The following is a 91,414-nucleotide window of genomic DNA, read 5'->3' on the forward strand; positions in this document are numbered from 1 at the left end:
ACAACAAGATGCGCTGAGCGCTTTGTCCGGCGGTGCGACTGACTTATTCGGTAAGCAGAAGTCCCGGGGCTTTGAAGCGTTCATGGAGAAAGTCACCGTGTTTTTAGGCGTGCTGTTCTTCGCCTTTGCTCTGGTGTTGGTGTATCTCTCATCGCATTAACGGCAAGTCTCCTGCAGCTAGTGGGGGACTTTTTTTGAAGCGCACCGCAGGCATCAGCAAGGATTCAAACGCTTGGCCATGTTGCTGAGTTGTTGACAAGGAGTGCAAATGTTTCGCGAACCACGACCATTCGAAGAACCAGGACAAGACATCGGGATCGTCTTGTTGCATGCATATACGGGCAGCCCAAACGATATGCGCCTGCTCGGGACCGCGTTGAACCAGGCCGGCTATGGCGTGTACGGGCCGACATTCACCGGCCACGGCCACGCCGATCTGCAACCAGTTTTGGCGGCGACGCCTGACCAGTGGTGGGCAGATACGCAAAAGGCGGTCGCGCACATGGCTGCCAAATACCCGGCGGTGGCAGTTTTTGGCCTCAGCCTCGGCGGGGTTTTTGCCATGAAGGCGTTAGAAGTTCTGCCCAGCGTCACTTTGGGTGGGGTATTATCGTCACCAATCGTTGCCGGAGAGCAACACATCGAACCGCAGTTTCTGGCGTATAACCGTTATCTGCGACGTTTAGCAGAGTTGCCGGACAACGCTGAAGCCGTGCGGCCGCAACTGCGCCAACAGCTGGCTGCGATCGCGGCGTTCACCGCGCCGGTGGCTGCGGCCTTGCCGGCGGTGACCAAGCCTGTGTTTATCGGCCAGGCCGGGGCCGATGAAATGATCGACCCCCAGCGTGCCAAGCAGCTGCGCACGCAGTTGACGCACGCGACGGTGGATTTTCACTGGTATGAAGATGCCAGTCACGTGATCACGGTGAACAACGCGCATCGCGTGCTTGAGACGGATATTATTAATTTTATGAAAACGAGGGACAATTAATGACCACAGTTGGCCACATGAGAAATGAATTACTCGCCGTATTTCGGCGTAACCAGCAGATCGCTTTTTCCACATCGAGTTTGAGCCGGGCCTTGCATGTTGAAGCCGCAGACGATTTCAAGGTGTTGGTGCAGGCGTTGACTGCGTTAGAAAATGATGACCTGATCCACGCTGAAGGCGACGCGATGTATAAGCTTGGTGGCAAGCCCGCCGGCCATCTCGAAGGCGTTTTCCACGGCAATGAAAAAGGTTTTGGCTTCGTCGCCGTTGAAGACGAAGACAACGACTTCTTCATCGCCCCACCAGCAACCAAGTATGCCTTAGACGGCGACACTGTCGAGATCAACGTCACCCGCCGTGCGCGGCCTGGCGATTCGCGCGGCTCTGAAGCCGAGGTCGTGAAGGTCTTGGACCGCAAGATCGCGCGCTTGGTCGGCGAATACACGCCGCTGTCTGATGGCGAAGCCCAACGTACCGGCTTCATCGGCACCGTGGTCAGCCACGAAAAGAAGCTCAAAGGCTATCCGGTCTTCGTCAAGAACACCGGCATGATCCCAGAAGTGGGCGATATGCTGATGGTCGAGATCACCGATTATCCAGACCGCGACCATCCTAAGGCGATGCAAGGGATTATTTCCGAAAACCTCGGGAACAAAAACACCCCAGGCGTCGACGTGCTGTCTTTGGCTTTGGCCAACGACATCCACACCGAATACCCGGAAGACGCGATGGCCCAGGCCAACGCGATCCCGGATCACGTCACCGACGAAGACCGGATCGGCCGCCGCGACATCACGGACCAGCCAGTTGTCACCATCGACGGCGACGATTCCAAAGACTTCGATGATGCCGTCGTTGCTTGGAAGCTACCCAACGGCAACTACCATCTTGGCGTGCACATCGCAGACGTGTCGTATTATGTCACCGAAGGCTCACCGCTGGACAAAGAGACTTTTGACCGCGGGACCTCGACTTACCTGACCGACCGCGTCATTCCGATGCTGCCGTTCCGCTTGAGTAACGGCATCTGCTCGCTGAACCCAGACGTCGACCGCTTGGCCATGTCGTGTGATATGGAAATCACCCCGCAAGGCAAAGTCGTCAACCACGACATCTATCAATCGATCATCCGCTCTCACGGGCGTTTGACTTACAACAACGTCAACAAGATGATCACCGACAAGGACCCGGTATTGCGTGAGCAGTACAAAGACCTCGTGCCGATGCTTGATCTGATGGGCGAGATGCATCAAGTGCTTTACAAGATGCGCCACGACCGCGGGGCGATCGACTTTGAAGAACACGAAGCCAAGATCATCGTGGACGAAAACGGGCACCCGACCGACATCGTATTGCGTGAACGCGGTTTGTCTGAACGCATGATCGAATCCTTCATGCTCCAGGCCAACGAAACCGTTGCGGAACACTACAACAAGCTCCACCTGCCATTCCTCTACCGGGTGCACGAAACCCCAGACGACGATCGCATCAAGGACTTCACCGAGTTCTTGGCGACGTTTGGCATCACCATCCCGATCAAAAAAGGCGCCAAGCTGACCCCGAAGATGTTGCAAGAAGTCAACACCTCTGTGGCCGGAACGCCAGAAGAGATGATGGTCAACGTGAAGATGCTGCGTAGTTTGAAACAAGCGCATTATTCCGAAGACCCACTCGGGCATTTTGGGATTGCCGCGGAATACTACACGCATTTTACCAGTCCGATCCGGCGTTATCCTGACTTGATCGTCCACCGTCTGATTCGCTCATACGCCACGCAAGGCGCCGGCGAAGACATCCAGGCGAAGTGGTCAGCCAAGTTGCCAGAAATCGCCGTGCAGGCTTCTGTCCGCGAACGGCACTCTGTCGATGCTGAACGTGCTGTTGATGACCTGAAGAAGGCCGAATTTATGGCCGACAAGGTCGGCGAAGACTTCGATGCCGTCGTATCCGGTGTTGCCGGCTTCGGGATGTTTGTGGCCTTGCCAAATACCGTCGAAGGCCTTGTCCACATTTCCCGGATGAAAGACGATTACTACGCCTTTGTTGAAAACCAGATGGCGTTGGTCGGCGAACGGTTCCACAAGATCTTCCGCATCGGCCAGACGTGCCGCGTGCACCTCGAAAACGTCGACGTCGAACAGCGTCAGATCGACTTCTCGCTGATCCCGACCGAGGACACGCCGAAGACCGACATCGTTGTGAAACGCGAAAGCCGCGGCCGTGGCCAAAACCACAGCGACGGCCCTCGCAACGGTGGCAACAACCGAGGCGGTAACAACCGTAACGGTCGTGGTGGCGAACGCCGCGGCGGCAACAACAACAGTAATCGTAGCCACAACAACGGTAACAACCGCGGCGGCAACCGCCCGTTCAATAAACTCGGCGATCAATTACGCAAGAGCTCCAGCAAAAAGAAGTAAGTTCTAGACGTCTCAAAGAAGGTGAGCAGATGGCTAAGAAGATGAAGCCAAAACCCGATAACCTGTTGGCACAAAACAAAAAGGCTAGGCATGACTTCAACATCTTGGAGACATACGAAGCCGGCATTGCGCTGACCGGCACAGAGATCAAGTCTGTGCGGGCAGGGAAAACGACGCTGCGTGACGGCTTTGCCCGGATCCGCAACGGCGAAGCCTGGTTGGAGAACGTCCACATCACCCCGTACAAGGAAGGCAATCAGTTCAACGTCGACCCGATGCGCAATCGCAAACTGCTGTTGCACAAAAAGGAGATCCGCAAACTGGAAGTCGCCTTGACGGAAAAAGGACTCACCATCGTGCCGTTGCGCATGTATCTCAAACATGGGTATGCCAAGGTGCTGATCGGCATCGCTCAAGGGAAGAAGAACTACGATAAGCGTGAAACCCTAAAGCGCAAAGATCAAGAGCGTGACATTCAACGGGCGATGAAAGAACGTTATTAACAACAAAGCAGCGACTGGTGGATAACCGGCCGTTGCTTTTTTGATTTGTGGATAAGCAAGTACGATGAGTTTATGCACAAGGGGATAACTCGCCGTGGTCGCGTACTTGTGCACAAAAGCAGAATGCGGGATCGTTGACCCATATTTCCCAGGAAATGTTATCGTCACCATTCCGGACTTGCGCAATAATGAATTTACGGATAAAGTGAGCGATGAGTGATTTTTTTAGGGGGAGGGGCTTATGCATAAGTTTTTAACACGCTGGTTTTCGGGAGAAAGCATGGATTACCGGTTCGTGTTTGCGCTCGTCGGCCCCGTCGTGGCGGATCAGTTCTTCTTGGTGAGCTTCAACTTTCTAAACACCGCCATGATCGCCAACTCCGGGCAGGCGGCGATTTCGGCGGTGAACTTGGTCGGATCCATCAACGTGCTGTTGATCCAGGTGTTTGTCGCCGTCGGTTTAGGCGGGACGGTGCTGATCTCCCAGTATTTTGGCGGCAAGGAGCTGAAGATGCTCGGCAGAGTCGTCAACGGCACGGTGTTCGGCACGGTGCTGATCGGGATCGTGTTGGGGATCATTTTTGCCGCCCTCCACGTGCCGATCTTGAAGCTGTTATTTGGCGCCGCAGAACCGGCCGTGATGGCCAACGCCAAGTTGTACATGTTGGGCGTCTTGGCCAGTTATCCGTTTGAAGCGACGGTAGAAGGCACCAACGGCTGTTTGCGCGGCATCGGGCGCACGAAAAATTCGCTGATGCTGTCATCGACCATGAACGGGTTGTACCTCGTGTTTAACCTGGTGTTTATCACGCTGCTACACCTGGGCGTGGTCGGGATGATCATCTCGTTGAACCTGTCCCGCTGGTTGGCGGCCGGTTTTTCGGTGTGGATGCTGGCGAGTCACCGCGACTTGTTCCGGCTGAAAATGTCGTCGATGCGGCGGATCGATTGGCAGATGATCGCCAAAGTCTTGTTGGTCGCGGTGCCTTTTGCCTCCGAGTCGTTCTTCTTCCAAGGCGGCAAGATCATCATCCAGATGATGATCGTCGGGCTGGGCACCAGTGTTATCGTCACCAACGCGATTGCTACGTCTTGGGTGCAGTTGTCCGAGATCATTCCAGCGGCCTTACAAACGGCGCTGGTCCCGATCGTCGGCCAGTGTATCGGACGGCGCAACGTGCATGACGCGCGCAAGCTCACTAAGTCCTTCATTGGGCTGGGCGCTGCGGCGTTCGTACTGGTCGATGGGATCTTGTTTCTTAGTTTCCACCGGGGCATCATGTTGTTCAGCCCGGCGCCAAGCATTATCCCCAACATTTTCCACATCTATCTGATCTTTGCAGTGATGCACATTCTGGTGTGGAGTTTCAGTTTCGTCTTACCTTCCGCGCTGCGGGCCGCAGGGGATGGCAAATTCACCACGATCGTCAGCCTGGTTTCCATGTGGTCGTTTCGGGTCGTTGGTGGTTACATCTTCGGGGTCCGCTTAGGTTATGGCCTGATCGGGATCACTGTGGTCATGACGCTTGAATGGGCGATCCGCGGCGCCATTTTCACTTGGCGCTTCCACGGCGTCCGGTGGTTGAAAAAGCGGCTGATCTAAATCAAAAAAGTGCCTGTTCATTTGAACAGACACTTTTTTAGGCTTTCGTGAAGTTGACGATGAAGCCCCCGGCGATGACCAACAGCACTGCCAACACGATAAACGTCGTGGTCGACCCGGTTGCCGTGGCGACAGCCAGCGGCTTGATCGCGGCCTGCGCCGCGGCGATGATGGTCGCGGCGATGCTGGTGCCAACCGCCGCGGCAAATTGCTGCATGGTGTTGAAGATCGCATTGCCATCGGCCTGATACTTACCGGCTAGCTGGTGCAAGCCATCAGTCATCAAGTTCCCATAAGCAAAGCCCATACCCATCATGCACAACAGATACAAGCCGATGATGAACCCGTCGGTCAAATGATGGCCAAACAACGCCATCCCAACCAAGCCGATCAACAGCAACAACGCACCTGTGCGCAACGGCATCCGTGCGCCGACGTGATCGTATAGTCGTCCAGATAAAGGCGCCATAATCGCACCAATGGCGGCGCCTGGCAACACGATCAAGCCGGCTTGTAAGGCCGACTGCTGGTTCACCAGCTGAATGTAGTTGGGCAACACGAATGACAATCCGAGCGCGGCGATCTGTAGCGCGGTGAAGGCGATCACGTATTGATAAAAGCCTTTGGTGCCCAAAAGGCGTAGGTTGATGATGGGCTTGCCAATGCGCAGGGAGCGCCAGGAAAAGCCTGCCAGCGCGATCACACCGACGAGTCCGCTGACGAGATTGAGTTGTGAGATGCCATAGATCAAGCCGCTGAAGGCGACGATGATCAAGATCACCGATAAGCCATCGACGGCCGCGGCTTCTGTGGCAGATTTTTGACGGATGCAGACCAGTCCCAAGATCAGCGCCAAAACCAGCACTGGCAACAGGAAAACGAAGATGTAGCGCCAGCTCATTGTGGACACGACCAGCCCGCCAAACGTCGGGCCGATAGCAGGGGCGACGCTAGTGATCAGCGTCCCCAGACCCATCATCATCCCAATTTTGCTACGTGGGACCTGTTCCAAGATGATGTTGAACATCAATGGCAACGCGATGCCGGTACCCAGGCCTTGAACCGCGCGCCCGAGCAGTAGCATCCAAAACTGGCTGGCGGCGCCGTCTAAAACGACCCCGGCGATAAACAAGCAGATCGCGACCAGAAACAGGTTGCGGGTTTTGAACCGCCGCTTGAGTGTGGCAGAAAGTGGCACGAGGCTTGCGACGACCAATAAGTATAGCGTCGTCATCCACTGTACAGTGTTGGTGGTGACGTGAAATTCCGTCATCAACGTCGGGAAGGTGATGTTCATCGCGGTTTCGACGATCACGCCGCAAAACGACATTAAGCCGGTGGCCAAAATGGCCCCGAGAACGCGTGGTTGAATACGATCATTCACGGTGCCCACCTCCGTTCAAGGTGATGAAGTAGTTGAGCATGTCGACAAAAGTCGCACATTCTTCTTCAGAAAAGGTGGTGTTCATGGCCGCTTGCTGTTTGGCGATGTAGTCGGTGACTTGCTGATTCAAGGCTTGAGCCTTGGTCGTCAAGGCGACCGTTTTTTGCCGGGCGTCTGTTGCGGCGGGTCGGCGAACCACCAACCCGCGGGCTTCCATGCGTTGCAAGGCGACCGTGGCCGTGGAACGCTGAATGTTGAATTCAGCTTCCAGATCACGTTGTAAGGCGCCGGGATGCTCACCGAGGTAATCGATGAACGACATCTGCATCCCAGTGATGTCGAACTGCTTGGCGTAGGCGTCCATCGCCTTGTTCATCTGATTGGTTGCTTTTTTTAAGAGTTTGCCATAATTTGCCATGAGAGGCTTCCTTTCGTTAGCTGACTAACGAATAACAGTGTAAAACTGAATCCAAGCAGATGCAAGCCAAAATCCGGAGAAACTATATTTGCACGCTGACGTTGTCCGGCAGCGTCAGTCTTCTTTGGGATGTGTTTGAGATAGTGGTAAAGGTCGGGTTTGGTGTGTTCCGGCCCTAGAGATGGCTGGAACGGTGCGAGGCGCTCAGGAGCTAACTCTCCGCTTCGCTACGAGTGGATCTCCTTCGACGCCTTTGTTGTAAGCGGCAAGCCGCTAACAACAATGCCGCGCCTGAGCCATCTCGGGCCTCCACACACCAAACCCTGACGTTAGCGTCCTACATCACCAGAAATGGCAATTTCTAAGAGAGTAGTAGCGGACTAGTGGCTGGCAATATGTCTAATGAAGAACGAATTAACCTGCTTGTCCATGGCATCAAACTATCCTGATACGCAGAATCTAGGGTGTGGGTGAAAGTGACGGAAGCAGGTCAATCTGACGTGGTGGCATCATTCTTGGCGACTTGTCGCCATAGAATGAGCGCAGATGGAGATCCACTCGAAGCGTAGCGGAGAGTTAGCTTCATCGAGCACCGCCTCCACGACAGATTGATCCTGCTGGAGTCGCTTTCGCCCACACCCGACCGCGATTGGTCTACAGCCGACTACACGCTTACGCTGCCGGACTGCGAGCGCATAAGAAAACCCTTCGGCCAATTTGGCCGAAGGGTTAGTTTTGTTATTCGTACATGTATTCGCGAGTCTGAGGTAAGCCGGTGCCAGACGGGCCCTTGGTGACCAAGAACTGGATGACATCGATGTTGCCGGACTTGAAGCTGGCGGAGCAGGCCTGCAAGTACAGATCCCACATGCGGGTGAACTCTAAGCCCATCATCTTGGTGACATCTTCGCGGACGTTGTTGAAGTTGTTACGCCACAACTCGGTCGTGCGTTGATAATGACGACGCAGTGGTTCCATATCGGAGATCTGCAGATCGGCATCGATGATGTGTTGAACGTTTTCGACCAGGCCAGGGACATAGCCACCTGGGAAGATGTAGGTGTTCAGCCAAGCGTTGTTGGCGCCGCCTTGTTGCCGGGTGATCCCGTGAATCAAGGCAGTGCCGTCGTCTTTCATCAGCTTGGCGACGTCTTTGAAGTACAGGCCAAGGTTTTCCTTGCCGACGTGTTCGAACATGCCAACGCTGGTGATGTAATCGAATGGTTCGTGGTCGAGTTCGCGGTAGTCGCACAACAGGACTTGGGCGTGGTCTTGCAGACCAAGCTCATCGATCCGGTTTTGGACGAATTTCAACTGTTCTTCTGACAGCGTGATGCCAACCACGTCGAGGTGGTATTCCTGCGCGGCGGTGAGCATCAAGGTGCCCCAGCCACAGCCGATATCCAAGAAGGTCCGGCCCGGTTGCGGGTTCAGCTTGCGCAAGATGTGTTCCACCTTGTTGCGCTGAGCGGTTTCCAGGTCATCATGCCAATCGTCGAAGTAGGCGCAAGAATAGGTCATCGTCTTGTCCAACCACAGCCGGTAGAAATCGTTGCCGATATCGTAATGGCTGTGAATGTCGGCCTTTGACTTGTTCTCCGAGTGGGATTGCTTAGGCATGAACTTACGCAGCATCGGGTTTTTCATGAAAGACTCGGCACTTTCGTAAGCCGCGGTGAGCAGCGTTTCAAGTGGCCGGTGGTGCATGGTGCTGGTGACCTCGATGACGCCTTTTTGATAGGCTTCACCCAGCGCCAGCGATGCGTTTTTCATCACTGACTTGATCGGGACTTCATCATGAAAAATGATGGTAAGCTCCGCTGGGCCGTCGCCGTATGTCTGCTCCGTGTGGTCCCAATACTCAACTTTGACTGGGATATTGAAGGAGTGGGCGAACATTTGATTATAGAATTGCTTGGTTAACATGGTTGCCTCCTCATGCGCGCTGATCAAAATATGCCAGCGTTAACAAATTACTATATAACCATACGCTTTTTACCGAGAAAGGGTAAGTAAAAAAGCAATATGAGAGCGGTTTTCTGCAAATTTGTCGCTTAATCGGCGTCAACGGTGTAAAAAAGTTCCGGCTCCGGCTGCAAGATCATGGCACGTGTCTGGGCGTCGAGCGTCTCACTCAGCGCTTCGGTTGGCGCCACCACGATTTCTGACGCCAGTGCGTTGCAGACGGCAACGGCGGTGTTGGCAGTCGTTGCCAGAAACAACATCTTCAGCTTCCGTCCGGCAAACTGTGTGGCCAACGCGGTCGCTTCTTCAGGCATCAAAGCGCTGGTGGCATAGCCGTAAAGGTGGTCGCCGTCATCGACCAATAGCGCGTTAAGCGCGGGGCTGATCGTGAGGTCGCCAAGCGCTACCGGCGTTTCTAGCGGGGTGTCTGGTTGGCCGTAAATTGGTACGTCTGGGTTCAAAGCAGGGATGGCTTCAATGTGGCCGGCGCGCCAAGCGGGGATGACGATCGCTGTGTTGGCATTGGACTTACTGGTGCCATCGAAAAGTTCCGGGAGGTTGGGTAGCGCCCCGGAAACCAGTCCGCAGTTGATCAAGACGCGGCTGGTCGTGGTGGTGATCTCGATGTTTTCAGCAGAATTGGTCAAGAATCTTACACTGGTCATGTTGTTCCTCCATGCTTTTGATTATACCGCGCAGATGCGTTTGACGACAGTTTGGTGGTAAACTGGAACTTGCGCCTGTGAGTAAAGTTTGGAGGTAGTGCTCGTCACTCACAGCTTAGTTGCGCCATTGACGAGTGCGCAATGATATGATTCGACCCGCAACCCCAGAAGACGCCGCGGCCTGTGTGCCGCTGATCGATATTGTTTTTGAAGAGATGGAGATCCCGGCGTTGATGCGCCTGCCAAAATCACAACTATATCCGGTTTTTGAACAAGCCTTCTTGCTCAAAGATTACCGTTACGGCTGGCCGCAGACGTTCGTGCACGAAACGCAAGGTCAAGTCGACGGGATCCTTGTCGGCTATCCGCACGCCAAAGAAGACCATATTGATGACGCGTTTCAGCCGCTGTTGCCCAAAGTCGGTTTGCCAGAAACGTCGGAACTGTTTCCTGATACTGAAACCTACACCGGTGAGTGGTACGTCGACACCTTGGCCGTCGCCGAAAGTGCCCAAGGCCACGGCGCCGGCACCGAGCTGTTACAAGGCATCGAGCCGCTGTTGCGCCAGCGTGGCGAGAAGCTGTTAAGCCTGAATGTCGATCAAGCCAACCCGCGCGCAGAGAAGCTGTACAAAAAGGTCGGCTACACCAAAAACGGCGAGCTCATGATCGGTTCGCACCGATACAACCACATGATCAAGGCCATCTAATCTTGATATTACTGTCCGGCAACGTAAGTCTTCGGTGTTGAGTAGACCAGTAAGCTGTCGGGTGCGGGCGAAAGCGACTCCAGCAGGATCAATCTGTCGTGGAGAGTGTGCTCGGCGGAGCTAACTTCGTCTGCGACGAAGTGGATCTCCACCTGTGCCTTGCTGTAAGCGACAAGTCGCTAACAGCAATCTCACCACGTCAGATTGACCCGCTTCCGTCACTTTCGCCCACACCCTGGATTCTGCGTATCAGGGTAATTTGATGTTATGGACAAACGGGCCAACTCGTTGATTATAACTAATCCGTTCTTGGTTAGATGTGCTGTCAGCCACTAGTCCATTTCTACTCTCTTGGAAATTGCCACTTCTGGTGACGCAGGACGCTAACGTCAGGGTTTGGTGTGTGGAGGCCCGAGATGGCTCAGGCGCGCCATTGTTGTTAGCGGCTTTCCGCTTACAACAAAGGCGTCGAGGAAGATCCACTCGTAGCGCAGCGGAGAGTTAGCTTCCGAGCGCCTCGCACCGTTCCAGCCATCTCTAGGGCCGGAACACACCAAACCCGACCTATACCACTATCTCAAACACTAACCTAAACACGCTTACGCTGCCGGACAGTGACGGCAAAAAAAACGGCACGAGCTTTCTTTTCAGGAAGGTCGTGCCGTTTTGTAGTTACATGCCGAAGCTGATGCCGACGTTGTCGTGGTGGGCGAGGGGATTGGCGTTGTGGACCTGGCGCCAGCGGTCGAGGATGGCCGCCAGCAAAAGGCCGGCGGGGACATCCGCCGCGTTTGGGATGTCGAGTTTAAACACCGTGTTGCTGGCGGTGCCGGCCTCGGCGATGGTGGTGATGGATTTGACGCCGTGGTAGATGTGATATTGGTTGGCCAAGAGGTTGCCGATAATCATCCAGTTCAGATCAGACACGAAGATAAATTCGCGCCAGACTCCGGCCATTTTCTTGATCGACCCGACTTTCTCACGGTTGACAAACAGGTCATACCGCGGGAAAAGGCCGACTGTTTTTTGCCGGATCTCGCCGAGTTCTTGGCCCGCGATCGTGTGTAAGTTGAACCCGTCGTTGGCGATGCCATGGCGCCCGTTCAAAATATAAACCGGCTTGAAGTCGCCGTCTTTGACAACACTCATGCCCGCATCCTTGAGGGATTGGGCATCGATATAATACAGCACATCGCCGCCTCCTTTGTTGCTTATTGGCGCGCTTGTTCATTGATCGCGATGGCACGATCGATTGCTTGGGCCACACCGTCGTCGGTGTTTTTGGCTGTCGTCCACCAGGCGATGTCTTTGATGTGCGGTACGGCGTTGCCCATGGCGACGCCGTATTTGGCCATCGTGATCATCGACTCGTCGTTGAGGTTGTCGCCGATCGCCATGCATTCGGCCAAGGTGAAGCCTTTTTCTTCGGCATAAGCCTTCAAGGCGTTGCCTTTTTGCGCTTCGATCGCGTTGATCTCGATGTTATTGACGGCACTGGAGGTGATGATCAAGCGCTTGGTGGCCTCGAGTTGCGCCCGTGCCGGGGCCAGCGCTTCTTGACCGTCGTGGTTGAAGGCGATCACCTTGTAAATCACCAGGCCCGGTGTCGCCAAAAGGGTGTGATAATCGTCGACATAGTTGATGTTCATCAGCTCAAGACGGGCCGCTGCCAAGGCCACCGCGATCTTGTAGCTCGTGTCGGGGTTCAGCCGTACCAACACGTCTGCGATCTGCTGGATGCGGCGGACCCGTGAGTCTGAGTAGATGCCTTGGTTGGTGACGAGCTCAAAATAATGCTGGTCGGCTTGCAGGACTGAAACGATCGTCGCCACCAAGTCAGGGGCGATCGCGGCTTCAACGGCCAAGTTGCCGTCGGTGTCGTAGACCTGCGCGCCGTTGACAGTGATGTAGGCGGTACGCAGATCGTGAACTGTCACCAGCGGCTGGGCTTCACTGAGGCCGCGGCCGGTGGCGACGAGAAATTCGATGCCGGCTTTTTGCGCCCGGTGGATCGCGGCGGCATTGCCGGCAGAAACCTCGAGCTTGTCGTTCAACAAGCTACCGTCCATATCAGAAGCAATCAAGCGAATCATGAGCATCCTCCTTTGGCGTCGCGTGCGAATGCAGATATAACTCTAGTTTAACATGTTTTCTCTCAGGCGGGCACCGTGTACAATGAGAGAGGAGGGTCGGCCAATGAAAACAATTATCCACAACGACTGGCAAACCGTGCTCGAGCCGGTGTTCGCCAGTCCAGAATATGCACAATTACATCAGTTCTTGAAGCAAGAATATGCGACGCAAACGATCTACCCGGAGATGCACCACATTTTCCAGGCGTTCGAGTGGACGCCGTTTGCAGACACTAAGGTCGTCATCTTGGGACAAGACCCGTATCACGGGCCCAACCAGGCGATCGGGTGTTCGTTTGCCGTCGCGCCAGGCGTCCAGCTGCCGCCGTCGTTGCAAAATATCTATAAGGAGTTGCAAAGCGACCTCGGCTATGCGCCGGTGCAACACGGGTATTTGAAGTCGTGGGCCCAACAAGGGGTGCTACTGCTCAACTCGGTGCTGACGGTGCGTGCCGGTAAGGCCTATTCTCATCAAAACCGCGGCTGGGAACAGCTGACCGATGCGGCGATCGCGGCGTTATCCGATCGTGGTGGGGTCGTCTTTATTTTGTGGGGGAGTGCTGCGCGCGCCAAGGCGAAGGTGATCGACACCAGCAAAAACGCGATCGTGGAATCGCCACATCCGAGTCCGCTGAGTGCTTATCGAGGTTTTTTTGGGAGTAAACCGTTTTCTCGAACCAACGCGGCTCTAAGCGCCATGGGCGAAAGCGCTATTAATTGGCAGCTACCTAGTACACCTGAGGGCTAGTCAAATCAATCATGTTGCGCTATGATTAGCACAGTAAAACGTTTTCTATGGAGGGACCATATCGTGGACTTATTTGAGAGCTTGAGCAACAAAATCAGTGGTAAAGATTTGCGGATCGTTTTCCCAGAAGGTACTGACCCGCGTATCATCGGCGCAGCAGTACGGCTGGCAGCTAACGGCTTGATCAAGCCGGTGCTGTTAGGCAACCAAAATGATGTGGCGAAAGTCGCTGCCGAAAAAGGCTTCGACATCACCAAAGTCACCGTGCGCGATCCGGCAACCGATGCGTTCCATGACGAAATGGCGAAGGCCTTCGTCGAACGCCGCAAGGGCAAGGCAACGCCAGAACAAGCCGACAAGATCGTGCGGGATCCGAACTACTTCGGAACCATGCTGGTTTATTTAGGCAAGGCCGACGGGATGGTCAGCGGGGCTGTGCACTCCACCGCCGACACCGTGCGTCCTGCTTTGCAGATCGTCAAGACCCGCCCAGATGCGACCCGGATCTCCGGTGCCTTCATCATGCAACGCGGCCGTGACGAGCGTTACCTGTTCGCTGACAACGCCATCAACATCGATCCTAACGCCCAAGAACTTGCCGAGATTGCCATTGAATCTGCACGGACGGCCAAGTTGTTCGACATCGATCCTAAGGTCGCCTTGCTGAGCTTCTCGACCAAGGGCAGTGCCAAGGCACCCCAAGTCGACAAAGTGGTTGAAGCAACCAAGATCGCGCATGAATTGAACCCGGATCTCGCCTTGGATGGTGAACTCCAATTCGATGCCGCCTTCGTTCCAACCGTTGCCCGGCTCAAGGCACCTGATTCCGACGTTGCCGGCCAAGCCAACGTCTTCATCTTCCCAGACCTGCAAGCCGGCAACATCGGCTACAAGATCGCCCAACGCTTCGGCAACTTCGAAGCCATCGGCCCGATCCTGCAAGGCCTCAACGCGCCAGTCGCAGACTTGTCTCGCGGCTGCAATGAAGAAGACGTTTATAAGTTAGCAATCATCACCGCCGCCCAAGCCATTCGCTAATCTGGCTGAGCGTTGCGGTTTCACCCCAACACCTCTGGGACCCGATCTGTATCAGATCGTGCCTGAGAGGTGTTTTTTCGGGGAGCGAACAGGTATGATAACAAGCAGGATAGCTTGTCGCGATAGCTGATAAAAGGAGATCAAATCACATGTTGACACTTGCCACCACCATTGCCGGACGCCGCTTTGACTCGTGTTTGATGAATGCCGCCGGGATCCGTTGCCAATCACAACGCGACTTAGACGCGCTGGTGCAGTCTGATGCCGGCGCTTACGTCACCAAAAGCGCCACGCCGCAAGCCCGTTCTGGCAACCCAGAACCGCGGATGACGACGATGCCCCACGGCAGCTTCAACTCGATGGGGCTGCCCAACAACGGGCTGGCTTATTATCTGAAGTACGTGCTGGCAGACGAGCAAAAGCGGCCGGGAACGACCAACTTTTTGTCGGTGGCCGGCACCAGCCTGGAAGACAATCTGGCGATGTTGCACCAGATCAATGATTCCGACTATCATGGCTTCGTGGAGTTGAACCTGTCTTGCCCCAATGTGCCCGGTCATCCGCAGACGGCTTATGATTTCGACCAGACGCAACGCACGCTGGAAGCCGTGTTTGCATTTTACAAGAAGCCGCTGGGCGTGAAGCTGCCGCCGTATTTTGACTTGGCGCATTTTGATCAGATCGCTTCGGTGTTGAACCAGTTCCCGCTGAGTTTCGTGACCACCATCAACAGCGTCGGCAATGGCTTGATCGTCAACTTTGAAACCGAAACTGTCGCCATCAAGCCAAAAGGCGGCTTTGGCGGCATCGGTGGTGCCAGCGTGAAGCCGACCGCCTTGGCCAACGTACGGGCGCTGTCACAGCGTTTGAAGCCGGAAATCGCCGTGATCGGCGTCGGCGGGATCATGAGCGGGCGCGACGCGTTTGAACACATCTTGTGTGGCGCATCGATGCTCCAGATCGGGACCCAGTTTGGTTATGAAGGCACGGCAATTTTTGCAAGGATCGCCAAAGAACTCAACGACATCATGATGCTGAAAGGCTATTCGACGATCGAAGATTTCCGTGGCAAGCTCAAGACGCTGGACTAGGTGGCATTTTGGCCAACCAGATGCGATAATGTAAGCAGAATCTGAGGAGTGAGGTGCGGCACAATGGAATTTACAAACGAGGCGGCTTTGCAGGCGTGGGCCAAAGAAATCGTGGCGCCACAGCTTGTTGCCGGGGATGTGTTGTTGCTAGATGGCGATCTTGGTGCCGGTAAGACCAGCTTTACCAAAGGCTTGGCGGCCGGGTTAGGCATTTCACGGCCGGTGAAGTCCCCAACATTTACGATTATTCGCGAGTATCAAGAAGGACGTTTGCCGCTGTATCACATGGATATCTATCGCTTAGAAGACGGCGGCGTCGAAGATCTCGGGCTGGAAGAATATTTTGAAGGCGACGGCGTGTCTGTTGTCGAATGGCCGCAGTTTCTCGGGGTCGTGCTGCCGGAAGCTTACCTGATGATTCAAATCGAAAAAGACGACCAAGACGATTCGCTTCGCCATGTGCATCTCAAAGCGCGCGGGACGCGTTTTGAAGACTTGGCCAAGCACTTGGACGCCTGACAAAAGGACGCGACTAGTATTGAAGATCCAAGAAGGCTACATGCCGTTTCACGAATTTAAGACTTATTACCGTATCGTCGGTGAACCCAGCGCCAAGGCACCGCTGTTGCTGATTCACGGCGGACCCGGGTCAAGCCATAATTATTTTGAGCTGATCGATGATTTTGCCCAAACCAGCGGGCGGCAGCTGATCATGTATGATCAAGTCGGCTGTGGCAAATCGAGCTTGCCAGAAGATGCCAAGTGGTATGTCAAAGAAACCTGGGCAGAAGAGCTGATCGCGTTGCGGCAATACTTGCATCTCGATGAGGTTCACATGCTCGGTCAGTCTTGGGGCGGGATGTTGGAGATGTATTATCTCACGCAGTTCGCCCATCAAGGCGTCAAAAGCGTGATGATCGATGGCTCACCGGCTTCGATCAAGCTGTGGACGCAAGAACAACATCGGCTGATCTCATATCTGGATCCCGTCGATCGCGACGCCATCGCCGAAGCTGAACGTACCGGTGATTTCACCGGCGTGAAGTATTTGGCCGCCAACGATCGCTACATGGAACGTTATTGCTGGAACGACCCGACGCCGGCGTCACCAGAGCCGTTGCGCCGTGCGACCAACGGTAAGCGGGCGAGCTTGATTGCTGAAGGGCCCAACGAATTCACGGAAAACGGCACGATCTCTGATTTTGAAGTGACTGACGATCTACACCGCATCGATGTGCCAACGCTGGTCACCAGCGGCACCGACGATCTCTGCACGCCGCTGATCGCCAAGTCGGTGGTCGACCACATTCCAGGCGCGCGGTGGCATCTTTTTGCCAACAGCCGGCACCTGGCGTTGCTCGATCAGCACGATGAATTCATTCGCGTGCTCGAGGATTGGTTGACGCAAAACGATTGATCGTGTACTAGTCTGGTACTTACAACAGGATGTAAATCAAAATAGCCTGGTCAAAACAACCCCTGTGGTTGTTTCGGACAGGCTTTTATTTTTGCGACGCGGCCAGGCTTTCGTGATAGAATAGATTTTGTCTATTTTCAGAAAGAAGGCCTGGTTGTGCCCACCACCAAGAAACTCTTCACCAAAGATACTGTGCTAATCCTCTTAGGCAGTTTCTGTTACATGTCCAACTCCATGCTCGTGAACCCGCTGATCGTCGGTTTTACGACCAGCTTGGGTGAGTCGGCGATGATCGCCGGCTTTATCGCCGCGGTGATGAATCTCACCAGTTTGCTGTTTCGGCCGTTTGCCGGGCAGCTCACCGATCGCGTCTCTAAGTTTCGCTTGGCGCTAATTGGCGGCTGCCTCTTGCTGATTGCCGGCATCGGTTACGCAACTGCCGTGTCAGGGTGGATGATTGCAATCGTCCGGATCATCAACGGCCTGGGCTTTGCCTTGTGCTCTGTGTGCATGGCGACTTGGTTGTCAGGCTTGTTGCCGCGTGATCGTATCGGCGCCGGCATGGGTTATTATGGCATGATGAACGCGCTGGGCATGGCAATCGCCCCAGCACTGGGCATCTGGGTGTACCAGACCTTCAATTATCGGCTGGCGTTCTTATGTGCGGCAATGTTGTCTTTGGCGTTGATCATCATGATCCAATTTATCGCTGATCGTGGTGAGCCCAGGCAACAGACCCAGGCCAAGTCTGGGAAAATGCGGATCGTTCAGCCCAAGGTCGTGCCAGTCGCGATCATCATCATGTTGCTGTCGATCCCGTATTTTGCCACTCAGTCGTATCTGGTGGAATACGTCGCCAGCAGGCACTTGCACGTGATGGTGGGGAGCTTCTTTTTGATCTATGCCGCGATCTTGTTGGCATTACGGTTGGGGTTGAAGGATTACTTTGACCGCCTACCGTTTCGCTACTTTCTGCTTGCCGGCGTGATCGCCAACGGCATCGGGATGCTGGGGATGTGGCATCTTGTGAATAACTGGATGATGCTCATAGCCGCGTTCGGGCTTGCCGGCGGTTACGGGGTCATGTATTCGGTTTGTCAGGCGACCAGCCTGCTGATCGCGCCGCTCAACGAACAAGGACTGGCGAACTCGACGTTTTATATCGGGATGGATGCCGGCATGGTGCTCGGGCCGATCATCGGTGGGGTGCTGTTTGGCAGTTTGCCACATATCTGGTTCTATCCGGCGCTACTGGTGACGTTGCCGCTAGTCGGCATCGTTTATCTGTTTTTTCACAAGCAACTGGCACAACAGTAGCCAAAAGGCGTTAGGCTGTGGTATCATAGATTCGTCTCATGAGGGAGGCACAGACAGCTTGCAGTCTGGCCGAGACACCAATTCCGTGGATGCGTCCGATTTTGCGTGTGAAACGGAAGGAGACAGGCATTTGCAATTGCTGCGGTGCCTGTTTTTTTGCGCTCAAATTGGCGTATGAATAAAGAAGACACACTAAAGTCGCGCTACGACTTTGCAACGCGACTCAAGTTTATGGGCAACTCAAATAAGCTGCTTGACGTTCATTTTTGCGCTTAGGTGAGTTTTGGAGGAAACGCACACTTAAAAAAGCATCTTGGTCTGGTCAGTTTTGACAGGTGTCCTATCAAAATCGGCCGTGTCTGTCTGTAACTGGCGTGTACGATCCTCCTTTCTAGGTGAGCTACGAGACGCACCGGCATCGTGTATAAGTCATCTCGGTCACGCACCGGCGTTGCCGGCACGAGCCCAAGTTGTCTTATACCTATCGTTAAATACGGGGGGGCTTCGCTCTGTGTACCTGCCACAAGCCATGACGCCGCGGATATTAATCGGCCGACCTCTTAGTCCTACGTTTGCGTTGCAACGCGGTTCGGATTGCGACTCACAGACAGGTTTCACTTGTCACCAAGTGGTTGGGCATCCGTTCACACCGAAATTGCCTGCGGTTACGCTAGCCTTCAAGTATAGCGGTATCATCTGGTGTTGGAGAGCCAGCCTCCTAGGATCGGAAGACTGTGAACGGTCGCACTGGTGCGCTGGGGAAACAAGAAATATCCAGAGGACAGGCCAACAGCTGCCCCTTCCCAACTCTTGAAGCCATTGCCTCACGGATTATAATCGATTGCAAAGAATTAGTTCTTGGAGATTTTGACGGCGTTGGTGTTTGGAAATTCCTAAAGTCCACAGGCAATTGATGGTGTTTTAACCGTTCTTTTGATACGTTAGACAAAAGGAGTGGACGCTTTGAAATTCTTTCGTAGGTTATTTTGGATAGGCATCATTTTGCTTGGTTTGTATGCCTGGCGTTATGCCGTCCTTCCGCAGTTGCCCACAATCACGGTCAACGCGCCGTCGGTCAGTGAATCCACTGCCAGGCGCTCGACGAGTAGTGCTAGTACGAGTTCACACGATGGTGAAGCGACGCCAACGGAATCAATCGTGCAAGGTAAGAAACTGGCCAACACTTATTATTATCATTTTGCTGGAAATGTCCCAAGTGCCCAACAAGCATTGTTCACCAAGGCGGTGGCAGTGTATAACCGTACCGGCATCGTCAAGTTGGTCGCTGGTGCTGGCAGTGATATGGCAAATACAATCACGTTTGGCGTCTACCGTAAGGCGATGCCAAACAACACCACGAGTTTTGAGCTTGGCAAAGGCGGCCCGCGGATCATCGAGCGATGGGGAAGTAGCGGTACTAGCACGAGCAATCATGCCAGTGCTGAGTTGAACCTCAGCTACGCTTCACAGCTATCAGAAGCAGTTGCGATCCATGAGATCGGTCACGCATTGGGCTTAGACCATTCCAGTTCAACAACTTCCATCATGTATCCCGTCGATCAAGGCGTCACGACGCTATCTGCAGCGGATATCGCAGGTTTAGCAGCCATTTATCCGAACCATTAAAACAATCGTTGTCCGGCAGCGTAAGTCTTCTTGGGGATGTGTTGGGGAAAGTGGTATAGGTCGGGTTTGGTGTGTTCCGGCCCTAGAGATGGCTGGAACGGTGCGAGGCGCTCGGAAGCTAACTCAGGCAAAGCCTGAGTTAGCTTCCTCGACGCCTTTGTTGTAAGCGGCAAGCCGCTAACAACAATGCCGCGCCTGAGCCATCTCGGGCCTCCACACACCAAACCCTGACGTTAGCGTCCGTCATCCCCAGAAGTGGCAATTTCTAAGAGAGTAGAAATGGATTAGTGGTGACCAACGAGTTGACCCGTTTGTCCATGACACCGAACTATCCTGATACGCATAATCCAGGGTGTGGGCGAAAGTGACGGAAGCAGGTCAATCTGACGTGGTGAGATGGCTGTTGGCGACTTGTCGCTTACAGCAAGGCGCAGGTGGAGATCCACTTCGTCGCAGACGAAGTTAGCTCCGCCGAGCACCCTCTCCACGACAGATTGAAGCCTGCTGGAGTCACTTTCACCCGCACCCAACCGCGATTGGTCTACAGCCAACTACACACTTACGCTGCCGGACGGTGAACGTGCAAAGCAAAACGCGAGACAACCGTGATGATGGTTGCCTCGCGTTTTTGTTAGTATTTAGGCGGATTTAAGCCAAGGATTCAGGCGCTCGACGCCAAAACGTTGCGCTTGGCCGAGGAGGATACGCGCGCAGGCGTAGCTGTCTGCCAACGCGTTGTGGTGGTGCTCCAGCGGGATCGCCATCGCAGAGCTGACTGTGTCGAGGCGGTAGTTTTGCAAACCAGGCAACAAGGCGCGAGAGGTTCTCACCGTATCGATGACCTGATAATGCGCCTCTGGAAGCTGGTAGCGCTCAAGGCTTTTGCGTAGCACCGAGACGTCGAACGGCGAGTTGTGTGCGGTGACGATGCGATCAGCTGTAAAAAAGTGTTTGATGTGCGGCCAAATCTCAGGAAACGTCGGGGCGTCTGCCACCATGTCAGGGGTGATATGGTGGACCTGGATGTTGCGCGAGGAAAAAGGCATCTCGGGATTGATCAGCGAGTAGAAGCTATCGACGATCAGGTCGTGTTCAACCACCACTAAAGCAATCGAGCATGCCGAGGCGCGCTGTGCGGCTGCAGTTTCGTAATCCATTGCGACAAAATCCATATTAATCTCCTAATAAATCGCTGGTGACAAGCTCGACGGGGCAATGGTCAGAGCCCATGATTTCGTTGTGGATCTTGGCGTCTTGCATGTAGGGCACGAAGCTGTCAGAACCGATGAAATAATCGATCCGCCAGCCGGCGTTGCGAGAACGCGCACCGAAGCGGTAGCTCCACCATGAGTAAATATCTGTTTGGTCGGGATAAAAATGACGGAAGGAGTCCACAAAACCAGCATCGAGTTGTTTGGTGAAATCGTTGCGTTCTTCATCGGTGAAGCCGGCGTTGTGATGGTTGCTGGTGGGGTTCTTCAAGTCGATCGGCTTGTGCGCCACGTTCAAGTCGCCACAGTAAACTAGCGGTTTTTTAGCGGCGAGTTCACTGGTGTAGGCCAAGAAGGCTTTATCCCAGGTTTGGCGATAGTCGAGCCGCTTCAGCTCACCGCCAGAGTTGGGTGTGTAAACAGTGATGAAGTAGAAATTCGGGTATTCCAACGTGATCACCCGGCCTTCGGTGTCGAGTTCGGGCACCCCGATGCCATAAGTTACGGCCAGCGGCTCGTGTTTGGTCAAGATTGCGGTGCCGGAGTATCCTTTGCGTTCAGCGTAGTTAAAATATTGGTGATAGCCGGGTAATTCGAGAGTTGCCTGACCGGCTTGCATCTTGGTTTCTTGCAGGCAGAACCAGTCAGCATCCAGCGTGTTAAAAGTGTCATAGAAATCTTTTTTCAAAACGGCACGTAAGCCGTTAACGTTCCAAGAAATCAGTTTCATCCTGTACTCACTCCAATCGCCTTTATTCTACTAGAGATTCAAGCCGGCGACAATTATGTTAGAATAAAGTCACTTCAATATCAGAGAGGATTTGATGATTTGCAAGCTGTTGCACTGGATGGCATCCGGCGATTAAATAACGAACCACTGAGCCATTATACGTTCACGAAAACCGGCGGCCCGGCTGACGAATTGGCGTTTCCAGAAAATGTCGGCGAGGTTCAACTTCTGCTCGCCTACGCCCGCGCCAAGAAGTTGCCGGTAACGATCATTGGTAATGCCTCTAATCTCATCGTCAAAGACGGTGGCATCCGCGGTTTGGTCATCATTTTGACGGCCATGAAGACGATCACAGCCGAAGGCACGCGCGTAACGGCGGAAGCTGGTGCGCGGCTGATCGATACCACCGAAGCGGCGTATGCCGCCGGCTTGAGCGGCCTGGAATTTGCCGCGGGCATCCCCGGGTCTGTCGGCGGGGCGGTATTCATGAACGCCGGCGCTTATGGCGGTGAGGTCTGCGACTGCTTGCAATCAGCGACAGTGGTGACTCCTGCTGGTGAGCTTAAGACGTATACCAACGACCAGCTTGATTTCAGTTACCGCCATTCGCTGGTGCAGACCAACGGGGATGTCGTAGTGGCGGCAACGTTTGCCTTGCAGCCAGGCGACAAGGCAGCCATCCGTGCGCAGATGGATGACCTCAACCAGCGTCGCGCAGCCAAGCAGCCGCTCGAATATCCGTCGTGCGGGTCGGTCTTCAAGCGGCCGACAGGTTATTTTGTCGGCCCCTTGATCCAAAAAGCCGGCTTGCAAGGCCGTCAGATCGGCGGCGCCCAAATTTCTGAAAAACATGCCGGCTTCATCGTCAACCGCGGTGGCGCCACGGCGACCGACTACCTGGCGGTGATCCACCTGGTGCAAAAAGTCGTCGCTGAAAAATTTGGCGTGCACTTACAACCCGAGGTCCGCATTATAGGGGAGGACTAGCATGCACCTACTAGAAGCCATCTTATTGTTGTTGACGCTTGTGATCGCCAGCAATGTCATCAGCCATTATATCGTCGCCGTTCCGGTTTCTTTGATCCAGGCGGCGTTGGGGCTGGTGGTGGCTTTGGTGTTCAAAGTCCAGATCGATCTGGCGACCGATTGGTTCATGTTGTTGTTTATCGCGCCGTTGTTGTTCAACGACGGTCGCCATTTTCCCAAGAAAGAATTGTGGGCGCTGCGCGGGCCAATCGTCGGCAACGCGATCTTTCTGGTGTTTGCCACGACGCTGGTCGGCGGCTTCTTTATTCACTGGTTGATCCCGACGCTGCCGTTGCCGGCGGCGTTGGCGCTAGCCGCGATCTTGAGTCCGACCGATCCGATCGCGGTGCAAAGCATCGCCCAGCGTGTGCATCTGCCGCGGGGGATTTTACACTTGGTTTCCGGGGAATCCTTGATCAACGACGCCAGCGGCTTGATCGGTTTCAAGTATGGAATTGCCGCGACAGTGACCGGCAGTTTTGTCGTGAGCCAGGCGGTCGGGGACTTTTTCTTTGTCGCCATCGTCGGCGCATTGGCCGGCGCGGTGTTGATGTTTGCCATCAACTTGTTGCGGATGTGGCTGTTGCAACAAGGCATCAACGATGTGATCTTGCACACGATCATGCAGCTGGTCACACCGCTGTTGATCTATTTGATCGTCGACGATTGGCTCCACGCTTCTGGCGTCATTGCAGTAGTGGTAGCGGGGTTGTTGAACAATGCGCGTGGCAACCACTACATTCAGGCCTTGCCGGAGTTACGGATCGTTTCGGAACGCACCTGGGATATCGTGGTGTATGTCCTTAACGGGATCATTTTTCTGATCTTAGGGATCGAGTTACCAGTCGCGATGCACGCCACCATCGTGTCGCGAGAAGTGAACACCTTCCAGGCGTTACTCGATGTCGTGTTAGTTTATCTGGTCGTGTTGGCGCTACGTGTCGCGTGGGTGTGGGGGTATCAGACTCTCGGCCACCTGCCGCAGGTCAGCTTCAAAACCGCCTTGCTGTCGGGTTTATCCGGCGTGCGCGGGGCGATCACGGTCGTCGGGGTCTTGGCGGTGCCGCTGACGCTGGCTGACGGGTCGGCGTTTCCAGAGCGGCACTTGATGTTGTTTATCGCCGCGGGGTTTGTGGTGTTGAGCCTGATCGTCGCGGTGGTTTGCTTGCCGCTGTTTACCAAGTCGCGCACACCGCTGACGTTGCGGGGGTCAACGGTGTCTGCAGACACCGACCAAGAAGATGTGCCGCAAGACACCCCTCGGCAGCTGACGCCAGCCCAGGCGCAGCGGTTCTTGTACCAGATGGCGGTGCGGCGGTTAGAATCTGAGCGTCGTGAAGCAAATCAGAAGCCGGCACTGGATCTAATCAGCGAGTATCAAGGCCTGATCCGTAGGCTGGACTTGGCCGCTGATGAATCTGAAGAAGACATTCCGCCGCTGGTGCAAGACGAGTTGACCCTGCGGCGGATCGGGTTGATGGGCGAGCTAGACAAACTCGAAGAGCTGAAGCCGCAGCTGGCCCAGCCGCTTTATGCGAAATTCGCCAAGCGCCTGCACCAGCGCGTCGCTGATATCGACACGATGCTCGCTCATCACGGCAAACCCACGTTGCGGATCTACCTGGCGCGCTTGCGGTTGTCGCTGATCCATAACGGTATGCGTCTCAGCACGCACCGCAGCGCGTCGAAGGCTGAACACGCCAAGTTGACCCTAGAAAAAGAATTGGCCAAAGGCGGCCTTAAACACCTGTCGGCTTACTTAAAACAACCAGAACAACGCCAGCACCATTACAACCGGCAGGCAATTTATGCACTGATCATCCAATATCGCAACCGCATCGCCAGTGTCAAGGCCTTGGCGGGACATAAGTCGACGCAGTACGAAACTGAACTCCAGCGCCTGCGTGCCGTCGCGTTAGCTGCCGAGCGGGCCGCGATCCATGACCTGCACGAACAAGGTTACGTCGATGCAGGCCTTGCCGCGCACCTCAGCCAAGGCGTCAACAACACCGAAAACGCCGCGGCCTTAACGTCAGAAGAACCGGTTTAACCCAAAACAGCGCTGTGCCACGATTCCTGAAATCGCGGTGCAGCGCTATTTTTGTACTTTCTTGGCATTGGGTCAGACACAGGCTTTGAGGCAGATGGCTTGCACCTGAGTTTGTCATCATTTTGCCATATATTTTTTGCCGATTTATGCTTGCAATTGTCATGACAGCCGTTATAATAGGTCCTTGGTATTAAACTTTTAGTTTAGTTTTAGCAAACTGAGGAGGTGGCGTATGGATATCGGCAGGAAAATTCGGGATCTGCGGATTCAGAAGAATCTGACACAAGAGGAATTAGGCGAACGGACGGATTTGACCAAAGGGTATATCTCTCAGATCGAGCATAACCAAAGTTCACCATCGATGGAGACGTTTTTCGACTTGGTGCATGTTCTCGGCCAGACGCCAGCACAGTTCTTTAGTGAAACGCCCAACCAACAGCTCGTGTATACCCAAGCGGACCAAGTCGAGTACAGCGACGACGAGCGTGGGTATCACTTGCGGTGGTTGGTGCCTGAATCCAATGAAAACGAAATGGAGCCGGTGCGCATCGAATTTGCCGCGCAAGGAGAGTTCAAGGAATTCGATCCCAGCCCCGCCGAGACGTTTGTCTACGTGGTGCGCGGACGCGTCGCGTTGGTGTTGGGAGAGACGACCTATACGGCGAAAAAAGGGGAAACAATTTATTTTCATGCGACCCAGCCACACAAGCTGATCAACGCTTCCAGTCGGGTCACAGAGATCTTGTTGGTCGCGACGGCATCGTATCTGTAGCTAGCTTTTAGGGGGAAACGGATTGAGCAAGACAATTATCGAATTACAACACGTGAGCAAGCGCTATGGCGACACGGTGGTGCTCAAAGACATCAACATCGAAATCGAAGAAGGCAAGTTCTACACGCTGCTAGGCCCGAGTGGTTCAGGGAAAACCACGATCTTGCGGGCGATCGCTGGCTTTTTGGACGTCAGCGAAGGCGACGTTTTGTTTGACGGCAAGCGCATCAACGAGATGCCTGCCAATCAGCGCCCGGTCAACACCGTGTTCCAAGACTACGCACTGTTCCCACACCTGAACGTTTTTGAAAACGTCGCGTACGGTCTGCGGATCCGCAAGACATCGAAAAAAGACGTCGCCACCCGCGTCGAGTCGGCGCTGAAAATGGTGCGGCTGGAAGGTTACGGTGACCGCGAGATCTCCGAGCTTTCCGGTGGCCAACAACAGCGTGTCGCCATCGCCCGGGCGATCGTGCTGGAACCGGCTGTGTTGCTACTGGACGAGCCGCTGTCGGCGCTGGACGCGAAGCTGCGCAAAGACATGCAATACGAACTGCGCGAGTTGCAACAACGGCTGGGTATCACCTTCTTGTTCGTCACCCATGACCAAGAAGAGGCGCTGGCGCTGTCCGATGAGATCTTTGTCATGAACGACGGCGAGGTCCAGCAATCCGGCACGCCGGTGGATATCTACGACGAACCGATCAACCATTTTGTCGCAGACTTCATCGGGGAATCCAACATCGTCGCCGGCCACATGGTCCAAGACTTCTTGGTCGAATTCAACGGCAAGCAGTTCGAGTGTGCCGACGCCGGCATGCGCGCCAACGAACCGGTCGAAGTCGTGTTGCGGCCGGAAGACCTCGACATCACCGCGCCTAACGCCGGCAAGGTCCAGGTAACCGTCGACACCCAGCTTTTCCGCGGTGACTATTACGAAATCGTCGCTTACGATCAGCTGCATAACGAGTGGCTGATCCACTCGACCAATCCCGCAGTCGACGGCGACACCGTCGGGCTGACCTTCGATGCCGAAGACATTCACGTTATGCGGATGAACGAATCTGAAGAAGATTTCGATGCCCGGCTAGAATCTTATGAAGGCACGGAGGAAGACGAATCGTGAAGAAATCAACGACAAGCGTTGCCTTCTATGTCCCGTATATGTTGTGGTTAGGGTTGTTCGTGATCGCGCCGGTGGTGCTGATCGTGTACCAAAGTTTTTTCGACATCAACCACCACTTCACGCTGGCGAATTATCAGAGTTATTTTAGTTCCGGCACTTATATCTTGATGACCTTCAATTCTGTTTGGTACGCGCTGATCATCACGGTGGTGACGCTTCTGATCGCGTATCCCACGGCGTATCTGTTGCATTACACCAAGCACAAGCAGCTGTGGTTGCTGTTGATTATTTTGCCCACTTGGATCAACTTGTTGCTGAAGGCCTACGCGTTCATCGGGATTTTCTCGCAAAACGGTGGGATCAACACCTTTTTGCGGATGGTCGGCATCGGTCCGCAACAGTTCTTGTTCACCGATGCGGCGTTTATCTTTGTTGCCAGTTATATCGAGATCCCGTTCATGATCTTGCCGATCTTCAACGCGATCGAAGAGCTCAACCCGTCGTTTGTCAACGCGTCGCGCGATCTCGGTGCGCGCGGCTGGCAGACGTTTACCAAGGTGATCTGGCCGCTGACGATTTCCGGGGTCAAAGCCGGTGTGCAGGCGGTGTTTATTCCCAGCCTCAGCTTGTTCATGTTGACGCGTCTGATCGGCGGGAACCGGGTGATTACGCTTGGGACTGCGATCGAAGAGCATTTCCTGGTGACGATGAACTGGGGGATGGGCTCGACGATCGGGGTCGTGTTGATCGTGGCGATGTTCATCATCATGTTCTTGACGGGTGAGCGCAAGAAGAAACGGGGGCGGCGCGCATGAAAAAGTTTAAGTGGTCTAACCTGTATCTGATCCTTGTGTTTATCGTGTTGTACGTTCCGATCGGATATCTCATCTTGTACTCGTTTTCCGAAGGCGACGCGATGAATCATTATCACGGCTTTACCTTCGCCCATTATATCGAGCTGTTTGCAGACACGCGCATGATCCAGATTGTCATCGACACCTTGTTGCTGGCGCTGTTGTCTAGTTTGTTGGCGACGGTGATCGGGACGCTGGGGGCCTTGTGGATCCACCGCACGACCAAGCCGCTGGTCAAAAACACCATCTTGAGTCTCAACAACATCTTGATGGTCAGCCCGGATGTCATCATCGGGGCGAGTTTCTTGATCTTCTTCACGGCGTTGAAGCTACCGTTAGGCTTTGGCTCGGTTTTGCTGGCGCACATTGCCTTTTCGATTCCGATCGTGGTGTTGATGGTGTTACCAAAACTCCAAGAAATGCGCCAATCGATGCTCGATGCCGCCCGCGACCTGGGCAGCAGCAACGCCCAGGTGCTCAGCCGGGTCATCATGCCGTTCATCGCCCCAGGGATTTTTTCCGGGTTCTTCATGGCGTTCACCTATTCGCTCGATGATTTTGCCGTGACCTTCTTCGTCACCGGTAACGGGTTTTCGACGCTGGCCGTCGAGATCTACGCCCGCGCGCGCCAAGGCATCAGCCTGGAGATCAACGCCTTGTCTGGCGTCATGTTCTTGTTTGCCTTGCTGCTAGTGGTGGGGTATTACTTCATTCAACAAGGTTCCGTGCGTCGCCAAGCCGTGCACAAAGCCAAGAAGGAGGCGCAGTTCAATGAAGAAGCTCATTAGCCTCGCCGTTGCTATCCTCGCCGTCGTGCTGGGGTTGGCCATGTTATCGACGCACTTGCAAAAATCGCAAGGGGCCACCGGCGACAACACCTTGAACCTGTACAACTGGGGGGATTATATCGACCCGGCGTTGATCAAGAAATTCGAGAAGGAAACCGGCTACCATGTGAACTACGAAACCTTCGACTCCAACGAAGCGATGTTCACCAAGATCCAGCAAGGCGGAACGTCGTATGACTTGACGGTGCCTTCCGAATATATGATCGAGAAGATGAAAAAGGCCCACATGTTGATTCCGCTGGATAAATCCAAGCTGCACGTACTCGACAACATGAGCCCTGACGTGATGAACCGCACCTTTGATCCCGGCAACAAATATTCCCTGCCATATTTCTGGGGTACCTTGGGGATCATCTACAACGACAAGTTTGTCAAAAAAGGTGAGATCCAGCACTGGGATGACCTCTGGCGCCCGCAGTATAAAGACAACATCATGTTGGTCGATTCCGCCCGGGATATCCTCGGCTTCTCGCTGGTTTCCTTGGGCAAGTCGATGAACACCACTGACGCGCCAACGCTGCAAGCCGCCAAAGGCAAGCTCGATGAGCTCGCCCCGAACGTCAAAGCGGTGGTGGCCGATGAGATCAAGATGTACATGGCAGACAACGAAGCCGCCATCGCTGTCGATTGGTCTGGCGAAGCCGCGGATATGATGGCAAACAATTCGCATTTGCACTATGTGGTGCCTTCAGAAGGGTCTAATCTTTGGTTCGACAACATCGTGATTCCAAAGACTGCCAAGCATTTCAAGGCGATCTACGCGTTTTTGAATTTCATCAACGAACCGAAAAACGCCGCGCAAAACGCGGAATACGTCGGTTACTCGACCCCGAACGAAGCGGCGCTGAAGCTGTTGCCGAAGTCGGTGCGAGACGACAAGCAGTTTTATCCAAGCGAAGCCGTCATCAAGCGCTCTGAAGTGTACAAAGATCTCGACCCTGACGTGGTGGGGATGTACAACGATTTGTTCCTCGAATTTAAGATGTACCGGCAGTAGCCGTTTCAAATGATAACAGCCCCCAACCACTGGCAGAGATTGCCGTGGTTGGGGGCTTTTTAGATTGCTAGTTAGTATCTGTTGTTGTCATTCAATAGTTGGTACATTTTTTCGTACCGCCTGGTCATGAATTTTTGGCTTCGTTGAACCCATTGAAGACGCTCAAGCTAGGGGCGAGTATAGTCGGCAGTCATTTGCAGATTCTTGTGTCCAAGGTAGCGCATAACCTCGATATCTGAGGCATTAGTGTTGATCGTTCGAGTTGCAAAATAATGGCGTAGCATGTGAGGACGAAAATACAGTCCTGTTGTTTTGTTAACCAGATCCATCTTATCTTTAAGATATTGTGCTGAGACCCCACGACCAACAGTGTTCATCCATAGCCATGGCTTAGCTTTGGTTTTGGAGCAGACAACGATGTTGTTTATCATGCGCCGATTGTTGCTTGTAAGGATAGCGCGATGTAGATGCTCGACTAGATCTCCTTCAACCCAGAGTGTGCGATAAGATGAATCATTCTTTAGCGGTCCTCCATTTTTGTAATCCTCAGTCCGCTGTAGATCTATCTTGAGTGATGCAATCTCATCGCCGATAACTTCGTTTTGTTGGAAATTGATTGAAGTTGTCCTAAGCCCCAAGACTTCACCACGACGCAATCCAATACTGGCAATGTTGATCATTGCGTAATCGTACCGATTAAACACCTTACTTGCCGCTGTGAACCACTCTTCAAGCTGAGCAGGGGAGATGTCAACCGGCTTTGGTTCCTTCCCGTATTCCATCCGGCCAAGGCGATTCTTCGTGATGACATCTTCGATCTCAGCTGAGTTAAGGCGCGTCATCATGACACGGTGAACAGATCGAATCGTGGTGAATCTGAGATGCTTGCAATCACCTAGGCTATCCAAAAATGCTTGACATTCTGACCGGGTAATTTCAGCCATGCGGCGAGCTCCAAAAACTGGCCTGATGTGGTGATTAAAAATGCTAATCTGAGTTTTATAGGTTACTGGTCGCCAAGCTTCATATTTTAGTTTGCGAGCGCTCATCATGTCGAAGTAATCGCCAAGTTTAACCTTGCGGCCAGACAAGGGATCTAGTGCTCGCTTGGCGAGAGAATCCTCGAACTCCTTTAAGACTTGATTCGCATCATACCAGCTTTTAAATCCCGACTTTGTAAATTCGTCCCTTAATCCTTGACTATCTTTAAATCCGCGGCGCACCCCATAGCGGGTACTTTTTTGTTTCGTAGCTGAATAGCCCGGCGTGACGGGGTACTGGTTTCCATTTTCTCAAAGTTTGTTACCTCCCAAATAGTCAACTTTGGCAGTGATTATTGATATTTTATAAAACATACGTTCGATTTAGTTGTGAAATAAAAGCCCCAAATTAGGGGCTAGAGTTTAATAAACTCGGAACTCTTTATAGTCGGTCAAATGTGATTGTACAACGGCAAGCTTTCCAGATTTAACATCCGTGAACAGGCCATTGGTGAGTGCTTCGTCACTAGCTTTGTTGAGTTCCGATAACGTTGCAAGTGCGAGGTTTTGAATGTGAAGTGCAAGGCCTTTCTTACTATCATCGGTTAGTGCATTTACTTTTGCACCGACTTGCCCTTGAACCTTGTAATCACTACCGCTTTTTGAAACTTTGATGCTGATTACATACGTTGACCAATCGAATGAAGCATTTGGAGTGCCATTTGTAGTTGGCTTCCCATTTGCATCAAGGGTGCCGGCAGCAAAGCCCTGGTCTTGTTTTAAGGATTTTGCGATAGCTGTGTTAATCGGTGCCAGTTTCTGTGCACTGGCTGCAGACTTCTTCTTGCTGGATTGCTTGGCCAAAGTTCCTACTGTGCCGCCTGAAACTTTGCCTTTTTTAAACTCTACCACACCTGATGATACTTTCATGTCAGTTGGCATATAAGTCCACAACGTTTTGGTTTTTGTCTGAGGTGCCCCAATCATTTTTTTGACTTTCTTTTTAGTCATTCCCAGCTTTAGCTTTTTGACATTCTTTTTTGTGTACTTCGTTTTTGCGGCCTGCACTTGTTGTGGTTCAGCAAATGACTGCACAACAGCAACCGATATTCCAATACTCAGTGCAGACGCCAAAGCAATTCCAAATTTCGCCCATTTTCGCATGATTGTTCCCCCTAAACCCCACAGCTTTTTACGTCGATCAGGGTTTGGACGTTGTTGCAGATTGTTTCAAAGGTTATTACGGCCAAATTGCGGCATGATTATCGTTTTCACATGTTGTGATAATATGATTAACTAATAGACAAACTTTCAGTCGACGCCGGTTTAATGTCTTCAATTTATTTCATAACTTGGAAACCCGAGCTATCGTTACTATCGAGAGGAACTGTTACATTCATTTTAGTTATCATCATGAGTTTTCGCAAATTATTTCGAACTATATTACTAAAAATATTCTGCATTACATCAGATATGATATTAATACATTGCTTAGGAATAGGTACACACGTTTGATGACCGAGCGTAAGAATACTGTTAGGTATAGATAAATATGGTAGAGCTTTTGGGTTGTCATGGCCTGAAGACCAAAGAACAAAATCTTGCGCGTTGGCGTCATTGCGACATCGATAAAGCCGATTCAATGCGTGAAAACACTGAGAATATCACAATTCAGGCTGTAATGAAATGAGTTTGCAAGCAATGTTTGACTGGATATTCAGAAATAGGGATGTAATCAGCAATGGTGATGTACTTTTTCAGGGACCTATTTGCAATATGGCCTATATCTACCTCGATGACTCAAAGCGACATGCCATATATGTACCGACAGTGGCTGTTTGGGCGTTATGAAAACGGCCTCGAACAGGATACAAAGGTTTTTCGGACCACAGTTACGACTTTTTGTGAAAGTAGCCGTTTTGGGCGACAGCAGAAGCCGGCAATGATACGGGTTTTCCCGCGTTGTTGCCGGTTTTTTAGGGAATTAGCGGGTTGAAGTCCGACCGTCTGACGATTGATTGGTTTGGTGGTGTGGGCGAATTTACGCATTTTGTAAACACGTCTGACAAAATATTTTTATATATCATGACTTATATCAGCTTTTCATCAATCTATAATTAAAGGGAAGATCATTATAGAAAGGTATGGGGAGAATGGCATTGATGCAGAAGCAACACGGTGACCTCTTTCTTTCTGCCTCGGCGATGGACCGCTTGAACCTTTATAAGACGATTCGCCAGCTTCGGCGCTCTCAGTCATCGGTTAGCGAACGGCTGAGTGCCAGGCAGAACGGTGAACCACTCGTCACAGAGGTGAATTTGCGCCAAATTGCGAGTGCGACGGGACGAAATTACGGCAGTATCTACAATATCTACAATGACTTATTAGTTGTCTTACAAACCATCGTCGGGGACCCACACGCGGAACTCTCGGTTTTGTTCAGCGTGCCAGAAGCTGATCTGCGGTTGCATATGATCGAGCAAACGGCGGTGTATCATTACTTACAAGCGGCCTTGAATGGCAACTATGAGCGCTTTGATGAGTTCGTTGCCACGGAAAAAGTTTCCCGTATGACGATGATGCGCCACCTGCGGCCGATGCGGGAGATGGCGGCGACCTTCGGCGTGCAGATGCAACCAGAAGCGCTGTCGTTTGCCGGCGAAGAGCGGCATCTGCGGCTGTTTGTAATGACGATGTTTTGGCACGCCACTGGTGGCACGGCTTGGCCGTTTACGCAATTGGATCATGACAGTGCCGGGCGGTTAGTTGATACGCTGTACACCGCGTTGGACTGCCAACCGAGCAATCCGGTCGCTCGTGAGCTGTCGATGTATTACTTGGCGGTGGCGACTTGGCGGATCAAAGACGGCCACTTGTTGAACTTCCGTCACGAAGACAATGTGATCGACTACCCGCTGCCTAATCTCGATTTGGCGCTGGGTCGTGGGCGCTTCAAAGATTTCGTGTTGCCACCGATGACGCGTCAGCAGCTGATGGGTGAAACCGAGTTTGGCTTTTTCTTGATGAATTTTGCACCGGTTTATCTGGTTGCTAATGACGAAGCGATGACGGCGACCATCGATCGTTATCGCCGGTATGCACCGGCGGTTTATCGGTTGGTGACGAATTTCGTGCAGATCTTTCCGGCATGGTCGCCGACGCTCAGTGATGACGACAGGCAGTTGTTGATGGTTAACCTGTTGGCGGTGACCTGCAGCGTTTTGACACTTGGCGAAGACTTCAACCAGCTCGTTGCGTACACCTTCAACCACGGCCTGCAACTGCAAGGCGACGACCCGCATTATGAGCGGATGGTGCGCCAGACGCTGACGCAAGTCGTGTTGTCGAAGCATCTCGAAGGATACATCGACTGGATCGATGTATTGACACACAACTATTATCGCAACCTTTATCAACTACGCGCGTTGTTTCATCCCCAGCGGACACTGCGCGTGGCGTTGGTGTTGGAACAGACGTCGCTGGAGTATGTTGATTTGATCGCGATGCTTCGCCAACAGGCATTCGTGGAGTTGTTACCAAGCGCCGATCAAATGCTCGATGCTGATCTGGTCATCCAAAGCGCGGCACTACCGCTGGAGTTGCCGGCAGGGGTCCCGGTGTTTCACTGGGAGCCGAATGCTTCTGCAGATCATTTTGGCGAACTGTTTGCGGTGTTGATCGCCTTGTGGCGGGAGAAGCGTGCCGGCAGTGAGGCCAAGCAGCGCCGCGCCTGAGTTAACCTACAAAAAAGCTCGATGTGCCCTGAATTCAAGGGACATCGAGCTTTTTGATGTTATGCCCGCCAGCGCAGGAACGTCTTGCGTGCTTCTTCGATCAAGAATACCGGGATCGGAATGGCGGCAAGTAAGAGCCAGTCGGTTGCTTTAAGCGTCGTGGTGTTGAACAGCCCTTGGAACAGCGGCACCGTCGTCAGTAGCACCAACAGCAAGATTTCAAAGACGATGCCATACCAGATACGCCGGTTTGAAAAGAGGCCCGCCTTGAAAACGGAGATGGTTTGCGTCCGGCAGTTCAGCGCGTTGGCGATCTGGAAGAACACGATCGCGCCGAGCACCATGGTGGTGGCGCGGGCATAGCCGGTGCCGCTAGCAAGCAGCGCGACGTGTGGCCAGCCGTGTTGCCAGTTGACGAAAAAGTATGCGCCGGTCGAGATCAGACTGGCGAGCAGGCCGTACCAGGCAAACGCCTTGATCGTGACGGCACGGTTGAGCAGGTGCGCGTTGCGCTTGCGCGGCGGCTGTTGCATGACGCCAGGTTCTGCGCGCTCGGCCCCGAGCCCCAGCGCCGGCAACATGTCGGTGCCCAGATCGACGGTGAGGATCTGCATGACGGTCATAGGCAGCGGAATGAGGCCGCGTGACAACAGGAACAAGACGCTTGGGATCGCCTCGGGCACGTTGGAGGTCAGGATGTAGGTCAAAAACTTCCGCAAGTTTGCGTACACGGTGCGGCCTTCTTCGATGGCGGCGACGATTGATGCGAAGTTGTCGTCGGTCAAGATCATATCCGCAGCGTCTTTGGCGACGTCGGTGCCGGTGACACCCATCGCGACGCCGATGTCGGCTTTCTTCAACGCCGGCGCGTCGTTGACGCCGTCGCCGGTAGACGCGACGATCTCACCGTTTTTCTGCAGGGTCGAGACGATCTTGTATTTTTGCTCTGGCGCGACTCTGGCAAAAATAATCTCGCCGCGCAGCGCGTCTTGCAGCTGGGCTTCGTTCATGGCGTCGAGTTCCGTACCGGTGACGACGCGCGCTTTATCGCTGGTCAGCCCGATCTTGACGGCGATGGACTTAGCGGTGATGGTCGAGTCGCCGGTCACCATGATGATCTTGATGTTGGCGTTGTGGCATTTTTGCACGGCGTCGTAAATTTCAGGCCGCGGCGGGTCGGACATGATCGCCAGTCCCACAAACACGAGCGAAACTTCGGTGTTGGCGATCGTCAACGCGTCGAGCTGCGCTTGCGGATCGGCTTCTTGCGGCAGTAGCCGGTAAGCGATCGCGAGGCTGCGCAGGCCGCTTGAGGCGTAGTCGCGATTGGCGGCGTTGATCTGGTCGATATCTTCTTGGGTGAGGGCACGGATCTCGCCGTTGACCTGGATCCGGTCACACTGCGGCAACAGGTCGGACAAGGAGCCTTTGACACAGGCGCTGATCGTCTCGGGGTTATGTTGGTGGAGCGTGCACATCCGCTTGCGTTCTGAATCAAAAGGAAAAGTCTTCAGCCGCGGGGTGGCTTGTTCGAGCTGGTTGGGATCGACGCCGGCTTTTTGCGCCATAATCACCAGCGCCGCTTCAGTCGGGGTGCCCAGCAGTTTAGGCTTGCCGGCCTCTGGGTCGGGTTGGATGCGCGTGTCGTTGTTTAGCGCCGCGATCTTGATCAGCGTATTTAAATCGGGCTGGGTCGCGAGGTCTGCCGGCTTGTTGTGACATTCGATGCGGCCGTTGTTGACATAGCCTTGGCCGGTGACGTCGAAGGTGTTGGCCAGCGTCCAGATGTGGTTGACCGTCATCTGGTTTTGCGTCAGCGTCCCGGTTTTATCCGAACAGATGACGGTGGTTTCACCCAGTGTTTCCACCGAGTTCAGGTCTTTGACCAGCGCGTGTTTTTTGGCCATGCGCTGCACGCCGTTGGCCAACGACAACGTTACCGTTGGCAGCAGGCCTTCGGGGATGAACGCGACAATCATCCCTAAAGCGAAGATGAAGGATTTGGCCGGTGGATAATGGACGAAGAAAATCGCCGCGATGAAAAAGGCGACCCCGATGCCGATGGCGATCAACGAGATCTGTTTAGTAAGGCGGTCGAGCTCTTTTTGTAGCGGGCTTTGCGCCTTGGTTTGTTGTTGAGTCAGCTTGGCGATCTTACCAAACTCGGTGTTCATGCCGGTGGCGTAACAAACCGCCAAGGCCGTGCCGGCGCCCACGGTGGTGCCGGCATACACGAGGTTGGATTCGGCAAACTCGCCTTCGCCAGGGGTGAATTTAACCGTTTTGGATTCTGGAACCGACTCGCCGGTCAAAGCGCTTTGGTCGACTTGGACGCTGGCGGCTTCGATCAGCCGAGCATCGACGGGAATGGCATTGCCGGCTTGCAACGCGAAGACGTCACCGGGAACCAACGCGTCGGCGTTGACTTGCTGGCGCTTGCCGTTGCGGTATACCTGCGTGTAAGTTGGCAGCATCGCCATTAAGGCATCGGTCGCTTTTTTTGCCTGGTGTTCTTGCCAGAAGGAGAAGCAGCCATTGATCACATTGACCAGCCAGATCGCGATGCCTAGTTCGACCGTACCAGAGAAAATGGCGACGAAGCCGGAAATCCACAGTAATATCGCCATCAGACTGATGAAATTCTTACCAAATACCCGCCACTGCGATTCTCCCTTGGCAGCGGTGATGGTGTTGGGACCATATTCGGTCAGTCTCGCGGCGGCTTCATGATCTGAAAGCCCGGCTTTGCTGGTTTTGAGTTGCTTCAGGACCTGCGCCGGGGTCGCCTGGGCGATCTGGGCGCGCTGATCAGCGGTTAATTTCACAATATCACGATCCTTTCTGTAATCCTTCCCATCCATAGTTTAACGCTTTGCCCCTTCGAGAAACCACTTTCATTCAAAACCTTTTTCCGGTAAATGAGGGGTGCTCGTGGGCGCCATAAGGGTGAACGAAAAAGAGATAACGCCAGCAATCTGTGCAGTCCAAAGCGGGCTGTTGCAGATGGTTGACGTTATCTCTTTAAGCATCGAAAGGCTTATTGCTGAGCGTGGATCAGGTCGCGGAGTTCACCAATCAAGTCGTTGGGATGCCGGGTGGCTTCAGCGACCACTTTGATGTTAAGTAGATCCATCGCGGTGAGGTTGTGGGAGATCGAGTTCTTCCCGTAAGAACCTGTGCCCAGGGTCAAAGACGGGGCGAGCTTGTTGAACAAGCCACCGATGCCACCGAGGCTGGCAGGTGTGTTGACGAGGATCCGGCAGGCCGGCATCGCGGCCCCGAAGGCATCTGCCACGGCGTCGTCTTGGGTGTGGATGGCTGCCGTGTGACCTAAGCCGCCGTAGTCGAGCAGCGCACGGCAAAGTGCAAAAGCACTGGTATGGTCGTTGGCGACGTACAGCGATAACACAGGGCAGAGTTTCTCGCCGCTGAGCAAGAAGTTCGGGCCGATGCCGTCGAGCTTGGCGATCAACAGTTGTGTGTTTTTGGGCACCTTGATGCCCGCCAGCTTGGCGATGTGTTGCGCAGATTGCCCGGCGATCGGGCCGGCGACGGTGTGGCGCTTCGGGTCGATGACAGTCTCGGCTAGTTTGGCCACGTCTTCATCAGGTACGAAGTAGGCGCCGTGGCGCTCGAAGCGATCACGGACGGCCTGATAGATCGCGCGATCGATCACGACACTGTTTTCAGACGCGCAGATCATCGAGTTATCAAACGATTTGCTGAGCATGATATCTTCAACTGCGGCTTCGACATCAGCGGTGGCTTCAATATAAGCCGGCGCGTTGCCGGGGCCGACGCCCAGTGCGGGTTTGCCAGTGGAGTAGGCCGCCTTGACCATACCGGGACCGCCGGTGGCGAGTACTAAGGCGACGTCTGGATGGTTCATCAAAGCGTCAGTGGCTTCGATGCTTGGTTGGTGAATGTATTGGATCAGACCTGCAGGGGCCCCGGCGGCAGTCGCGGCATCAGCCAAGACTTTGCAGGTGGCGGCGCCACATTGTTGCGCTTGCGGATGCAAGCCGAAGATGATGGCGTTGCGGGTCTTCAACGCCATCAGCGCTTTAAAAATAACCGTTGAGGTGGGGTTGGTGACCGGCGTGACGCCGGCAAGAATGCCTAAAGGTTCAGCGTATTTCTTCAAGTGGTTCGCGCGGTCTTCATGGATCAAGCCGACGGTGCGTTGATCTTTCATCGATTGCCAGATGTATTGGCTGGCGTAGATGTTTTTGATCGCCTTGTCTTCGGCTTTGCCGCGGCCGGTTTCTTTCCAGGCCAAGAAGGCGAGGGCTTTGGCGTGCTTGAGTGCAGCGGTGACGACGGCTTCGCAGACGGCATCGACTTGGGCTTGGTCGAATTGCTGATAGGCTGTAAACGCCGTTTGGGCGGTGGCGGTCAATTCGTTAATGGCGGCAGTGACTTGGATTTCGGGACGCATGACAGTGATTGATTGGGACATTTGCTCAGCTCCTAATTGGAATTTTAACGTTATCCTAAACGTCAATAACCGACTTGTAAATAGCATGAAAACGCGCCGTAACAGGACATCTGTGTTGTGATGGCAACCGGTATCCTAATTGGCAAAGGCCGCTACTTTCAACGAGTTTGTGACGTTAATCACGGATACGTACTGAAGGTGGTTGCGCTTACGAAAAACAGCCGTTAATACAGAACTTTTTTTGTACCATAACAGTGCGAATACTCGTGCCTTCGTGTGCATCGCAATCGTGGTATAATGGGTCGTAAAACTGAACTGGGGAGGACGTGTCATGCAGACATTTTTCGCACATCTGTTGACGTGGTCGACGGTGGCTAACGTCATCGATGTGGCTGTCGTATGGTATGCACTATATCGTCTGATCATGTTGATTCGCGGTACCAAAGCGGTACAACTGCTCAAAGGCGTATTTGTGATTGCGATCATCAAGATCGTGTCGTGGTACCTGCAACTCAAAACGGTCGGCTACGTTACCGACATGGTTATCACTTGGTCGGTGCCAGCGTTAGTCATCATCTTCCAACCTGAGATTCGGCGTGGCCTCGAACATATCGGACGTGGCTCGGTGGTGTCGTGGACCCACCAAAATCAACACGAAGAAGAACAACGGATGGTCAACCAACTCGATAAGGCCATTCAATATATGAGTAAGCGACGGATCGGGGCGTTGATCACGATTCAACAAAACACCGGTTTGGAAGACTACATCGAAACGGGGATTCCGATCGATGCTGATATTTCTGGGGAGTTGTTGATCAACATCTTCATTCCCAACACACCACTGCATGACGGTGCTGTCATCATCCGAGATAATCGGATCGCGGTGGCGGCGGCCTATTTGCCGCTTTCTGAATCCAGCGCCATTCCCAAGGAGCTGGGCACTCGCCATCGCGCGGCGGTGGGTATCAGTGAAGTGACCGATGCCCTGACAATCGTCATCTCCGAAGAAACTGGCGGTGTGACGGTCACCAACAACAACCATCTGATCCGCGACCTGTCGCGTGATGACTATCTGAAGTTGTTGACAGCCCAGCTGGTGCCAACCGAAGAAGCCCATCCGCAGAATCCGGTGGTAGCATGGGTGTCTCGCCTGCTGAATAAAAAGGGGGCGAAGCGATGAAGTTCAATGATTTTTGGGAGAGCAAGTGGGCTTATCGCCTGTTGGCCTTGCTGTTGGCTATCGGGTTATTTGCCTACGTGAACGTCGAAAACATCAACAACACGCGCCAAAATCCCAAAACAGACAATGCCATCACTGCCACGGCCAAACGGACGATGAATGTGCCCTTGCAACTCAATGTCGATTCGGATAAGTATTTCGTCACCGGCTATCCTGAAAAAGTCGATGTGACGATCGAAGGGGCTGCGAGTCTGGTGACAGTGACTGCTAATACCCAAAACTTCCGGGTCATCGCGGACCTCGACCAGCTTGGCGTCGGTAAACATACCGTCAAGTTGACCGAAAGTGGCATCAATAAAGAGCTGACGTATAAGATCAAGCCGGCAACGGTCACGGTCAACATCCAAAGGCGTAAGACACGGCGCCTACCGATCCAAGTCAAATATAATCATGACAGCCTCGCGCCTGGCTATTCTGTTGGTACCGAGAAGCTCAACAGTGAAACTGCTGAGATTACCGGTGCTCGAAGTGAAGTCGATCGGGTTTATCAAGTGGTTGCCAATGTGGTCTTGAAGCGCAACACGAAATCTGACGTTAGTCAAGAAGTCATCTTGCAAGCGCTCGACGAAGATGGTAATACTGTTAACGTTGTCGTTTCACCGGAAACGGTGCACGTGACCTTGCCGATCAGCATTCCCAGCAAGCAAGTCTCGCTGAAGGTGACCCCGACAGGTACGGCTCCGGCAGGTAAAACCGTCAGTGTCTCGACGAAAACCAATGCGGTGCGTATCTATGGCGCACGTTCTGCCGTTGATGCGATTGATACGCTCAGCGTGCCAGTCGACATCAGCTCGGTGACGAAAGATCAATCACAGACATTATCGTTGGCGAAGCTTTTCCCTAACCTGACCAGTGTCTCGCCCGCGACGATCAGCGTTGATTACAAGGTCACGACGGAAACTTCTGGCGCCACAAGCGTTTCATCAACTTCGAGTAGTAGTCGTGCAAGTAGCGACAAGTCTAGTAGTAAGAGTAGCAGTAGTGCCAGTTCCGCTAGCGATGCATCGAGCAATAGTAACGCCAGCAGCAATAATGACTAAAAGGAAATGAGGAATTTAACGATGACGAAGTATTTTGGGACCGATGGTGTTCGCGGGATCGCTAACCAAGAGTTGAGCCCGGAGCTTGCTTTTCGCCTAGGACGTTGCGGCGGGTATGTGCTGACGCAACACAACCAAGACACGAGTAAAAAGCCCAAGGTTTTGGTGGCAAGAGACACTCGTGCCAGTGGCGAAATGTTGGCTTCTGCATTGACGGCAGGCCTGTTGTCTGTGGGCATCGAGGTGCTGAATTTAGGTGTGATCACCACGCCGGCCGTGGCATATCTGATTCGGGTGCAAAGCGCCAGTGCTGGGATTCAGATCTCGGCTTCGCATAATCCTGCAGAAGACAACGGTATCAAGTTCTTCGGCCCAGACGGGTTCAAACTTTCTGATGAGACTGAAGAAGAGATCGAAGCCTTGCTGGATGCGCCAGAAGACACGCTGCCACGGCCTGCCGCTGAGGGACTTGGCAGTGTCGCTGATTATCCAGAAGGGGCCTTGAAGTACACGCAGTTTCTCGAACAGACTTTGTCTGAAGACCTGACTGGCATCCATGTCTGCCTTGACGCTGCCAACGGTGCTACAAGCGGTCTGGTATCACGGCTGTTTGCTGACCTGGACACCCAGTTCGACACGATGGCGACCAAGCCCGATGGCATCAACATCAACAAAGGTGTTGGTTCGACGCATCCTGAAGCACTCGCGAAGTTTGTGGTTGCTCAAGGTGCGCAAGTAGGGTTGGCATTTGACGGTGATGGTGATCGGTGTATTGCCGTGGACGAAAAAGGTCAAATTGTCGACGGTGATAAGATCATGTTCATCTTAGGTAGCTACATGAAGAGCCAAGGCCGGCTCAAACAAGATACTGTTGTGACGACGGTGATGTCTAATCTTGGGATGTACAAGGCGCTGGAAGCTAACGGGATGCGCTCTGTGCAAACCGCTGTCGGTGATCGTCATGTCTCAGAAGAGATGCGCGCACATAACTACAATATTGGTGGGGAACAAAGTGGCCATGTGATTTTGTCCGATTACCACAACACTGGAGATGGGATGTTGACAGGCATCCAGCTGTTGCACGTCATGAAGAAAACCGGCAAGACACTTTCTGAACTGGCTTCGCCGGTGACGACATATCCACAAAAATTGGTCAACGTTAAGGTAAAAGACAAGAACAACTGGGAACAATATCCTGAAATCAAAGACGCGATTGCTACTGTCGAAGCCAAGATGAGCGGCGACGGGCGCGTGCTCGTGCGACCTAGCGGGACGGAAGCTCTGCTGCGGGTGATGGCCGAAGCCAAGACCCAAGAATTGGTCAACGACTATGTGGATGAGATCGTGGCTGTGGTGGAACAACAAATGGGTGAATAATCCCGGAATCAGGATCGGCGCAAGCCGGTCCTTTTTTCGTACCGCGATTGTAAGCGGTTTAGCCAAAAATAGCCTATACCAATTTTATAAAGAATTCCTATACCAATTTCATAAACTATTGACATAAGTGCCTTGTGGCAGTATAGTTAGTCACATCATCAAGTTAACCAATATTGAAAAATGACCTATTCCAATTTTTGAAATAGGGGAAGATGAGGGATGTTGAACTATGTGTGGAATTGTTGGCGTTATCGGTAAAGAAGACACAACGCAGGTCTTGTTAGAAGGCCTAGACAGGCTTGAATATCGCGGCTATGATTCAGCGGGGATCTATGTCAATGACCAAAATGGCCATGACTATCTGGTAAAACGTGTCGGTCGCATTCAGGCGTTAAAAGACGCTATTGGCCCCGAAGTGCAAGGTACGATTGGAATCGGGCATACGCGCTGGGCAACTAACGGTGCGCCAACTGTTGCCAACGCGCATCCACATGTTTCCAACGATGGCCGGTTCTATCTTGTGCACAATGGTGTCATCACCAATGCCCAAGCCCTCCGGCAACAATATTTGAGTGACGTCGAGATGCACTCTGGCACCGACACCGAAGTCGTTGTGCAACTGATCGCGTTGTTTGCGCGTGAAGACGGGCTGACTGCCAAGGAAGCATTGCGCAAGACGTTGCGTTTGGTTGAAGGTTCCTACGCCTTTTCCCTTGTCGATCGTGACCATCCTGATGCTTTGTATGTCGCTAAAAACAAGAGTCCACTATTGATTGGCCGTGGTGACGGCTTTAACGTGGTGGCTTCTGATGCCTTGGCGATGATCAATCAAACTGATCAGTTCGTCGAACTCAAAGACGAAGAAATCGTTACTTTGACCAAAGATGCAATTGCCATCGAGACGCTGGCTGGTGTGGCGATCAGCCGCGATGCGTTCACCGTCAAGATCGATGACGCAGACATGGGCAAAGGTCCTTATCCGTTTTACATGCTCAAAGAAGTCAACGAACAGCCGGTCGTGATGCGCCGCTTGGTTCAAAAATACACCGACGGCCAAGGTCACGTTCAGATCGATGCCAACTTATTGACGACCTTGCAACAGGCGGATCGTCTGTATATCGTTGCCGCGGGCACGTCTTACCATGCCGGATTAGTCGGCAAACCGCTGTTCGAACAACTAGCAGGATTGCCGACTGAAGTTGCGTTGGCCAGCGAGTTTGGCTATCACATGCCCCTGTTGTCCAAGCACCCTGTGTTTGTTTTCTTGAGTCAAAGTGGGGAAACCGCCGACAGTCGGCAGGTATTAGTGAAAGTCAAGAAGCTTGGCTATCCGACAATCACAATCACTAACGTTGGGTCGTCAACCCTGGCTCGGGAATCTGACTTCGCCTTGGAGCTGTTTGCCGGCCCTGAAATCGCGGTGGCATCAACTAAGGCTTATACCGCCCAGATCGGGGTGGAGGCCTTGGTTGCCACGGCGCTTGGCCGCAAGCTGGCACTACCAGCTGCTGAAACCTTCGACGTCGCCCATCAGCTTGGTCTGGCCGCTACCGGTCAACAAGCGCTGATCGATCAAAAAGATCGGTTGCATGATCTCGCCACGTCAATGTTTGCCACGACCCGCAACGCCTTCTTCATTGGTCGCGGTACCGATTACTTCGTCAGCTTGGAAGCGGCACTGAAGCTCAAGGAAATCTCGTATGTTCAAGCTGAAGGCTTTGCTGCCGGTGAGTTGAAGCATGGCACAATCGCCTTGATCGAAGACAGCACGCCGGTCGTGGCGTTTATCACCGATCCCGTGACCGCCGACCACACTCGCAGCAACGCGGATGAAGTCGCCGCTCGCGGCGGCAAGGTGCTCCACATCGCCAGCCAGAGCCAGGCAAAGCCAGACGATGAACTTGTCGTGGCTGATGTTGACCCGCTATTGTCACCATTGTTGACAATCATCCCAGGGCAACTGTTGGCCTACTACACTAGTTTCGATCGCGGTTACGATGTCGACAAGCCGCGCAACCTTGCCAAGTCTGTCACTGTTGAATAACATCAATTCTAAGCATCTCGACTTTAACGCCGAGGTGCTTTTTTGCTGTTGAAAATAATGTCGAAGCTGTCCGGCAGCGTAAGTGGGTCGTTGGTAGTAGACTAATAAGCTGACGGTTGTGGGCGAAAGCGACTCCAGCAGGTTTCAATCTTTCGTGGAGAGGGTGCTCGGCAAGCTAACTTGGCCGTTTCGGCCAAGTGGATCTTCACCTGCGCCTTGCTGTAAGCGACAAGTCGCTAACAGTAATCTCACCACGTCAGATTGACCTGCTTCCGTCACTTTCGCCCATACCCTAGGAGTCTGCGTATCTGGATAGCTTGATGTCATGGCCAATCGGGTTAACTCGTTAGTCACCACTAAGCCATTTCTACTCTCATAGAAATTGCCACTTCTGGGGATGACGGACGCTAACGTCAGGGTTTGGTGGGTGGAGGCCCGAGATGGCTCCTGAGCGCCTCGCACCGTTCCAGCCATCTCAAGGGCCGGCACCCACCAAACCCGACCTATACCACCATCCAAAAGACATCCCAAAGAGGACTTACGCTGCCGGACAGTGGGCGTATGGCTTTTCGTGAAAGTGTGAGAAGCTTGTGGTATGCTGATAGCTTGAAAGGATGGGGGATAATGGTCAAAATAATTCGCCAGAATAAATGGCTTTTGTTGGCGTTGCTCGTCATCTTGACGTTGTTTGTGAGCTCAAGCATGACCTATAGAGAGCAAACCAGCATTCCTTTTTTACAACGGTATTTCCCTAACCAGCCTGGATTGCACCTGTTAAGCAAGATTCATTTTCAATATGCTGGCGAACCGGTCAGTGTAGCGACCAGCGGCTATTATGCTTTCGTGGAGTTTTTCATGCGCAAGGCAGCGCATGTGACGACTTATTTCCTCATCGGGGTGTTTGGGAGTTTAGGTTTGCGCGCGTATGTCAAGCCGACATGGTTACGGGCACTGTTGACCGTGTTGTCGACCTGCGGCTTAGCAGCGTTAGATGAATTTCATCAGATGCTGACGGGAGATCGCCAGCCGACCTTCGACGACGTGGCACTAGATACGATTGCGGCATTGATCGGGGTGGTTTTGGTGTTAGTAATTTCGGCGCTCTGGCACAGAAAATCCCATCGTGGCGTTGTTCGTCGGTGATTTTTTTGGTACACTGATAACGTTTATGAATTATCTACGACAATTAGGTCCAGATAACTCAGAAGTGCATATCAATTCAGAAAAGAGGGTTTAAATTATGTCAGGACATTCCAAATGGCATAACATTCAGGGACGTAAGAACGCCCAAGATGCTAAGCGCGGAAAAATTTTCCAAAAGATCTCCCGTGAACTTTTCATGGCAGCTAAGCAAGGTGGTTCTGACCCCGCGAACAACCCATCGCTACGTTTGGTCATGGATAAAGCCCGTGCGGCGAACATGCCTAAAGACAACGTTAAGCGTGCTTTAGATAAGGCTGACGGTGGCGACGCAACCAAGTACGACGAAGTCACTTATGAAGGTTACGGCCCGGCCGGCATTGCGGTGTTGGTCGAAGCGTTGACCGACAACAAGAACCGGACCAGTTCCTCTGTCCGTGTCGCGATTACGCGTCACGGCGGGACGATGGCCGGTGCCGGGGCGGTGTCGTACATGTTCGATCGCCGTGGGATGTTTGTGATCGATCGTGAAGACCTCGATGTCGATGAAGATCAGATGTTTGAAGCCGTCTTGGAAGCTGGTGCGGAAGATCTCCAGACGACGGATGATGAATTTACCATCTACACCGACCCGAAGGACTTCACGGCGGTGCGCGATTCCCTTGAAGCGCAAGGCTTTAAGTTTACCACCAGTGAATTGACCATGGTGCCACAAAACACTGTGCCGGTTCCTCCTGATAAGTTGGAAACGATGCAAAACATGATCGACGCCTTAGAAGACGACGATGATGTACAAAACGTTTATACCTCTGCTGAATGGCCAGATGAAGAAGAGGCGCAATAAGTTTTTTCAAATCCTGCGACTGAATTTTTGTCGCAGGATTTTTTTTGCCCTTTTTCACGAATATATGAGACGAGAGCGATATAAATCGCTCGGTGAAGGAGGTGAGGCGATGGAGGATCTGTTCGCGTGGTTGCAGCAGGCCGTTGCCCAGCATGTCAGTGATGTGTATCTACTGCCGCGAGGCGCGAAATACGGATTGTTTTTCCGGTTGCCGCCAGGTGTCGTTGAACAGGACCAAGTGCCTAGCGACGTGGCGGAGCGTTGGGTGAACTACCTGAAATATCAGGCGGGCATGAATGTGGCGGAACACCGGCGGGTGCAACTTGGTGCATTGGTGCTGGCCAAGCCGTCGGTGACCCTGCGGCTGAGTAGCGTTGGCGATGTGAACCACCAAGAGACCCTGGTCGCGCGTTTGATCTATGGCATCCCACCACTGGATGCTTACAGCCAAAAATCGGTCGCCACCCTGCTACCGCTGGTGCAACAACGCGGATTGTTGGCGATGTGCGGAGCCACTGGCAGTGGTAAGACCACCTTGTTATATCAGCTGGCGGAAGCACTACCGCCTGAATTGATGGTGATGACGATCGAAGACCCGGTGGAGATCTTGCATCAACGCTTCTTGCAACTGCAAGTCAACCCAGCGGCGGAGATGGATTATGCCGCACTGTTGTAAGCGGCACTGCGGCACCGTCCGGATGTATTAATCATCGGTGAGATCCGTGACGGGCAGACAGCACAAGCCGCCTGTGAAGCCGCGGTTAGCGGGCACATCGTGTTGGCGACAGTGCACGCCAAAAGTGCCGCCTTAGTGCCGCTACGCTTGCAGACGTTGGGTGTTTCCGAGACCTTGGTGGCCGCCGCTTTGGTCGCCAGTGTTGCTGTGCAATTGGTGTTTACGCCACAGGTGCACGCCCAACTCGACTTGCAGGTTTTTGCTGCTGAAGGGAGGCGCTGATGCGACGATTGCGATTGGCTGAGCAACTGCGGGCCTGTCAGCTCTTGGCCGAGTTGCTGGCCGCTGGTTTCACCCTCGATCAAGGTCTGGTTTACTTGAGTGTCGCCATGCCCAAGGCCAAAACCGTCTGGCAAAGTGTGCAAGCAACAATGAATGCTGGTGAGGACTTCGCCAAGGCCTTAAAGATTGCCGGCTTTCATCAGCTGATCAGTGATCAAGTGGCTCTTTCTGCCGTGCACGGTCAGTTGGCAGATAGCTTGCAACACGCCGGTGCATATTTGCAGCTCCAGGTGCAAAATCGCCGGCGCCTACGTCAACTGCTAGTGTATCCGGCAATCTTGATGGGTCTGCTAGTGGGATTGCAGTTAGTGTTGTGGTTAGGTGTCTTGCCGGCGTTGCAGCTGGCGCCGGGGCAGTCTTGGCGCTGGCAGATCGGCATCGTTGCGGTGCTGGTGATTGTTGGCATTGGTGTGGTGATCGCGGCGAGGTGGTTGCCGCCGTTGCAACGGTATCGCTTGAGTCTGTATGTACCAGGATTGCGCCAGTTGGTCATCGGGTATTACCAATATCAATTTATGATCGGTGCCAGCCAGTTTCTAGCAGCCGGTGAAGAGCTGGTGGCGTATTGCCACCAGCTGGCGGTGATGCCAGAAGCGGTGTTGCGGCATGTTGGCCAAAGTGTGGTCGAGGCGTTAGATGCCGGTCAGTCGCTCAACAAGGCTTTACGCCAACCGCTGATCTACCCACCGGCGGCAGAACTGTTCCAGCTCGGTCAACCTGCGTCACTAGTTCAAGCCGGTGTGGCGATGTTTTCCCGTAGCTTGTTTGATCAGCTCAGTCAGCGATTTGAACGTCTCTTGACGCTGGTCCAGCCGGTGATGTTTTTGCTGATTGGCGGGCAGATCGTATGGGTGTATATGGACATTTTAGGCCCGCTTTATTCGAGTATTGGACGATGAAAGAGAGGTGAGGTGATGGCAATACGAAAACGAGGGTTCACGCTGATCGAAGTCTTGGCAGCGTTGGGCATCATCATCGTGTTGACGATGACACTGGTGGTGACCATCAGAGGCCAAGTCCAGCGCGCTAATCAGCAGAACCTCCAATCAGCGATGGAGACCATGAATATGCAGATCGCCGTTGCGTATGATCAGGTGGGAAAAAAGACCAGTGACTTCAACAGCGCAGCAAGTCTGGCTAGTGCTGGCATCATTTCTGAGAGCCAAAAGGAACAGGCTGACAAGCTGAAGTATGATACAAGCACGGACCCACCTAAGTTTACGTTGAAATGAGAAGGCGCGGGTTCACCTTGATCGAGGTGTTAGTTGCTTTGATGATCAGTGTGGCGGCAATGCTGACCACGTTGCAGCTTGGTCGCGCTTGGTGGCAGACTGAAGCTGAAAACCAGTTTTTGTTGGCGTTTGAGCGTAACTGGCGGCACTTGATGCAACAGGCACGTATCGAACACGTGATGGTGAAGGTGACTTGGAACGCGGAGGCAAGGAAGTTTAGATTTATCCGCTATTCCCCAGCGAAAAGGGCGATCGTGACGTTGATGGTGCCGGCATCATTGAAGGTGAAGACCATCGGGCCGACGACCGATATCATTTGGCATCCTAGTCTTCACTTCACCGAAATTCGCACGTATGAGTTTCGTCGCGCGTCCGGGCGGAAGGTGACGTTTTCTAGTCAGTTAGGATGGGGGGAGTTGATACGCCACGACGAATGAAAGGTTTGTTGATTGCAGAACACCTCGGCGCGTTGCTGGTAATTACTATGGGCGTGGCGTGGGTCGCAGGCGTAGCGAGTTATGGAGCCGTCATCTTGACGCCTTTGCGTGAAGAAGCCAGTGCAATGCATGCCGCCAATGTTGCGTTGCAAACCGGGGCCACCATCGTACTTGTCGGGGAGCGTCGTTGGCAGGTCAAGTTGACGCGGACAGTGATCGAGGTAACAAGCGATGACGCACAATTTACGTTCACGCCAGGGAACAACTCTGATTGAGACACTGGTGGCGTTAGGTCTGTTGGTGCTGCTGATCGGATTAGGGACACCGTTGTTGCGGCTGGCCGCCCAATCGCGTTGGCAAGACGGCGAGTTTCAGGCGGTCGCTGCGTTTGACGAGAGCCTGCAGACGAGTGCTGAAGAAACTACGATTTTACAACTCACCACTGACATCCTAAAGTTTACCAATGGGGAGACAGTTCAATGGCTGGTGTTTTATCAAAAAAGTGATGCCGACCCGGGCATGTTGCGAATGATCGACATCGATCAAAATGGCCACATGCCCATGCTCATCGGGGTGCAGGCTATCCGGTGGCAACAGCATGATAGAACCATCAGCTATCTGTTAACGATGGCCAGCGGACGGCGTTATGAAGGGGTGGTGGTCAGTAAATGGAATCAAAAACGGCAGCGCACTGATGTTTGCACTGGTGATCTTAGGTACGATCACGCTCATCAGTGTGCCGGTATACCAAACTATGGTTCAGTGGCGTACCGGGTATCTGCAGATCATCAAACATGAGCGCGCGGCAGTGAATGTTCACTATCAAGAGTGGCTAGCCCGTGAATCAAATTAAGGAAGTGGTGAGACACGAGATTGTTTTGGCATGTTAAGACGCAATAGAAGGCGTGTGTGGCTTCAAGCACACGCCTTTTTGCTGTCGCCATCATCATTGATTTGCAGTAAATCGCGTCAAAAATTGGCTGGCGGTTGAAAGTCAGTGACGGGATGAGTAAAATTGATAGGATATGAACAAGGAGGGTCCGCGAGTGGCAAATGAAGATTTGAAGCGCCTGTACGACGTTTTGGAAGCAACGACGGCGCGTTTGCATCAAGAGTTGAAAACTAGCTATCTCGATGCGGCGGTTGAGTCTGGTGAAGATCTGATGAATCAAACGGTTCATCAAGAAGATGGCATTCCTGGCGCCAAAGCAACTGCAGCCTTGGCAAAAGAATATGCTAAGGTCAACTGGCACGATTATTCGCCAGAAGAATTGCGGCAAGCTTTGCAGTTGGTGTTGGTCAAGGCGGTGCAAGTCGACGGCATCGAGCCTAACAAACAAGTGACGCCAGACGCAATGGCGAGCTTAGCGACCTTTATTGCCACGACTTTTCATCCGCAGATGCCGGATAAGCTACTGGTGGTCGATCCGACTGCTGGTAGCGGTAACTTGTTATTTGCCGTCATGAATCAGTTGCAAGCCGCGACCAAAACGACCGTGCAAGGCGTCGGGATCGATAACGACGAAACCCTACTGGCGTTTGCCGGCATGAGCAGTGCGTTGCAGCAACTTGATGTGCAACTCTACCATCAAGATGCGCTGGACCAGACGCTGGTGCAAGATGCCGACATTGTCGTTGCGGATCTACCGGTCGGTTATTATCCGCTTGACGAACGGGCCAAAGGTTTTGCCACCGCGGCCAAGTCGGGACATTCTTACGCGCATCACTTGTTGATCGAACAAGGGTTGAAGCTGTTGAAGCCAGGTGGCCTAGGCCTGTTTTACGTGCCTGCCGGGGTGTTCCAAACCAATGAAGCCAAAGGGCTGACGGCATGGATGACCAAGGCGGCCTATTTCCAAGGTCTCTTGAATCTGCCTGCGGCATTTTTCGCTAAGCAAGATGCTCAAAAGTCGCTCCTGGTCCTACAAAAGCCAGGCGCCGGTGCCGTTCAAGCACCGCAAGTATTGCTGGGCACCTTCCCTGATCTCAACGACCGTCAGGCGTTTGGGGAGTTCATTGCCAAGGTCAAGGCCTGGGCACAAGCAAATCTCAGTTAGGAGGAGCTATGGCTAAAATTCTTGCCATCAACGCTGGCAGTTCGACGCTGAAGTGGCGACTGTTTGCCATGCCGGAAGAAACATTGCTGGCCAAAGGGTTGATCGACCGCATGGGGATGCGGCAGTCAACCATCACGATGGATGTCGCCGGCAAGCGCGTGATTTCCCGCGAACAAGATATGCCATCGACTGCCGCTGCGGTCGCGGCAGTCATGAACGCGTTGAAGGAATCTGGCGTTATTACCGACCTTGCAGAGTTGCAAGGCGTCGGTCATCGAATCGTTGCCGGCGGCGAGGCGTTCACGGAATCAGAGGTGTTGACACCGGCAAAGTTGGCGCAGATCGATACGCTGGCGGAGTTTGCGCCATTGCACAATCCCCCTGAAGCGGCAGCAGTGCGGGCATTCGCCCGGCGCCTGCCACAGGTGCCACAGGTTGGGGTTTTTGATACGGCGTTTCATACCAGCATGCCACCGATGAACTACTTGTATGCGATCAAACGCGAGTATTATGAACAATATGGGGCGCGTAAGTACGGTGCGCACGGCACCAGTCATCGTTATGTGGCCGGTCGTGCCGCGGCGCTTTTAGACCGGCCATTGAGTAGTCTGCGGCTAGTTTCGATGCATCTAGGCAGTGGTTCGTCGGTGACCGCAATCAAAGACGGGCGCTCGTATGACACGTCGATGGGCTTCACGCCGGTGGCCGGCTTGACGATGAGTACCCGTAGCGGCGACATCGACCCGTCGCTGGTCGCGTTTTTGATGCAAAAGCAACATATTCGGGATTCTCAGCAGATGATCGACGAGCTCAATCGTGAGTCCGGGTTGTTGGCACTGTCGGATCTGTCGCCTGATATGCGCGAGCTGGAAGCGACTGCACCGACACGCGAAAAGTCGCAGTTGGCACTGGACGTCTTCGCCAACCGCGTGGTCAAATACGTCGCTGGGTATATCGCCGAGCTCGGAGGCGCGGATGCGTTGATTTTCACCGCCGGTATTGGCGAAGCAGATGCAGCGATGCGAGAGCGCATTATCGCCGGTCTGTCGGTGTTCGGAGTGCGTTTGGATCCAGATCAAAACGCCAACGCCGAAGGGGAGACCGTGATCTCGACGGCAGATTCGCGGATGCGGGTGTTGATGATTCCGACCAATGAAGAGTTAATGATCGCCCGTGATGTCCAAGCCTTGACCAGTCAGGGGGAATAAGGATGCTAATCGATATCTTTTATATGTTGATCTTGATCGTTGCGATCGGGGTCAGCGTTTGGTTACGGACTCAGATCGTGATCCCGGCGCGACCGCACTGGTTTTGGCGCTGGCTGTTTATCGTCGCCGCGGCCATGGTTGCCGCAGCAACTTGGGTAACGAGCTCGACGCTCGATGGCTATCTCACTGGGCTTTTCATCTGCGGTATGTTTTTGGTGTTTGCCGCCTGGCGTCGGGGGTTGACGACGGTCAGTGTCGTCAACGGGCTTGGTAGTGTGCGGCAATACACGAACCTGTCTGCGATTCAATTGCAACAAGACGGCACCGGCTGTCTGTTGCATGCGATGGTGGGCGCATCTCCGATCGTCCGGTTGCGGTTTGCACAATCACCTGAGACCTTGGCGGCTTTTTTGCAAGCGCACTGGGATCCCAAGCGGGTGATTATAATTCACTGAACAAAACCGCATGATTATGGGTAAATACAGCAGAACATTCGAAATCGACGGTTGAGGCGGCGCTTATCGGCGGCGCCTTTTTGAATTCTGTTTGCAACTCGCGAACACTCGTGTATAATACTTGGTATGTTTGGAGGTAGCTATGGCACAAAACAATGAACCAGAACTGGCGCGTAACTTGAAGAGCCGCCATGTTCAGCTGATGGCGATCGGCGGCACGATCGGTACCGGCCTTTTTCTCGGCGCTGGGCAATCGATTCACCTTGCTGGGCCATCGATCCTGCTTGCCTATTTGATGGCAGGCGGAATGTGCTTCATGTTGATGCGAGCGCTCGGGGAACTGCTGATGTCTGATCTTAGCCAGCACTCGTTCATCGATTTCATCAAAAAATACTTAGGGCGTGATTGGGCGTTCGTCACCGGCTGGACCTATTGGATCTGCTGGGCGGCGCTGGCCATGGCAGAAGTTACCGCCGTCGGGACCTACATTCGCTTTTGGCTCCCGCATGTCGCGCAATGGATACCGGGGCTTATCACGCTGGTGATCTTGCTTTTGGTCAACTTGATTTCAGTCGGTCTGTTTGGCGAAGCAGAATTTTGGTTCGCGTTGATCAAGGTTGTGGCAATCATTGCGTTGATCGCCATCGGGATCGTGTTGGTTGCCGTGGGTTACCACACCGACCACGGCCAGGCAAGTTTAATGAACTTGGTCAATTATGGGGGCTTTTTCCCAAGAGGGGCGACGGGCTTCTTCATGGCCTTTCAGATGGTCGTGTTTTCCTTCACCGGCATCGAGCTGGTGGGTTTGACCGCCAGTGAAACTGCAGATCCCAAGACGACCATTCCAGATGCCATCAACAAACTCCCGATCCGGGTGATCTTGTTTTACATCGGGGCGTTGTTGGTGATCATGGCCATTTACCCTTGGAACACCGTGAGCCCAAGCAGCAGTCCGTTTGTTACCGTGTTTTCCAACATTGGTGTCAATGCCGCGGCAGACATCGTTAATTTCGTCGTGCTGACCGCTGCGGCCTCGGCCTGCAACTCAGGGTTGTACAGTACCGGGCGCATGTTGTTTTCGCTGTCGTTGGAAAGCAAAAATCCGAAGCTCCATCGCTGGGCCCATTTGTCCCGGCGGCAGGTGCCAGCGCGCGCTTTGGCAGCTTCCGCGGCTGTGATCGCCATCGCGGTGGTCTTGAACATCTTCTTGCCATCGTCAGTGTTCACCTTAGTCACCAGTGTGGCGACGATCAGCTTCTTGTTTGTCTGGGTGATGATTATCTTGAGCCACTTGCGCTATCGCAAGCTTAATCCGGCGGGTAGTAGCTATAAAGCCCCTTTACATCCGCTTGGCGATATTTATGTGTTGGCGTTTTTGGCGATGGTTGTGATTGTGATGTTGTTTACCAAAGAAACCGCGATCGCCGAAGGGCTTGCCGTGATCTGGATCGGGGGGTTATACCTCAGCCAGCGTCTGCGTAAAGCCTGACTTAAACATCGGAAAATATTCCGATGTTTTTTTGTGCAATGGCCATAAGTTGTCATAATATAAATATTAAGTTTTATACAAATATTGTTAAATCAAGAATAGTTGCTTGTTTCAGAAAATCGATTTAACATAAACTTGACAATTGATTTCTGAAAGAAGGATTTTGATGAAGACAGTTTCGTTAAGTGTCACCGATCAGGCGATGACCTTCACGAACATGGCCGATCGTTACTTACCGCGGCAGGTCACCATCACTTTTGATCCGAACCAGAGCATCGGTGCGAATTTGGAGCGATTGCGTGATCAGCTGGTGGGGCAAGACATCGACGCGTTCGTATTGGTCAATCCGTTGACTTACCCGTTTTCTGACACCGTTGTTGGCCTGAATCACCGGCGAATCGACATTGGCCTTGCGCTGATGAACATGTTGAACGTGCCGGTGGTCGCCCAGCAAACCGTCGCCAAGATCGGCTTGGAAAAAGCCGTGGCAAACAAGCGCGAATATGCCAGCTGGCACCTCGATTATTACGGCCAATATACTGGCGTGAGAAACCGTGGCCAAGAAGCGATGCTTACGATTGGCAACGGGTACTATGGCCTTCGCGGCGCCTATGTCGAAGCGCAAACTGACGCAGATAATTATCCAGGCTTCTATGTTGCCGGCGGTTATGACCAAAGCACTAGCGATGTCCAAGGCCGCCAGGTTACCAATGAAGACTTGGTCAACTTGCCCAACCCGCAGTTGCTCAGCTTCAGCGTCGATCACGGCAAGCGGTTCACGATTCGCAAAAGTGACATTCAAGATGTATACCGTAGCCTCGACTTGCGCACCGGACAGCTACATACCACGATGCTGATCGCATTGGGCACCGGGCATCAGCTGATCGTTGAAAGCCTCAAGGTGGCAGATTTTGATGACTATCATCGCTTAGGAATCCGTTATCGCCTGACGCCGTTGAATTTCGCCGGCACGATTCAGGTTTACGCCGGCATCGATGGCAAGGTGCAAAACGCAAACGTTGCGCGCTACGCAGATCTTAACGGCGAACACCTCAACATCGAAGGCACCAGCGGCCGTCAAAATGGCGCAGTGCTCGCCGGTGCCTTCAAACAACAAGACCTCAAATTTGCGATCGCCAGCCGGCTTTTTACCAGCGACGAACAAGCGCTGGCAGGATTGGTGACTAGCACCGACGAATCGAGCATTGAACAGACGTTGTCATTTGCCGTTGAGCCACAGCAAACCATTACCGTTGATAAGCTGGTCACGCTGTATACCTCGCGGGAAACCTCGGGTAACGTTGCCCAAGAGGCGGCAGAGGGGCTTAAAGGCGCCGAGTTTGCGACAATCGCCAAGCACGCGGCGAGCCATTACCAACACGTTTATGATGATGGCGACATCGTGATCCAAGGTGATCTGACCAGTCAAAAACTGTTGCGAGTCAACCTGTTTCACCTGAGTGTGGCCGGCTCTGCTTTGGCGGATCCGGCGTTGGACGCTTCTGTTGGTGCGCGCGGGTTGCACGGTGAAGCTTATCGCGGACATATTTTCTGGGATGAAGTGTTCATGATGCCATATTATGCCCAACATGCGCCCAAGGTTGCCAAGGGGATGCTGATGTATCGCTATCGGCGGCTGGATGCGGCCAAGGCGGCGGCTGTTGCTGTCGGGGCTAAAGGCGCCATGTATCCTTGGCAGTCTGCAAGCACCGGCGATGAGCAATCACAGGCGACCCATCTCAATCCGTTGACCAACACCTGGATGCCAGACCGTTCACGGCTACAACGGCACGTCAGCTTAGCAATCGCGTATGACATCTGGTTATACGATCATCTCAATCCCGACCCAGACTTCATGCAAACTGCCGGCTGGCCGATGCTGACGGCGATTGCCCAGTATTGGTTGAGTCAATGTCAGCGCGATGCTAAAACCAAACGCTATCACATCACAGGCGTCATGGGACCAGATGAGTTCCACGAACGGTATCCTGGGGCCGATCACGATGGCTTAGACGACAACGCGTACACCAATTTGATGGTGGCTTGGCTGTTCAAGTTGTTGACGCAAGCAGATTCAAAAGGGCTTGACGTTGCAGACAAAAAACGGTTCGATACGGTCCGGCGCCACCTGACGTTAAACATCAGCAAGTCTGGTATCATCGAACAGTTTGCCGGATACGAGAAGCTGGCGCGGCTGGATTTTGATGCGTTCCATAAACAATATGGTGACATCGCTCGTCTCGATCGGTTGTTGAAGGCGCGTGGCACCAGCGCCGATTCCTACCAAGTGGCAAAACAGGCCGACGCGCTGATGGCGTTTTACCTGCTCGACGAGCCGACTGTGCGCGGTTTGATCACCGACATGGGCTATCAGTTGCCGGCGGATTATTTCATCCAGAACCTGCAATTTTACCTCGATCGCACTACCCATGGCTCGACGCTGTCGCGGATCGTCTATGCGATGCTCGACGCGCAAGCCGGCCACCAAGATCAGGCGTGGTCGTTGTATCATCAGGCATTGTTGTCTGATTACTATGATATCCAAGGTGGCACCACCGCTGAAGGCCTACACCTAGGGGTGATGGGCGCGACCTTGGATGTGGCAACGCGGGTGTTTGGCGGGATCAATGTCCGCAATGATCGCGTGGTCGTCAAGCCTAAGCTGCCAACGGTTTGGTCGAAGATGCAAACGACGGTGCACGCCCAAAACGTCAGCTATCACTTCGACATCGAGCCGCAACGTCTAACGGTAACAGCTGATCACGACGCGGCGATTCAAGTCGGGGATAAGGATTACCATCTGCAGGCCGATCAACCGCAAACCTTGAACTACTAGAGAAAGGAAAAGATAAATGACAACGATGAGTCAGATAAAAGGGGTATTGTTCGATCTTGATGGGGTCATCACCGATACGGCGCGGCTTCATTCGCAAGCATGGCAGACGATTGCCAAGCAGGTCGGGGCGACATGGACGCCAGCGTTAGCAGACCAGCTCAAGGGGATTGACCGGATGCAATCGCTAGAGCTGATCCTGGCCGCCGCCAATCGTGAAAACGATTATACTGATGCGCAAAAACAAGCCTTTGCCACCGCGAAAAACGAACGCTATCTGGATTTGGTGGCAAGCCTAACGCCAACCGATATCGAGCCAGGGATCCGGGTCTTCCTCGACAGCTTGCAGCAACACGGATATCGCCTGGCCTTGGCGTCATCGTCAAAAAATGCGCCAACCGTGTTGCAGCATTTGGGGCTGGCCGAGTTTTTCACACATATCGTCGATCCCGCCAAGCTTGAGCATGGCAAGCCGGCGCCGGATATCTATGAACAAGCCGCCGCGGCCATCGACCTGGCACCTGAGGCCTGCCTCGGGATCGAGGACGCGGCTAGCGGCGTGGCGTCGATCAACGCCGCCGGAGCGACTGCCGTTGGGATCGGTGATCCGAAAGAATTGGCCGGTGCGGCAGTGATTTTACCGGACACGGCCTCTTTGACGCTGACCAACCTCCAAAAGGCACTGGGAGGTGACCTGCTTGGTTAAAGCAATCGTCTGCTTTGATCTCGATGGGACGCTGTTGCAACCCGATCATATGCCTGCTACTGACACCGTTGAAGCGCTTGAACAGTTGCGGGCCAACGGTAGTTTGCCGGTGATCGCCACCGGTCGCAATCGCTTCGAAGTGGCTTCAGCCATCGCGGCAAGTGGCATCGATTCGCTGATCGCCGCCAACGGTGCGTATGTGCAACTTGCTGGTCAAGGTGTCGCAGAACACCGGCTGGATAAGACGCTGATCGCTAAGTTCAATGCGTATGCTGCCGCGCATAACGAGCCGGTGGCCTGGTACGACCAAGACGGCCTGGCGTTGAGCACGACTTCCGCTGACACCATCGACAATTATCACGCGTTAGGGTTTGATGCGCCGGTGGATCCTGATTGGTGGCGGGAGCACCACGTTGATTTCATGTTTGTCTTCGATCGTCGCCACGACCGCGAGTTGCAACAAGCCTTTGCCGGCGAGCTGGCGATGGTGCGGAATAATCCGCGCGGGCTGGACGTGGCGACCAATGGGGTGTCTAAGGCGACAGGCCTGCGTGAGTTGGTGGCGGCCGGTGGTTTTGAAGGCGTCCCGACTTATACGTTTGGTGATGCCGCCAACGACCTGCCACTGTTTGGCGCAGTCGACCATCCCATCGCGATGGGCAACGGGACGCAGGCGGTAAAAGACGCCGCAGAATTTGTGACCGGCGATTTTCGTCATGGCGGTATCGCTCAAGGTCTGCGCTATTATCATCTTATCTGAAGTCCATCATAAAAAGCACTTCGCGAAGGCGAAGTGCTTTTTGCGTGGTTCAGGCGGTGAAACCGCGTTGGTTGAGGATGTCGCGACTGAAAGTGTCGCTGGGTTGATAGCCGTCTCGCAACAAGTCGTTGATATACAGCTTGTTGTAGATGAAGGCAAAGATGATGCTGACGACTCCGACGGAAATCCCGAAGGTGAAGGTGCCGGTCAAGATCTGAATGAGCGCGATGATCAGCGCCCATTTCCAATCCCCGCGAAACAAAGCGGGAAAGAACCCGAAGAAAAACGTCGTCCACGAAAAGCCGACCTTAGGCTGCTTGATCTGGTGGGTGCGTGGGTTGGTGAGATTGATATGCATAGTGTCTCCTCCAAGAATTACACTTTTTGCAAGCATACCACATCTGTTCGCTGGTAGGTTAAGCTTCGGTCAAAAACACGAATTCTTCTGCGCTACTGTAAGTTGGGGCAAAATGATACAGCGGATGGTCGAAGGCGTCGATCCCATCCGCTGTGGTGACGTTGTTTTCGGCGAGAAAGCGGACCATCGCACCGCGGGCAATTTTGGCCTTGGTGGCACAGGTTTTGATGCGGCCGTTGACAAGATGGCCGAAACGGACATCGACGAGGCGTTCGCCAGGCTGAAGAAACGGACGAATGGCTTTGGCATATTCAGCAGAAGCGAGGTTGATCACAGGACCTTGGGTGAAATCCAAGGCATCGTGCAGGCGGCTACCCCAAAAGGCATAGAGATCCTTGGCGCCACCGACAGCCAGGCGACTACCCATCTCTAAGCGATAAGGGACGATCGCGTCAAACGGGCGCAAGATGCCATAAAATCCCGACAGGATCCTGAGGTTGGTCTGAATGTATTGCAACGCGGATTCGGTGAATAGATCCGGTGCCATCGATTGGTACTGCACACCCACGAAGGCAATGATGGCAGGTGTCAGCGGTGCTTGCTCGAGGCGTAATTGTTGAAGTTGGCGAAAACTTTCAGTAGCCAGCTTGTCGCTGCACGCCCAGATTTTCTGGAGCTGATCGCGATCCAAGGTCCGGAGGGTTGCAAGAATTTGTTTGGTTTGATCGAGATATTGCGGATAGGCCTGAGGTGCGAAACTGTCGGGGTCGATCCGCATTTTTTTGGCTGGGGCGATGATGAGCTGCATGGTGTTCTCCTGATTCGATGAGGTTGAAGTGAGCGAGGTTAATGTCAATTAATCTAACTAGTTTGGACAAAATTATTCTGTGAATCAACTTATTAAAGTGTTAGAATTCAATTAGAACGTGGTGGCAGTAGCTACTGTGTTTACATATCACATACGTTTTTGAAAGGAGCGTCATCATATGGCAAAAGAATTATCAGGCGATGAGCTGCGGATCCGCAGTCACGTTTATGATGGCATCGTTAAGTCTGCCAACCGCGCGATGATGCGTGCCACCGGCATGCAAGATGAAGACTTTAAGAAGCCGATCGTCGGCGTCATCAGCACTTGGGCAGAAAACACGCCTTGTAACATGCATCTAGACGGTTTAAGTCGCGATGCGAAAAAAGGGGTTCAAGAAGCTGGCGGCTGGCCAGTGCAATTTGGGACCATCACCGTTTCTGATGGGATCTCGATGTCGACGCCTGGGATGCGTTATTCCTTGCCGAGCCGCGACATCATCGCTGACTCGATGGAAGCCGCAGTTGGCGGCCACAACGCTGATGCGCTGGTCGCAGTCGGTGGTTGTGATAAGAACATGCCAGGTAGCTTGATTGCGATGGCCAACGCCGATATTCCGTCAATCTTTGTTTATGGTGGCACGATCATGCCAGGCAAACTCGATGGCAAAGACATCGACTTGGTTTCGGTTTTTGAAGCGGTCGGGGCAATGAACGCCGGCGAAATGTCTAAAGAAGAAGTTCGCCAGATCGAATGCAACGCCTGCCCAGGCCCTGGTGCGTGTGGCGGGATGTATACCGCTAACACCATGGCTTCTGCGATCGAAGTCATGGGGATGAGCCTGCCAGGTTCAGCCTCCCATCCTGGCATCTCCGATGAAAAGCACAAAGACGTTGAAGAAGCCGGCAAGGCCGTTATCAACTTGTTGAAGAAGGGAATCTACCCACACGACATCTTAACCCGCGAGGCCTTCGAAAACGCCTTGACCGTCATCATGGCTCTCGGTGGTTCCACCAACTCTGTTTTGCATCTGCTGGCAATCGCGCATGCCGCCAATGTCGAAATGACCATCGACGACTTCAACACTTTCCAGAAGAAGGTGCCACATCTTGCTGATTTGAAGCCATCAGGCAAATACGTCATGTACGACTTGTACAAGGCCGGCGGTGTCACTGCCGTTGAAAAGTTGCTGTTGAAAAACGGCTACCTGCACGGCGACTGCATGACCTGTACCGGCAAGACCGTTGCCGAAAACCTCGAAGACTTCCCAGATCTGACCCCTGGCCAAAAAGTTATCATGCCGCTTGATCATCCGCTGCGTGAAGACGGCCCGCTGATCATTTTACACGGGAACCTGTCGACTGAAGGCTGTGTTGTCAAAGTTTCCGGCTTGAAGACTCGTCGTCACGTCGGCCCAGCCAAAGTGTTCGATAGCGAACAAGCTGCCATCGATGCGGTGATGGCTGATGAGATCGTGCCTGGCGACTGTGTTGTCGTTCGCTACGTCGGTCCTAAAGGCGGCCCTGGCATGCCAGAAATGCTGACGTTGTCCGGGTTGTTGAGTGGTAAAGGCCAAGGGGAATCGGTTGCGCTCTTGACTGACGGTCGGTTCTCCGGTGGGTCTCACGGCTTCGTTGTCGGCCATATCGCCCCAGAAGCCCAAGATGGTGGCAACATCGCCTTGTTGAAGACCGGTGATACGATCATCATCGACCAAGACACCCGCGAATTGACCATGGATGTTTCCGACGAAGAGTTAGCTGAACGCCGCAAGCATCTGGTTATCCCACCATTGGAGACTCGTGGTGTCTTGGGCAAGTATGCGCACTTAGTAAGTAGCGCGGCTACCGGTGCCACTACCGATTTCTGGAAAAAGTAACCAAGAACGGCATCAACCAGACTTCGCGGTGGCGATAAGGTAGCTTGGAAGGTGTTGGCTTTGCCAACGTGTGACCAAGCTGACTTATTTCTGACCGCGTTGGCTGATGCAGCTCGATGTAACCCTGCATTAATGTGAAAGGATCAGATACAATGCGTGATGACATCAAGATTAATGACCGAGCGGCCGCCCTTGGCGAGCAGCTTGAAGAAAAGTTTTCGACGATCATGGAACCGGAGCTAGGCGTGGATATTTATAACCTCGGCTTCATTTACGCGATCGACTTAGATGAAAACGGGCACTGTGATGTTGTCATCACTTTCTCCGAATTAGGTTGTTCGTGTGTCGCCGATGTACCAGAGCAGATCGTGAAGGAACTGAAGACGTTGCCCGGAATCGATTCCGTGAAAGTGGAAGTGGTCTGGTCGCCTTCTTGGCAGATGACGCGGATCTCACGTGCCGGGCGGATGATGCTTGGCATTAGCGTGCACTGAGCAATCATGGTCAAGCAAGCCCTCGAGTTAGCGCTCGAGGGCTTTTTGCTGTGGCTTGGAACAAAAAATGCCGTCACACCAGCTGTCAACAGCAAGGTGACGGTATTTTTGGAGGACGGGTGCAACGCAGCGACACACCCAGGTTATTTGGTGTGTGTGATCGGGGCTTGCTTTGGTGCGGTTTCTTCGTCGGGAAAAGTCAGTGTGAAGGTGGTGCCTTGATCTGGCTTGGAGTCGACTTTAATCGTGCCGCCGTGGCGGGTAACGAGCTGGTGAACGATTGCTAAGCCCAAGCCGGATTCACCGTACTTGGTATTCTTGCGGGAAGGGTCGGCCTTGTAGTAACGTTCCCAGATGTTTTTGACCTGCTCTTCGCTCATCCCGATACCAGTGTCTTGCACGCTGAATTCAGTTTGATGGTAACCGATTTTGGCGCTGATGGTGATCGTGCCGTTTTGCGTGAACTGAATGGCGTTTTGGGTGATGTTGAACAGCACCTGTACGAAGCGATCGTGATCAGCGTAAACCGGCACAGAATCCTCGGCATTTAAGACCAACTTGTCGCCGGAAGCCTCGGCCTTTTGTTTCAGCTGCGCGACGATGTCGTGCAGGGCCTCGGTGGCGTTGAAGGTCTGTTTGTTCAACAAGATCTGATTCGTGCGAATCTTCTCGTAGTCGAGGTTTTCGTTTACCAAGCGGATCAGGCGCTTGGTTTCTTTCTGCATCAAGGCGATAGATTCACCCTTAGATTCTTCGGGGATCGCGTCGTAGGCGAGGCCTTCCAAAAGACCGTTGATCGTCGTCAGCGGTGTGCGCATCTCGTGAGCCGCGTCGGCCATGAACTGCCGGCGCCGCTCTTCTTGGCGATGGATCTCGGCTTGAGATTCGCGCAAGGAAGCCACCATGTCTTGAAAATCATCACCCAGTGCCGCCACTTCATCTTTGCTTTTGTGATCAAATTTGACTTGGACGTCGTAGTCGCCTTCCGCCACTTGATGGGTGGCTTGACGCAGACGGTTGATCCGGTTGACTTGATAGCGCGCCAAGAAATACGACACGATCATCGCAGCCAGCAGTGACAGCAAGAAAGCGACCACCAGGTTCTTTTCGGTTTGCTGGATCGATGACTGAATGTTTTCCACTGGGGCAAATGCCGCGATCACAAATAGTAGTTTTTGGCTCAGAAAAACAGGCTTGTAGTAAATGGTCATCCGTTGTTGCTTGCCGTTTTGCGGGTTGGTGGTCAGCTCAGGCAATGCCACTGTATCGCCTTGTTTGAGTTTCTGCCAATACTTGCTGGCAATCGCTTGTGGCGCTGCGCCTGGCATGTTGGGGTAGCGCGCGGTGTTAGTGGCGTCATAGATCATGAAGTGGACGTTTTGTTTGGCGAGGATCTGTTCAGCGTTTTGGATGAATTGCGTGTTGATCAGGTAGGTGTTTTGGTCAACGGCTTGGTCTTTCAAAACATCTGTGTATTGTTCCAGTTGGTTGAAGCTGTTTTCCCACACCGTGTTGGTCGTGCTTCTGATGAACAGCAAGCTGACGATCGTCAACATTAACGCGATCACACCAAAAAACGCCAGCATCTGTTGGTAGAGTAATTTCATTTGGTATCCATTCCGGAGTCATCGAACTTATAGCCGACGCCCCAAACCGTCTGGATGATCTGCGGGCCGACTTTTTCGATTTTCTGCCGCAGTTTCTTGATGTGGGCATCGACGGTCCGCTCGTCACCATAGTATTCATAATCCCACACCAGTTGTAACAGCTGTTCACGGGAGAAGACCTGTTTGGGGCTTTGGGCCAGCGTGTGCAGCAAGTCGAACTCCTTAGGGGTCAGTCCTTCGATCGCAACGCCGTCGAGATAGGCCTCACGTGTCTTTGTCGAAAGCTTGAAGTGGTTGGTGATGACATCGAAGTCACTGTTGGCTGCGGCCTCAGCAACGGCCTCTGGTGCCGTTTCAGCACGCCGGTGAAGTGCCTTGATGCGTGCGACTAAGGTAATCGGTGAAAATGGCTTAGTGACGTAATCGTCGGCACCCAATTCGAGGCCCAGCACCTGGTCGCTTTCGGTGTCGCGCGCCGTTAACATGATCAATGGCACCGTCTTGGAGAGCTTGCGGATCTCTTGGGCGACTTGCATGCCATCCATTTTCGGCAGGTTCAAGTCGAGCGTAATGATATCAAACGCTTCAGGAGCTTGTTTAAAATCCGCTAAACCGGACTCGCCATCGTAGGCGTTGACGACTTCCCACTGTTCTTTTTTGAAGAACATATCCATCATCTGAGCGACACTTTCATTGTCTTCAATCATAAGAATTTTCATAGTTATCTTCCTCGCAGTTAATTGATGTAACGAGTATAGCAACTGCGCCATAAACCGACCTTAAAATCTGCACAGGCTATAAGTTCAGACTAGCACGCCGTCAAGGCTTTGACAATGAAGCAAAGCGTGAGTTTTTTTGACAAAAAAAAGGGGGCATGCTACGATGATGAGGCATACGGGGGTGTAATGGTCTCGACATTGGTGGCTCGCGCATGTGGTGCACGTCGGAGGGTCGGCTCCGTCAAGAACGCATACAGTTTATTAACTGCAAAAAACAACAATTCTTACGCTTTAGCTGCCTAATAACAGCTTAGCGTGATCGCCGCGTCTTTGCTCAAGGGATGCATAGCGGTCTCAAACTAATTGAGCTACGGACGTCTTTGCCACCTGAGGAGGCGCCAAGAGATAGTAGGTTAGTCCAGTGGCGTTAGCCTTGACTTACGGCGCGGCTGTTGGGCGAAATTTAAATGGTAAGCCTAAACGTGTAGAGCCATATGTAGCGGGGCTGATGGACAGGAGTTCGATTCTCCTCACCTCCAGAGGTCAATAAAAATCGCGGTGTCACGAGCTAGTAAAGCCCACGACACCGCGATTTTTGTTGTAATGGCAGCCATGTTTAGTTTAGTTATCTATCTTAGGACAAACAAATGCCTCCCAGCATAAGCCGTGAGGTATTTGTTTATGCAAGCGATTCGCCAAAAAAGTCACCTGCGCGTCCAGCTTAATGCGGAATCACATTATTGTGGTGATGGAACGGCAACATCTCAGAGACTCGCTCCATGAAGGCTTCGTTGATGAAGCTGATGACGGAACCGAGCAGGATGATCACGACGCCAATGACGGTGGTGGTGGCAATGTGTTCGTGCAAGATGATCATTGCCATGATCGGGGCTAATCCTGGTTTGATAAAGAAGACCAGCGATGCGGTGGAAACGTCTGAATGTTCCATCGCCAAGAAGTAAAACGCAAAGCCCAACCCGGTCACACCGATCCCGATGTAAGCCAGAAGCGGCAAGTGTGCCAGCGAGATGCCTTGAATGATTGGAATCTTAACGAAGCTGGTGGCCGCGGCGCCATGGATCAGATTGGCAACGAACGGCAGATAAGATAAGCCAATGAGAACAAGAAGCTCTAAGGCGCCCGCCAGGAAGGTGCCTGCGGTCATCACGATGCCGTTATAGTTGTAGCGTTGTGAGCCCCAACGAGACAAGATGCTGTACAAGCCAAAGGTCACAGCAGATAGCAAGGCAAGCAGTAAGCCGATGGGTTGGCTAAGGTGTGCGGGGTTGATGATGACGAGCAAGCCGATCACAGACACCACCACCGAGATGACACTGGTCCGCGACAGGGATTCGTGCAAAATCAAAAACGAGAAAAGCAGCGCGAATACGGGGTTGATCGAAAACACCACGGCGACGGTGGCTGCAGGCGCAATGATGACGGAAAGCTGATACAGTGTCATGCTGATGACGACACAGACTAAACCGGTCGCCAAGAAAAGTGGCAAGTGCAAAAAGGCGTTGAGGTGATGCTGATGCAAATAGGTAATCGCCAAGGGAGAAAGGATGATTCCCCCAATCAAAAAACGCAAGAAATTCAGTTGCAGTGCGGAGAAGCTAGCACCAGCCAGTTTCAAGGCAATTTCCATCGAGCTAAACAAGAGCGTTGAGAATAATACGTAACCGAGGGCACGTCGCAAGTTTTCCATCTCCAATTTTATGAAAGCATATGCCAAACATTATAGCACTTTACTGTAACAAATGAGAACACGATTAAGGAATGGTGAACGCTTACTTTTTTGCGCCGCAACGGCGATGTGCATGGTACAATGAAGCCATTGAGAAACGGGGGTTGACTTGTGGATAAATATTACATTGTGGATCGCCGGATCCTACCAGATGTGGTCGCCAAGGTGATCGAAGCACGGACGCTGATCGAAAACGGGCAGGTCCGGCAGGTCTCAGAGGCTGTTAAGCAGGTCGGCATCAGTCGTGGTACCTATTATAAATATAAAGACTACGTGTTCTTGCCTGACACCGGCGTTAATCAGCGTAAAGCCGTGATTTCGTTGATGTTGCATCACGATCGTGGCATCTTGTCTGAGGTGCTGAACACGATGTCCAATGCCGACGCCAGCATCATCACCATTAACCAGAACCTGCCGATCCATGATTGGGCGAGCGTGGTCATCTCATTTGACATCTCGAATCTGAGCGGCTCCTTGGACGACCTGATCGCCGCACTGAAGTTGTCACGCGGCGTCACCGACGTTAATCTGATTTCTGTTGAATAATAAACCAAAACCGGCGTTGCTTCTGTGCATTTGCACAGCATAGCAACGCCGGTTTTGGTTTGTTTGGTTACAACGCTTCGAAATAAGGTTCGGGTGCGTTGCGGGTGTGGAGAAAGTTCTGATAAATCGCGTTCAACGCGCGGGCATAGTCAGTGGTAGCGACGCCGATCAGCAGATTGGAGTCACCGGAGTTTTGGCTGACAAGGCGAACGGGGATGTTGTTATCATCCAGATATGCCAGGAGTCGTCCGGCGATGGCAGGGCGCTTGGTCAAGCGCGGCGAAATAGTGGAAATCAAGGCAATATTGGTTTGAATTGCCAGATCATCAGGCTCGCAGACGGCAACGAGGTCTTGGGCGAGTTGATGGCGTTCGTCGACGTCGATGGTGCCGTGGCAGATCAAATTCAGTGTGTCGATGGAAGTCGGCATGTAAACCACTTTGAGGTTATGATTGGCCATCACTGCCAAGGCATGTTGGATGACATCGAGGTGGGCGGCAAGCTGATAACGCTTGAGGGTGATGACTGTGTAGTGCCGGCGCCCGGCGATGCCGGTCAGCGCGCCTTCAACATTGGTCGCACGCACGACTAGTGTCCCAGCGTCTTGCGGCCGGTTGGTGTTGAGGATGCGCGTCGGGATGCCTTTGGCACGGACCGGTTGAACGGCGTCAGCCTGGAAGACCGCGGCGCCCATGAAGGTCAATTCGCGTAGCTCAGCATAAGTGAGCTGGGTGATGGCGCGTGGCGCATGGACGACGCGCGGATCGGCCATCAAGATGCTGGAAACATCGGTCCAATTTTCGTACAAGTCGACTTCTAACAAGTTAGCCAACCAAGCCCCGGAAATATCGGAGCCGCCGCGCGGCATCAGATGGACATTGCCGCACCCGTCACCACCGTAGAAACCTGGCATGACAAAATGATCAGGGGCAGATGCTAAAGCATGAGCGCTGGCGTCGGCGTCGAATTCGTCGTCGACAAACAGCATGTGGTCGATCGCGTCAAGGAAGGGCCAGCCGAGATATTCCGCCAGCAGGTGTGCGGTCAGGAACTCCCCGCGAGAGACCAGGTAGTCGTGGTCGTGATGGGCTTGCCATTCAGACTGAATGGTTGCGACGGCGGCATCCAGATCGTAGTGCAGGTGTAGCTCTTCTTTTAACGGTTCTAGGCGCGCTTTGACATCGTCAAACAGTGACTGGTCGTCGCTGGCGGCGATACGCAACAATAGGTCGGTCAACTTGACCGGATGTACGGCGTCTTTGCCGGCGGCGGAAACAACGATGAAGCGGCGATTGCGGTCAGCTTCGAGGATCTGACGGACTTTGGTGAATTGTTCAGTATTGGCCATTGAGGACCCGCCGAATTTGCAGACTTTCATGATTGACCTCCCTTCCGACGCGTAAAGCAGAAGCTTCTGGGTGTTGTTGCAAGCGAATTGCCATTTCACTGGCGGTGGTGGCTTCGATGAGGTGGGTGCCTTCGACGTCACGCCAGATGTAGTCTCCTTGGAGCAAGGTGGCATCGTTTTGCAACTGCCGGTTAAAGTGCCGAGAAACATGCGGGACGTTGTTGACGATGTCGAGCAGGTCTTGCACGATCGCGTGAGCTGTCGGGAGCTGGCCGGCACCTTGGCCGAAGAACTGGAGCTCACCGATCGTCGGGCCGACCAGGCGGATCAGGTTGTTGTTATCTGGGCATTGCGCTTCCAAGCTGGCTTCAGGCACCAACGTTGGGGCGATGACAGCGGCGAAGCGATCGTGGCTGCGGACGGCTTCGCCCATCAAGCGGATAGCGAGACCATGGGCTTTGGCCCAAGCAATGTCGCCGGCCGTGATGTTGCGGATACCAATCGTCGGTAACACGAAGTTAGGCGCGGAATTGAAGGCAATCGCACTAGAGATGCGTAGTTTGTTGGCAACATCGATACCGTCGATATCCGCACTCGGATCGGCTTCAGCGTAACCCAGCGCTTGGGCTTGCGCCAAAGCAGGACGAAAATCTTCACCAGTAGCGGTCATTTGGTCGAGGATATAGTTGCTCGTTCCATTAAAGATACCGGCAATCGTCGACAGGTCATCGACGCGTACGGCGTTTTCCAGATTTTTCAGCCAAGGGATGCCGCCGCCGGTGCTGGCTTCATAGTAGAAATGAACGCCGTTTTGTTCGGCGGCTTCGGTGAAGTCACGTAAGTAACGGGCGACGACGGCTTTGTTGGCGGTCACCACGTGTTTGTGTGCGGCTAAGGCCTGCATGATATAGGTGTGCGCCGGTTCGATACCACCCATGGTTTCGACAACGGCATCGAGATCGGGGTCGGCGAGAAGCTTGGTGATGTCGCCAGTGGCCAGGCGTGAAATCGACGTGTTCTCAGGTTTTGTTAAAAGGTGGGTGACCTGGAGAGATTTCGTTTGGTTGGTTTGGCGCTCAATAATTTTGGCGACGCCACTACCGATGGTGCCATAACCTAAGATTGCGATTTGCATACGGGCCTCATTTCTGTGTTTTTAAACAATAAACACTTGTATTTGAATACTGAACAGATTATCATAGCAAGTATTCAAATGCAACCAAAAAACGTCGCTGGTTCTAAAAGCGACCAAAATCGAAATTGAGGCGATCCGAATGTATACGAGCACCCGCAACGCAAAACTACAATTAACCAGTCAAGAAGCCTTGAAAACAGGCTTCGCACCAGACGGCGGCCTTTATGTACTACCGACATTCCCGCGCCTCGACTTAAATGAGATGCTACAGGCCGACTACCAAGCCCAAGCGGTGATGGTGTTGACGGAGCTGCTACCAGATTTTTCAAAAGCCACCTTAAAACAGGCGGTCACCGCCGCTTACGGCGATCAATGGGCGGATTCGCGCATTACGCCGCTACACCGGGTTAAGACAACCAACTTCTTAGAGCTGTTCCATGGCCCGACCAGTGCGTTCAAAGACGTCGGGTTGCAACTGTTACCACGGTTGTTGCAAGCTGCATTGGCGCCAAGCGACCGCGTGTTGATCCTCGCCGCCACCAGCGGTGACACCGGCAAGGCTGCGCTTGAAGGCTTCAAAGACGTGCCGCAAACTGGCATCGCAACCTTTTATCCGGACGGTGGCGTCAGCCCGATCCAGGAGCGCCAGATGACGACTACCGGTGGTGCCAACACTGCGGTGGCGGCGATCACAGGCAACTTCGATGATGCCCAAACGGCGGTCAAGGCGATGCTCAATAACGCAGAACTCGCTGCGCGCCTGGATCATGTCAAATTGTCGGTTGCCAACTCGATTAATATCGGGCGCCTGGCCCCACAGGTCGTGTATTATTTTGCTGCTTACCGCCAACTCGTTGAAGCCGGCCAGATTCAAGCTGGTGATGCTGTGAATTTTGCCGTGCCAACAGGCAACTTCGGGGATGTGCTGGCAGGCTATTACGCCAAGCAGATGGGCTTGCCGGTGAACAAGTTTATTGTCGCCACCAACGCCAATTCAGAAGTCGCTGATTTTCTCGCAACCGGGGTTTACGATCGCAACCGCGCGTTTTTGAAGACAGTGTCGCCTTCGATGGATATCCAGATCTCGAGCAACTTAGAGCGTCTTCTCTATTATAAGAGCAACGGCGACACCCAACTGGTCGCCAAGTTGATGGCCGACCTGCAGGCTACCGGTCGCTACCAGGTACCGCAGTCTTTGCTGGCCGCGATTCAAGAAGACTTTATTGGCGGCGCCGCCCAAGATGACGACGTGATCGCCGCCATCGAAGCGGTCGACCGCGAGTCCGGCTACCTGATGGATCCGCACACCGCCAATGGCTATGTCGTCATGCAAAAAGCCAACGTTGCTGGCCAGACCGTGCTGTTGAGCACAGCCAGTCCGTATAAGTTCCCGCAGGTGGTCGCCAAGGCCGTGTTACATCAAGATTTCGCCGATGGTTTTGCGGCCATGCAGGCACTGGTTGCCCACAGCGGCGTCGCGATTCCGCAGCCGCTGGCGATGTTGCCAAAGCTTTCTGTCCGTCACCACCAATTGCTCGCCCCAGACGCGATGCCCGATTGGGTGGCTAAACTTGCAAAGGAGATGCTGTGATGTTCAAGTTATCTGTTCCGGCAACCAGTGCTAACCTTGGCGTCGGCTATGACGTCATGGGGCTGGCTTTAGATCTGTATCTTAACGTTGAGTTCGAAGCGCAGGCTCAAGGCGTGACGATCACAGGCGGCGATCCACGTTTTCATAACGACGACAACTTGATCTATCAGGCGTTTGTCAAAGGCTGTGAAGCCATCGGCGAGCCCGTACCCGGCGTGCATCTCCATGTCGATTCTCAGATCCCAGATGTGCGCGGACTCGGTAGCTCTGCCGCCTGTATCGTGGCAGGGTTGGCCGGGGCCAACGAATGGTTTGGGCATCCGCTTGATGACGTTGCCATGCTCGGGTTGGCAACGGCAATGGAAGGCCATCCGGACAATGTTGCGCCTGCCATTTTTGGGCAACTGACCGCCACCATCATGACTGCGAATGCGCCGGTGGTTGCCCATTATCATCTCCATCCGTCCTGGCAGTTTGCTGTGGTGATTCCAGACACCCCGCTGAGTACTGAAGAAGCACGCGCGGTGTTGCCCAAGCAAATGAGCTATGCCGACGCCAGCTATCAGATGGGCCATTGCGCCTTGGCCTGCACTGCTTTGGAACGTGGCGACGGGCGATTGTTGCAAGCGGCACTGCAGGACAAAATGCAAGAGCCGTACCGGGCGGCGCTGATCCCTGATTTTGCAGGAATGCGTGCGCTTGGCGCCAAACTTGGCATGCCGGTCGTGATCTCGGGTGCTGGCTCGACGATGTTGGCCATCAGCCAAGATAAGCAACAGGTGCAACGTTTCGTCCATCAAGCTCGCGTCAAGCATCCGCAATGGCAGATCCAAACCTTGGCGATCAACACGGCCGGCGTCAAAGTCCAGTCGCAACGCGCCATCGCAGAAGGCTAAGCGGCCAAATACAAGAGCCCACAACCAAAATCGGTTGTGGGCTCTTTGGATGCTAAGCGTTGGTTAAGTTTTTGAGGTAAAAATGATCCATCGTGGTGTGGACGCCTTGATGGAGCGGTTTGTCCAGGCGGTGGTAGCCGCTGGTTTCGTAAAGGTGGATCGCGATCGGGAGGTTGGTATGGGTCTCAAGATACAGCTGGCGCCAACCAGCTCGTCGGGCTTGGGTTTCGGTGTAGGTGAGTAAACGCCGGCTTAGGTGGCGGCCGCGAGCCTCTGGTAGCAGATAGAGTTTTTGGAGCTCTGCGATCTGGCGCACATCGTCATACGCGCTGAAACCACAACCACCTAAGACGCATCCGGCTTCACGATAGACGAAATAGGCGCGATTCGTCGCGGCGGCATAAAAGTTACTGAGATGGTCGAGCTCGGGGTCCGTGTACGCGGTACCGGGGTGATCGAGTCCTGCGGCTTGCAGGCATTGGCGGATGATTGCGGCAATGGCGGCGTCATCGGTGGCAACGAGTGGTTCGATAGGCATAAAGACACTTCCTTTTTCTCGAGCTTAACGCAAATAATGCCATCGCGCTAGGCGGTGGCATCTTGGTGAACCAATTGTGGCGCGGTTGTCCAGCTGGTGGTCGGGTTCGCCGCGATCAGTCCAGCGTCAGTCGTTAGGATGATCAGGTGGGCATTAGTCGCATGGACTGCCTCTTGCGCGCAGTCGAGAAACAGGCGCGTCTCTTGCGGCGTCATTGTCTCGGGAAAGTCGCGCATCAACAGGAACTGGCGTCCAGCGAGCAGGTTGCGGAAAAGTTGCACGTATAAACTTTGAGCGGCGGAAATCGTGCTGGCGTCGGCATCCAAAAATAGGGTGTCTTTGCGCATGGCCTCAGGCAGTAGATCAAACGATTGGTGTTGCCCGTTGATCAAGATGTTGCTACGAACGGTGAGGTAAGGGACGATCCCAGCGTCGGGGACGGTGATCAGTCCCAGTTGTTTGGTGATATTGGCGTCGGTGAACGCTTGCGTGTAATGCTGAAAGCAGGCGCTGACATGTGCTTGGTCAGCGAGTTGAATGTAATAAAGGGCTGACGTGGGAAACAACGTGTGCAAGCGGTGTTGCAATTGTTGCGTGAGATGCGAGTGAAAAAGCGGCATAAACAGACCTCCTATCCGTGATGACGTAGGCGCAAACGTTGCCACCAGATGCTGGCTGACAAGACGACGCCTTGGGTGATCAATACCGTCGCGGCGCCGCTGACGAACGTTTGCCAGCCGCCAATCAGCTGGCTGTTCAGCGGTTGCGGCTTGCGGTGAGCGAAAACCAGATCGTTGCCAGAAAAATCAGTGATCCGGTGGGCAAAAAGCTGCTTGGTGATTTTGTCAAAAGTGGTCGCGCTCAATTGGCTACTGAGGTGGTGATCGATAAGGTAGCGATTAAATCCGAGTAGCTGATCGTTGAGGGTTTGGGTCAGGAAGATTGCCACGATCATCGCTAAGACGAAGCCGCCTGCGAACACGACGAAGTTTTCGAGTAAATACTGGGCGACAATATCTGCGGGGCTTTTACCGACAAGCAGATAAGCCGTGGTTTCACGCCGCCGGTGATACGCTGCACCGATCGCAGTGACGCCTGCGACAAGCGCCAAGCCGATGAGTGCATCGGCCCACCAGGCCTGATACTGCACCGAGACTTGGGTGTAAGCAGATTGGACTTCCGCAATCAGGTGGTTGGCGGAATGTAAGGCGCCAGTGTCGAACTGGCACAGGCGGCTTTTAAAGCCGTTTTGGCTGTTGAGGTTCAGTTGGTTGGCGGTCAAGAGGCAAACGCTGAGCAGGGTAAAGCAAAACACGACCACCGTGCTGGCAAGATATAGCCAGCGGTGGTAACTAAGTGCTTTGATCGCTCGTTCTAAAAACCGCATGTCGTCACCTCACTGAATAGTTTCAGTATAGCGGCGACTTTTGAACAAAATATGAACTTCTGGCGAATTCATCACGTTACCAGCCATCGATTGCCAGACTTATCTGGCAAACACGGCAGAAAAAAGCCACTAAAATACGGCAACTACCCGCTTTTGGTGACGTTGGGGTCGTTGCCGTATGCATGTCGCTTAGCGACTTGAGGAACTGCTGCTAGAGGCTTGCGCTTTCAAGACGCTTTTAGGGAATTTGGTGAGGACGCTCGGGTCGCTTGCGGCCTCGGGCGCGTCCGTATGGAAATCATTGATGGTGCTTTGGTCGTGGTTTTGGCTGTACAGCGACTTGGATTGACTGCCAAGTTGTTTCTCTGTTTTCAAGACACTGGTGAGGCTGGCGGCGTAATCGACCGTATTAGGCGCTACCGGCGTGAAACCTGCCGGAACGTAGAAACGTAGCAGATTTTTGGAAGCGACGGTGTCCGACAAGCTGAGCTCTTGATTGACAGCTTGTTGGGTGGTCTTGAGCTGGCGCTTGAGGCTGGCGTTAGGCTGGATTACTGCGCCGGTGCGGTTGAGGTAAACTGTGTTGCCAATGACGGTGTAGCGAGGCGTCACGAAGTTGTGATTGCGGAAGGCAACGGTTTGATCGTGCTGGGCAGATAAAAGGTCGGTGCCAAACTGCACGTAGGGTTTGGAGTTGACTCCGAGCAGGTGCAAGAGGGTTGGCAAGACGTCGACCTCACCACCATAAGTATGGCGAATCCCGCCTTTTAAGCCTGGCATGGTAAACATCAACGGCACCCGTTGCAGACTAGCGTCGTCGTAGTCGCTCCAGTCTTTGACCGACTTGCCCAAAAGCGGCGCCAGCGTCTTGTTGCGATCATTGGAGATCCCATAGTGGTCCCCGTACATCATGACCAAGGAGTTCTTATCAAGCCCGCTACTCTTGAGATAGGCGAAGAATTCTTTCAGCGCAGCGTCGAGGTAATGCGCGGTGCGGAAGTAGCCGTTGATCGTCGGGTCGTTGGTGCCGGCGTCTGGAAAATCGGTATCGGAATCAGCAATGTAGAATGGATAGTGATTCGTGGTGGTGATGATCTTGCCATAAAACGGCTGCTGGAGGCGTTCCATATACTTGATCGACTCGCCAAACATCAGCTTGTCTTTGATGCCATAGTCTGTGGTTTGATCGGTGGCATGGGCGTAGAAATTACCATCGAAGAAGTACTGATAACCCAGGCTTTTATAGGCGTTGTTACGGTTCCAGAAACTCCCGTCACCGCCATGGAAAACGGCGGTGGTATAGTTATCCTTTTGGTTCAGGATTGCCGGTGCGGCCTCGAAAGTGTTATCAGTGCCGAGGCTGGTGAACAGGCTGCCAGATTCGAGCCCGAACATGCCGGTTTCCAACATGTTTTCCGCGTCACTGGTTTTACCTGCGCCGACTTGGTTGAAGAAGTTGTCAAACGACAAGGTATTCTTGTCTTTGACGAGGCTGTTAAGAAAAGGCGTGACCTCTTGGCCATCGACCTTGAAGTTGATCAAGAATTGCTGGAAGGATTCCAAGTGGATGATGATTACGTTTTTGCCTTTGGCAACACCAGCGTATTGGATGTTGGGCGCTGCGTAGTGGCTGCGGGTGTAATCCAGCACCCGATCCATGTCGCTGGCGTCGGCTTGGGCGCGGACCTGAGAGTTTTGCGCTGTTTTGACCCCGTCGTACAGTGTGAATGGCGCCAGGCCGAGATACTTGACGGTGTAATTATGGTCAAAAGTCCGTGTCAGCAAGTTCGGACGGTTTAATTCAGCAATCGCCATGTTGACGGCAAAAAGCGCCAAGGCGATTACAGAAACTGCCTGTGGTAAGTGGAATTTCATTCGCCGGCGATCGAGGTGGAAGCCAAAATGCGGCCAGCGTAACTTTTGTCCTTGCAGGTAACGCCAGATGTTGAGTAGTGCGGCGCCAAGCTCGACCACGATGACGAGGGCGATGTCGATCAGGTAGACCAAGTCGCGCGGCGTCATCATGTTGAGCGTGCTGGCCCCGAGTCCTTGGGAGACCTTCGAAGCCCCGAGCATGGTGGCAATCGTTAAGAAATCGCTAAACTCGCGGTAATACAAAACGTTAGCCAGCAGCAAGACGTTCAAGAGCAAATACACGACGATGGCGATGATGTAGCCGGTGTGTGGACGCTTGGGATACATGGCGATGCTAAGAAGTAGCAAGCCAGTGCCGATCGGGTTGAGCAGTAACAAGCCTTGCTGGATCATGCCGGTCGCTCCGAGGGTGAAATCGACATGATAGGCGAAGATCGTCTTCACCCAGAATAAGGCTAATAGAAGCAACACAAATCCGAGCCTGGTCGATCGCATGCGGGAAATAAGCTTGTGCACTGTCGCGCCTCCTTGAGATATTGTCTTCCATATTGTACCCGTGTCCTTTGGTCGTCGCAAACTTCGCCAGGAGTTTAATAGAAGTCTTAAGTTCGGTCGTGACATATTCAAGGGCCTGGTGTCTCTGCTACAATGAAGACGTGGAGGAATGTGATGCTGTTTCTTGGGCCCCTATACCGGATCGTCGCAGCCAGTCGGTTTGCTGAAGTGAACCACTGGCCGCTGTTACGTCTGGTCTTTTATTCATTAGATAAAACGCTACTGTACCTGATCATTTTTCTGGCCGTGCGCTGGGGCAGTGCCGTGCTGTTCCGCCGACCGTTGGCATTGCGCCACGAGCTGAAGGTGGCGGTATTTGCCGGCTATATTATCTTGTTGCTGGCGCTGACCGTGTTTCGGGATGTTTATTACCCGTGGCAATTGCAACTGCATTGGCATCGGTCACTTAGCGTGATCAACACCACCCCGTTGATTGAGACGCTGAAGCTACGGCAGGGGCAAAGTCAGTTTGACTTTTGGTATCAATCACTTGGCAACGTGATTTGGTTCTTGCCGTTTGGTTGGGGAGTGGCGAGTTTGACCCATCGCTTCGGGTTCATTCGGGTGGCATTGGGTGGTTTGGCGTTGAGCCTGATGATCGAATGTCTCCAGTTTCTCCTGATCTCTGGTGTTGCAGATATCGATGACGTTATCTTCAATGTTACCGGCGCCTTGTGCGGTTATTTGGCGTTTCGCCTGTGTCGGCCCCGGCGTTGAGGAATTCTCAAAGCTCGAATCAGTTGATTCGGGCTTTTTTTGATACACTGGGATAGGTAAGCTGAAAATAACATTAATCAGCTTATCGTTGGATCAGCAAGAATGCGGATTTTCTGAAAACAAGAAAGTTTCATTGCGAAGTTTGAAACAAAAATGACATTTCGATGGCAAAACAGGACAAAACAGCAGTTGTCACATGTTTTTTTCGTGTTTTTAAAAATTTTTGAAAGCGTGATGACGGATGGCGTAAGTTGGGCGTTACTGACTGTTTGTGAGCGGTCGTGAAAGCTACTGGCACCGATTTCAGTATCCGGTTGCAAGGCGCAATCCTCGGTCTAGAGCGGTTGAATTGAAAACGAAATCACGATAGAATAACTACTTGTGTATTTTGATTGAACACAACAGAAATCAACTTGAATAATTTTTAAATGGAAAGAGGAGAGGTAATGGCAATCATTATCGCATTGATCCCGGCAATTGCATGGGGGTCTATCGGTTTAGTAAGTGGTAAGCTTGGCGGTAACGCTTATCAGCAGACGTTGGGGATGACGATCGGGGCCTTGTTCTTTGGTATCGGGACTTGGTTCTTCGCGCATCCAGTGATGGATTCAAAGGTCTGGTTGCTCGGGATCTTGTCTGGGCTGTTTTGGGCCTTGGGTCAAAGCCAGCAGTTCCAAGCGATGAAGTATGTCGGTGTGTCGATGACCGTGCCGATTTCAACAGGGATGCAACTGGTTGCCAGTACCTTGGCAGGCGCGCTGTTGTTTGGCGAATGGAAAACCGGCAAAGATATCACTATGGGGCTGTTGGCCTTGGTCCTCTTGGTTGTCGGCGCAACGCTGTCTTCTCGCAAGGAGAAAATGGCTGATGCCGGCGCTTCGACGTCCTACGGCAAAGGGATCCGCACCTTGCTGATCTCGACGGCAGGCTATGCCGGTTACACCATCGTAGTCAATGCCGGCCACCTCGGCGCGACCGCCGTCGTGCTGCCACAATCAATTGGGATGCTCGTTGGCGCGCTTTTGTTCTCGATCGGCCACGACGCTTTCCAAAAAGCGACGGCCAAAAACATCGTCACCGGGTTGCTTTGGGGCACCGGGAACGTGTTTATGCTGGTGGCAATGGGTTCTGTCGGGTTGGCGATTGCCTACTCGATGTCACAGATGGGGATCGTGATCTCCACGTTTGGCTCGATCTTCCTGCTGGGCGAACGCAAGACCCATAAGGAAATGACTTGGGTGACCTGGGGTGCAATCTTGATTATCGCCGGCGGGGTTGTCCTCGGGATGATGAAGTAATCGCCGTCTTTTAGAGCGCTTACTCGTCAGTGCGGTTATGACATGATAATATAGAGGAAAGACGTCTGCTGTGAACATTTTCATAATTTTCACAATAGGCGTCTTGCTTTTTCAAAGTATAGTGTTTAAAGTTGAAAATGTGTTTGAGTGAAAATTTAGGAGGAACGCAGATAATGGCTACAATTTCATTTGATGCATCAAAGTTGGACAAGTTCGTTGCCCCACACGAACTCGACCAAATGCAAGCATTGGTTACTGCTGCTGACAAAGAATTACGTGAAGGCACCGGTGCCGGCGCTGATTTCCGCGGGTTCTTAGACCTGCCGGTGAACTACGATAAGGACGAATTCGCCCGCATCAAGGCAGCGGCCAAGAAGGTCCAATCCGACTCCGAAGTCTTCGTGGCAATCGGTATCGGCGGTTCCTACTTAGGTGCACGTATGGCCTTTGACTTCTTGTCCCACACCTTCCGCAACTATGAACCAGGCCGCAAGCTGCCAGAAGTTTACTTTGCTGGCAACTCCATCTCCGGTTCTTACCTCGCAGACTTGATCGAAATGATCGGCGACCGCGACTTCTCGTTGAACGTGATCTCCAAGTCTGGGACCACCACCGAACCTTCGATCGCTTTCCGGGTCTTGAAGGCTAAGCTGATTGCTAAGTACGGGGCTGAAGAAGCGAAGAAACGCATCTACGCGACTACTGACCGTGCTAAAGGCGCGTTGAAGACCGAAGCTGATGCAGAAGGCTACGAAGAATTCGTTGTGCCTGATGATCTGGGTGGCCGTTACTCCGTTCTTTCTGCTGTTGGTTTGTTGCCAATCGCCGTTGCCGGCGGGGACATCGACAAGCTGATGGCGGGCGCTGCTGCTGGCCGTGAAGCTTATGCTGACGCTGATCTGACTAAGAACGAAGCTTATCAGTATGCCGCTTACCGGAACATTTTGTACCGTAAGGGCTATACCACCGAATTGCTTGAAAACTACGAACCAACCTTGCAATACCTTGGCGAATGGTGGAAGCAATTGATGGGCGAATCCGAAGGTAAGGATCAAAAGGGTATCTACCCATCATCCGCTAACTTCACCACCGATTTGCACTCCTTGGGTCAATATATCCAAGAAGGCCTGCGCAACTTGATGGAAACCGTGGTTTGGGTCGAAAACCCAGCCAAGGATGTTACCATCCCGGTTGAAAAGGGCAGCAAAGACGGCCTTGAATTCCTCGAAGGTAAGAAGATGTCTTACGTTAACCGCAAGGCCTACGAAGGTGTTGTTCTCGCCCATACCGATGGCGGCGTGCCAGTGATGACCGTGTCCATCGACAAGCAAGACGCCTACACCTTGGGCTACTTGATCTCCTTCTTCGAATACGCGGTTGCTGTTTCCGGTTACCTCAACGGGATCAACCCATTCAACCAACCAGGTGTTGAAGCATACAAGCGCAACATGTTTGGTCTGCTCGGCAAGCCTGGCTACGAAGATCTGACCAAGGAACTGAACGCACGCCTGTAAGCTTGCGCGCCTAACTTTAAGGTCAATCGCAAAGCGTCCCGAAATTTTCGGGGCGCTTTTTTGATTATACGCGGTATGATAGATAAGAGAGAAGCGAGGCAAGCCAATGAATACACTGAATTTTTTGATCTTAGTTGTTGCCGGTGTTGCCGCCGGGTTGTTGTCATCGGTTGCGGGCCTGGCATCGTTAGTGTCCTATCCGGTGCTGTTGGCGTTTGGGCTACCACCGGTGACAGCCAATGTCACCAACACCGCTGGGTTGTTTTGGTCGGGCATCGGGTCAACGGTCAGCTCGTTGAGAGAACTCCGTGGTCGGGCTAAGCAGCTGGTGCAGATCGTGATGATGACGATCATAGGCGGTATCTTGGGGGCGCTGTTATTGGTGCGCTTGCCAGCGGATTCTTTTCAAAAAGTCGTGCCGTTTTTTATCTTGGCATCTGGTTGTTTGCTCTTGATTGATGAGTGGCGCCATGGCAAGGAACAAACGCCGCGGCATGCAACACACGCGACCCTGTGGGCCAATCTTGGGGCGTTAGGCGTGGGAATCTACACCGGCTACTTCGGAGCGGCCGGAGGGATGGTGATGCTGGCGATCTTGAGCGCGACGATGACCGAGCCGCTACCGGTGGTGAATGCCGTAAAAAACGTGGCGTGTTTTGGCGCCAACGCGATCTCGCTGGTGGTGTATATGGTACAGACGCCGATTGCGTGGCTGATGGTCATTCCGCTTGGACTCGGGCTGTTCATTGGCGGCTATTGTGGTCCGATCATCGTGCGGCACGCACCATTGCGTCCATTGCGGATCTTGATTGCGTTGGCGGCGTTCGGGTTGGCCGCGCAGCTGTTTTGGCAGGCATATCGTTAGCATTTTACTAGGAATCCGCAGATAACTTGTGCCCGAGCTTGCCCTGTGCTAGCGTGAAGGTATCAAAATAAAATAGGTGATCGTATGTTAAATATCGGAGTCATCGGCCTCGGCAGCATTGCGCAGAAGGCCTACTTACCAATTTACGCTCAGCTTCAAGATCAAGCCCAGTTCTACCTAGTCAGCCGTGATTTGCAGAAGGTAACCAATATTGCGAATCAGTACCACATGGTGGCCGCTGGCACCGCGGTCGAAGACCTCGACAAGATGCAACTTGACGCAGTGATGATCCATGCCGCCACCGCGGTTCACTACGAACTGGTCAAGCACTTCTTGGCACGTAACGTGAACGTGTTTGTCGATAAACCGCTGGCGACCAATATGGATCAGGTGACTGAGCTGTACTTGCTAGCAGCTCAGCATCAAAAGTTGTTGACGGTTGGGTTTAATCGCCGTTTCGCACCTGCCATCAAGACGCTGATCGATCTACCAGAGAAGAACCTGATTCAAGTCACCAAGAATCGCGTTGCCCATCCGCAAGCACCAAAAGATGCCATTTTTGACTTGCTGATCCACTCACTAGATACCGCGTTGGCGCTGGCCGGTTTTCCTGGCGAGCCAACAGCGCGGTATACGTTGCATACAGATAAAGACGGTCATGCTGAACAAGCCGGCGTCACGTTCATGGGAAGTGGTATTCGCGGGGATGCCTCTATCAACATGGTGGCAGGGACCAACCTGGAAGAAGCGGCAGTGGGTACACCTAACGGACTGTTCCGCGTGGAAGACCTCAGTATCAGTCACACCTACCATGGTAGCAGCCACACCATCGTCAACTCGCCAGACTGGCAACCAATGTTAGAGACACGTGGGTTTGCACCGCTAGTGCGCGCATTTTTCAACGCGGTGGCCAATTCCGGAGAGAATCCGGTGCCGCCAGAAACCAGCCGGCTGACGCACCAACTGTTGGCGGACATGGTCGACCAACTGCAAAACTAAAAAAATGAGGTTCTCAATTGCAGAGAGCCTCATTTTTTATGATGTTGGGTGGTAGTCGCGTGATCTTTAACGATTACCAAGATGCCACTGGCAAGGGTCAAGGCGCCGGAAACAATGGTGACAGCACCCGCGGCGGTGGCGACGATGCCCCAAGGTAAGACAGTATGTTTTGCCATGATAAACCTCCAATCAATTAATCGCGATAACAGTCGATCACTGTTTGCCAGGCCTGACGATCGGCTTCTGGCAAATCATCAGTCAATGCAGACACCACGTGGACAGTACCTTCAAAATCGACTTGATAATCGAGGGTCAGCGCCGGCAAAGGTTCTCCCCCGACGGCGAGAATATGGCCGATCCGGCCGGGATGTAGTTGTGATTTGAAGCGTGCGATCGCGTCGTCAAGTGACAATAGTTGTGTTTTCGGAAGTCCGGAACATTGATATTGCATCACAGATTTCTCCTTTTCCCTAATCATAGCAGGTGCAAAACCGAATTGCGAGCCTATTTGTGCTCTAATGCACAAGAAGGCTGAACGGGTTAGACCGGAGACATTCAGGCGCGAATCGCAAGCAACGAACAGTCTGTGGTGGAAGTGCGCCAGAATAATGGCTGTGTAGAAGTTCGGACTCGAAGATGAAGGTAAATAAAAAGCTGTCATTCCGGTATTAATTAACCGGTGACAGCCAATGATTGTTATAAGTTGGGTAGATAGGGATCGAACCTATGATTATGGATTCAGAGTCCACTGCGTTACCACTTCGCTACTACCCAATGATCTGCGTTGCCTTAGCAACGAGTAATATCTTACAAAATATCCGGCGTTGTGTCAACGTTTCGTCAGAAAAAATTGCAAGAGGTGCAAATTTCTTGATTCCGGCGTACACTTAAACTAATTTATTTGGAAAAGAGGGGCACTTAATGAAAATCGAATCTGCATGTACGTCCATCCTGGTGGGGAAAGCTGCTAGTATCGATGGCACGACCATGATCGCGCGTAACGATGACACGTTCAAGCCGCTGACACCGCAACGTTTTTATATGCACCCAGCGTGGAAAGGTGAAAAAGGACTCACGGTGAAGTCACCGCTGAACAATTTTGAGGCACCATTACCGGAAAACGGCTATCGTTACAACGCTGTACCTAATGTCGATAACGCGCATGAAGGTGACTACGAGGAAAGTGGCATTAACGAGAAGAACGTTGCGATGTCTGCGACCGAGTCGACTTATGGGAACGAACGCGCCTTGGCATTTGATCCGCTAGAAAAAGACGGTTTGGATGAAGACTTGATCGTCAATATGGTGCTACCCTTCATCGAATCTGCTCGCCACGGGGTCGAATACCTTGGCCAACTGATCAAAACTTATGGTTCGCCTGCAGGTAATTCTGTGCTTTTTTCTGACAAAGATAATGTGTGGTACATGGAAATCGTCACCGGTCATCACTGGGTAGCCCAGCGTATCCCTGATGACGCTTATGCCGTTGCGGCGAATCAAGTGGCGATTCAGCAAGTCGACTTCGACGATTCTGACAATTTCATCTGGAGCGAAGGCATCCAAGACTTCGTTGCGACTCATCACCTCAATCCTGACAAGGAAGGCTGGAACTTCCGCCATATCTTCGGGACGATGAACGAAAAAGATCGGCATTACAACACCCCGCGAGTTTGGTATGCTCACCACATTTTGAATCCAGAAACTCCGGAAGAACCAGAATCAGCAGAGCTACCATTCATCATGCACACAGACCACAAGATCACGCGCGAAGACATCGCCTACATCTTAGGGAGCCACTACAACGAGACGCGTTTTGATCCGTTAGGCCACGGCAACGACGAAGACAAGCATCGCTATCGGCCGATCGGCTTGAACCGGACGCAAAATTCCCATATCTTGCAGGTACGCAACGCCGTGCCTGAAGGCCAAGCGGCGGTGATGTGGCTGAACATTGGGGTGCCAACGTTTTCGCCATACGTGCCGTTTTACTGCAACGCTGAAGACACCGATCCGTCGTATAACCAGACACCGATGACGATGGACGTCGATAAAGACTCGGCCTATTGGTTGCATCGTGAGCTGGGTATGTTAGTAGAAAGCCACTACAGCCACTTCATTCAGCAAAATCGCGATTACCTGACCGAGCTTAACCGCCGTTTCCGGATCCACTTAGCCCAAACGGATGCAAAAACCGCTGAGCTGACCGGTAACGACTTGACCGAAGCGCTGACCGCTGCCAACTATCAGCTGGTCGCAATGGTCAAGGCTGAAACCAAAAAGCAGATCGCAAGTTATGTGATGCAAGGCCTCGAACTATCGAAGCTGACGTTTGACATGGATATCAACCTTTAAGCTTAAAAAACGTAAACAAGCGTCGGCACACTTCACCCGAATCGATGGGGTGGTGTGTGCCGGCGTTTTTGTCGTCTTTCGGGGAACTAATGGGTTATAATCGTGATGTAAGCGGAATCATTGAGTCTGGAGGTGATAGTCATGGCTTTCTTGAATCAGCACACAACACCCGCGCGCGTCGAGCGGCAATTAGGCAAACGCGGCATTCCTGCTGGCGACAACTGGGTGTGGGCACACGAATGGCGGCGGCCGGTCAGCGAAGCGGAGGCCCAGTGGGACATCGCCAACGCGTATTTGTTGGCTGCTCTCGAGTCTCGGCGTGTGTTGCTCGTGGCGACGTCAACGACACTGTGGGTCGCAGAGCTAGCGTTGGGCTGGCTGATTCGGGTACAGGGGTTTTCGCTACGTCGGATGACGGCTTTGACACTGGCTCCAGACCCAGAAGACACGACCCAATCGCGCTTGCAGTTTGTGATCGGTGGCGAGCAACACTGCTATGCGATACCACAACAATGGCCGGTAGCGACGCAACGACGGAACTGGGCATACATGCTGACGGTGTTGGCACCGGCGGGGGTGAGCGTTGCATCTTGATGGTGCACAATGTATAATGATCCGAAAAGGTGGGAATGTTTCCGCCTAACAGGAGGCGACATGATGTCAAAGGAGCGGATCAATGCATTGAGCGATGGCGTTTTTGCCATTTTGTTGACGATCTTGATTTTAGAATTCAAGCCGTCGACCATCACTCCTGGTACGCTGGGCCATGTGATCAGCCGCCAGGGGCCGCTGTTTTTGATGTATCTGATGTCATATTTTTACGTCGGCACCAGCTGGTTATTCCATCATGATTATTTTCAATATGTGAAAAAAACGAACCGGATGCTCAATATCTTGAATCTGGTGTTATTGTTCACGGTGACCTTGGTGAACTACGCGATGGTGTTGTTGATCGAGGCGCTGACCAACGGCAATGCTGATGACATTCAAGTCGCCTTCATTGTGTACGACATCGTGGCGATCTTGATTTCGGCCAGTTTCTTGATGGTGTATCGGTTCTTAGAACATCATGTCGAACTGCGCAATCTGGAAGGTATCGAGACGCACTACAGTCGTATTCGAATGGATCCCGCCCGGTCGGTCGGCATCTATCTGTTGTCGATCGTCGCCAGTTTCTTTTCCAATTGGTTGGCAGGGGCGTTGTTGATCGTGGGGGTAGTGTTCCACTTCGTCGCCTATCTGCGGTTCAGCCGCGTGATTCATCTCGGCGTGAAGAAAAGTGCGGGAGGTGCTTGACCAAACTCTGGTTATCCTGTAATATAAATAACTGTTCTGATAGAGCCATTGCCCGTTGGTCAAGTGGTTAAGACGCTTGGTTCTCAGCCAAGAATCACGGGTTCGACTCCCGTACGGGTGATCACAGCCGCTACATCGTTGATGTGGCGGCTTTTTTGATGCTTTTAGTAGCTATTCAAAAAGGCGAGCCCGGAGACTTGCCTTCTGCAAATTCAGTGCGTATTGTGCCATAAGAATAAGGCGTACAGCAGACATGCCAGCGCATAAATCAGTGTCGGAATGACCAGAAAAATCAGCCAGCGCCAACCCATCGCCGCCATTCCCACCCAAAATAAAAAGGCGAGGATGCTCGCCTGGACGGTGCGTTGAATCAGCGCCAGCACCGGTTTACTCAAAGCTGACCTCGATAAAGTTTTCGTTGAGGTCTGTGGCGTGGCTGAGCGTCAGCCACAGCTCGCTAGGCACAGGAGGTTCGTCTGGATCGATCTGGTTCGCCAACCAGCGGACCAATTCCGGATTAGCCGCGATGAAATCCGCGTCAAGGCGGGTCGCTTCGAGCCGGTTGTCAGGGAAAACCTGGGCTTGGTAAGGAAAAATCACCGTGTCTGGCATCCGAAAGGCGACGACGTTCTGCAATCCACGCGCCACCGGCTGATAGCTCATTGGATGGGTTTGTAAATAGTTAAGCAACATCTGCGCGATTTTCACGGGCTTGCCTCCGACTTAAGTCTGTATAGTTAGATTCCTGAATATGATAGCATGAAACTATAAGGGTTACAAAGTTAGTCTGTTTGAAAACGATACCATGATGAGAAACGGGGGAACATGATGACAGTACGGTTATATCTCGTCCGCCACGGCGAAACTAGCATGAACAAGTCGGCTCAGTTGCAAGGCATCACCGATGCCGTATTGACGGCCAAAGGACGCCAGCAGGCGGAACAAACCGCCAAACTGCTACAAGGCGTGCCGTTTTCGGCCGCGTATAGCTCCGATCGCAGTCGGGCGGTGACCACAGCAGAGATCATTCTAAAAACCCATCCAGGCGTCTCACTGAAAGAGTTCGCTGGGCTGCGGGAGTATTATTTTGGCCAGCTCGAAGGCGAATCCGAGCGTCGCTTGGTGCAGACATCATTGGCACGTTATGGGGTTAAAACCATGACCAAGGCGTGGCTTGGTGGTGAGCGGTTTGCGCAATTGATCCGCAATTTTCAGCGCATGGATGACACCGGCCAAGCGGAGTCGCTGCCTGCGCTGCGTACCCGGGTCGAACATAGCTTCAAACGCATTGTTGCTGAACAGCCGGCAGAAGCCGATGTGTTGGTCGTCAGCCACGGCGTTTTCTTGAGCGCCTTGGTGAATTGGTTGGCACCGGAACAGCTACCCGCCACGTTGTTGAAAAACGCCAGCGTCACTCGGCTTGATGTGAACGGCGATGAGTGGCGCGTGTGTGGCGTCAATCTGACGACTGAGGCCGCGTTAGCCAAGGTGGCAGGCGAACTCGCTGAATGAAATTTTCTTTTTAGGGCAAAAGTCCCTTGCAATAAAACAACACCCGCGTATAATGACAAGTTGTCACATGACAAACTGTCATGTTTTCTCGGGCCCGACAGGCGTTAACTCTTTAAGAGTTGACGCCTGAGTTGCGTCCGGGGTCAAAGTCACGATTGGCAGGTTTGAATGCCAGTCGCCATAACACCAGAGCCGCAACTTGCGGCCGGAAAGGAAGCAGGACATGCCTAAATCAACCTTTTTTCGGTTGCCTGAAGCCAAGCGCGATCGTTTGATCAAAGCGGCGTATGCCGAGTTCACGCGCGCCCCGTTCAATGAAGCCAGCATCTCCAACATCATTAAAGATGCCGGGATCCCGCGGGGGAGTTTCTATCAATATTTTGAGGACAAGGCAGACATCTTCTATTATCTGCTTGAACGCTCCAAGCAGATGACAACGGCGTGGGTAAAAAGCGCCCTCGATGAGCACCACGGCGATCTTTTTGCCACCATGAACGATTTGTGCAATCGCGCGATCGACATCTTGGTGGAAGGCCCATACGCCAAATTTTATCGCAACGTGTTCATGTACATGGACTTTCACTCGGCAGCCAAGTTGACACCGGGAGAACGTCCGCAAAAGCCTAAAGGCGAAATCATTCAATATTTTGTGGCGCATATCGACCGCGAAAACTTGCGGGTGCGCAGTGATGAAGATGTGCATATCTTGGTGCGTCAGCTGACCGGCTTGTTCATGCAGACCATGGGTTATTATTATAATCATCTGCATGATGGCCATGAAGTACCAGTACAAGTATTGAAAGACCGTACCAACCAGATGCTCACCTGGTTGCAATACGGGGTCGCGAAGAAGGAGGGAACACATGATTAAACTAGCCAAAGGCCGCATGTCGCCTTGGGCGGTGATCGGTGCGGCATTGTTCATGGTCGTGCAGGTCATCAGCTCACTATACCTGCCAAACCTGACCGCGGATATCGTCAACAACGGGGTCGCGACTGGCGATGTCGATTACATCTGGAAAACCGGGATCAAAATGATCTTGTTCTCTGTGTTGTCAGTCGTGGCCGCAATGGGGAACGTCTTCTTGGCGGCACGGACGTCGCAAAAGCTCGGCCAAAACGTGCGCCACGATGTCTACCATAAAGTGCTGAAGTATTCGCATGATGAAATGGATGCGATCGGTACCAGTTCCTTGATCACGCGGACGACCAACGACGTCACCCAGCTACAAAACGCTTGGATGATGATTTTGCGGATGATGATCATGGCGCCGATCATGCTCATCGGGGCAAGCTTCTTGGCTTACCAGAAGAATCACACCTTGACCTCGATCTTCGTGATCGTGATTCCGCTGATGTTGATTTTTGTCGGGATCTTGATGAAGTTTGCGGTGCCGCTGTTCCGCATGATGCAAGAGAAAACCGATAAGATCAACTTGGTTTTCCGTAAAGGCCTGACCGGTGTACGCGTTATCCGCGCGTTCCGCCAAGACGACTTCGAACAAGACCGTTTTGACGATGCCAACCTCGATTACACTAACAACGCGATCAAGGTCAACACGATTATGGCACTGGCATTACCGGTGATGACGCTGATCATGTCTGGTACCAACATCGGGATCACCTGGTGGGGCGGCCATCTGATCGCGCAACAGGCTATGCAAACCGGGAATATGATCGCGTTTATCACATACGCGATGCAGATCCTGATGAGTTTCATGATGTTGTCAATGATCCTGGTCTTCATCCCCCGGGCGCAGGCTTCTGCCGTCCGGATCAACGAAGTACTCGATCAAAACTCACCGATCGAATCTCCTGCTCATCCCAAAGCAATGGGCACGACACCGAGCTTGCAGTTTGACCACGTTGACTTCCGGTACAAAGGGGCTGAAGAGCCTGCCTTGACCGGCATCGACGTGAACATGCACGCTGGCGAGACCCTGGCGATCATCGGTGGCACCGGTAGCGGGAAGACGACGATGATCAACCTGATCCCACGTTTTTACGACACGGAAAAGGGCCAAGTCAAAGTCAACGGGGTCCCAGTCAACGAGCTTGATCTCAAGGAGCTCCATCAAGCCATTTCGTTCGTCCCACAAAAAGCCGTGCTGTTTTCCGGCACCGTGCGGGAAAACATGCGCTATGGGAATCCCAACGCCACTGATGATGAGATCTGGCACGCGCTAGAAATTGCCCAGTCGCGCGACTTTATTGCTGAAAACCCTGAAGGCTTGGATTACCACGTCGAACAAGGTGGGGGCAACTTCTCAGGCGGCCAACGTCAGCGTCTCGCGATCGCGCGGGCGCTGGTCAAAAACGCTAGCGTTTATGTCTTTGATGATTCCTTCTCCGCGTTGGACTTCAAGACCGATGCCAATTTACGCCAAGCGCTCAAAGACGATGAACAGATCTCTCAAAAAGTCGTGGTCATCGTTGGTCAGCGCGTATCGACGGTTGCTGACGCAGATACCATCGTCGTTTTGGATGACGGCAAGATGGTCGGTCGCGGCACACACGCTGAACTGAGAGCCAACAATGAAACTTACCAAGAAATCGTGAACTCACAGATTCGAAAGGGGGATGAAGCCTAATGGCAGAGCATACGAGTCGTCCAAGTGGTGGCATGGGACCCGGTCCCCGCGGCCGCGGTTTAGTGCAGAAGCCAAAGAACTTCTGGGGCACCAGCAAGCGCCTGCTCGGATACATGAAGAGCCGCATTATTGGCATTATCGTGGTGTTACTGTTTGCCATTGTGTCGACGATCTTTCAGATCCGCACGCCTAAGATCTTAGGGGAAGCGACTACTGAAATCTTTAAAGGGTATATGAAAGGTGTCGCGCAGCAAAAAGCCGGCATCAAGATGGCTGAATACCCGATCAACTTCCCTAAAATCGAACACATCATCGTGATTGTTATTCTGATGTATGTGGCGTCGGCCTTCTTCTCCTTCATGCAACAATACATCATGACCCGCGTTTCTCAGCGCACGGTCTATGAGTTGCGCAAAGAGCTCAAAGCCAAGATGAAGACGGTACCGATCAATTATTATGACACCCATTCCAATGGGGACATCATGTCGCGGGCGATCAACGATATGGATAACATCGCCTCGACCCTCCAGCAGAGTCTGACGCAGATGGTGACGTCGACGTTCACCTTCATCGGGACGTTGTGGATGATGCTGTCGATCTCTTGGAAGATGACGCTGATCGCCTTGGTCACGATCCCGTTGTCTCTGGTGATTGTCGGGGTCGTGGCGCCAAAATCGCAGAAGTATTTTGCCGCCCAGCAGAAGGCCTTGGGGTTGTTGAACAACCAAGTCGAAGAAAACTTCGCCGGCCAGGTCGTCTTGAAGTCCTTCAACCGTGAAGAAATCGCGATGGAAGCCTTCAACGACGAAAACCAGCGCTTCTTCAACGCGGCTTGGAAAGCGCAGTTTGTTTCTGGCATTATCATGCCGTTGATGATTTTCTTGAACAACATCGGTTATGTCTTCGTTGCCATCTTCGGTGGGGTCAACGTTGCCAATGGGAATGTCTCGTTAGGGGATGTGCAGGCGTTCTTACAGTATACCCAACAATTTTCCCAGCCGATCTCTCAGCTCGCCAACCTCGCCAACACGATCCAAAACACGATCGCGTCCGCGGAGCGTGTCTTTGAAGTCTTAGATGAAAAAGATATGACCAACGAGCCTTCCAACGTGCCAGCAGTGCCTAACGATCCCAACAAGTTGGTCATGGATCACGTTCAGTTTGGATATGACGGCGGCGAGATGCTGATGACCGATTACAACTTGCAGGTCAAGCCCGGACAGATGATCGCGATCGTCGGTCCGACCGGTGCGGGTAAGACTACCGTCATCAACATGTTGGAACGGTTCTACGATGTCAAAGGCGGCTCGATCCGCCTCGATGGTGTCGACACGCGGGACATGCCACGAGAAGACCTTCGTAGCCATTTTGCGATGGTCTTGCAGGACACCTGGCTGTTCACCGGTTCGATCTGGGATAACCTCAAATATGGTAAAGAAGATGCCACCGACGAGCAGATCATGGCCGCCAGCAAGGCAGCGCACGTGGACAACTTCGTCCGTCAGCTGCCTGAAGGCTACAACACCATCTTGGACGAGTCGGCAAGCAACATCTCCCAAGGCCAGCGGCAGCTACTGACGATTGCTCGGGCCTTCGTTGCTGATCCGGATATCTTGATCCTCGATGAAGCGACCAGCTCTGTCGACACCCGGACCGAAGTGCACATTCAACACGCGATGAATCGTCTGTTGAAAGGTCGCACTAGTTTCGTTGTCGCCCATCGGCTGTCGACGATCCGAGACGCGGATAATATCATTGTGATGAACCACGGCTCGATCATCGAAACCGGCAACCACGACGCATTGATGGCCAAAAACGGTTTCTATGCTGATCTATATAATAGTCAATTCTCTGGTAACGTCGCGATTTAATGTATCAATGATCCCGTCAACGGCAATTGTAGCTGACGGTATTTTTGTGCGCCTTTATGATGATGTTCAAGGCCTTGAACATCATTCAATGAGGTCATACTGTGGGTAAATTACAATTACCTGGATTATTCACCTCGGTATTTGGGACATGAAATCGCATCTGGCCGGTCTGAAAGCAACGTTTGGAGCGTTGCGAATACTGACTGAGCGGAGAAGTTGGTGATCGATGCACCACGAACAGACCG

The 91,414-nt window shown here is 53.1% G+C and carries 82 protein-coding genes, 2 tRNA genes, 1 other RNA gene and 2 pseudogenes (1 of these 87 running past the window's edge); 59 read left to right on the forward strand and 28 right to left on the reverse strand.

The window, feature by feature from the left end; genetic code table 11:
• The 5 genes from secG to ACYVRB_RS02300 all read left to right on the forward strand — a co-directional run.
• A protein-coding gene (gene secG, locus ACYVRB_RS02280; RefSeq protein WP_461213288.1) for a preprotein translocase subunit SecG crosses the window boundary here: on the forward strand, positions 1-160 show its 3' portion. 77 nt of this gene lie to the left of the window's left edge; the window shows 160 of its 237 coding nt (coding positions 78-237); its start codon lies beyond the left edge, outside the window; the stop codon is at positions 158-160.
• A gap of 108 nt (positions 161-268) precedes the next feature.
• Positions 269-991, forward strand: coding sequence for an alpha/beta hydrolase (locus ACYVRB_RS02285; protein ID WP_461213289.1), 723 nt, complete (start codon positions 269-271; stop codon positions 989-991).
• Complete coding sequence (gene rnr / locus ACYVRB_RS02290) at positions 991-3,411, forward strand: ribonuclease R (RefSeq protein WP_461213290.1); 2,421 nt, start codon at positions 991-993, stop codon at positions 3,409-3,411. Before ACYVRB_RS02285 ends, rnr begins: the two co-directional genes overlap by 1 nt.
• Positions 3,412-3,440: 29 nt before the next feature.
• The gene (gene smpB, locus ACYVRB_RS02295; protein WP_461213291.1) at positions 3,441-3,914 is read left to right on the forward strand and encodes an SsrA-binding protein SmpB; all 474 of its coding nucleotides are present in this window, start codon (positions 3,441-3,443) and stop codon (positions 3,912-3,914) included.
• A 241-nt stretch (positions 3,915-4,155) separates the two neighbouring features.
• Entirely contained in the window at positions 4,156-5,517 is a 1,362-nt protein-coding gene (locus ACYVRB_RS02300) for an MATE family efflux transporter (RefSeq protein WP_461213292.1), read from the forward strand.
• 37 nt (positions 5,518-5,554) lie between these two features.
• Here the strand turns inward: ACYVRB_RS02300 and ACYVRB_RS02305 are convergent, their stop codons facing one another.
• The 4 genes from ACYVRB_RS02305 to ACYVRB_RS02320 all read right to left on the reverse strand — a co-directional run bounded on the left by ACYVRB_RS02305 (position 5,555) and on the right by ACYVRB_RS02320 (position 9,949).
• Positions 5,555-6,901, reverse strand: coding sequence for an MFS transporter (locus tag ACYVRB_RS02305; RefSeq protein ID WP_461213293.1), 1,347 nt, complete (start codon positions 6,899-6,901; stop codon positions 5,555-5,557).
• Entirely contained in the window at positions 6,894-7,319 is a 426-nt protein-coding gene (locus tag ACYVRB_RS02310) for a MarR family winged helix-turn-helix transcriptional regulator (RefSeq protein WP_461213294.1), read from the reverse strand. Before ACYVRB_RS02310 ends, ACYVRB_RS02305 begins: the two co-directional genes overlap by 8 nt.
• A 738-nt stretch (positions 7,320-8,057) precedes the next feature.
• Positions 8,058-9,245, reverse strand: a complete 1,188-nt coding sequence (locus ACYVRB_RS02315; protein ID WP_461213295.1) for a class I SAM-dependent methyltransferase — start codon at positions 9,243-9,245, stop codon at positions 8,058-8,060.
• Positions 9,246-9,373: 128 nt separating this feature from the next.
• The gene (locus tag ACYVRB_RS02320) at positions 9,374-9,949 is read right to left on the reverse strand and encodes a hypothetical protein (RefSeq protein WP_461213296.1); all 576 of its coding nucleotides are present in this window, start codon (positions 9,947-9,949) and stop codon (positions 9,374-9,376) included.
• A gap of 146 nt (positions 9,950-10,095) precedes the next feature.
• On the opposite strand from ACYVRB_RS02320, the gene ACYVRB_RS02325 reads away from it, so the two are divergent.
• A complete protein-coding gene (locus tag ACYVRB_RS02325) occupies positions 10,096-10,659 on the forward strand; it encodes a GNAT family N-acetyltransferase (protein ID WP_461213297.1) in 564 nt (187 codons plus the stop codon).
• Between the two features lie 672 nt (positions 10,660-11,331).
• Here the strand turns inward: ACYVRB_RS02325 and ACYVRB_RS02330 are convergent.
• Positions 11,332-11,850, reverse strand: a complete 519-nt coding sequence (locus tag ACYVRB_RS02330) for an LURP-one-related/scramblase family protein (RefSeq protein ID WP_461213298.1) — start codon at positions 11,848-11,850, stop codon at positions 11,332-11,334.
• A gap of 20 nt (positions 11,851-11,870) precedes the next feature.
• On the reverse strand, positions 11,871-12,752 hold the full coding sequence (locus ACYVRB_RS02335) for a Cof-type HAD-IIB family hydrolase (RefSeq protein WP_461213299.1): 882 nt from the start codon (positions 12,750-12,752) through the stop codon (positions 11,871-11,873).
• Between the two features lie 103 nt (positions 12,753-12,855).
• Here ACYVRB_RS02335 and ACYVRB_RS02340 point away from each other — a divergent pair, with 103 nt between their 5' ends.
• The 7 genes from ACYVRB_RS02340 (at position 12,856) to ACYVRB_RS02370 (ending at position 20,028) form a co-directional block, all read left to right on the forward strand.
• Entirely contained in the window at positions 12,856-13,539 is a 684-nt protein-coding gene (locus tag ACYVRB_RS02340; RefSeq protein WP_461213300.1) for a uracil-DNA glycosylase, read from the forward strand.
• A gap of 63 nt (positions 13,540-13,602) precedes the next feature.
• Complete coding sequence (gene pta, locus ACYVRB_RS02345) at positions 13,603-14,577, forward strand: phosphate acetyltransferase (protein WP_461213301.1); 975 nt, start codon at positions 13,603-13,605, stop codon at positions 14,575-14,577.
• A gap of 149 nt (positions 14,578-14,726) precedes the next feature.
• On the forward strand, positions 14,727-15,668 hold the full coding sequence (locus ACYVRB_RS02350; RefSeq protein WP_461213302.1) for a dihydroorotate oxidase: 942 nt from the start codon (positions 14,727-14,729) through the stop codon (positions 15,666-15,668).
• 63 nt (positions 15,669-15,731) lie between these two features.
• Complete coding sequence (gene tsaE / locus ACYVRB_RS02355) at positions 15,732-16,187, forward strand: tRNA (adenosine(37)-N6)-threonylcarbamoyltransferase complex ATPase subunit type 1 TsaE (protein ID WP_461213303.1); 456 nt, start codon at positions 15,732-15,734, stop codon at positions 16,185-16,187.
• A 19-nt stretch (positions 16,188-16,206) separates the two neighbouring features.
• Positions 16,207-17,085 (forward strand): proline iminopeptidase, encoded by an 879-nt coding sequence (gene pepI / locus ACYVRB_RS02360; protein ID WP_461213305.1) that lies wholly within the window; start codon positions 16,207-16,209, stop codon positions 17,083-17,085.
• A 156-nt stretch (positions 17,086-17,241) separates the two neighbouring features.
• Positions 17,242-18,402, forward strand: a complete 1,161-nt coding sequence (locus ACYVRB_RS02365; protein ID WP_461213306.1) for an MFS transporter — start codon at positions 17,242-17,244, stop codon at positions 18,400-18,402.
• 963 nt (positions 18,403-19,365) lie between these two features.
• Entirely contained in the window at positions 19,366-20,028 is a 663-nt protein-coding gene (locus tag ACYVRB_RS02370; RefSeq protein ID WP_461213308.1) for a matrixin family metalloprotease, read from the forward strand.
• A gap of 638 nt (positions 20,029-20,666) precedes the next feature.
• On the opposite strand, the gene ACYVRB_RS02375 is transcribed toward ACYVRB_RS02370, so the two are convergent.
• Both ACYVRB_RS02375 and ACYVRB_RS02380 read right to left on the reverse strand, forming a co-directional pair.
• Entirely contained in the window at positions 20,667-21,200 is a 534-nt protein-coding gene (locus ACYVRB_RS02375) for a 3'-5' exonuclease (RefSeq protein ID WP_461213309.1), read from the reverse strand.
• A 1-nt stretch (position 21,201) separates the two neighbouring features.
• On the reverse strand, positions 21,202-21,969 hold the full coding sequence (locus ACYVRB_RS02380) for an exodeoxyribonuclease III (RefSeq protein WP_461213310.1): 768 nt from the start codon (positions 21,967-21,969) through the stop codon (positions 21,202-21,204).
• A 99-nt stretch (positions 21,970-22,068) separates the two neighbouring features.
• On the opposite strand from ACYVRB_RS02380, the gene murB reads away from it, so the two are divergent.
• From murB to ACYVRB_RS02415, 7 genes are all read left to right on the forward strand, one after another.
• Complete coding sequence (gene murB / locus ACYVRB_RS02385; RefSeq protein WP_461213312.1) at positions 22,069-22,956, forward strand: UDP-N-acetylmuramate dehydrogenase; 888 nt, start codon at positions 22,069-22,071, stop codon at positions 22,954-22,956.
• A gap of 1 nt (position 22,957) precedes the next feature.
• Positions 22,958-25,045: a cation:proton antiporter gene (locus tag ACYVRB_RS02390; protein ID WP_461213314.1), complete on the forward strand. Its 2,088-nt coding sequence runs from the start codon at positions 22,958-22,960 to the stop codon at positions 25,043-25,045.
• A 232-nt stretch (positions 25,046-25,277) separates the two neighbouring features.
• Complete coding sequence (locus ACYVRB_RS02395) at positions 25,278-25,817, forward strand: helix-turn-helix domain-containing protein (RefSeq protein ID WP_461213316.1); 540 nt, start codon at positions 25,278-25,280, stop codon at positions 25,815-25,817.
• Positions 25,818-25,839: 22 nt separating this feature from the next.
• Entirely contained in the window at positions 25,840-26,943 is a 1,104-nt protein-coding gene (locus tag ACYVRB_RS02400) for an ABC transporter ATP-binding protein (protein WP_461213318.1), read from the forward strand.
• A complete protein-coding gene (locus ACYVRB_RS02405; protein WP_461213319.1) occupies positions 26,940-27,758 on the forward strand; it encodes an ABC transporter permease in 819 nt (272 codons plus the stop codon). Before ACYVRB_RS02400 ends, ACYVRB_RS02405 begins: the two co-directional genes overlap by 4 nt.
• Positions 27,755-28,585 (forward strand): ABC transporter permease, encoded by an 831-nt coding sequence (locus tag ACYVRB_RS02410; RefSeq protein ID WP_461213321.1) that lies wholly within the window; start codon positions 27,755-27,757, stop codon positions 28,583-28,585. Before ACYVRB_RS02405 ends, ACYVRB_RS02410 begins: the two co-directional genes overlap by 4 nt.
• Positions 28,569-29,642 carry an ABC transporter substrate-binding protein gene (locus tag ACYVRB_RS02415; protein WP_461213323.1) on the forward strand — a complete coding sequence of 358 codons (1,074 nt, stop codon included), beginning with the start codon at positions 28,569-28,571 and terminating at the stop codon, positions 29,640-29,642. Before ACYVRB_RS02410 ends, ACYVRB_RS02415 begins: the two co-directional genes overlap by 17 nt.
• A gap of 167 nt (positions 29,643-29,809) precedes the next feature.
• Here the strand turns inward: ACYVRB_RS02415 and ACYVRB_RS02420 are convergent, their stop codons facing one another.
• Positions 29,810-30,694, reverse strand: coding sequence for a tyrosine-type recombinase/integrase (locus tag ACYVRB_RS02420; protein ID WP_461213393.1), 885 nt, complete (start codon positions 30,692-30,694; stop codon positions 29,810-29,812).
• 351 nt (positions 30,695-31,045) lie between these two features.
• Positions 31,046-31,786: a hypothetical protein gene (locus ACYVRB_RS02425; protein ID WP_461213324.1), complete on the reverse strand. Its 741-nt coding sequence runs from the start codon at positions 31,784-31,786 to the stop codon at positions 31,046-31,048.
• Between the two features lie 998 nt (positions 31,787-32,784).
• Between ACYVRB_RS02425 and ACYVRB_RS02430 the strand changes: the two genes are divergently transcribed.
• Positions 32,785-34,356, forward strand: coding sequence for a helix-turn-helix domain-containing protein (locus ACYVRB_RS02430; RefSeq protein ID WP_461213325.1), 1,572 nt, complete (start codon positions 32,785-32,787; stop codon positions 34,354-34,356).
• A gap of 59 nt (positions 34,357-34,415) precedes the next feature.
• On the opposite strand, the gene ACYVRB_RS02435 is transcribed toward ACYVRB_RS02430, so the two are convergent.
• Positions 34,416-37,181: a cation-translocating P-type ATPase gene (locus ACYVRB_RS02435; RefSeq protein ID WP_461213326.1), complete on the reverse strand. Its 2,766-nt coding sequence runs from the start codon at positions 37,179-37,181 to the stop codon at positions 34,416-34,418.
• Between the two features lie 212 nt (positions 37,182-37,393).
• Positions 37,394-38,815, reverse strand: coding sequence for an aldehyde dehydrogenase family protein (locus ACYVRB_RS02440; RefSeq protein WP_461213327.1), 1,422 nt, complete (start codon positions 38,813-38,815; stop codon positions 37,394-37,396).
• A 310-nt stretch (positions 38,816-39,125) separates the two neighbouring features.
• On the opposite strand from ACYVRB_RS02440, the gene cdaA reads away from it, so the two are divergent.
• From cdaA to ACYVRB_RS02535, 19 genes and pseudogenes are all read left to right on the forward strand, one after another.
• Positions 39,126-39,974 (forward strand): diadenylate cyclase CdaA, encoded by an 849-nt coding sequence (gene cdaA / locus ACYVRB_RS02445; RefSeq protein ID WP_461213328.1) that lies wholly within the window; start codon positions 39,126-39,128, stop codon positions 39,972-39,974.
• A complete protein-coding gene (locus ACYVRB_RS02450; RefSeq protein WP_461213329.1) occupies positions 39,971-41,074 on the forward strand; it encodes a CdaR family protein in 1,104 nt (367 codons plus the stop codon). The genes cdaA and ACYVRB_RS02450 overlap by 4 nt, the downstream gene beginning before the upstream one ends.
• Positions 41,075-41,095: 21 nt before the next feature.
• Positions 41,096-42,451, forward strand: coding sequence for a phosphoglucosamine mutase (glmM, locus tag ACYVRB_RS02455; RefSeq protein ID WP_461213330.1), 1,356 nt, complete (start codon positions 41,096-41,098; stop codon positions 42,449-42,451).
• 229 nt (positions 42,452-42,680) lie between these two features.
• Entirely contained in the window at positions 42,681-44,495 is a 1,815-nt protein-coding gene (gene glmS / locus ACYVRB_RS02460) for a glutamine--fructose-6-phosphate transaminase (isomerizing) (protein ID WP_461213332.1), read from the forward strand.
• 624 nt (positions 44,496-45,119) lie between these two features.
• The gene (locus ACYVRB_RS02465; protein WP_461213333.1) at positions 45,120-45,638 is read left to right on the forward strand and encodes a VanZ family protein; all 519 of its coding nucleotides are present in this window, start codon (positions 45,120-45,122) and stop codon (positions 45,636-45,638) included.
• A gap of 97 nt (positions 45,639-45,735) precedes the next feature.
• Positions 45,736-46,479 carry a YebC/PmpR family DNA-binding transcriptional regulator gene (locus ACYVRB_RS02470; protein WP_461213334.1) on the forward strand — a complete coding sequence of 248 codons (744 nt, stop codon included), beginning with the start codon at positions 45,736-45,738 and terminating at the stop codon, positions 46,477-46,479.
• 109 nt (positions 46,480-46,588) lie between these two features.
• Positions 46,589-47,437, forward strand: a pseudogene (locus ACYVRB_RS02475) (ATPase, T2SS/T4P/T4SS family).
• A complete protein-coding gene (locus tag ACYVRB_RS02480) occupies positions 47,437-48,396 on the forward strand; it encodes a type II secretion system F family protein (RefSeq protein ID WP_461213335.1) in 960 nt (319 codons plus the stop codon). Before ACYVRB_RS02475 ends, ACYVRB_RS02480 begins: the two are co-directional and overlap by 1 nt.
• 15 nt (positions 48,397-48,411) lie before the next feature.
• Positions 48,412-48,729, forward strand: coding sequence for a type II secretion system protein (locus ACYVRB_RS02485; RefSeq protein WP_461213337.1), 318 nt, complete (start codon positions 48,412-48,414; stop codon positions 48,727-48,729).
• A complete protein-coding gene (locus ACYVRB_RS02490; RefSeq protein ID WP_461213338.1) occupies positions 48,726-49,166 on the forward strand; it encodes a prepilin-type N-terminal cleavage/methylation domain-containing protein in 441 nt (146 codons plus the stop codon). The genes ACYVRB_RS02485 and ACYVRB_RS02490 overlap by 4 nt, the downstream gene beginning before the upstream one ends.
• Positions 49,167-49,174: 8 nt before the next feature.
• On the forward strand, positions 49,175-49,441 hold the full coding sequence (locus tag ACYVRB_RS02495; protein ID WP_461213340.1) for a hypothetical protein: 267 nt from the start codon (positions 49,175-49,177) through the stop codon (positions 49,439-49,441).
• Positions 49,398-49,964: a hypothetical protein gene (locus tag ACYVRB_RS02500; RefSeq protein ID WP_461213341.1), complete on the forward strand. Its 567-nt coding sequence runs from the start codon at positions 49,398-49,400 to the stop codon at positions 49,962-49,964. The genes ACYVRB_RS02495 and ACYVRB_RS02500 overlap by 44 nt, the downstream gene beginning before the upstream one ends.
• Positions 49,965-50,212: 248 nt before the next feature.
• Positions 50,213-51,223: a class I SAM-dependent methyltransferase gene (locus ACYVRB_RS02505; protein ID WP_461213342.1), complete on the forward strand. Its 1,011-nt coding sequence runs from the start codon at positions 50,213-50,215 to the stop codon at positions 51,221-51,223.
• A gap of 8 nt (positions 51,224-51,231) precedes the next feature.
• Entirely contained in the window at positions 51,232-52,431 is a 1,200-nt protein-coding gene (locus tag ACYVRB_RS02510) for an acetate/propionate family kinase (RefSeq protein ID WP_461213343.1), read from the forward strand.
• Positions 52,432-52,433: 2 nt separating this feature from the next.
• Positions 52,434-52,886: a hypothetical protein gene (locus tag ACYVRB_RS02515; RefSeq protein WP_461213344.1), complete on the forward strand. Its 453-nt coding sequence runs from the start codon at positions 52,434-52,436 to the stop codon at positions 52,884-52,886.
• 142 nt (positions 52,887-53,028) lie between these two features.
• On the forward strand, positions 53,029-54,375 hold the full coding sequence (locus tag ACYVRB_RS02520; RefSeq protein WP_461213346.1) for an amino acid permease: 1,347 nt from the start codon (positions 53,029-53,031) through the stop codon (positions 54,373-54,375).
• Between the two features lie 166 nt (positions 54,376-54,541).
• Positions 54,542-57,211 carry a glycoside hydrolase family 65 protein gene (locus ACYVRB_RS02525; protein WP_461213347.1) on the forward strand — a complete coding sequence of 890 codons (2,670 nt, stop codon included), beginning with the start codon at positions 54,542-54,544 and terminating at the stop codon, positions 57,209-57,211.
• 16 nt (positions 57,212-57,227) lie between these two features.
• Positions 57,228-57,914, forward strand: coding sequence for a beta-phosphoglucomutase (gene pgmB, locus ACYVRB_RS02530; RefSeq protein ID WP_461213348.1), 687 nt, complete (start codon positions 57,228-57,230; stop codon positions 57,912-57,914).
• A complete protein-coding gene (locus ACYVRB_RS02535) occupies positions 57,907-58,674 on the forward strand; it encodes a Cof-type HAD-IIB family hydrolase (RefSeq protein WP_461213349.1) in 768 nt (255 codons plus the stop codon). The genes pgmB and ACYVRB_RS02535 overlap by 8 nt, the downstream gene beginning before the upstream one ends.
• A gap of 49 nt (positions 58,675-58,723) precedes the next feature.
• Here ACYVRB_RS02535 and ACYVRB_RS02540 read toward each other — a convergent pair whose 3' ends face one another.
• Positions 58,724-59,032 carry a DUF2628 domain-containing protein gene (locus tag ACYVRB_RS02540; protein ID WP_461213351.1) on the reverse strand — a complete coding sequence of 103 codons (309 nt, stop codon included), beginning with the start codon at positions 59,030-59,032 and terminating at the stop codon, positions 58,724-58,726.
• Between the two features lie 58 nt (positions 59,033-59,090).
• Positions 59,091-59,840, reverse strand: coding sequence for a peroxide stress protein YaaA (gene yaaA / locus ACYVRB_RS02545; RefSeq protein ID WP_461213353.1), 750 nt, complete (start codon positions 59,838-59,840; stop codon positions 59,091-59,093).
• Between the two features lie 178 nt (positions 59,841-60,018).
• Here yaaA and ilvD point away from each other — a divergent pair, with 178 nt between their 5' ends.
• Both ilvD and ACYVRB_RS02555 read left to right on the forward strand, forming a co-directional pair.
• Positions 60,019-61,716 (forward strand): dihydroxy-acid dehydratase, encoded by a 1,698-nt coding sequence (ilvD, locus tag ACYVRB_RS02550; protein ID WP_461213354.1) that lies wholly within the window; start codon positions 60,019-60,021, stop codon positions 61,714-61,716.
• 152 nt (positions 61,717-61,868) lie between these two features.
• The gene (locus ACYVRB_RS02555; RefSeq protein WP_461213356.1) at positions 61,869-62,210 is read left to right on the forward strand and encodes a metal-sulfur cluster assembly factor; all 342 of its coding nucleotides are present in this window, start codon (positions 61,869-61,871) and stop codon (positions 62,208-62,210) included.
• Between the two features lie 143 nt (positions 62,211-62,353).
• On the opposite strand, the gene ACYVRB_RS02560 is transcribed toward ACYVRB_RS02555, so the two are convergent.
• Complete coding sequence (locus tag ACYVRB_RS02560; RefSeq protein WP_461213357.1) at positions 62,354-63,817, reverse strand: sensor histidine kinase; 1,464 nt, start codon at positions 63,815-63,817, stop codon at positions 62,354-62,356.
• A complete protein-coding gene (locus ACYVRB_RS02565; protein WP_461213359.1) occupies positions 63,814-64,536 on the reverse strand; it encodes a response regulator transcription factor in 723 nt (240 codons plus the stop codon). The genes ACYVRB_RS02560 and ACYVRB_RS02565 overlap by 4 nt, the downstream gene beginning before the upstream one ends.
• 177 nt (positions 64,537-64,713) lie before the next feature.
• Between ACYVRB_RS02565 and ssrA the strand changes: the two genes are divergently transcribed.
• Positions 64,714-65,078, forward strand: a transfer-messenger RNA (tmRNA) gene (gene ssrA, locus ACYVRB_RS02570).
• Positions 65,079-65,257: 179 nt separating this feature from the next.
• Here the strand turns inward: ssrA and ACYVRB_RS02575 are convergent.
• On the reverse strand, positions 65,258-66,235 hold the full coding sequence (locus ACYVRB_RS02575) for a DMT family transporter (protein ID WP_461213360.1): 978 nt from the start codon (positions 66,233-66,235) through the stop codon (positions 65,258-65,260).
• 159 nt (positions 66,236-66,394) lie between these two features.
• Here ACYVRB_RS02575 and ACYVRB_RS02580 point away from each other — a divergent pair, with 159 nt between their 5' ends.
• Positions 66,395-66,829, forward strand: coding sequence for an ACT domain-containing protein (locus tag ACYVRB_RS02580; protein ID WP_461213361.1), 435 nt, complete (start codon positions 66,395-66,397; stop codon positions 66,827-66,829).
• 67 nt (positions 66,830-66,896) lie between these two features.
• On the opposite strand, the gene ACYVRB_RS02585 is transcribed toward ACYVRB_RS02580, so the two are convergent.
• Both ACYVRB_RS02585 and ACYVRB_RS02590 read right to left on the reverse strand, forming a co-directional pair.
• Positions 66,897-68,207 carry an amino acid kinase family protein gene (locus tag ACYVRB_RS02585; protein WP_461213363.1) on the reverse strand — a complete coding sequence of 437 codons (1,311 nt, stop codon included), beginning with the start codon at positions 68,205-68,207 and terminating at the stop codon, positions 66,897-66,899.
• Positions 68,164-69,312: a homoserine dehydrogenase gene (locus tag ACYVRB_RS02590; RefSeq protein WP_461213364.1), complete on the reverse strand. Its 1,149-nt coding sequence runs from the start codon at positions 69,310-69,312 to the stop codon at positions 68,164-68,166. Before ACYVRB_RS02590 ends, ACYVRB_RS02585 begins: the two co-directional genes overlap by 44 nt.
• 139 nt (positions 69,313-69,451) lie before the next feature.
• On the opposite strand from ACYVRB_RS02590, the pseudogene thrC reads away from it, so the two are divergent.
• Both thrC and thrB read left to right on the forward strand, forming a co-directional pair.
• Positions 69,452-70,937 (forward strand): annotated as a pseudogene (gene thrC / locus ACYVRB_RS02595) (threonine synthase).
• Entirely contained in the window at positions 70,903-71,799 is an 897-nt protein-coding gene (thrB, locus tag ACYVRB_RS02600; protein ID WP_461213365.1) for a homoserine kinase, read from the forward strand. Before thrC ends, thrB begins: the two are co-directional and overlap by 35 nt.
• 52 nt (positions 71,800-71,851) lie before the next feature.
• Here thrB and ACYVRB_RS02605 read toward each other — a convergent pair whose 3' ends face one another.
• The 4 genes from ACYVRB_RS02605 to ACYVRB_RS02620 all read right to left on the reverse strand — a co-directional run bounded on the left by ACYVRB_RS02605 (position 71,852) and on the right by ACYVRB_RS02620 (position 76,094).
• Positions 71,852-72,337 carry a GNAT family N-acetyltransferase gene (locus ACYVRB_RS02605; RefSeq protein ID WP_461213366.1) on the reverse strand — a complete coding sequence of 162 codons (486 nt, stop codon included), beginning with the start codon at positions 72,335-72,337 and terminating at the stop codon, positions 71,852-71,854.
• A gap of 47 nt (positions 72,338-72,384) precedes the next feature.
• A complete protein-coding gene (locus tag ACYVRB_RS02610) occupies positions 72,385-72,957 on the reverse strand; it encodes a hypothetical protein (RefSeq protein ID WP_461213368.1) in 573 nt (190 codons plus the stop codon).
• 11 nt (positions 72,958-72,968) lie between these two features.
• Positions 72,969-73,724: an FtsX-like permease family protein gene (locus ACYVRB_RS02615; protein WP_461213370.1), complete on the reverse strand. Its 756-nt coding sequence runs from the start codon at positions 73,722-73,724 to the stop codon at positions 72,969-72,971.
• Positions 73,725-73,913: 189 nt separating this feature from the next.
• Positions 73,914-76,094 carry an LTA synthase family protein gene (locus ACYVRB_RS02620; RefSeq protein WP_461213394.1) on the reverse strand — a complete coding sequence of 727 codons (2,181 nt, stop codon included), beginning with the start codon at positions 76,092-76,094 and terminating at the stop codon, positions 73,914-73,916.
• A gap of 174 nt (positions 76,095-76,268) precedes the next feature.
• On the opposite strand from ACYVRB_RS02620, the gene ACYVRB_RS02625 reads away from it, so the two are divergent.
• From ACYVRB_RS02625 to ACYVRB_RS02645, 5 genes are all read left to right on the forward strand, one after another.
• Positions 76,269-76,871, forward strand: a complete 603-nt coding sequence (locus ACYVRB_RS02625) for a VanZ family protein (RefSeq protein WP_461213372.1) — start codon at positions 76,269-76,271, stop codon at positions 76,869-76,871.
• A 446-nt stretch (positions 76,872-77,317) separates the two neighbouring features.
• Positions 77,318-78,169, forward strand: a complete 852-nt coding sequence (locus ACYVRB_RS02630) for a GRP family sugar transporter (RefSeq protein WP_461213373.1) — start codon at positions 77,318-77,320, stop codon at positions 78,167-78,169.
• Positions 78,170-78,342: 173 nt separating this feature from the next.
• Positions 78,343-79,683, forward strand: coding sequence for a glucose-6-phosphate isomerase (locus tag ACYVRB_RS02635; RefSeq protein ID WP_461213375.1), 1,341 nt, complete (start codon positions 78,343-78,345; stop codon positions 79,681-79,683).
• A 106-nt stretch (positions 79,684-79,789) separates the two neighbouring features.
• Positions 79,790-80,548, forward strand: a complete 759-nt coding sequence (locus tag ACYVRB_RS02640) for a sulfite exporter TauE/SafE family protein (protein WP_461213377.1) — start codon at positions 79,790-79,792, stop codon at positions 80,546-80,548.
• 84 nt (positions 80,549-80,632) lie between these two features.
• Entirely contained in the window at positions 80,633-81,547 is a 915-nt protein-coding gene (locus ACYVRB_RS02645) for a Gfo/Idh/MocA family protein (protein WP_461213378.1), read from the forward strand.
• Between the two features lie 29 nt (positions 81,548-81,576).
• Here the strand turns inward: ACYVRB_RS02645 and ACYVRB_RS02650 are convergent, their stop codons facing one another.
• From ACYVRB_RS02650 to ACYVRB_RS02660, 3 genes are all read right to left on the reverse strand, one after another.
• Positions 81,577-81,723, reverse strand: coding sequence for a hypothetical protein (locus ACYVRB_RS02650; protein WP_461213379.1), 147 nt, complete (start codon positions 81,721-81,723; stop codon positions 81,577-81,579).
• 17 nt (positions 81,724-81,740) lie between these two features.
• Positions 81,741-81,998, reverse strand: a complete 258-nt coding sequence (locus ACYVRB_RS02655) for a hypothetical protein (RefSeq protein WP_461213380.1) — start codon at positions 81,996-81,998, stop codon at positions 81,741-81,743.
• Between the two features lie 252 nt (positions 81,999-82,250).
• Positions 82,251-82,321 (reverse strand) — tRNA-Gln (locus tag ACYVRB_RS02660).
• A 147-nt stretch (positions 82,322-82,468) separates the two neighbouring features.
• Between ACYVRB_RS02660 and ACYVRB_RS02665 the strand changes: the two genes are divergently transcribed.
• The 4 genes from ACYVRB_RS02665 (at position 82,469) to ACYVRB_RS02680 (ending at position 85,316) form a co-directional block, all read left to right on the forward strand.
• The gene (locus ACYVRB_RS02665; protein WP_461213382.1) at positions 82,469-83,899 is read left to right on the forward strand and encodes a C69 family dipeptidase; all 1,431 of its coding nucleotides are present in this window, start codon (positions 82,469-82,471) and stop codon (positions 83,897-83,899) included.
• Positions 83,900-84,040: 141 nt separating this feature from the next.
• Complete coding sequence (locus tag ACYVRB_RS02670) at positions 84,041-84,493, forward strand: hypothetical protein (protein WP_461213383.1); 453 nt, start codon at positions 84,041-84,043, stop codon at positions 84,491-84,493.
• Positions 84,494-84,556: 63 nt separating this feature from the next.
• On the forward strand, positions 84,557-85,195 hold the full coding sequence (locus ACYVRB_RS02675) for a TMEM175 family protein (protein ID WP_461213396.1): 639 nt from the start codon (positions 84,557-84,559) through the stop codon (positions 85,193-85,195).
• 49 nt (positions 85,196-85,244) lie between these two features.
• Positions 85,245-85,316: transfer RNA gene (locus tag ACYVRB_RS02680), tRNA-Glu, on the forward strand.
• 91 nt (positions 85,317-85,407) lie between these two features.
• Here the strand turns inward: ACYVRB_RS02680 and ACYVRB_RS02685 are convergent.
• Together ACYVRB_RS02685 and ACYVRB_RS02690 are read right to left on the reverse strand one after the other, a co-directional pair.
• Positions 85,408-85,590, reverse strand: a complete 183-nt coding sequence (locus tag ACYVRB_RS02685) for a hypothetical protein (RefSeq protein ID WP_461213384.1) — start codon at positions 85,588-85,590, stop codon at positions 85,408-85,410.
• On the reverse strand, positions 85,583-85,903 hold the full coding sequence (locus ACYVRB_RS02690) for a hypothetical protein (RefSeq protein ID WP_461213385.1): 321 nt from the start codon (positions 85,901-85,903) through the stop codon (positions 85,583-85,585). Before ACYVRB_RS02690 ends, ACYVRB_RS02685 begins: the two co-directional genes overlap by 8 nt.
• 120 nt (positions 85,904-86,023) lie before the next feature.
• On the opposite strand from ACYVRB_RS02690, the gene ACYVRB_RS02695 reads away from it, so the two are divergent.
• The 4 genes from ACYVRB_RS02695 to ACYVRB_RS02710 all read left to right on the forward strand — a co-directional run bounded on the left by ACYVRB_RS02695 (position 86,024) and on the right by ACYVRB_RS02710 (position 91,169).
• The gene (locus tag ACYVRB_RS02695) at positions 86,024-86,707 is read left to right on the forward strand and encodes a histidine phosphatase family protein (protein ID WP_461213386.1); all 684 of its coding nucleotides are present in this window, start codon (positions 86,024-86,026) and stop codon (positions 86,705-86,707) included.
• A gap of 223 nt (positions 86,708-86,930) precedes the next feature.
• Positions 86,931-87,578 (forward strand): TetR family transcriptional regulator, encoded by a 648-nt coding sequence (locus tag ACYVRB_RS02700; protein ID WP_461213387.1) that lies wholly within the window; start codon positions 86,931-86,933, stop codon positions 87,576-87,578.
• Positions 87,571-89,298 (forward strand): ABC transporter ATP-binding protein, encoded by a 1,728-nt coding sequence (locus ACYVRB_RS02705; RefSeq protein WP_461213388.1) that lies wholly within the window; start codon positions 87,571-87,573, stop codon positions 89,296-89,298. The genes ACYVRB_RS02700 and ACYVRB_RS02705 overlap by 8 nt, the downstream gene beginning before the upstream one ends.
• Positions 89,298-91,169: an ABC transporter ATP-binding protein gene (locus ACYVRB_RS02710; RefSeq protein ID WP_461213390.1), complete on the forward strand. Its 1,872-nt coding sequence runs from the start codon at positions 89,298-89,300 to the stop codon at positions 91,167-91,169. The genes ACYVRB_RS02705 and ACYVRB_RS02710 overlap by 1 nt, the downstream gene beginning before the upstream one ends.
• The last annotated feature ends 245 nt before the right edge of the window (positions 91,170-91,414 follow it).

The organism is Lacticaseibacillus boliensis, from assembly GCF_054784775.1.

Coding starts and splice junctions, on each gene's coding strand:
- ACYVRB_RS02285 (WP_461213289.1), top strand. CDS start 269: ATGTTTCGCGAACCACGACCATTCGAAGAACCAGGACAAGACATCGGG.
- rnr (WP_461213290.1), top strand. CDS start 991: ATGACCACAGTTGGCCACATGAGAAATGAATTACTCGCCGTATTTCGG.
- smpB (WP_461213291.1), top strand. CDS start 3,441: ATGGCTAAGAAGATGAAGCCAAAACCCGATAACCTGTTGGCACAAAAC.
- ACYVRB_RS02300 (WP_461213292.1), top strand. CDS start 4,156: ATGCATAAGTTTTTAACACGCTGGTTTTCGGGAGAAAGCATGGATTAC.
- ACYVRB_RS02310 (WP_461213294.1), bottom strand. CDS start 7,319: ATGGCAAATTATGGCAAACTCTTAAAAAAAGCAACCAATCAGATGAAC.
- ACYVRB_RS02315 (WP_461213295.1), bottom strand. CDS start 9,245: ATGTTAACCAAGCAATTCTATAATCAAATGTTCGCCCACTCCTTCAAT.
- ACYVRB_RS02320 (WP_461213296.1), bottom strand. CDS start 9,949: ATGACCAGTGTAAGATTCTTGACCAATTCTGCTGAAAACATCGAGATC.
- ACYVRB_RS02325 (WP_461213297.1), top strand. CDS start 10,096: ATGATTCGACCCGCAACCCCAGAAGACGCCGCGGCCTGTGTGCCGCTG.
- ACYVRB_RS02335 (WP_461213299.1), bottom strand. CDS start 12,752: ATGATTCGCTTGATTGCTTCTGATATGGACGGTAGCTTGTTGAACGAC.
- ACYVRB_RS02340 (WP_461213300.1), top strand. CDS start 12,856: ATGAAAACAATTATCCACAACGACTGGCAAACCGTGCTCGAGCCGGTG.
- ACYVRB_RS02350 (WP_461213302.1), top strand. CDS start 14,727: ATGTTGACACTTGCCACCACCATTGCCGGACGCCGCTTTGACTCGTGT.
- tsaE (WP_461213303.1), top strand. CDS start 15,732: ATGGAATTTACAAACGAGGCGGCTTTGCAGGCGTGGGCCAAAGAAATC.
- ACYVRB_RS02375 (WP_461213309.1), bottom strand. CDS start 21,200: ATGGATTTTGTCGCAATGGATTACGAAACTGCAGCCGCACAGCGCGCC.
- ACYVRB_RS02380 (WP_461213310.1), bottom strand. CDS start 21,969: ATGAAACTGATTTCTTGGAACGTTAACGGCTTACGTGCCGTTTTGAAA.
- ACYVRB_RS02390 (WP_461213314.1), top strand. CDS start 22,958: ATGCACCTACTAGAAGCCATCTTATTGTTGTTGACGCTTGTGATCGCC.
- ACYVRB_RS02395 (WP_461213316.1), top strand. CDS start 25,278: ATGGATATCGGCAGGAAAATTCGGGATCTGCGGATTCAGAAGAATCTG.
- ACYVRB_RS02410 (WP_461213321.1), top strand. CDS start 27,755: ATGAAAAAGTTTAAGTGGTCTAACCTGTATCTGATCCTTGTGTTTATC.
- ACYVRB_RS02415 (WP_461213323.1), top strand. CDS start 28,569: ATGAAGAAGCTCATTAGCCTCGCCGTTGCTATCCTCGCCGTCGTGCTG.
- ACYVRB_RS02420 (WP_461213393.1), bottom strand. CDS start 30,694: ATGATGAGCGCTCGCAAACTAAAATATGAAGCTTGGCGACCAGTAACC.
- ACYVRB_RS02425 (WP_461213324.1), bottom strand. CDS start 31,786: ATGCGAAAATGGGCGAAATTTGGAATTGCTTTGGCGTCTGCACTGAGT.
- ACYVRB_RS02430 (WP_461213325.1), top strand. CDS start 32,785: ATGCAGAAGCAACACGGTGACCTCTTTCTTTCTGCCTCGGCGATGGAC.
- ACYVRB_RS02440 (WP_461213327.1), bottom strand. CDS start 38,815: ATGTCCCAATCAATCACTGTCATGCGTCCCGAAATCCAAGTCACTGCC.
- cdaA (WP_461213328.1), top strand. CDS start 39,126: ATGCAGACATTTTTCGCACATCTGTTGACGTGGTCGACGGTGGCTAAC.
- ACYVRB_RS02450 (WP_461213329.1), top strand. CDS start 39,971: ATGAAGTTCAATGATTTTTGGGAGAGCAAGTGGGCTTATCGCCTGTTG.
- glmM (WP_461213330.1), top strand. CDS start 41,096: ATGACGAAGTATTTTGGGACCGATGGTGTTCGCGGGATCGCTAACCAA.
- glmS (WP_461213332.1), top strand. CDS start 42,681: ATGTGTGGAATTGTTGGCGTTATCGGTAAAGAAGACACAACGCAGGTC.
- ACYVRB_RS02465 (WP_461213333.1), top strand. CDS start 45,120: ATGGTCAAAATAATTCGCCAGAATAAATGGCTTTTGTTGGCGTTGCTC.
- ACYVRB_RS02470 (WP_461213334.1), top strand. CDS start 45,736: ATGTCAGGACATTCCAAATGGCATAACATTCAGGGACGTAAGAACGCC.
- ACYVRB_RS02480 (WP_461213335.1), top strand. CDS start 47,437: ATGCGACGATTGCGATTGGCTGAGCAACTGCGGGCCTGTCAGCTCTTG.
- ACYVRB_RS02485 (WP_461213337.1), top strand. CDS start 48,412: ATGGCAATACGAAAACGAGGGTTCACGCTGATCGAAGTCTTGGCAGCG.
- ACYVRB_RS02490 (WP_461213338.1), top strand. CDS start 48,726: ATGAGAAGGCGCGGGTTCACCTTGATCGAGGTGTTAGTTGCTTTGATG.
- ACYVRB_RS02500 (WP_461213341.1), top strand. CDS start 49,398: ATGACGCACAATTTACGTTCACGCCAGGGAACAACTCTGATTGAGACA.
- ACYVRB_RS02510 (WP_461213343.1), top strand. CDS start 51,232: ATGGCTAAAATTCTTGCCATCAACGCTGGCAGTTCGACGCTGAAGTGG.
- ACYVRB_RS02515 (WP_461213344.1), top strand. CDS start 52,434: ATGCTAATCGATATCTTTTATATGTTGATCTTGATCGTTGCGATCGGG.
- ACYVRB_RS02520 (WP_461213346.1), top strand. CDS start 53,029: ATGGCACAAAACAATGAACCAGAACTGGCGCGTAACTTGAAGAGCCGC.
- ACYVRB_RS02525 (WP_461213347.1), top strand. CDS start 54,542: ATGAAGACAGTTTCGTTAAGTGTCACCGATCAGGCGATGACCTTCACG.
- pgmB (WP_461213348.1), top strand. CDS start 57,228: ATGACAACGATGAGTCAGATAAAAGGGGTATTGTTCGATCTTGATGGG.
- ACYVRB_RS02540 (WP_461213351.1), bottom strand. CDS start 59,032: ATGCATATCAATCTCACCAACCCACGCACCCACCAGATCAAGCAGCCT.
- yaaA (WP_461213353.1), bottom strand. CDS start 59,840: ATGCAGCTCATCATCGCCCCAGCCAAAAAAATGCGGATCGACCCCGAC.
- ilvD (WP_461213354.1), top strand. CDS start 60,019: ATGGCAAAAGAATTATCAGGCGATGAGCTGCGGATCCGCAGTCACGTT.
- ACYVRB_RS02555 (WP_461213356.1), top strand. CDS start 61,869: ATGCGTGATGACATCAAGATTAATGACCGAGCGGCCGCCCTTGGCGAG.
- ACYVRB_RS02560 (WP_461213357.1), bottom strand. CDS start 63,817: ATGAAATTACTCTACCAACAGATGCTGGCGTTTTTTGGTGTGATCGCG.
- ACYVRB_RS02565 (WP_461213359.1), bottom strand. CDS start 64,536: ATGAAAATTCTTATGATTGAAGACAATGAAAGTGTCGCTCAGATGATG.
- ACYVRB_RS02585 (WP_461213363.1), bottom strand. CDS start 68,207: ATGAAAGTCTGCAAATTCGGCGGGTCCTCAATGGCCAATACTGAACAA.
- ACYVRB_RS02590 (WP_461213364.1), bottom strand. CDS start 69,312: ATGCAAATCGCAATCTTAGGTTATGGCACCATCGGTAGTGGCGTCGCC.
- thrB (WP_461213365.1), top strand. CDS start 70,903: ATGTTCAAGTTATCTGTTCCGGCAACCAGTGCTAACCTTGGCGTCGGC.
- ACYVRB_RS02605 (WP_461213366.1), bottom strand. CDS start 72,337: ATGCCTATCGAACCACTCGTTGCCACCGATGACGCCGCCATTGCCGCA.
- ACYVRB_RS02610 (WP_461213368.1), bottom strand. CDS start 72,957: ATGCCGCTTTTTCACTCGCATCTCACGCAACAATTGCAACACCGCTTG.
- ACYVRB_RS02615 (WP_461213370.1), bottom strand. CDS start 73,724: ATGCGGTTTTTAGAACGAGCGATCAAAGCACTTAGTTACCACCGCTGG.
- ACYVRB_RS02620 (WP_461213394.1), bottom strand. CDS start 76,094: ATGCGATCGACCAGGCTCGGATTTGTGTTGCTTCTATTAGCCTTATTC.
- ACYVRB_RS02625 (WP_461213372.1), top strand. CDS start 76,269: ATGCTGTTTCTTGGGCCCCTATACCGGATCGTCGCAGCCAGTCGGTTT.
- ACYVRB_RS02630 (WP_461213373.1), top strand. CDS start 77,318: ATGGCAATCATTATCGCATTGATCCCGGCAATTGCATGGGGGTCTATC.
- ACYVRB_RS02635 (WP_461213375.1), top strand. CDS start 78,343: ATGGCTACAATTTCATTTGATGCATCAAAGTTGGACAAGTTCGTTGCC.
- ACYVRB_RS02640 (WP_461213377.1), top strand. CDS start 79,790: ATGAATACACTGAATTTTTTGATCTTAGTTGTTGCCGGTGTTGCCGCC.
- ACYVRB_RS02645 (WP_461213378.1), top strand. CDS start 80,633: ATGTTAAATATCGGAGTCATCGGCCTCGGCAGCATTGCGCAGAAGGCC.
- ACYVRB_RS02650 (WP_461213379.1), bottom strand. CDS start 81,723: ATGGCAAAACATACTGTCTTACCTTGGGGCATCGTCGCCACCGCCGCG.
- ACYVRB_RS02655 (WP_461213380.1), bottom strand. CDS start 81,998: ATGCAATATCAATGTTCCGGACTTCCGAAAACACAACTATTGTCACTT.
- ACYVRB_RS02665 (WP_461213382.1), top strand. CDS start 82,469: ATGAAAATCGAATCTGCATGTACGTCCATCCTGGTGGGGAAAGCTGCT.
- ACYVRB_RS02670 (WP_461213383.1), top strand. CDS start 84,041: ATGGCTTTCTTGAATCAGCACACAACACCCGCGCGCGTCGAGCGGCAA.
- ACYVRB_RS02675 (WP_461213396.1), top strand. CDS start 84,557: ATGTCAAAGGAGCGGATCAATGCATTGAGCGATGGCGTTTTTGCCATT.
- ACYVRB_RS02695 (WP_461213386.1), top strand. CDS start 86,024: ATGACAGTACGGTTATATCTCGTCCGCCACGGCGAAACTAGCATGAAC.
- ACYVRB_RS02700 (WP_461213387.1), top strand. CDS start 86,931: ATGCCTAAATCAACCTTTTTTCGGTTGCCTGAAGCCAAGCGCGATCGT.
- ACYVRB_RS02705 (WP_461213388.1), top strand. CDS start 87,571: ATGATTAAACTAGCCAAAGGCCGCATGTCGCCTTGGGCGGTGATCGGT.
- ACYVRB_RS02710 (WP_461213390.1), top strand. CDS start 89,298: ATGGCAGAGCATACGAGTCGTCCAAGTGGTGGCATGGGACCCGGTCCC.